Raw genomic sequence first — 115343 nt, forward strand, 5'->3', positions numbered from 1 at the left:
TTAGCCTGTATATACAAAAAGGAGGCAGACATATGGGCAACATTCGCAAGAAATACGATGCTACATTAAAAGCTAAAATAGCTTTAGAAGCAGTAAAGGGAGAAAAGACAATAGCGGAGATATCCAGCGAATATGGGGTACATTCGACTCAAATAGCACATTGGAAGAAGCAACTGCTCGAGGAATTACCATCCATATTTAGCGATAACGTGCCTAAAGCCAAAAAAGAGGGGAGGAGCTTGAGGCTAAAGCTTACCCGACAGATAGGACAGTTGAAGGGAAAGTTTTAATGGCTCAAAAAAAAATCTACAATGTTCAGCCGGTGAAAAGCGCAAAATGGTAGAGCCAAAGAATCCAGATATAGCTATATATAGGCAGTGCGAGCTCGTACGCTTCCCAGGTCATCGTACTATTACGAAACTCAAGGAGAGAGCGACTATAATCTCCACCTCATGAAGCTGATAGATGAGCAATATACGAAGGCACCCTTTTATGGCAGGAAAATGACAAATTGGCTAAAGAAGCAAGGGTATGAAGTAAACCGCAAACGCGTACAGAGGCTCATGAGGCTTATGGGGATTGAGGCGATATATCCGAGAAAACGAGGCTTGAGCACATCATCTGACGAATCCAAGAAGTACCCTTATCTACTAAGGGGTTTGGTAATTACAGAGCCCGATTCTGTTTGGAGCACGGATATAACGTACATCAGGATGAATAGGGGGTTTATGTACCTTGTAGCGATAATGGACTGGTATAGCCGGTATGTGCTATCTTGGGAGATCTCCAATACGCTCGATGCGAGCTTTTGTCTTGAAGCACTAAAACAGCGCTATCAATCTCACGTCCGGAGATATTTAACAGCGATCAGGGTTCAGGTTTTTCATGTAGTTTTTGCTTGAGCTTCTTCTTGTGGGATATAGGCAATATTGTTTTGTCCTCTTTTTGTCATGGCGCGAAAGGAAATTTTCAAACAGCCTCTGAGCTCGTTGACAAGAAAGCAGAAGAATGGTAAATACTATTAGCGACAATTACATATTTCGCCATGGGGGCGCCCCGAAGCAATGGGCTGAGAAGGTACCCCTTGAACCTGATCCAGGTAATGCTGGCGGAGGGAATGGCGAGAGGAAGTTAGAGGTTATAATTCTCTCCGGCCGCTTGTGTAGCGGCCTTTTGTTTTGGCCCTTCCTCAATGCTTATCCCCTCCTCCAAATACATATTGGGAGGGAAAGGCATGCAAAAAACCCAACTCGACTATGCCAAGACTGGCATCGTCACAAAAGAGATGCAACTTGCCGCCGAAGGCGAAGGTATAACCCCCGAGGAGCTTCGTGAGCTCGTGGCCGCGGGGCTGGCGGTGATACCGAAGAACGTAAATCACTCCTTCTCTTGCATAAAAGCGATAGGCCATAGGCTCAAGACGAAAGTCAATGCGAACCTCGGGACGAGCGACGAATGTGCGGACCTCGCATTCGAGGAGCGAAAACTCTCCGCAGCCTTAAAAGCGCAGGCCGACTCGATCATGGACCTTTCGACCGGGGGAGATCTCCACTCCATCAGGTCTTTCTTCCTCAAGAGGTCACCGGTCATGGTGGGGGCTGTACCGATATACGCCGTGGCGGCGGAGATGGCGCGCGACGGCGAGCCTTTGGAAAAGATGAGCGAGGAGAGGCTCTTTTCATCAATAGAAGAGCAGTGTTGTCAGGGTGTCGATTACATCACCGTGCATTGCGGCGTCACGTGCGAGTCTTCCGACAAGCTCTCCTCTTTCGAAAGAATTATGCCGTGCGTGAGCCGCGGCGGTTCGCTTCATCTCTACTGGATGCGTAAAACCGGCAAGGAAAACCCCCTTTACGAGCACTTTGACCACCTGTTGGGCATTGCCCACCGCTACGACGTGACCTTGAGCCTTGGAGACGGCTTCAGGCCCGGTTCCATCGTGGATGCCATAGATGGACCGCAGATAGAGGAGCTCATGATACTGGCCGAGTTGGCTAAACGCGCTCTTGCTGCAGGAGTCCAGGTGATGGTTGAAGGACCAGGACATGTGCCGCTTGAACACATAAAGTCGCACGTGCAGCTTCAAAAGCGCCTATGTAACGGTGCGCCCTTTTACGTGCTGGGGCCTCTTCCTACGGACGTAGCCGCAGGATACGATCACATTACCGCCGCTATAGGCGGCGCGCTGGCAGGTTCAGCAGGGGCGGACTTCTTGTGTTACGTGACGCCGGCCGAACATTTAGGCCTGCCGGATGAGGAGGATGTGTATCTCGGCGTCATGGCTTCGAGGATAGCTGCCCACGTGGCTGACATCGCCAAGGGCGTGCCGGGTGCGGCGGAAAAAGACAGGAGGATCTCCTTGGCCAGACAGCACCTCGATTGGGATGGGATTATCGCCGAGGCATTAGACCCCGAGCTGGTGCGCTGTAAATTGAAGGTGGCTTCGGACAGGGAAGCGTGCACGATGTGCGGCAAGCTGTGCGCCGTGAAGATGGTTCGCGGTGCGTATCAAATATAGAGGGAGCGATGAAAGATGAGACTGGATGAGGTTACGATAACCAAGGCGATAGCGGAGCGTTATTTCGATAAGCTTATGAATAACCTCGAGCTCGACGTGGCTATCGTCGGCGGTGGCCCTTCGGGGCTGGTCGCTGGGTATTTTTTGGCGAAGGCGGGACATAGGGTTGCGCTTTACGAGAGAAAGCTCAGCGTCGGCGGAGGCATGTGGGGCGGAGGCATGTTATTTAACGAAATAGTAGTTCAAGAAGACGCCAAGCGCCTATTGGACGAGCTCGATGTGCGCGCGCTGCCCTATAAAGAGGCCGGCTACTATACAGCAGATTCCGTCGAAGCCGTAAGCACTATAACGAGCAAGGCCGTGAAGGCCGGCCTCGTCGTGTTCAACTGCATCAGCGTTGAGGATATAGTCGCAAAAGACGACAGGATCTCTGGGCTCGTCATAAACTGGACGGCTGTCTCGATGGCCAACCTACACGTTGATCCGCTCTCGATTAGGTCGCGCTACGTAATAGACGCCACAGGACACGATACCGAGGTTGTGGCTATGGTTGCCAAGAAAGCCCCTGGGAGGTTGTTGACGCCTTCGAAAAACATAGAAGGAGAGAAGTTTATGAACCCCGAAGAGGCCGAGAGACTGACCTTGGAGAACACGAAAGAGGTGTTCCCGGGTCTGTACGTGGCTGGCATGGCCTGCAACGCTACGTTTGGCGGCCCCAGGATGGGCCCCATTTTTGGAGGCATGCTTCTTTCTGGCGAAAAGGTCGCGTGCATGATTTTAAAAAGGCTTTCGGAATAAGCTCGAGCGCCTGTGCTCGTTTTTGTGCTTTGACTTCGACCTGCTTCGGATGAAGTAAAGCGATAGGGGTTAAGGGTTACAGTTGCGAGGAGGCTCTCGCTTGCCCTTAGCCCCTTCAAGTTTGACGTGCCCTGCGCTTGAGATAAACGATTACTTGCCTTTGGAGTACGCCGCACTGTTTTAAAAAATCCGATGACGGGCTTGAGCTATTGCCTTTGCCGCTCCTAAGTGCTATGGTCTTTGCAGCCCATTTCATACTCTGGGTATCGCCGAGAAAGCCTGGCTTGCCGATAGTATATATGCATTCTAAAACTGGCCTCGTGGTCGGTGAGAGTTAAAGTGAAGCGGTGGGGAGAGGTGATTGAGGATGTATGACCTCCTTGAACTGACGAGAGGCAGGCTTGCTCAGATTGCCCCACAAGCGTTGGCTTTATTGCCGGTGGGTTCGGTGGAACAGCACGGACCGCACCTGCCGGTTGGTGCGGATACTATAATCGTCGACGCGATCGCCCGCAGGGCGGCTGCAGAGGCTTCGAGCAAGGTCCCCATCGTCCTCTGCCCCGTGCTCTCCTTTGGGAGCTCCGATCATCACCTCTATTGGTGCGCCGCTTCCCTCAGCAATGAGACTTTGATCGATCTTCTCTCGGATGTAGTCTCATCGCTTCATGCCTCGGGCTTTAGAGAGATACTGATCCTCAACTCGCACGGCGGAAATGTCGAGGCCGCCCGCATAGTTACAAGGAAAACTCCGCTAAAGCGCCCGGTAGTCGTGGGCACCTGTAATTACTGGGATGTCGCCGAAAGGGCCCTCGAAAGGGAGACCGACCTCTTTAAGATCGGCGTGAAGGTACCCGGTCACGCGGGTTATTTTGAGACATCCCTAATGCTTGCCTTGAAGCCGAACTTGGTCGACTTGGATTTATTGCCTCCGGCGCAGAAAAACATTCCTGCTGAAGGGGCGACAGGGGTTTACCTGCAGCGGCCTGGGCATTCGGTCGGGACAGATGGCCACAGCGGCGATGCTCACCTCGCCGACGCAAAACGCGGCGAGGTTTATCTTAACATAATCGTTATCGAGGTGGCAAAGGCGCTCGTGGCCTTTCACGCCGCAGCGCGCAGCTGATGCCCGTTTAGATGCGAAAAGGGGGATCGATTTTGAAAACTGAGAGAGATGCTTTGAGCGGATGGCGAAGTGTTTTGAACGGAGATGCCCCGAAGAGCGCCGGGTGCGAACCGTGGCGTTTTAGCCTGCGCGCGCTTTTTGGACTATTGATCGTGTTTGTCGCTTGCTTCCCGGCGTCGGCGCAAGTTGCAGCGCCGAGCAGCGTAGATATATATCCGAACGGGGCTACGATGTCGTTCGTGCTCCCCTCTGGTGAGGCGGAGATCATCGTTCCTCCCGCCGTGGACGGAGAGAGCGTCGATTTCCTTCCGGGTCCCGGCGTGAGGATAGTTTCCGTCGTCAAAGAGAAGGTGTATTTAGGAGACTGGATCCCCGACGGCCTTTTGCCCTTGAAGAGGGAGCTTGACGAGTGCCGGGCGGAGATTGACGCAATGGAATCGACGATCGCAGCTTTGAAACAATCTATTTTGCACCTCGAAAACGTTTCGTTGCAGGCGGAGTCGGACGACCTCGCACGGTTGCTTTCGACGCTGGAAGAGCGCCGGAAGGCACTTGAGCTCGAGATGCGCCGCAAGGCGCACGAACTCGAGGCCAAAGTGGCGCATCTGAATTTCCTGCAGGAAGAGTGGAATTCGCGAGCTCCGGCCGATAAAAGCGGCATCCGAATCGTAGTCGTATCAGAGGGTGAAGGGAATGTGACCGTCAGGGCGCAGGTGAGGGGCGCTTCGTGGACGCCCGCCTACAAGGTAGCTGGCGATCTTAACTCTGGCAGGCTTACCATCTCGTTGCAGGCGGAGGTCGCTCAAAAGTGCGGCGTACCTTGGGGCGGCGAACTTGCTCTTCATACTGTAAAACCAGCGGAAAGCGTGGTTATCCCCGAACTTACGCCGCTTGTCGTCGATTTTAAGCCTCCGGTGAAGATTTTCAGGTCATTAGAGGCCGGCATGGCCAAAGATAGTGCGCAATTCGCAAAAGAGGTCTTGGAGACGAAGGTCGATATCGTATACCTTGTCCACGGTAACGTGAATGGCGATGGAACGCCGTCTTATCTTCCCCTGGACGAGATGACTTTGAAGGCCAAGATGAAGGTCGTATGCGTTCCGGATTTCGATACCGCGGCTTGGATGATAGCCGAAACGGAACCCCTGGACCGTCCCCTCATTCCTGGCGAGGCTCAAAACTACATCGATGGTACGCCATCAGGGAAGATCAAATTGGCGGCGGTAAACCGCGGAGAGCCGGTTACGATACCGCTCGGCCGTGTTCCACTTGTGAGCGCGACAAAAGAACGCCTTATTCCCAAAGGGGACGAGAAATGGTGGGGAAAGGGTTGGCTCGAAGAAGGCTACGAGATCCGCGTAAATAATGGCTTGTCCAGCGAGGTTGAAATTACTTTGACCGACAGGGTTCCCGTCAGCGCGCACGACGACATAAAGGTCGAGATAAAGGAAATCAGCCCCAAGCCCGCAGAGCAGACGGACAGGGGCATCATCACGTGGAAGTTGCGCCTCGCTTCCGGCCAGGCTCAAGCTATAAAGCTGCGCTACAGGATAACCTACCCTGCCGATAAGGAGATCTCCGTCTCGGAATACCGTTGATGCGCGAGATCCTTGAAGCCATAAAACCGCACGAGACAAAGCTCAAAGAGTACGCGGAGCTTCTGCTCGATTATAATCGGTATGTGCGCTTGGTTGGGCCGTCTGACGCCGAAACGTTATGGGAGGAGCACATCCTCGATTGCGCTGCGGCGCTGCCGTTACTTCCGCCTTCGGGGCGCGTCGTGGATGTGGGAAGCGGCGGCGGCTTGCCCGGTATAGTGTGGGCGATATGCAGGCCGGACCTTACGGCGAGCCTGGTCGAGGCCACGAGGCGAAAATGCGAAGCCATGGAGCGGATAATAAAGGGACTGAAGCTGGAGAATGTGCGCGTCGTATGGGCAAGAGCCGAGGAAGAGGCGTCACTGCGGCGCGAACTCTATGACGTTGCAGCTGCCCGCGCCGTGGCAGAAGTCGGAGTCTTGGTCGAATATCTTTCGCCCCTGGTCAAAGTGGGCGGCACCCTGTTGGCGTTCAAAGGGCGCGGGGTGCGCTCCGAGTTGGATCCGTTGACTGGGCGGTGGTCTGAGTTGGGATTGGACGAGCCAAAATTGGAGCGTTATGAGATAAGGGGGAAAGAGCGTTATATAGTGCTGTGGGAGAAGGTCGATCTATGCCCCGATAAGTACCCAAGAAGGCCGGGGATGGCCGAAAAACGGCCCTGGTGGAGGTGAGCCGATTGCCTGTAGTGGCTGTGGCAAATCAAAAGGGAGGGGTGGGCAAAACCACCTGCTGCGTCAACCTCGCTGCCGAACTCGGGAAGAGAGGCCATCTCGTCCTGGTGGTCGACATGGATCCACAGGCTCACAGCACCAGCGGCCTCGGGGTAGACAAAAGCGCCTTGAAATATACCACCTACGATGTTTTGATCAATGATGTTTCTATTGAAGAAATAATTATTTCTACATCATGGCAAGGTGTCTCTGTCATCCCAGCAACGATTGACCTGGCAGGGGCAGAGGTCGAACTCGCGGGGACCTTGAGCCGCGAGACTCGCCTACTCCGCTTCTTATCCAAGGTCGACGACTTCGACCTGATCTTGATAGATTGCCCGCCTTCTTTAGGGCTCCTCACGATCAACAGCTTGGTGGCCGCAAACTCCGTCCTCATCCCCATACAATGCGAATACTATGCCCTTGAGGGTGTGTCGCAGCTCCTCAAAACGATAGACCTGATAAAAAAGCATTTGAGCGATGGGCTGACTGTAGGGGGCATCCTGCTTACAATGTACGACAGCAGGACGCGCCTCTCGCAGGAGGTTGCCCAGGAGGTGCGCCGCCAGTTCGGCGACCTCGTTTTCGAGGCCATAATACCGCGCAACGTGCGGTTATCTGAAGCGCCGAGCTACGGCCAGCCGATCGCATATTATGACCCCTCAAGCACAGGAGCGCTGGCATTTCAGGCCTTGGCGGAGGAGGTTGAGAGACGATGGCTCGCGGTAAAGCATTAGGTCGAGGCCTCGAAGCGCTTATACCGAGCGCAGAACGACCGGTAGATACTCTACAGAAGGAACTCCCCGTGGAGTCCTTGAAGCCCAATCCTCTCCAGCCGCGTCAGAGGATGGACGCTCTTGAACTGCAATCACTCGCCGATTCCATAAGAGAACACGGAATTGTCCAGCCCATTATCGTTAGGGCCGCGAAGGATGGATACGAGATCGTAGCCGGAGAGCGCCGCTGGCGCGCTGCAAAAATGGCCGGCTTATCTTCCGTGCCCGTGCAAGTGATAGATGTAAACGACAGCGCAGCACTCGAGATTGCCCTGGTAGAGAACCTCCAGCGCGAGGACTTATCCCCTCTGGAGGTGGCGCGTGCGTTGAAAGATCTGATCGAGCGCTTTCACCTCACTCATGAAGAGGCGGCCTCTCGCTTGGGATGGAGCCGCTCTGCCGTTACGAATAAACTTCGCCTCCTTGACCTGCCGGAGCGCGTCCGCAGCCTCTTGCTCGAGGAAAAGATCTCAGAGGGGCATGCGAGGTTGCTCCTCTCTTTAGAGAGCGCAGACGAACAGGTGCTGCTCGCCGAAGCGTGCGCGGAGCGAGGATTAAGTGTCAGGGATTTGGAGCAGGTTATCAAGCGCCGTAAGGCGCCAAAGAAAACTGTCCCACAGTTTTCCATACCGGAGGCCAAAAATCTGTGCGATCGTTACGGCATAAGGCTCAAGTTGATCGGACGAGGGAAGCGAAAGCGCCTGGTGATAGAGGGGTTTGACGAAGAGCAGGTTCGCCTTCTTGTGGAATTGATGGAGTCGGCGGCGCCGCAATTATTTCCGCGGAAATAATTGCCCCCCTTAGAAGCAAAAGAAGTGGTTGCTCTACATCCGGGAGATGTAAAGGACGCCATGATTGAGCTATGCAATAGCCCCTCGCAATAGCCGTGAGTATAGCAAGGCACCAGATTTGTACTTGAGGCTAAAATGCGGAACCATGTTGTTTTAGGCTCTTAAAGTAGTTGCTCTGTTATCGTCGAAGATACCCGAGGGAGTTGGCTTAGATCTGTGGTCCAACGCGTAGGGTTTGGTGTCTCCTGTACAAACGGCACAGGAGACACCAGCTTAACAATTCCTGAGAAATTCCCCTAAATATACGGTAAGGGTTCGATGGAAGCAGATCCTGGCAAAGGCGGCGATGGGTGCAATTTCAAAGACATGTGCTAATAGGCCCTCTGGCGATCCTTGCGGTCTTTGACGATCCGGCGCTTTCCTCGCTTTTCGCTCTTTAAGTAGGGTTTTGGGCTTCTTTCCGCGGGAGCCTCCATTTTTACGAATCCCCATTTTTCGAGAGCCACGGAGTTGTTTTTGTATCTCCTTAACGCTTCTGGCGAGAGCTCAATTTGCACGGAATCTCCTCGGATTTTGATTCGCGACACGTCTTTACCGCTAACGTTGAGGGCATTGCAGATGCTGCTCAAGACTCTACCCACATTCCACTCCCTGGAGGGCTTGAGAGCCATGAGCACTGACGTGGCCGGCCCTCGCGATCCTCCTCGCGCCTCAGCATCGTCGGTTTTTGGGGCCCTTTCACTCCGCGACGATCTGTAGGCCTGCTCCCGCCGCAACTCTTCTTTGAGGGCATAGCCCGCAGGTCTGTGACTGTCTATTTTCTCGAGAAGCCTCGAAACGAGGACTTCGGGTTCTTCCATTTCGAGCAGCCTTCGCGCCCACTCCATAAGGTCCTCTCTGGTATCGTCTTCAGATCCATCGAGAAGAATATGCTCTTCTATTTCCCTCTGTCTATGTCTGATGTCTTCGCTGTCCGGAGCATCGAGCCACTCGACCTCGATTGACGTCTGTCGCAACATACCTTTAAACGTCAGCGCTTCCTGCGGAGAGAGGACGATCGCGTTTTCGCCCCGCTCTCCGGCTCTCCCCGTACGCCCGCTTCGATGGGTGAAGGTCTCAACGTCCTCGGGCAGGCCGAGCTGGAAGACCTTGTCGATTTCGGGCACGTCCAGGCCTCTGGCGGCGACATTGGTGGCGACGAGGAGCGCGATGTGTCCTTTGCGGAACGCCGACAGCACTGTGTTGCGCTCCCTCTGAGTCATATCACCGTTAAGGCACGCGGCTGCGAAGCCTTCTTCCGACAGACGGCGAGAGACGTTGACCGTTTCGGCCTTAGTGTGGCAGAAGATCAGCCCCTTTTTGGGGTTTTCCCAAAGGAGGACGTTGATCAGCCCCTCGATCTTTCTCCGATGTGGAACCTGATAGACTTTGTGACGAATCTCTGAGTGTTGCTGCCCTTCTTCCACGAGGGAGAGGAAGCACGGTTCTTCGAGATATTTCTTGAGGAGTTTGCGCATCTCCAGAGGCATAGTTGCGGAAAAGAGCCAGGTTCGCTCCCTTGAGGTTGCGGCATCGAGGATGGCTTCGAGCTCATCGCGAAAGCCCATGTCGAGCATTTGATCGCCCTCGTCAAGGACGACCGTGTGGATGCTCTCCATATCGAGAGTGCCTTTTCTGAGGTGGTCCAATGTGCGGCCTGGAGTCCCTACGATTACCGAGGCGCCCTGTCTGAGATCGCTAATCTGGGCGGACATGTCCATGCCGCCCACAAGTGTCGCTACGGCGATATCTAACCCTCGAGCGAGCCATTTGGCCTCCTGCGCCGTCTGCTGAGCCAATTCCCGCGTAGGTGAAAGGATTAAAATGCGCGGAGATCCCTTCTCGAGCCTCCCTTCGTCATATAAAGGGAGCAAAAAGGCGAGGGTCTTTCCCGAGCCGGTCTTCGCCCGTACGATCATGTCACGTCTTTTGTCTTCCAACTTGAGGACTTCCTCCTGAACGGGCGTAAAGCTCGTAAATCCCCTTTCCTCGAGCCTCTGTGCGAGGCTCGTTCCGATGCCCTCAAAGAAGGCGGTGTTAGTTTCGTTCATCAATAGCTTGTTTCCTCCTACTAAATGTATTATAGACAGGCACAAAAAAGGGCGCCCATCCACGGGCGCCCTTCGATTGCATGCCCTTCATGGCAACTGACCAATTATCTCCTCTCGAGCCGATTTGTCAAGGGCGCAATAAACCTGGTGGGTAGCCATCAGACAAGCACCCTTGACCACGTCGTAACCATCTCGCTCGAGACGTTCCTTCGCTTCGTCGTTTTCAGCTCCGGGCTGCATCCAGACTATGGGCCTGTAGGGAAGCCTTCGTAAATCTTCTAACACGACGTCCTGACGCTTCGAAGACAGAAACAGCGCTACGATGTCGACCTTTTCCGGCACATCTGACAGCCTGCCGTAACAGGGCAGGTCAAGGAGGGTCTTGCCTTCCAGAGAAGGGTTGACCGGATATACGTTGAAACCTGCCCTCTTTAAGTATGTCATGACGCCGTATACAGGGCGGTTGCGGTTTTGTGAGGCCCCGACGACGGCAATCTTCGAAGGCTTGCAGACGAACTCTTCGATGATTTCGCCTATTTTCAATGAAAGCACCTTCTTTCTTCGGGATCGTCGTTAGGTTGATTTTGATGTTTTTGCGCTTTAGTCCCGGGTAGGATTGTACTCGTCCATTTAGGTTACTTCAACTACTTCAAAGTTTGCGGGATAGGAACATATGGGTTGGGATACAGTGTAAAATATTCGCGGGGACTGTTATAACAGTCCCCGCGAGCGCGCTTTTTGGCAGTTGGTTGTTATGTCCTGTAGAACGAAAACCGCCAAGATTCAAGATCCGGTCTTTGAGGGATTAAATTTTGGGCTCTTTGTAATATGGCTCCATCAACGGGCGCCACTTGGGCATATCTTCCTCAAAGAGACCGAGAGGCGGCTTCATGTCGTCGGGAATGTATGGTTTATACGGATATTTTTTACTCTCCTCGCCGAACTCGGCTTTGATCTTTTCAAGTTTTGCAGGATCTGTCAGGATGTCCGCCCCTGTGGCCGCCAAAACCTTGGCGCCCGTAACGAGCGCTTTGTGGCCTATGCCCGTGCCTACCGATGCCACGACGCCCCAGGAATGCCCCGGCACGCCCTTGGGCCAGCCCGGTGCACCGAGCGTAGCCAGAGGGCAAACCATGCTGATTTCCGCTATGTCGGTGGACCCTCCACCCGTGAAAACGGGTGGTTGTGGGACCAGCTCTATGTCGTTGGGCATGCCGTCTTGAGAAACGCCCATATTCTTTTGAATCTCTTTGGCATAGACCTGTTCTTCATCGCTCCATTTCGGAAGGCCGAAGAGCTTCGCGTTATCGTACATAGTTCTGGCAAGAGTTTCGTTGATATGCTTCTGGTGCATACCTAACATTGTCTCTATCTCGTATGTGCATCCTGAGGCGATGGCGCCGGCTTTAACGCAATTTTCGAACTTTTCATATGTTTTCATCAACATTTCGTCATTATTCCTGATGAAAGCTGCCACTTCTACCTTATCTGGAACTATATTGGGCCAGTCTCCACCTTGTAGTATCACGTAGTGAATCCTATAGCCTATATTCAAGTGCTCACGGGCGTATTCGATAGCCGTCCCCATGATTTGGGCGGCGTCGAGGGCGCTCACGCCGTCCCACGGGGCCGAACCGGCGTGGGCCGTCTTGCCGAAGAACCTGACCTTGACACCTATGATAGCGCTGTTGTGGATTCCGTACGCCACATCGTACTTGTTGCCGGGGTGGTTGTCCAATACGACGTCTACGCCGTCAAAGAGTCCGTCTCGCACCATGTATATCTTGGCAGAGCCAGATTCCTCGGCCGGGCAGCCGAAAAACTTCACTGTGCCGGTTGCACCGCTTTTTTCCATGGCGGCCTTCAGAGCTATCGCTCCAGCGGCGCCCGTGGTGCCCAAGATATTATGGCCACAGCCGTGTCCGGGCGCACCGGCAACGACGGGTTCTTTTTGGGGAACGGTCTTTTGCGAAAGGCCGGGCAGCGCGTCATACTCGCCGGTGAAACCTATGACCGGGCTTCCCGAGCCCCAAGTAGCGATGAATGCCGTGGGCATGCCGGATACGTTCTTCTCGATGGAAAAGCCGTACTTCTCGAAGAGTTTGATGAGTGCTTCTGAAGACTTGAATTCTTGAAATCCTAATTCGGCATAACTCCATATGGCGTCGGCCACCGATGCAAATTCTCCTGCGTGTTCGTCCAGGAACGAGGCTATGTCACTTTTGAGCGAATCGGCCGAGACCTGGGCGGCCATTGTCGCTGTGGCAGTGCTCAAAAGTAGCGCTGCACCGATCGTTAAAGCTAAAAACTTTCCCTTGATGCCCTTCATTTGTGCACCTCCTCTGAAATCTCTACTCGTCCACCGGCATTGTCCGAGGCCGCTTCTCCGATGTCGCCGGCGGCAGAACCCTTAACCGACCCTTGCTCCGCATTGCGTCGATTTATCTCACAATTCACCACCTCCGTCAATGACATCAAAATATTGCCATGCTTTATAGCACCCTTAGCCATATGGTGTCAAGGCGATCGGCTCGAGTGGTTGAAAACAGGCATAGGGGCTAATACAATAAATTTTGAGCAAGTCTAATAGCGGTTAAAGCCTCCGAGCCTTTTTGCCTAAGGGCAGCTTGCCTATGGCGATGGGTCGTTAGGGCGCCTTCGGAAACGATGACGCCTCCCGCGTTTGGAAAGGAGGATTGCAAGGGTTAAATAGGGAGGCCTTCTTGTGATGCGGGATGGCTTCCTTATTTTTTTAATTAAATTAACGGAGGTGTGTAACATGAGAAGGTGTGCGGTTTTAGCGGTCCTTTTGTCCCTGGGTTTGTTCCTTTTTTCGGCTGCGGCTTTGGCCGAGGCTCCTGCGTGTACGGAAACGTATGGAAATGGCTCAATCACGGTAAGGCTTGCTACCGGAAGCCCTGGGGAACTCGGCCTCGTAAAAGCTTTAGCGGAAGAATTTTGTAAGACTCACGATGCTAAGATCTGCTGGATACAGGCAGGTTCTGGGGCTGCACTCCAAATGCTCAAGGATAAGGCTGTTGACATGTGTATGTCTCATTCCCCCGCTCTTGAAAAGAAAGCGGTAGAAGAGGGATGGGCTGCAAATCGGACTCTCATCGGCTCCAACGAATTTTACATAGTAGGCCCTGAGGATGACCCAGCCGGCATAAGAGAGGCCAAGACCGCCGTAGAGGCCTTTACTAAGATCGCGAACTCAAAGGCTACGTTCCTGTCGAGGGGAGATAATTCAGGCACGCACGTGAAAGAGATGTCCATCTGGAAGAAGGCCGGGATAACTCCTTCCGGGGATTGGTATGTCGTCACCGGCGACTTTATGATCGCGACGCTCAAAAAATGCGACGAGCTTCGCGGCTATTTTATGACCGACAGCAGCACCTGGATAACGGTGAAGAAAGATATCAAGAATTTGACGCTCCTCTTTAGGGGCGATCCCGAGATCGTCAATATCTATCACGCCCTCACCCTCCCTGACGATAGCGACTCCACGCGCATGGCCGTCGAGTTAGTCAAATTTATGGCCTCCGAAGAAGGGCAGGAGATATTCAGGACCTTCGGTGTGGCGGAGTACGGGGAGCCTCTATATAACGACGCGGAATATGCAAAGCAGTTTGAAAAGTAGCACAAGACTTCAGTCTCAGTAACTGTGCAAATATTCGGGGGCGGGAGCAACTCCCGCCCCCGAATATTAACCTTTCGTTAAAATTCCTACATACGTACAAAGGCGTGATACAATGCAATCGCGCTGATCCATTCGAAAAACCTCTAAGGTTTTGACGGCCGCCGTCGAGAATTGAGGCGCGAAGATTTACGGACGCGCCTGATGCGAAAGGAGGGGGCAGATTGTGGGATGGAGAGAGCACGAGAATAGTCGAGCTGACGCTCGAAATGATGAGGCTGGTGAGGGAATCCCTCGCTAAGGGGATGAATGCCCTCGTGGACAGGGATGAGCTCTTGGGCGATGAGGTCATAACGGGGGACAAGTGTGTGGACGACTTGGAGCTTGAGATCGAAGAGGCCTGCATAAAGGCGCTGCAAAGGTGCCAAGAGGGAGAGGGCGTGCGCGCCGTCGTCGGCCTGTCTAAAATCATCACTGATCTGGAGAGGATCGGTGACTACGGCGTCCACGTGGCCGAGGCTGCAAAAATTCTGGCCAACAAACCGTTGCTCAAGCCGCTTATAGACCTGCCGAGGATGTCTAAGGACGTTTGCGAGATGATTAGCCTTTGTGAGGAGGCTTTGAAGGCGCGCGACGCCTCGCGGGTGACGCCCATCTGGGAGCTCGATGCCGAGGTGGACGCCCTTTACGACCAGATTTTTAGGGAACTTCTGACCTATATCCTGGAAACGCCAAGGCTCATAACGAACGCCCTCTATCTCATCCAAGTCGCCAGGCATCTGGAGAGGGCCGGCGACCACGCCACCAATGTGGGCGAACGGATCGTCTACATCATGAGGGGAGAAAAAGTAAAGCGAGGCAGAGCGTGGGGCGGCGCGGCAGATGAAGGCGATAGTCTTTGATGTATACACTACCCTCATCGACATATCCACCGATGAGGAAGATTGGCGCGTTTACGATAATCTGGCGAAGTTTTTGAGCTACCGGGGCGTATACTTGAGCGCCGATGAGGTTAAATGGTTCTATTTCGAAAAGATAGCCAAGCAGCTTAAGAACAGCAAGGAGCAGTATCCCGAAATAGACGTCAAGCGCATATGGCACGAGATTCTCTCTGCCAGCGAAAACAAGGATGTCTACGATCTAAAGCTCAACAAGTCCACTTTCGTAAAAGATGTGGCCGTGCTTCACAGGGCCCTCTCCAGGAAGCGGATAAGGCTTTACCCTCGCGTATTTGAAGCGCTCACCCGGCTTAAGAGGAGTTTCAAGCTCGGCGTCGTATCCGACGCTCAAAGATGTATCGTCCTGCCAGAGCTCAAAATGTTCGGCATCCATGACATGTTCGACGCCATCGTTGTATCGAGCGATTATGGCTTCAGGAAGCCAGACGGGCGGCTTTTCTTGTCCTGCCTCAAAAAACTTGGGCTTTCTTCCGAAGAGGCGGTCTTCGTAGGAAACGATACGTTTAGAGATATCCAAGGAGCCAACTCCGTGGGAATGAGTTCGGTGTTGGTGATGACGGAATATGGCAATAAGGATCAGAACGTCGCCAAGCCCACATTCGTCGTGAATTCCGCGGCTGAACTTCCCGATGTCCTGATAGGCACAGGGAGCAGGGCATGAAAATCGAGGAAGGCAAGGTAAGTCGAGGGGGCGAATTGTATAACTATCTGAAAGACAGGGTCCTCCAAGCTCGACAAGAGGAGCTCTCTCCCAATTTGGATCGTTTGGACTTTCGCGTCTATCGGTTGCAGGCCTCTCATCATGTATTTAAGGTCGTCGAAAAGAAGAGCGGCATTGCGTTTTTGATAAAGTCCTATGCGGAAGACCAGGTGAACGACGAGATCAAGCGCAGGCGCTTTCAAAGGGAGCTCGAAAATGTGCATCTCCTTGAAAGGTTTGACATCGGCGGCGCTGGTCACTGCATTGCCGTTCCCTTCTTTGTGGATACAGAGCGCTTCCTGATCGCCTACCCGTTTTTTGAGGGTAAGGAGTTGAGCCATTACATAAAAAAGGCAGTCTTAAACGGTAAGGAAAAGACCCTCAAGCATAAACTCTCAGCCTTGGCAGATTTTTTGTACTCCCTCCACAAACACACTGACACTGAAGGCGTAGAGACTTCTCAAATTCTTCGGTCTTTTATGGGGAAGATTAAGAGAGCCGAGAGGGCAAACTTAATCGATGCGAATGCGGCGAGGCAAATGCGATGTCTCATCGAAAAATGGACCAAGCTTCCCCTTTTGAGGGATGGCCGAAAATGCCTTATCCATGGCGACGCTACGCCGTCTAACTTTCTATTCAAGAGAACCAGTGTGGCGGTTATAGACCTCGAAAATATCGCTTGGGGCGATCGTTCTTACGACTTGGGTATGGTAGCCGGCGAGCTAAAGCACCAGTGCATGATGCACTCTGGGAACAGGTTTGCTGCAGAGGGTTATATAGGCCACTTCTATTGGGAATACTCCCGCCGCTGCAGTGACCCCTGTAAGGCATTTAGGATACTTACCGCGAAAAATCCATTTTACATGGCCTATACAGAGTTCAGAATCGCCGGTAACGAGTGGCTCGCATGGGACCACAGGAAATGGCTCGCCTTTGAGGGCATGGAGTGCTTAAAGGCGCTCCATCGTGATAGGTGACCCTCATGAGGTTTTCTAAGGACTCCCTGGAGGACATAGCGCTTTTTGGCAGAGTGATCGCTACTGCTCTCCTGGTGGGCGGGTATATCTTCCTGGGGCTTTTCATCGGAAAGCACATCCATGATCGCGGTGGACCGCCATGGTTGCCCCAGGTCGGTGCTTCCGTCGGCGCCATATTTGGCCTCTGGCAAGGTTGGGTTTTTCTCAAGGATCTCATAAAGAAGTGGCGCTCAAAGTAACGCGCTTAGCTCTGAAACCGCATAGACACTGAACTAATGACCGATGTTTCACGTGAAACATTCCTTCCTTTGAGCTTGCTTTCTTTGCGGATGTGCTGGGAGGCGAAGGCAGTTTGAATAGTGAAAAACCGTCAAGGCCTACAGACTCTGAAGCAGCTCCAAAAAAGTCAGAGGAATCTGTAAAGAGGCGCCGCCGAAAGGGTCTTATAAAACCCGGGCTACCTCCAGGGACCCTTATCCATGTAGGGGAACGAAAAACAGAGAGACCGAAGATCACCGCATTGCGCTATAGCGAAGACGACTTATCGATAAAAGTGATGGATGGTGCTGCTGAATGCCGGGCCAGTATGGGTTCAAAAGGTGTTCTTTGGGTCAACGTAGACGGCCTTCACGATCTGCAATTGATACAGTCTTTCGGAGAGCAATTTGGGATTCACCCTTTAGTCTTGGAAGATATCTGCAACACCACGCAACGCCCAAAAGTAGAAGATTACGGCGAGTATTTGTATGTAGTCCTCAAGATGGTAGATTATGATGAAGCACGCCAGGCTATCGATATAGAGCAAGTAAGCCTGATCCTTATGGATAAGTGCGTGCTCACCTTTCAGGAAAAGCCGGGCGATGTCTTTGATCCGGTGCGAGAACGACTCAGACTCAGCAAAGGGCTAATTCGCAAGGCCGGCGCCGATTACTTGGCTTACGCGCTGTTGGACTCCGTCGTAGATAGATATTTTCTGCTGCTCGAAAAGATAAGCGACGAGATTGAGGCTCTCGAAGAAGAAATACTTGAGACCGCCGGAGGAAAGTCAATTCAGAAACTCAACGCCCTCAAGCGCGATATGATATTTTTGAGGAAAACCGCTTGGCCTCTTCGTGAAATACTCTCTGGTCTTGAGCGCGGCAAAAGTTCCCTGATCGCTTCCGATACGTCAATCTACCTGAGAGACCTATATGACCATGCAATCCAGATAATCGACTCCGTGGAGACCTTGCGGGACATTCTTTCGGGAATGCTCGACATTTATTTATCCAGCGTCAGTAATCGAATGAACGAAGTCATGAAGGTGCTAACTATCATTGCCACCGTTTTTATCCCCTTAACTTTTATCGCCGGTATCTACGGGATGAACTTCGCCTATATGCCAGAACTTGAAATTCCCTGGGCTTATCCGGTAGTTCTTGGCGTAATGGGCGGCATTGCCGGTGCCATGGTTTTATATTTCCGAAAGAAGAAATGGCTCTAACAAGGTGATAGCCATATAATTTTGATGGTTATGTGAACGATCTGACGGTATTTTTGTCGCTTGATCAACGGATGTTGGCAAACTTTGACGGCCAAAACTTTATTTTCATATGTAAAGCGGTGGTGGACAAAAACCTCTTGAACTTTGGTCGGCGTTCCGCTTTTTGATAGTTGCCCGATTTTTTAATGGCCACGTACTTAGAAATCGTATTATACTATTGAATTAAACTTGACAGCGGCAAAGGAAGCGATTTAAATTGTCGTTTGCAGATGTCCTTTTTATCTCAACTGGGATAACAAGCTCGCCATGTCAGTCTGTCCACGGTAGAAAGCGGACTTAGTAGCGTATTGGTCTGACGGTTGATGCTAAGGAAGCAAAAGGTATATTTGCGGCAGAGGAGGTCTTTTAGCAGATGCAAGAGTATAAGGATTCAAATTTGAGAAGCAGCGAGCTGGTAAACGGGATCGATCGCGCAGGACACCGAGCTCATCTTCGCGGCATAGGTCTTATCGACAAAGATATGAGCAGACCCTTCATCGGTATCGCTAACTCTTTTAACGAAATGCACCCCGGCCACATGCACTTGCGGCGATTGGCTGAAGCCGTAAAAGCAGGAGTGTTGCTGGGCGGCGGGATTCCATTCGAATTTAACACCATCGCTATCTGTGACGGGCTTGCGCAGGGACATGAAGGCATGTGTTATGTTCTGCCCAGCCGAGAAATAATAGCGGATTCAATAGAGGTAATGGCACAAGCTCAGCGCTTGGATGGGCTGGTATGCATAGGCGGTTGCGACAAGATAGTGCCCGGAATGCTCATGGCTATGGCGAGACTTCCGATTCCGACTATAATGCTGACAGGCGGCCCGATGTTGCCAGCCAAGTTTAAGGGTGAGGATAAAGCTATATACGAAGTCAGGGAAGCTTCTGGGCTCTGGAGTCGAGGTCTGTTGACCGACGAAGAGTTCAAAGAGTTCGAAGAATGCGTTATTCCGGGGCCTGGCTCTTGCGCGATGATGGGCACGGCCAATACTATGTCGGTCGTCGCGGAGGCGTTGGGGTTGGCGCTCCCCGGTTGCGCCACGATTCACGCGGTGGATTCCAAAAAAACGCGGACAGCGAAAGAGACTGGCATGAGGATTGTAGAGCTGGTTATGCAAAATGCCGGACCTGCTTCCAAGTTTCTAACGGTGGAGGCTTTCGAAAACGCCATCCGCGTGGCGATGAGCGTAGGTGGGTCCACCAATAGCCTCTTGCACATCCCTGCAATAGCGCGGGAAGTGGGGCTGCGAATAACGCCTGACGATTTCGAGAGGATCAGCAGACAGACGCCGTATCTGGCCAAAATCAAACCCTCTGGGAAACATACGCTGAAAGACCTGGATTCGGCAGGCGGGGTGCCTGCCGTGATGAAAGAGCTCTTAGAATTAGGTCTGCTCCACGCGGACGTGCGCGGCGTTTCCGGCATGAGCGTTTTAGAAATTGCCTCAAGGGCGCACAATCGCGACGCGCAGGTCATAAAAAGAGCCACAGAGCCATACGCTCCTTCTGGGAGCCTTGCCATATTGAAAGGGAGCCTTGCCCCTAATGGGGCTGTGGTCAAACAGACGGCCGTATCGGAGAAGATGCTGGTGTTTACCGGAAGAGCGAGGGTGTTCGAGTCTGAAGAGGCTTCTATCGAAGCAATGAGAAGCGGAGGTGTTAAGCCCGGCGATGTAGTGGTCATACGCTACGAGGGTCCCAAAGGGGGTCCCGGTATGAGAGAGATGCTGACGGCTACTACAACGTTGATGGGCATGGGTCTCGGAGAGTCCGTTGCCCTTGTAACCGACGGCAGATTCTCCGGTTCTACTCGTGGGCCTTGTGTCGGTCATGTTTCGCCGGAAGCGGCGGCGGGCGGACCGATTGCCTTCGTCAAAGACGGAGACGAGATCCTGATAGACATCCCGGCAAGGCGACTCGACCTCTTGATAGACGCGAAGGAGATAGCTAAAAGGAAGGCGGAGTGGCAACCTCCAGAGTTGAAGGTGCAGTCCGGGTATTTGGCAAGGTATTCTCGGAGCGTCTCTTCGGCCGATGAAGGTGCGGTGTTGAAATAGGCAAAAAGTCACAATAGGTGGAGCTTTGAGGCTGGCATGTTTTTATAAAGGTTGTCCGGTTTTTGCTCGTTTTTGAAACAATTGGGACCGAAAACGTTAAGGCCTGTTGAGAGGAACACCTAAATGTGCCGGCCTCAAAGCTTGCTTTGGACAAATCCGCGTGGAGGCTAAATCGGGGCTATAATGTTTCACGTGAAACATTACCGGTGGAGGTGGCTTAATGCACACTCTCTTTGCTCCGTGGCGGATGGCTTACATTTCGCAGGCCGATAAGATCGAGTGCATATTCTGCGCTTTCCCAAGAGAGGACAAAGACGAAGAGCGGTTGATCCTCGTCAGGGGAGAAGAATGCTTTGTCATGCTCAATGCCTTTCCTTACAACCCCGGGCATCTCATGATAGCGCCTTATCGCCATACTGGGAATTACGACGATTTGACCAATGACGAACTGTTAGAGATGAACCTCCTCGCCCAAAAATGCATAAAGGTCATAAGAAATGCCATGTCTCCTCAAGGCTTTAATTTGGGCGTAAATATGGGCAAGATTGCCGGCGCCGGCTTTGAGGGGCATGTGCATCTTCATTTGGTCCCGAGATGGAACGGGGATACGAATTTTATGCCTGTCGTGGGCGATGTGAAGGTATTGCCGGAGGCGCTCCATGAGACATACAGGGCGCTTCTGGAGTGCTGGCGGAAATATGAATGAAGGCCCTTTCTTTGAGCCAGCTCACGAAGTGGATGTCGAGGTCACGATAAAGAGATCGCGCTTCATTGCTGCCGTGCGCAAAGTTCATTCGGAGGGCGAAGCGAGGGAGCGCATATCAGAGATCTCACATGTCCGGCGCGACGCTACGCACAATTGTTGGGCTTTTCGTGCCGGGCAAGTTGAAACCTGCTCCGATGCCGGGGAGCCTTCGGGCACAGCTGGAAGGCCTATCTTGGGCGCGATAAAGCGCAGCGGTCTAACACACGTTGCGGTTATAGTTAGCCGTTATTTCGGCGGGATAAAGCTCGGAGTCCGCGGCCTTATAGAGGCGTACGGCGGATGTGCTGCCTTGGCTTTGGAACAGGCAGGCAAGGCATCGTGGGTGCCGACTGAAAGGGCTTGCATCCTGGTTCCATACGAACGGCGCAATGCGCTTTTGGCCGATCTAAAAACCTTTGGCGTTAAAGAGGAAGACATTTCCGCAGAGTATAGCGAAAGCGTTAAGCTTGTAGTGCCGGTCCCTATTAGCTTCGCAAATGAGGCAGAGGCCATGTTTGAAGCGTACAGGAGGCGCCTCTGGATAGAGGGATGGGAATGGCTGAAAGAACGAGGATAAAGTCCATAGCCGTATCGTTTTTGGCTTTATTCTTCCTACTGTTTAACATCTCTAACAAACGGGCTCTCCCAACAGCTCGTAGCGGGGAACGATCACATGTGGAACAAGGTGCTCATCGATGGAGAGTGATATCATGTTGATTGCACCTACGATGACCAATCGCATGAGGTTTCTTATAAATAATTTCTCAAAACAGATGCCGAGATGGAGTCCCTTGGACGCACCTGGTCTTCTTCGGACAAAGCTTCTGTCTCCTTTCGTTAGGTTGGTTAAATCCTCATGAAATCGCCTCGAGGCCTCATCTTAGCGGCTCTCTTTGCAGCCCTTACAGCAATAGGGGCGTATATACGCATCCCCTTCCCGGTTGTTCCTTTCACGCTCCAGGTCTTCTTCGTCTTGCTTTCTGGCGCGATCCTCGGCCCTCGGCGCGGGTGCGCTTCCCAACTGCTTTACCTTGCCATGGGATTATTGGGCCTCCCTGTATTTTCCGGCGGTGGGGGAGTGCAGTATGTGCTTCATCCCACATTCGGTTTTATATTGGGTTTCCCTGTAGCGTCATGGGTTGTGGGGACAATTTCAAGAATCGGGCGAGGTGAGAACTTCTGGCAATATTTGGCAGCGTCGTTAGCTGGCATTGCTGCGATCGATGCAATTGGTATCCTTGTCCTCTATCTAAATCTCAATTATCTGGCTGGAGTTCCGACATCCTTCTGGCGGGCAATGCAAGTCGGCCTTTTCCCCTTCCTGGCATTCGACGCGGCGAAGGGCGTAGCCGTGGCGATCGTGGCTTTGAAGGTCAAGGAGCATTATCTCTTCTCTTAATGAAGGCCGAAGGCAGATTAACTCCCGGATCTTAAACCTGGGCTCCCCTTGTTTGCCATCTGCCCCAGGGAATGTGAATGTGAATGTGAATGTGAGAGTGAGAGCAACATTCACATTCACCTTAAAGGAGAGGGGAGCTAAGAATTGCAAAAAAGCAAAGGCTCGCTTCTTAAAGTCAGTATTGATCAACGTATCTTCACGCAATTTACCTATCAGGTTTTATGCCCTATAGTCCTTAAATATAAAGATTTTTATTTTTGCATCAGGTATTGACATTAATTTTGCCAGGTGCTAATTTTAAATGCGCACAGAATGCAAAAATTTGCGATAAGGGGGAATCGGTATGAAGAAGAGACGCTTTTGGACTCTGTTGAGTGCTGTGGCTATTTTGGCGATGGTAGGGGTTTGCGGTGTAGCAAGTGCGGCGGAGTGGCCAACGAAACCTATCACAATCATTGTCCCTCACGCAGCGGGTGGAGGCACTGATCTTATAGCGCGGTTGGTCTTTTCCTACGCAGAAAAGATTTTGGGTCAAAAGGTTATCATAGTTAACAAGCCGGGCGCGGCTACGGAGATAGGCCTTACAGAGCTTGCGTTGTCCAAGCCCGACGGCTATACCTGGGGATTTGCTAATTCGCCGCAAACCCAGAGCCTTCCCATAGCGCGTAAGACCAAATTTACGATGGAGAGCTTTGAGCCGTGCTGCAACATAGTGTATGATCCCGGCATCATCGTAGTGCGGACCGACAGCCAGTTTAAGAGCATGGAAGAATTTATCGGGTATGCGAAAGAAAACCCCGGCGTTATTACGATCGGCAATACCGGGAGGGGTTCTGACGACGACATCGCCGTTCGGCTAATGGAGCGGGAGACTGGTGTGAAGGTGACCCAAGTGCCCTTCGATGGAGCTGCACCTTTAACGACAGCGCTACTCGGTGGCCATATAGCTGCAGGGGCTATCAACGTCACAGAGGCCGTGCCATACGTCAACGCCCAAAAGATGCGGGCTTTGGCCGTAATGGACGAAGAACGTTCGCACCTCCTACCCGATGTCCCGACCTTCAAAGAGCTCGGCTATAACGTAGTGTCAGGTTCTGCGCGCGGGATATCTGCGCCGGCGGGAACGCCAAAAGAGATCATCGATAAGATGGCCACAGTCGTGAAACAGGTTCTGGACGATCCCGACTTCCAGAAGAAGGCAGAAGAAGCGAGCCAGCTCATCAAATATATGGGCCCCACAGAGTATAAAGAGTTCATGATGCAGATTTACAATGACTTAGAGGAAATGTATAAGCAGAGTCCTTGGTAAGTGAAAGGTATTTCATGGAGGTCGGCGCAACTTCGGGCGCCGACCTTTCTGTTTCGGCGAGGAGGTGAAGCGGTTGTCTTGGCGCACTCTTGGTCGCATGGCTGTGGTAGTAATGGCGGTCCTCCTTTTCTGTTCATCTCTAAGTGTGGCGGAAGAGAGTTGGCCGTCCAAGCCTATAAATATGATCATAGGTTGGTCTGCAGGGGGAGGTTCGGATATCACAGCACGCTTGTTATTCCCTTATGTGGAGAGGATTCTGGGTGCGAAGGTGATCATTGTAAACAAGCCTGGTGCCGGCGGGGAGATAAGTTTCGTGGAACTGGCGCATTCTAAGCCCGACGGCTATACCTGGGCTTGGACAAACACACCTAACGTGGTTTCGTTTCCGGTCATGCGAAAGACAAATTATTCACTGGAGGACTTCGAGCCGTGCTGCAACGTCATCTATGACCCAGGAGTTATAGTGGTTCGGGCCGACAGTCCCTTTAAAAGTATGGAAGAAATGCTCGATTACGCCCGCAAAAACCCAAGGAAAGTAACTGTATCCAATTCCGGCCTGGGGGGTGACGACTACATAGCAGTCAGACTGTTGGAAGAGGCTGCTGACATCAAAGTATCCCAGGTTGCCTTTGAGGGAGCCGGTGCAAATGTGCCAGCGATCCTCGGAGGGCACGTGGACGCCGGAGCAGTCAACGTAAGTGAGGTTAAACCTTATGTCGAAGGCGGCAAGATGCGGGCTTTGGCCGTAATGGACGAAGAACGTTCGCACCTCCTACCCGATGTCCCGACCTTCAAAGAGCTCGGCTACGATGTAGTATCGGGCTCTGCGCGCGGTTTTTCGGCGCCTAAGGGAACGCCGATGGTCATAATAGAAAAGATGAGCCTTGCCGTTAAAGAAACGCTGGACGATCCCGACTTCAAGAAAAAAGCAGAAGAGGCGTATCAACTCATCAAATATATGGGCCCCGCAGAATATAAGCGCTACCTATACGAGCTACAAGATACCTTGAAGAGACTCTACGAAAAGAGCCCCTGGTGAATTTACAGCTATAACTCTTCATATGTTTAGTCAAGGCGAGGAGGAAGGCTTAAATGAAAGAAAATCACCTCAAGCGATTGCTCAGGGAGAAGAAACCGTGCATAGGCGCGTGGCTTTCTATACCCAGCCCTTTTTCGGCTGAGCGCGTGGCCGGTTTAGGCTTCGACTGGCTCGTGGTGGATATGGAGCACAATCCCATCTCTATCGAAACCGCTGCGGCCATGTTTATGGCGATAAACACATCGAATTACACGGCACCCATGGCGAGGATACCATGGAACAACGGCGAGCATATAAAGCGCGTGCTGGATGCGGGAGCTTGGGGTATCGTCGTGCCCATGGTGAATTCCAGGGCCGAAGCCGAAGAAGCGGTGGCTGCGGCTATGTATCCGCCTAAGGGATATAGGAGCAACGGCGGCGGCAGGTACGAGGTGAGCTTTGACGCCAGTAGGGCAGAGTACACGAGCAAGGCCAACGATGAGATCGTAATCGTCGTGCAGATCGAGCACATACAGGCTGTAGAGCGCGCAGAAGAGATATTGAGCGTGCCTGGTGTGGATGTGGGCTTCATAGGCCCCAACGATCTAATGTCGTCCATGGGCATGATAGGGAAAACGGACATAAACGACCCTAAAGTCGTCGAGGCCATTGATCACGTCTTGAAGTCAGCCGAAAAGTGCGGCGTCGCCGCAGGAATATCCCTTCAGAACGCCCAGGAGGTAAACGCCCGCCTCGGGCAAGGCTTCAGGTTCCTGCAGCTTTCGTCTGACATGAACATGATGATGGCTGCCCTTAAGGGCGAGCTTTCGCGGGTAGTAAAGATGAAAAATAGATATCGGGGGTGAAGCCTTTGAAAAGGGTCGACAAAATCGTCTCACTCGTAATGCTGCTCTTCTGCATATGGGGTTACGTCCATTCCAACAGCTTCACCGAGGATGCGCGCGTGTTCCCACAAGCCCTTATGATCATCTGGGGTGTCCTCTCAGCAAGTCTTTTCCTTTCCACGTTTAGGGGGAAAGAGGAGAGAGAAAAAACCCTTGTGGATGGCGAAGTGAGCTACGGTAGGATGTTCGCTGCCGCTGTTTTGTGCGTCATTTATATCTGGTCAATCGACCTCCTCGGCTTTTTCGTGGCGACACCGTTGTTTTTCGCCCTCACCATGGTAGCCTTGGGGCAAAGTTCGCTTAAAATGATCGCCTTGGCTACAGCTATCGTGACGGTAGCTTCTTTCGTAATCTTTAGGTTAATACTCTATGTGCCATTTCCCGAGGGTGCGCTATTTTCTTGAAAAAGTGGAGGGATAGACGATGGGCATATTTTCTCACATATTAGATGTGATACCGATTTTATTCCAGTGGCATAACATCCTCGCCATGATCGTTGGCACCGCTGCGGGAATTGCCATCGGCGCGCTTCCCGGCCTCTCTGCGGCCATGGGCGTGGCGCTCTTGGTGCCGTATACGTTTGTTATGCCACCAGAGACGGGACTCGTGATGCTTGCCGGCATATATAACGGTGCAATCTACGGTGGTTCCATATCGGCGATATTGCTGCGCGTCCCCGGCACACCTGCTGCTATAGCCACAACCTTGGATGGCTATCCGCTCACCTGCAAAGGTCGAGCTGATGAGGCGCTGCAGCTCGCTGTCAGCTCGTCGTTCATAGGTGGAGTTTTCAGTGCCTTCGCCCTCTTGCTTTTGGCTCCACCGCTCGCAGAGGTAGCTCTTAGATTCGGCCCGCCGGAGTATTTCTGGCTTGCCGTATTGGGGCTGACGATCGTGGCTTCTCTTTCCAGCGGTTCCACGATGAAGGGTTTTATAACCGCGTGTTTTGGCCTTTTCTTGGGAGTAGTGGGGTTGGATCCTATAACGGCGCGAGAGCGCTTCACCTTTGGCCAGGTGGGGTTATTGGGAGGGATCGATGTAGTCTCGGCGCTCATAGGGCTCTATTCCATACCCCAGGTGCTGCGCCTCGCCAGAACAAAAGAAAAGATCGGAGAGCTCGCCGAAGGTGCCTTGGCAAAGGTTAAGCGGCGGATGTTCGAGGACATAGGTAAGTATTGGAGGACGGTTGCCCGCTCCTCGTTCCTCGGGGTGATAATAGGCATGATCCCGGCAGCTGGGGCGAACATAGCTTCGATCGTCGGCTATAACGAAGCCAAACGCGCGTCGAGGCATCCCGAGCTCTTCAGCACCGGTTATGGCGAGGGTGTTGTGGCGTCCGAGGCAGCCAACAACGCCGTAACCGGCGGATCCCTGGTGCCCCTGCTCACGCTCGGCATACCGGGGAACGCCGTGGCCGCCGTTATAGTGGGCGGTCTGTTGATCCATGGCCTCGTCGTGGGGCCCGAGCTCTTCACCAAGAGCGCCGATGTGGTCTACACGTTCATGCTTGGGATGTTGTTTACAAACGTGATCATGCTCTTTATGGGCTTTTACGGAGCCAGGCGGGTCTTTCTCAACGTCACGAAGATTCCCAACAGCATATTGGCGCCAGCCATAGTGGTGCTCTGCGTAATAGGGTCGTATTCTCTCAGGAACAATATGTTCGACGTCTGGGTTATGTTGATCCTCGGGTTCATCGGCTACGTCTTGGAAGAAAACGGGTATCCTCTCGCCCCGGCGGTGCTCGCCGTTATATTGGGTCCAATGGCTGAGGCGAACTTGCGCAGGTCTATAATGATGGGACGAGGTAGTATAGTGCCAATCTTTACGCGTCCTATCTGCATCGTCATAATAGCCCTCTGTGTCCTTTCGCTCCTGACCCCCTACCTGCAGGCGAGGAAGAAAAAGAGGAGTGGCAATGCGCAAACTTCCTAACTTATCCCTTACGGCAACCCTTTAAAGACATTGCGCCGAAACAGTGGAAAGGACGACGCTTCCGACCACGGCTTTTACCGTAATGGGACGGCTTTGGCGGAAGCGTTGACTATTTTAATAAAAAGGGATGGTGGGCGTTTATGGCTTCAGAGACTCTATATTCAGCTTCTTTTAGGGGGTTGAAGGCACTTGTGCGGAATATATTTATAGGTGCCGGGCTTCCATCGAATGACGCCGAGCTGGTGGCTGATGCCCTCGCTACAGCCGACCTTCGAGGGACAAACTCTCACGGCATGATAAGGCTTCCTTTTTACGTGAAGCGGCTGCTCGACGGGGGCACGAAGGCCAGACCCGATATAAAAGTGCTGGCGGAAGGCCCATCCTATGCCCTTGTGGATGGCGATGACGGCATGGGGCAGGTAGTGGCGGCCTATTCCATGCGTATGGCCATAGGGAAGGCTAAAATCTCAGGGACGAGCTTTGTAACCGCCAGAAACAGCAGCCATTTCGGTGCCGCTGCCTATTACTCTATGATGGCGCTGGACGAATGTATGATAGGCGTCGCCGCCACAAACGGCCCACCTGTCATGGCGCCGTGGGGAGGCCGAGAGGCGAGGATCGGCAACAACCCCCTCTCCGTCGCCGTGCCGAGCGGGCGCCATGGACCGATCGTTTTAGATATGGCCATGAGCGTCGTCGCCGGTGGAAAGGTGAGGCTTGCCGCTAAAAAAGGGGAGAAAATCCCCTTGGGATGGGTGGTGAACAGGGAAGGCAAAGCCACGGAAGACCCTAACGACTTGCCCTCCGGCGGTGCGCTCCTACCCTTGGGATACAAGGGTTTTGGCCTCGCCGTGGCGCTTGAAATCCTCTGCGGGGCTCTTTCGGGGGCGCGCGTGCTCGATGAGATTCCCGAGTGGTTTAAAGCCACCGGTGATGAGGTCGGTAACGGCCATATGTTTGCTGCCATAGATATATCGCGCTTTTGTGAGGTGGGATCCTTCAAGTCGAGAGTTGATCATATCGTTGAGGCCTTAAAAGATACGCCTTTGATGGAAGGCTTCGAGGAGATTCTCGTGCCGGGTGAACCGGAAGCGCGCATGGCGGACATACAGTCCAAAAGTGGCATAGCACTACCTGGGCCTGTCGTGAGAGACTTGATTTCCACGGCCGAAAGTTTGGGTGTAGCTGTGCCCGAGGGGTTATTTTGTCAAAAAAGAGTATAGATCAATTGACTTTACTTGACCTAAAATCCCGATCCTCCGGTTGAGTTGCCCTTTTATCCACACAGTTCAGTTTTTTGTTTCTTCCAACCCGAGCTTTAACGATATTAAGGAGTTAACAACATAAGGGGATAAGGATTCGACTGATCCCTATCCCCTTATGTCCATTGCGGCCCGATTGCGATACTGCTTATGCGAAAGGCTTGTTGTCTTTATCTATGTGAGCTGTATGGCGAACGTTCTCAAAGTTTATTTCTGAAATAGTTCCGAGTCGAAATATTTTTGGTAATGGAAGAGCGCCGGAAAACCCCCCGTGTGGATAAAGAGAACTTTCTCACCCTTGCGGCAGAAGCCTTTTTGGATGAGATCGAGCATCCCCGCGAAGGCCTTTCCTGTGTAGACGGGGTCGAGCAGAATGGATTCCGTCCTGGCAAGGAGAGCTACCGTCTTAGTCATCGCCTCTGTAGGCAGGGAATACCCTTCGCCTACGTATTCGTCGAAACACTGGATCAAGTCTTCGGGAAGAGACTCTTCGATGCCTAAATATCGCGCTGTTTCTGTGGCCAAGCTGTGCACCAAGGGGACCTGTTGCGAATTCGGACGACTGATGTTGATTCCCGTAAGAGGAATCCCCGACCGATTGCCCCACAATCCCACGGCAAGACCCGCGTGGGTGCCGCCGCTTCCGCTGGTGACAAATATTCGGTCAAAGGAGACCCCTTTTTCAAAAGACTGGGCAAGGATTTCTTCCGCACACGCCACATAGCCGATGGCGCCTAAGGGATTGGAGGCACCACCAGGTATAATATATGGCTTTTTACCCGCGCGGCGGAGTTCATCAGCGGTCTTTTCCATTTCGGCGATCATATCGGACTTTGCCGGAACCACCCGAATAGAGTCCGCTCCCATCAGGTGGTATAGAAAGTTATTGCCCGAGGCGGTGGGAGAATAACTTCCGGGGACGCGCTCCTCGATGACGAGATGGCACTCGAGGCCTTCTTTTCTGGCCGCGGCTAAAGTGATCCTACAATGGTTGGACTGCACCGCCCCGCAAGTGATCACCGAATCGGCCCCTTTTGCGAGGGCGTCGGCCATCACAAACTCGAGCTTGCGGGTCTTGTTTCCACCGGGGAAAAGCCCCAAAAGGTCATCCCTCTTTATCCATATTTCGGGGCCATTTACGAGGGCGGAAAGCCGTCCGAGTTGCTCCATGGGAGTCCATCCCTCCGTGTACCTGCGGCGCGGAAAACGAGAGAGGTTCATCTGTTTTTTACCTCCTATCCATTGTGTTATCTTTACCGGTATTACTTTTTAGACATAACCGGCACGGTTAGGCTTCCGACGGGCATTAAAATATAGCTCGGATTGCCGTGTTTTGTCTCGACATAGTTAATTGCTTCTTGCACAGTCGCCATTTTCCTCATAAAAAGCCGCTTGGTGAGCTCATCGCTCAGAGAGGATATCAAAATGATTTCCTTTTCTTTAGCCACTTTGCATATCCCGTAAGCTTTGTGTCCGCCGAGCACAAATTTTTTATGAATGCGTCTAATAACATCGTCTGGGCTTACGGCTTCGTTCATCCACTCTTCGAAGGTGCGCTCTCCCAAGCCTTCCCTGCATTCTGCAATGAGGATGATGGTGCCTCCGGGCTTGGTTGCTTTATCGGCGTGGTCGAGGGCTTTTTGAGCTTGGTAGACGTTTATATCTCTTGGGAAACCGCCAGCGCTGACCACGGCGACATCTGCTTTCTGAGCTATCGGCACTTCGTACATGTTAGACGAAACGGCAACCCCTTGGTACCACGCCTCTTCCAGATCTCCGGCCACGACGCTTACGATCTCCTTTTTGCTGTTGGTGACCACGTTCAATATGAAATCGACACCTACCCTCTTCGCGGCCTCGATCATTTCGAGGCTTACCGGGTTTTGCTCTATCGGAGGCAGGTCATCCATCAGGTAGAGCATCCTCGAGTGGTTTTTCTCTATACATTCTCTGCTCGCTATACCCGGCAGAATGCTCTTTCTGCCGCCAGAAAAACCGGCGAAGTAGTGGGGCATTATGACGCCTAAGGTTATGAGAAAATCCGTTTGAACGGCTAATTTATTTATGGAGAGTTCAAACCCTGTGGAGAGCTTGCCGATGTATGTCAAAGAATCTCCGTCATCTGCCGAGTGCGAGGCGAAGCGAAACCTTTTAACCAGTTCCTTCCCATAGACTTCTTCGTTTTGCTCTTCTGTGTGTGGATCGTGGATTCCCGTTGCCGTTAAAAATGTTATCTCGTCATCTTTTATTCCAGCGGCCTCGAGCTCGCCGAGCAGTGGGGGAAAGAGGTATTCGTAGGGTGTCGGGCGCGTTATGTCATTGACCACTATTACGACATCCTTTGGCTTTTTCTCTGAGATCAGGTCCGCCAAAGGGGCCGTCCCGATTGGGTTTTGCAAAAGCTTCCGAACGCCTTCGAGGGGCTCCTTTAAGCCGGGCTTTTCGTTCGGCTCGAGTATTTGCAAGACCCTCGCCCTATCGACCTCGAACTGAACCTCCCCTCGTCCGTATTTCATCTTCATAAGCATTCCCATCACCCCGATCGAAAAATCTCTTGCGCGAAAAGCAAGACGCTATAGTGAATAACATAGCACAAGCTCGACCTTTGGGCTATCGCCATATCTGGCGCGCGGGTTTGCGCAGAGCCTTTGGTCCGTCCGCCTCGGCGATAGCGGCATCGTGAAAAAACGAATGGCGAAATGGGCGGAGGACGAACGCAATCTTGCAAGCTCATGGGGGGAATGGCCGTTGAAAACGCATCCGAGGAGCCGGCACAAAAAATAAAAATTGCCCCTTCGGCATGCTTGCAAAGGCGGAGGGGTAGTGGTATATTTACGCTGCTTTTAAGAGTGTTTTCGAAGTGGGCCGGTAGCTCAGGTGGTTAGAGCACACGCCTGATAAGCGTGAGGGCGGTGGTTCAAGTCCACCCCGGCCCACCATCGTTATATAGAGGTTTGGGGATGTAGCTCAGCTGGGAGAGCGCCTGCCTTGCACGCAGGAGGTCGGCGGTTCGAATCCGCTCATCTCCACCAAACGATAGGTTGCGCTGCCCAACAAGCCTTGTAGGCTTGGGCAGCTTTTTTTGTGCTTCGGTCTTGGATGGAGCGTCTGGGGGACTTTATAAATAATAACGGGTGCTTACAGATGCTCTATAATTGCCTTTTGAGGAAGCTTGAGAATTTTCAAGCGGGGGTTAGTGCGCCTGCACGTCAAAGGAGGATAAGGCCTTATGCATGCGATAGAGAAGATCTTGGCCAAGGCTTCAGGCAAGAGTGAGGTCAGGAGTGGCGAAATTGTCGAGGCTCGCGTAGATGTGGCTGAGGTGAACGACCTATATCTTCAGGTCATAAAGTCCTTTTACGAGATGGGCGGCGAAAGGGTGGCCAATCCGGATAAAGTTACTTTCGTCTTCGACCATTACTCTCCTTCGCCTACCATAAAGGCTGCGGATAATCAAAGGCAGATGAGGGAGTTTTGCGAAAAGATGGGCATAAGCAGGCTCTTCGACGTCGGCGAGGGTGTGTGCCATCAGGTGCTGGCAGAGAGCGGCCTCGTCGGCCCTGGTAAAATCGTAATCGAAACGGACTCTCACTCTACGACGCTCGGGGCCTTAGGGGCCTTTGCGAGCGGCGTCGGCGCGACTGACCTTGCGATCATCCTACTCACCGGGCAGCTCTGGTTTAAGGTACCGCCGGTTATCAGAATTGAAGTGGATGGAGCCATACCCTATGGCGTTATGGCGAAGGATGTCATCCTTTACATATTGGGAAAGCTTAAACAAGACGCAGCCATATATAAAGCTGTGGAGTATAGCGGCTCTGCGATATCCTCCATGTCTATGGACGAGCGTTTCGTTTTGTGCAACATGTCTGTCGAAATGGGTGCGAAGACGGCCTATATTCAGCCCGATGACATCACCTTCAATTTTTTGGAAGAAAAAGGCGCGAAGAGGGACGACTTCGAAGTCTTCGTCACAGACGGCGATTTCTGTTATCAGGAAAGCTATGCTTTTGATGTGTCCGGTTTGTCTCCTCAGGTGGCCCTACCGGGAAGCGTCGATGACGTGGCTAACATAGAAGATGCGCAGCCTGTTCCCGTGACACAGGTCTTCATCGGGACCTGCACGGGTGGCAGGCTAAACGATATAAAGACAGCAGCGAATATTCTGAGAGGGCGGCATGTGGCCAAAGGGGTGCGCTGCCTGATCGTGCCGGCTTCCAGAACGATCTTCCGTGATGCTTTGGCTGAAGGGTATGTAAAAGATCTCGTAGAGGCGGGGGCGGTTTTTGTGACGCCCGGTTGTGGGCCTTGTCTCGGCGCTCACGAAGGGGTGCTAACGGCAGGGGACGTATGCGTCTCGACGTCCAGCCGCAACTTCCCTGGCCGCATGGGTAGCACGGAGGCTTCTATTTTTGTCGCCTCTCCGGCGACGGCGGCCGCGTCGGCGCTCGCTGGCCACCTCGCTGATCCTCGGAATTTTATCGGTTAGGGGGTGCCTGGGATAATGAAAGAAGTCGAGCTTATCCAAGGAAGAGTTTTCGTCTTCGGCGACAATATCGACACGGATCAAATATATCCTGGTCGCTATCTTGAGCTGACCGAGCCCGAAGAAGTGGCGCTTCATGCAATGGAGGGCGCCGACCCCGATTTTCCTTCTAAAGTGCGGCCAGGCGATATCATCGTTGCCGGCAAAAATTTCGGCTGTGGCTCAAGCAGAGAACATGCCGTAATAACGCTAATTGCGTCCGGGGTTAGGGCGGTTGTAGCCAAGTCTTTCGCTAGAATCTTTTACCGCAACGCCATAAACCGTGGGCTTCCGGTTGTTGAAATACCCGACTTGGAGCCCAACTCTATCAGCCAGGGTTCGATCGCCACCTTGGACTTTAAAAACGGCATATTCAGCTCTTCAGAGGGGAAAACCTATAACTTCGTCCCCTTCCCCGATAACATAATGGCGATAATAGAAGCCGGTGGCATTATGCCATTTTATAAGGCAAAGGCGACAAGTCGAACACCTAAAAAGCCATAATAAATTCGGCTTATGCCTTTTTTTAACGCGTGAGGCAACGCCGGCTTAAAAGCCTTGTTTCTTATTACTCAAGGCGCTGTATGGTCAAAATAGCGTCCTCCCTTGGTGCAGACCACGCTTAGGTTTGTGCCTGTTGCTACAACGAGGCGTTACCGCGCGTTCAGCCAAATGACAGCTACGCCCGGTATTTGCGCAGCATATAAAACAAAATGTTGAAATAAGCCTTTGGGATAAAAACTTGTTTTACAGGAAGCATGGGACGTAACCACCTAACGATGCCGGCTACATGAATTACTTTGACCTTAGTTAGTAGCTCACAAGACGAATATCCCTATTCGCTTGCCCGTCAGGTCTAAGGGGTATATAATAATTACGCAAATTGCGTAACGCTTTTTGCGTAATTATTACGAGCATAATAAGGGGCGCTGCGCAAGGCCATGGAAAATCCGTTCGTATGCGGAAAAGTTGTTCGCGGTAAGTGTTTCGCCGACAGGAAAGCGGAGATTGAAGAGCTCACCTCCGACATTGCGTCGAGCCAGAGCGTAATTCTGTTTTCCCCCAGGCGCTACGGGAAGACCTCTTTGATCCTCGAGGTCTTAGACCGCGTTAGGGCTCAAGGAGTGCTTACCCTTTACTTAGACCTCTTCAAAGTGACTTCGCAAGAAACGTTTATCACCGCCTACGCTAAAGAGATCGCAGGCCTTCACGGCGGCGGGATCCGAACTGTGCTTAAAAAGGTCAGGGACCTGCTTCCCAGACTGATCCCCAAGGTTGTGGTGAAGGGGCAAAAGGCTGATATAGAGTTTGAGTTTGACCGCCCCGCAGATAAAACCCCTCTGCTTGACGACCTGTTTGAGGCCGTAGCGACCGTGAGCTCGCAACAGGGTAAAAGGGCTGCGGTAGTTTTTGACGAGTTTCAGGAGATAGCGGGTTGGGACGTGGGAGGTGAAGTTGAACGCCAGATGAGAACCCACTTCCAGCTGCACGGAAACGTCTCTTATATTTTCATGGGAAGCAAACGCCACCTCATGCAGGATATCTTCCGGAACAAAAACCGCCCGTTCTACCGATTCGGTAAACACTTTCCGCTGGGGAAAATCCCCGAAGACGAGTTTGCCGATTTCATCCGAAAGCGCTTTGAAGAGACGGGCTTTCAAATAGATTCAGAGGCTATAAATGAGATTTTGCGAACCACCGAAGATCACCCTTACTACACTCAGCTTTTATGTCACATTCTCTGGGACCGCAGGCGTGAAAAAAATGTCGTCGTAAAAGAAGACATCCCAGAGGCGGTTTCGGAGGTATTTTTAAGGGAGGCGCACGCCTTCTGCGATCTGTGGGACATGCTGCCGCGCAAGGCCCGCCAGCTTTTGGTCGCCCTAGCCAAGGAAGAAGGCCCCCAGGGGCAGATTTTTTCCAATGACTTCTTGCGAAAGCACAACCTGGGGCCGGCGTCGAGCATTCAGCGAGCCGTTGCCGGCCTTTTAAAGGAAGAAGTCTTAGAGAAGGTGGACGATAAGTATCAATATACCGACATCTTCTTCAAGCGCTGGCTCAAAAAGACTTTTGTGTGAACCCACGTTGCGGATCGCTCTAAAAAGCTCACATCCGTAAAAGATAGGCGAAAGGGGTCGCCTCTTTTTGGAGAAAAAAGAGGAGGACCAATTGTTGGAGGTGGAAGTATGAGGTTTACTGCTGCCAGAGTTGCTCGAGCCTGTTGAGTCAGCCGCGGAGGAAGGCGCCCATGGTGGGCTTGGTGTTGGCGAGGGAAAGGTAGTAAAGCGCACGCCGTCACAGGACGACGGCGCAAAGAACGCGCGCGTTACGCATGCTGCGTAACGCATTAAGCATAATAGAGTCAGTATTGTAGATTTTCTATGACGTACGGAATAGAACGATAGATGCTCGGATACAGGCTCATCCCGTTTTTCCAACTTTTTGAGGACGGCCTTGGCCATGACGTGAGACAGGATCACGAAGATAACGACTTCAAGCTCAAGCTTTTGGTACCCCAAAAACTTCTTGCCCGTGAGGCATACAGACACATGCTGCCTGAGCCGGCCTGCCGCTACCAGGTATTGGTGCAGGCCATAGAGATACGAAAAAAGGACTATCCTTGTGCGCAAAGCAACCGTGAACCACCTTGGGATTGAAAGCACGCTTGTGTAAAGGCATTAAGATAACATACTAAAAAATATGAATAAGATGCGAAGCGGCGGCGCACATAAAAAGCCGCCACCGCTGCTTTTTAGATGCTGACGTAGTCTCCTACGCTCCGACCCTCTCTGTAGCTGCTGCTTTGAGGCTTGACACGAAGGTCTTGGCTGACTTTATCGCCGCCTCACGACTTGGCGATTTGGCTATCAAGCTCACCAGTGCGCTTCCCACGACGATGCCGTCGGCATAGTGCAGGATGGCCTTCACCTTTTTTGGGCTGTCTATGCCAAATCCTAAGGCCAAGGGAGCCTGGCTGTAGTGTCTAACCCTTTTTAGATATTCTTCCACGCCGCTTTTGGGTCCTCTCGCGTCTCCCGTTATTCCCAAAAGCGAAACGCAATATAAGAAGCCGCAGGCCCTGCGCCCTATTTCCTCTAAGCGCTCTTCTGGCGTGTTGGGCGTTACCATGTATATGGGAGATATTCCCTCGAGCATCGCGGATTCGTAAAAATCTTCGCCCTCGTCGAAGGGCAGATCTGGAACGAGCACACCGGATGTGCCGCTCTCTCTTGCTGCTTCGAGGAATCGCTTTATTCCATACTGTAGGATGGGGTTGTAGTATCCCATCAGGACCAATGGCACCCCGATCCTTCCCTTTAGCCTTGCGAGCATTCCAAAGATCTTCTCAGTGGTGGTGCCACTTTTGAGTGCCCTTTGGCCGGCAGCCTGAATGACGGGTCCATCGGCCAAGGGATCCGAAAAGGGGAGGCCCACCTCGATTATGTCGGCTCCGGCCTCTTCGAGGGCCGGAATGAGCGACTCGGTGAAGTCGAGGTCCGGATCGCCGGCCATTATGTACGGAATCAAAGCCTTGCCGCTTTTGAACGCCTGCTCTAATTTCATTGTCCTTCCCCCTCGGGCAAAAGTTTGCGCACCGTATCCATGTCTTTGTCTCCCCTCCCAGAGAGATTCACCACTATCAGCTCTTCTTGTGACATCTGCGAGGCTATCCTTGTTACGCATGCTATGGCATGAGCGCTTTCTAAGGCAGGTATTATTCCCTCAAGGCGACATAAAAGCTCAAAAGCTTCCAAGGCTTCACCGTCAGTAACCGAGGTGTATTCTGCTCGCCCGGAGTCCTTTAAGAAGCTGTGTTCTGGTCCTACGCCCGGATAGTCGAGCCCAGCTGAAATGGAAAAAGCTATCTTGATTTGGCCGTCCTCGTCTTGAAGCAAATAAGACTTGCTGCCGTGGAGGACGCCAATTCGCCCGTCAGCGAGAGCTGCTGCGTGCTTTCCGGTTTCTATGCCGCTTCCTGCAGCCTCAACGCCCACCATTCGCACATCCCTATCCTCGATGAAGGGGTAAAATAGGCCCATGGAATTGCTTCCGCCCCCCACGCAAGCAACGAGGAGGTTGGGAAGCCTCCCCTCTTTCTTTAAAATCTGTTCCTTGGTCTCGTCTCCTATCACCCTTTGAAAGTCTCTGACTATCGTGGGATATGGATGCGGTCCTACGGTGGAACCTATTACGTAATGTGTGTTCTCTACGTTTGTGACCCAGTCACGGATCGCCTCGTTTGTGGCGTCTTTGAGCGTCTGACTTCCGGATGTGACGGGGACGACTCGGGCGCCTAAGATGCGCATCCTGTAAACGTTCAAAGCCTGGCGCTCCATGTCCTCTGCGCCCATGTAGATAGAGCACTCGAGCCCGAACTTTGCCGCCGCGGTCGCCGTGGCCACGCCGTGCTGCCCCGCACCCGTCTCAGCTATGATCCGCGTCTTTTTCATCTTCCTGGCCAACAGTATTTGTCCCAAGGCGTTGTTTATCTTGTGGGCGCCGGTGTGGTTTAAGTCTTCTCTCTTGAGGTATATTTTTGCCCCTCCCAGGTGCTCGGTGAGCCTTTCGGCGAAGTATAAAGGCGTGGGCCTCCCGGCGTAGTCGGACAGAAGTTGGCCTAACTCCGCCTTGAACTCCGGGTCTTCCTTCGAAGCGTTGTATACGGCCTCGAGTTCCTCGAGGGCTGGCATGAGCGTTTCGGGCACATATCTGCCTCCGAAATTTCCGAAATACCCCTTTCTCTTTTCTTCTACGGTGATCTTCATAAGAACTCCTCCTTCGTGAGGTCGTAGGTTCTAACCTTTTCAACTGCTGACGCTAAAGCCTTCCTGTCTTTGACGCCTAAAGAGCTCTCCACGCGGCTGTTGAAGTCCACGGCCGCTGGAGACAGCTCCTTCATGGCCTCGGTTATGTTTTCGGGCCCAAGGCCTCCGGCCAAGATAAAAGGTCTCTCAAAACCCTTCAGGAAAGACCAGTCGAAGGGCCTTCCGCTTCCGCCCCTCTTCGAGTCGAAGAGGATCCAGCAAGATGCCTCCTCGTATAGCGCTGCGCGGGCTGTGTCTTCTTTCGACTCGACGCCGAGCGCCTTTATGGCCTTTAGAGGCGATGACGCCACCACCTCCGGCGATTCGTCGCCGTGAAACTGGATGCAGCTAAAAAAGCCGCTCTCTGCGATGGCTTTGAGCTCCTCCTCTTTGGGATCCGCCACAACAGCCACGGTCATCACAAAAGGGGGGATATCGCGTGCGAGCTCTCGAATTTGGTCCAGCGTCACGCGCCGCTTGCTCTCGGCCAAAATGAAGCCCAAGGCATCGGCTCCGACTTCTATCGCCATCTCCACGTCTTGCCTCCTCGTCAGACCGCACACCTTTATCTGCGTCACTTGTGGTCACCTTCCGAGGAGTTCGCGCACCTTCGCGGCCGGGTCTTCATCCCGAACGAGGACCTCTCCCACGAGCACGGCGTCCGCTCCGGCCTCTTTCATGAGGAGCACGTCATCCCTGCTCTTTATGCCACTCTCTGCTATGATGCATCTCTTTGTATCTGGCTCCAATGCGCGCAGTTTCCGGATGAGGCGTGGCGCTACGGAGAGGTCGACGGAGAAATCGCGCAGATTCCTGTTGTTTATGCCAATTATGGGTGCAGATGTTCTCAGTGCACGGCGTAACTCTTCTTCGGTGTGCACCTCCACTACCGCTTCCATGCCCAACGATGCAGCGCATTCTGCAAATTCGGCGAGCCTTTCGTCGTCGAGTATTGCGGCTATTAAAAGAATGGCATTCGCGCCGAGGAGCGCGCTTTCGTATATCTGGATGGGGTCTACGACGAAGTCCTTACGCAGGATCGGAAGCTCGGTGACGGCGCGCACGTCCCTTACATCGTCGCTCTTTCCGCCGAAATAGGCCTCCTCCGTCACCACGGATATCGCGGAGGCTCCCCCCGTCTCATAAGCTGCAACCTGCTTTCCGATGTCCAGATCTTGTCTTATGGCACCGCGGCTCGGAGAGGATCTTTTGACCTCAGCGATAAGGGCGATGCCGTCGTTTTCGGAGAGCTGCCGGCTTAAAGAGACGCGCCTCCGTCTCACGGCGGCTACCCTTTTTTTCTTTCCGGCCACTATTTTCTCTAACATTGGACCACCTCTACGAGAGAATGCGCGAAGGCCTTTACTTTTAGCAATTTGTCCATGGCCTTCCCGCTGTTTATGAGGTCTTCCGCAAGATGTGCTCCTTCTTTAAATGTTTTTGCCATATCTGTGGCCACGAAGGCGGCAGCCGCATTGAAAATGACCACGTCTCTTTTCGGGCCCCTCTCCCCGCTTAAGACGGCCGCGAGGATCCTCGCATTGTCTTGTGGCGAATAGCCTGCCACATCCTCGAGGCTCGCCCTGGCAAGACCCACGTCCTCCGGTGCGACCACGAGTTTTTTAATCCTGCCATCTTTGAGGATGGCCGCCTGGTTGGGGCCGCAGAGCGAAAATTCGTCCACCCCTCCCGAACCGTGTACCACGATCGCCCCCTTCGTGCCGAGGTTTTTGAGCGCTTCGGCTATGGGCAAGACGAGGTTAGGGTCGTAAACTCCCAAGAGCTGGTAGTTTGCTCCTGCCGGATTCGTCAGTGGGCCCAAGATGTTAAATATTGTGCGAACGCCCAGCTCTTTTCGCGGGCGAGCCACGTTTTTGGTGGCCTGATGGAAGTGGGGAGCGAAGCAGAAGCCAAATCCTACCGACTCGATCGAGGCCTTGACCTGCTCCGGCGACGGGAAGATCGGGATATCGAGTGCCTCTAACACGTCTGCGCTGCCGCAGCGACTCGAAACCGAGCGATTGCCGTGTTTGGCGACGGGTATGCCGGCGCTTGCCACGATGAAGGCTACGGCCGTCGAGATGTTGAATGTCCCCTTGCCATCTCCGCCGGTCCCGCACGTGTCCATTAGGACAGGAGCATCGGTTTCGACGCGCAGAGCTTTTTCCCTCATGACGAAGGCTGCCGCCGTTATCTCCTCTACGCTCTCCACCTTCGCTTTCAAGCCTATGAGAAGCCCGGCAGACTGGATCTCCGTGGCCTGGCCGTCCATGATTATTTCCATGGCCTCGGCCATCTCGTCGAAGCTCAAATTTTTTTTGCTCGTTACCTTCTCGATGTAATGACGCAACATTTTACATTCCTCCTCTCGGCTCATCTCTTCTTGTAAAGTTTTTGAGGATTTCCATCCCCACTTCCGTCAAAAACGACTCCGGGTGAAACTGAAGGCCCCACAGGGGAAAGCTTTTGTGCTTTATGGCCATCACCTCCCCCTCCTCGGTCCACGCAGTCATGCGCAGCTCCTCAGGGATAGACGGCTTGTCGACCTCCAGGGAGTGATACCGCGTCGCCTTGAAGGGGGAGGGAAGCCCGCAGAAGATCCCAACTCCGTCGTGGTAGATGAGCGAGGTCTTGCCGTGAAAGACCTTCTTGGCCCTCCTTACCCTTCCGCCGAAGGCTTGAGCTATGCACTGGTGCCCGAGGCACACGCCGAGGATGGGGATCCTCGAGCAGAAGCTCTTTATGACTGCCTCGCATATGCCGGCGTCTTCAGGCCTTCCTGGACCGGGAGATATCACGATATGGTTGGGTTTTGCAGCCTCGATGTCTTCGAGGGAGACGGCGTCGTTTCGGACGACCTCCACAGCCTCGAGCTCGCTCAGGAGTTGCACGAGATTGTATGTGAACGAATCGTAGTTATCTATCACGAGGATCATGCTGCCTCCGCCTTCTTCGCCTTTTTCACCGCTTCAAAGAGTGCCCTGGCCTTGTTCAGCGTCTCTTCGTATTCCCTCTCCGGGACGGAGTCGCTCACCACACCTGCGCCGGCTTGAAGGTAGAGCTTATCCTCGACCTTGAAGAAAGTGCGGATCGCTATGGACATATCCATGTTTCCCTGGTAATCCACATAGCCCACGGCTCCCGCGTATGGTCCCCTCGGGGCATCCTCGAGTTCGTCTATCAGTTCCATAGCCCGTATCTTGGGGGCTCCGCTCACCGTGCCTGCTGGAAACGTGTGCCTCAACACCTCAAGCGGCGATAGGTGTGCCTTTTTAACTCCTTCCACTTGGGAAACTATGTGCATGACGCGGGAATAGCGCTCTATCCCCAACGCCTCTGTAACGCGGACGCTGCCCGTTTTACAGACCCTCCCCAAGTCGTTTCTGGCGAGGTCTATGAGCATCACGTGCTCGGCCAGCTCCTTTTCGTCTGCGAGAAGCTCCTCGCACAGGCGGATATCGGCTGCTTCTGAGGATCCGCGGGGCCTTGTGCCCGCCAGGGGGCGAGTAATGACCCTGTCTCCTTCTACTTTTACTAAGACCTCGGGGGAGGACCCAAAGACCTCCACGCCGTCGAAGTCGAAGAAGAAGAGATAGGGAGAGGGGTTATCCTCCCTTAGGGTCTCGTAAATGTCCAAAGAAGGGATATCGGTGGGAATGTAAAAGCGCTGCGACAGGACGATCTGGAAGGCGTCGCCTGCAGCTATATATTCCTTGGCCCGGCGGACCATCTCGATGAAGCTGTTGCGGCTTTTGTTGGATATCGGCTGACCTGCGTACGTCCCACCCTTGGAGTGCTTTTTAGCGGCAAAGGCACCGCTTTCGATGATGCTCGATACGTGGGCGACTTTACACCTGGCCTCGTCCAGACGCCGTGCTGCCTCGCCGCCTTCTTCCTCAACGGGGACGTTTGCGACGATCGTGGCTCTCTGCAACAGCGAGTCCACGATTACCATGACAGATGGCTCCATCAACATGGCTGGTGGGGTCAAATCATGCTTGAGTTCTCTGCTCGGCTCGTCATGGAATAGGTTCTCCCATTGCCCAGCCATCTCGTAACCGAAATAGCCGGCAACTCCTCCGGCGAAGGGGAATCTCGCGCTTTCTGACCGTCTTTCTTTCAAATAGGCCTCGACCTCTTTCAAGAAATCTTTACCCTTCTCCGCCACGAAGAGCTTGTGCGGTGCAAGGCCTATGTGGGCGTAGCGCCCTCTTGCTTCTCCGGAGCCCCCGGCTTCAAAAATAAAGGACGCGGGAGAGATGGCTTTCAGCCTTCTGTATAGCGAAAGCGCATCCTCTTTTGTTGGCACTTCGGCTACGATGGGCGTGATTTCATACTTCCGAAAGCGGATGGGGAAGCGGTCGAGCGATACCGTTTCGAATTCCTCGCCTATTGCTGCCTCTGTCTTTGTCCTCATCAATCTCAACTCCTCTCGCCTGAACATAAAAAATTTAGGGGGAGAGCCTTCATGACCCTCCCCCTAAATCTATCGAGCATAAAAACAGGGCCATGAAGACTGATCCTTTCGGATCTGCCTCCCTGGCCCTAAAGCGTCTATTTTCGCCTAAGGCTCAGGTGGCAGACTATTGAGTCCGCCACCACCAGTTGAGCCGAACAGCCTTAACTGTCATTTTTGAACCCTCCAAAACAGGCTAACATAAGGTTGGTAGGAACTTACCACACACAACCTTCCTTTGTCAAGGGGTCCAATTTTCTCATTTTCGATTTCGATGTCTCTGGCCATCACCTCAGATCCTGAAGGCCCCAGATGATATGGGCCGAGGCCTTTATGCCTTTGTGGTACAGCTCTAAGACTAAGTTCTCGTTCGGTGCATGATTGTTCTCGTCTGCGTTGGCATAGGGTATTATCAACGACGGTATTTTCATTATTTTCGTGAATACATAATCAGGGAGGCTACCGCCGAAGGTCGGTAGCAGGACCGGCTCTTCGTTATAGGCCTCTTTCAGGGCTTCCATTACGATGGGAATCGCCGGTGAATCGGAGGGCGTTTTGGACGGTTTCATCGAGCCCAGGAACGAAACTTCGATGTTTTGGTCCTTCTTGGTGATGTATTCTTTAAACGCCGCGAAGATCTTTTCCGGATCTTGGTTCACCACGAGACGCGTATCGAACTTTACAATAGCTTCTGACGGTATAATGGTCTTGGACCCTTGTCCCGCATAGCCGCTCTTGAAGCCGCATATATTGAAGGTCGGCCTAAACATTATTTTTTCGAAATAGGGAATGTTAGGGTCTCCATCGAACTCTTCGATGCCCATTTCCCCTAAGAGCGCTTCCCGGTCGAACGGCAGGGCCCTTAGGAGCTCTTTGTCCTTTTCCGTGGGAGGGACGACTGCGTCGTAGAAACCCGGCAGGTTTACGTGTCCCGTTTCGTCTCTGAGGTCGGCCAACAAGTGGATCAACTTCCAAGCGGGGTTTGGGACGACGCCGCCGTAATTTCCGGAATGATAGTCTTTCTTGGCGCCTTTGGCCCTCAATTGTGCTGTCATGATGCCGCGCACGCCCAAAGCCATGGTAGGACGTCCGCTGGGGTGCATGGGGCCGTCGGAGGTGATGGCGACATCCGCTTTGAGGAGCGGCAGGTTCTCCTGCGCGAACGTCGCGAGGAAGGGGCTTGAGCATTCTTCCTCGCCTTCGAGCAGAAACTTGACGTTAACGGGAAGTTCTGTTCTCGATTCCGTATAAGCTCTGACGGCCAACACGTGGGCCAAGAATTGGCCTTTATTGTCGGCTACTCCTCTGCCCCAAATGCGACCGTCTCTGACCTCAGGCTTGAATGGGTCTGAAAGCCAAAGCTCCATCGGTTCCGGCGGCTGCACGTCGTAATGCCCGTAAAAAAGGATGGTGGGTTTGTCAGGGTTGACCGATCTCTGGCCGAAGACCACGGGATTGCCTGCCGTTTCATATATCTCCGCCCGGATACCGGCATCTTCCAAGACTTTTGCGACGAGGGCAGCACCCTCCCTTATGCCTATCCCTTGGGCGCTTACGGTCGGCTGAGAGACGAGCTCCTTCAATATTGTGAGATTTCTCTCTTTATTGCGGGCGATGTCGGATATCACCCTGTTTATTGCGCTATAGTCTGCCATAGCTTTTACCTCCTCATTTTCCCGAGCCTGTGATAGTAGTTGGCCATAAAAGAAATTCCTTTGTAAAACTCGTTTAGCCCGATGTTTTCGTTGGGCGCGTGGGTGTTGGCCCTCGAAAATGGTGCCCCCAAGCCAACTACGAACATGGGGACCTTTAGACATGGCGTAAAAAGCGCCAGAGGACCTGACCCGTCCAGCAGAGGCCACACCACCGGCTCGCTTCCATAAGCTTCCCTCGCCGACTCGATGGCAGCTTTGACGGAAGGTGCGTTGGGCGAGGTTTTGGACGGTTCCATGGAGCCCAAGAATTCACAGCTCAGGCCATCAAGGTCAAGCGACTCGAAATGCCTGCCTATTTTCTCTTTGGCTTCTCCGGACGTCTGTCCGTCCACCAGGCGGAAATCCATCTTGGCTATCGCTTCGTTTGGGATCACCGTCTTGGAACCTTCACCGTAATAGCCTGAAGCCATGCCCGAGATATTGGCAGTAGGCGTAAAGAGCAGATGGGCGAGCATCTCCTGAGGCGAACCGTCCTTCAAAGTCTTTTTAATGCCGTACTCTTGTTTGAAGCTTTCCGGGTCGAAGGGGATCATCGCGAGGAGCTTCAAATCTTCCTCCGAAGGAGGGTTGGCCGAGGCAGAAAAGCCCTCTACGAGAATGCGATCGTGTCTATCCTTTGTGGCGTTCAAGGCCCACACCAACTCCCATGCCGCGTTTGGGATGAGAGGGGCATGGCCCGAATGGACCTCGCGCTTGGCCTCTTTGACCCTTAGCTCCACCTTAACGATTCCCTTGTTTCCGAGGTACATCTGAGGTCTTCCGCTTTCGTGGATCCCGCGGTCGCAGAGTAGGCCATAGTCGGCGCTGAGCCGTTGCGCTTGAGCCTTTACAATGTCCGGCAGATGTGGACTTCCGATCTCTTCCTCGCCCTCAAAGAGGAATTTTAGATTTAGCTTCACATCTCCCACGGCGACGGCGGTCTTCAGCCCCATCAGGACAGCCCAGATATTGCCCTTGTCGTCTGTGGCTCCGCGCCCGTAGAGATGATCATCGATCACCTTCGGTTCGAAGGGATCTGTTTTCCAGAGCGCCAATGGATCTGGCGGTTGCACATCGTAATGCCCGTACACGAGGAGGGTCTTGTACGATGTTCCCTTAGAAAGTTCTCCATAGACTGCGGGGAAGCCGGCAGTTGGAAGAATTTCAGTTTCTATGCCTAACTCCCGCATTTTCCCTGCCAACCACTCAGCGCACTCGGTTATGCCTGTCCCTTTGGCTGATACGCTGGGGATTGAGACGAACTCCTTCAGCCCTTCCAGGTAGCTTGCGCGATTGAGCGAGAGGTAACGTTCGATCTCCTCATTGATAGAACAATTCATATCGTATTACCACCTTATACGTAGAGATGGCACTCCACCGAACGGTTGCCAATCCTCACCATCGGCGGCGCCTCATTGCGGCATATCTCTAAGGCTTTTTTGCATCTCGGATGGAAACGGCAACCCGAAGGCACATCGATTGGGTTGGGGGCTTCTCCTTCGACCTCAATCCTGCTGTGCACATCCAAATCTACGACGGGGACGGCTGCCAGGAGCGCCTGCGAATAGGGGTGCCTTGGTTCTCGGATGATCTCTTCGGTAGGCCCTATTTCGACGATGCGCCCGAGGTACATGATGGCCGTCTTTTGGCATACATATCTGATGAGCGAGAGATCATGGGATATATAGAGCCCGGCCATTTTGAGGTCGCGGATCAGCTCGCTCAGTAGGTTTAAGATGCCAGCCCTGATGGAGACGTCCAACATGGATACAGGCTCGTCAGCGACCAAAAGTTTTGGGTGCAGTACCAAGGCCCTGGCGATGGCTACGCGCTGGCGCTGACCGCCGCTCATCTCATGAGGGAAGCGGTCTAAGAATTCACCTGGCGGTTTCAAGCCCACCATATTGAGAGTATCCATAACCCTGTTCATTCTCTCCGTGTAGGAGCTATAAAGTCCGTGAATCTCGAGGGGTTCTATCAGTATCTGCTTCACTTTAAACCGCGGGTTTAGGGATTCGTAGGGGTCTTGAAAAACCATTTGAGCCTTGCTCCGGAACTCCCTGAGCTCTCTTCCTTCGAGGGGGGCTACATTTTGCCTCTCGAATTCTATTTCCCCGGCTGTCGGTTTGTATAGGCGGACCAGCGTCTTCGCTGTGGTGGTTTTGCCGCAACCGCTCTCGCCGGCTAAGCCTAAAGCTTCTCCGGGGGCGATATTGAAAGAAACCCCGTCTACCGCCTTTACGCGCTTGACCTCGCTGCTCACTAACGATCGAAAGAGGCCTCTCTTGCCCAAAAAGTGCACCTTTAGGTTGTTTACCTTGACTATCGGCTCCATCTTCATACCCTCACACTGCCTGAATTCTTGGCCACGTCTCTTCCATGGCTGCCATATCTCTAATCTCATCTGCCTTATCTATCCTATGGCATGCTACTCGATGTCCCGATGAAACCTCTACCATCGCTGGCTCTTGGGCGGAACAGATCTCGACGGCGAAGGGGCATCGCGGCCTAAAAAGACATCCCGGAGGGGGCGAGATCAAGTTCGGCGGCATCCCCGGGATCGAGATCAGCCTTTTTGCCTCTCCGAATATGCTTGGAAAGGCGTTGCGGAGTCCGAGCGTATAGGGGTGGTAAGCCTCTTCAAAAATTGCCTTGATAGGGCCGCTTTCTGCCACCTTGCCTGCATACATCACAGCCACGTGGTCGCATGTCTCTGAAATCACCGACATGTCGTGGGTCACCATGATCATGGAGCTTCCGATTGTCTCTTGAAGCTCCCTGATCCTTTTGAGAATTTGGGCTTGGACGATGACATCCAAGGCTGTTGTGGGTTCGTCAGCCAAGATAAGCGATGGGTTAAGGGCTAAAGCCATAGCGATGGTTACGCGCTGCTTCATGCCGCCGCTGAACTGGTGCGGATAGTCGTTTATCCTTTCGGGGTTTATTCCTACCAGGTCAAATAAGTAATTGACCCTTTCCATGGCTTCCTTGCGGGTTGCAGTAGAGTGGGCCTTGATGGCTTCGACGATTTGCTCTCCAACCGTGTATACGGGGTCAAGAGCGTTCATGGCGCTTTGGGGTATCATGGAGACCTCCTGCCACCGCAATCTCCTGACCTCTTCGAGGGGGAGCCTTGTCAAATCGCGCCCCTTTAGCAAAATCTCCCCACCCGCGATGGAGGCGTTCTTGGGCAGAAGTCGCAAAATGGATTTGGCCGCTGTGGTCTTGCCGCACCCTGATTCTCCTACGAGGCCGAGATTTTGGCTCTTTGCCACGCTGAACGTCACGCCGTCCACGGCCTTCAACAGGCCGCGCTTGGTAGCATAGTAAATTTTGAGATCTTTTACGCTGAGGATGGTTTCGTTCATCTCTGTCGCAACCTCGGATTTGCAATTTCTTCATACGCTCTGCTGATGAAAAAGCCCGAGAGCACGAGGAGCGTGATGGCCAAACCCGGAGGTACAACCCACCACCAGGCATCGTATATGGCTTGAGCCACATAGGCCATATGAAGGGTCTTTCCCCAGCTGACGAGGAGGGGATCTCCATATCCCAAAAAGCTCACGCTGGCTTCCGTCAAAATGGCCGTACTGAGGTTCATAGCGGTATATACCAGTGCCATAGGCACAATATTGGGCATGATGTGACGATATATGATCCTCAAGTTCCCGGCCCCGCTCACTTTGGCGGCTTCTATAAAAACCCTCTGCTTCAGCGTGAGGACCTGTGACCTTATGACTCGTGCCGTAGTCCGCCAACTGATCAGGATGATGGCCAAGAGCGTGTTGCCCAAGCCCGGTCCCAGTATGGCCACCAGTATGATGACGAAGGGCAGGAAGGGTACGCCATAGACTATGTCGGTCAGCCGCATCAAAAAGTTATCGATCCGCCCGCCGTAATATCCTGAAATGAGCCCTACGTTGACGCCGATTATGGTAGAGGCTATGGCGGAGATGATGCCCACGATTAAGGCTACCCTGGAACCGACTATGACCTGGCTAAAGACGTCGCGTCCCATCCTCGTGGTGCCGAATATGAACTCTCTGCTCGGAGGATCCATCCTGGCGAAGCTCCCATCAGGTCGATACTGCGATTCCATCGGATCGTATGGAGCTATATAAGGCGCGAAAATGGCGATTAGCACAAAGGAAACGAGGATCGCCATTCCGATCATCCCAAGGCGGTCCTTCATCAGAATTTCAAAGTGTTCCCGTAACGCGTTCATGGTCTCTGATTCTCCTCAATCATAAGTGACTCTGGGGTCCAAGATCCCGTAGAGTAAGTCCGCAACCAGGTTCAGAAAGATTACAAGAATGCCCATCAAGAAAAATGTAGCTTGGGCTACGGGATAGTCGTTCCTCTGAATGGCTGCCACCATCTCTCGCCCGAGGCCGGGCCATCGGAAGACCGTCTCTACCAGCACTTGTCCTCCTATGGCAAAGCCCACCATTAGGCATAGCACTGTCACCACCGGCAAAAGGCTATTGCGCATGGCATGGCGGGTCAGGACATCCCATTCCGAAAGGCCCTTTGCTCTGGCCATTTCGATGAAATCGTCGTTCATCACCTCTATCATAGCGGTCCTCATGACTAAGAGTGGTGTGGCGATGTAATAGAGTGCAGCTGTGAGGGCTGGCAGCACCAGATGATGCAGGAAGTCCAGCGAAACGAACTTGTCCCAATTGCTCAAAACCTCGGTGCCCACTGAGCGCATGCCGCCGGCCGGAAACCAGCCGAGGCGATATGAAAAGATTAAAAGCACAACCATCCCGGTCCAAAATACCGGCGCTGAGCGGAAAAATAACGCCAGGGCGGTGCCGAAGATTTCGATTTTGGAGCCCCTTATCCAGGCCATGATTGCACCGCCAAATACACCCACGGCAAAGGCGATCACTAAGGCCGCTCCCATCAATATGGCGGTGCTCCAGACCTTTTCGCCTATGATTTCTATCACCGGCTGCCGGTAATGGAACGAAACGCCAAACTCCCCCCTAAACAGGTTGCTCATATAGGTTATATACTGCTGCCAAAGAGGCTTGTCGAGGCCAAACTGCTTCATGACGGCCTCTTGTGCCTCCACCGGTAATGCCGCGTCGATGAACATGGATAACGGGTCGCCGGGTAGTATGCGAAACAGAAAAAAAATCAGCGTACTGAGAACCAGTAGGGTGACGAGCATTTGAAACAAGCGGTTAACGATATAATTCCACATTCTTGCAGGTTTATCTCCCTTCCAACTTCTCAAAGAACCGAGGCCGGCCGGTGTATCTCGGTGTGCCAACCGGCCTCGGCGAGGCCGAACTACTTCTTAAAGCTTTCCACCTTACCCTCGGGGTAATAAATCTTACCCTTGGCGTCCCACTCATAACCGGCTTCTTTCAAGATCTGGCGTGCCTTATCCAGATCGTATGGCAACGGTTTAATGGCTGGATTGTGCCAGAATGAGTTTGCCGAGGCTATTATCGATCCTTCCTTTGTCCCATGCCCTTCTAATAAGATGTCTATGATCTTCTGACGCGGGATTGCATAGCTCAAGGCAAACCGAACGGCCTTATCGTCGAAGGGCGTCCTTCGCATGTTGACGTTTATATGGTAATACCCATGGTCTGGCACTTCGATGACGGATATGCCTTCTACGTCCTTTAATTTATCGGCCTGCATCGGCTCCAACCACCATCCCAAGACGTCAATTTCGCCGGTTGTAAGTCCAGCCACCAACCCCTGGACGTTGGCGTAGGGGATCTTTATGATTGCGTCGACCTTGGCCGGCTGGAAGTAGTCATCATTCCTGACCAATTTCATCTCCTCGTCGCGGCGCCAGTAGCCGAGCTTGAAGGGGCCACTGCCTATAGCTTGAGCGTTGTCCCATTCGAGCGTCCCCTTGGGCCCTCTCTCCTCGAGGATCTTGGACCAAATGTGCTCGGGGAAGATGTAGAGTTGCCCCAAAGAGTTGGCTATGAACGGAGCGAAAGGTTCCTGCAGCTTAAATATGAGCGTCAGGTCGTCTTTGATCTCGACTTCGGCAATAGGTTTGATCAGGCCGAGGAAGTAGGGCGACTCTGTCTTTCTGACCAGGTCCACGCTAAATTTGACGTCGCTCGCCTTCACGGGTTCTCCGTCATGAAACTTCATGCCGGGTCGTAATTTCAGTTCGTAAGTGGTATCGTCGATCTGCGTGATGGACTCAGCGGCCCAATTGCGAGGCTTACCGTCGGGGCCGATCCTCACGAGGCGGTCATATATGAGCCTCGTGGTCTGGAAATCGTGCGTGGCGGTGGACGCCAGGGGGTTCATCGTATTTATGTCACTCGGATATCCCCAAACGACTTCCTTGGAGTTGCCAACGGGCTCTATGCTGAGCCAATTCCAAAACGAGTTCAAAGCTTCTCCCATCATGGGAGTCGGGTTTTTGAAGTTGGCCGAATCGTAAGCAACTATCCAGTTGCGACTGGCTATTACGAGGTAAGGTTGATCCTCTGCGGCTATCTCCTGGGCCTTCCATACGATTTCTCGCCGCTTCTCCAGGTCACCGATGCGGCGTTGTTCTTCGGCCAACTTGTCATATTCTGGATTGTTGTAGCCAACGATATTGTATTGTCCTATGCCTGCCTGGGAGGAGTGGAGGGTCATATATACAAAATGGTCTGGGTCGATGCGCTCAGCGCGCCCGGCCCAAGCGAGCGTAAAGGCATCGAAATCCTTCTGATTTATGCCGAGCTCGGATAGCCGATTCCATGCAAGAGGCGTTACTTTAATGTCGAAGCCCAGCTTTTTCCATTCCTCAGCTGCCATAAGGCCGAACTCGTAGCGAATGGGGTCGTAATCGGGCGTGGTGACGTAAAGCTCTATCTCTCTTACCTTTCTTTCGGGCGGCAGGCTTTGTCCTTTTGCCGCAATGGCAGGCGTTTGACTCCCGACAAAGATTGCCAAAGCGGAAAGAATTGCGAAGAGCATAACTGTACACAATAATTTCTTTTTCACCGAATTTCAAATCCCCTTTCTTCTGTTTTTGAGTTTTATCGAGCGGTTTTTATGTGGTCGAAAGCCATGTCAGCTCATATTTTTTCTACCTCCCTTCAGCGCAGAGCTCATACATTATAGTAAATTAACACAACATTAATCTTCAATAGGACAAATTCTATTGAAAGATATAATCGCATCCATCCTCCACATTGTCAACCATGACCATGATCATTTTGCTATTTGTGAGGTTGAAATGCTGTGACAATTACAAACCTCTCATATAAACTTAGCTCGTTATCCCAAGTTGTGCTCGCGGGGGAGATTAAAAGATAGGGTGGTGTTTATATGGCAAGCGATAAGCCGAAGGTAGGTTTGCTCTTAGGAGACCCGACGGGAATAGGGCCCGAGCTCGTGGTTAAACTCCTGAAAGAAGAAGATATATACGAGTGGGCGCAGGTTCTGGTCGTAGGGGACCGCAGGGTGTTTGAGATGGGGCAAAAGATAGCGAATGTCGAAGTCGATTACAGGGTGGTCGAAAGGGCGAGCGACATGCGCTCCGATGAGAAGCTGGCGTTCCTCGACTTTCCCACCATATCCCCCACTGAGATTGAGATCGGGAAGGTAAACGGCAAAGCCGGCAAAGCTGTCCTCGAGATGCTCTCGTTTGCTATAAAGCTTGCGAAAGAGGGAGATATCGATGCCATAGTCTACGCTCCGCTGAACAAACAGGCAATGCTCTTGGCCGGTTCGCCCTTCGAGGACGAGTTGCACTTCTTTGTTCATGAACTGGCGTGGGACGGCCTACACGGGGAGCTCAACGTCTTGGATGATCTGTGGACCTCGCGGGTCACTTCGCATGTGCCCATAAGAGAGGTTAGCTCCCTGATAAGCGAGCGCAGGGTATATGAAGCGATTGTTCTTATCGACTCCGCTATGCGCTCTTATGGTTATGCTAAACCTCGTATTGCTGTATCGGCCTTAAACCCCCATAGCGGAGAAGGGGGTTTCTTTGGTCAGGAGGAAAAGGAATCTATAGCGCCAGCTATAGAGAAAGCCCGGGCTCAAGGCATAGGCGCAAATGGCCCCTTTTCGGCGGACACGATCTTTTTGCGCGCCAAAAGAGAAGACTTCGACGGCATAGTCTCCATGTATCACGACCAAGGCCAAATCGCCATGAAGCTCATGGGCTTTGAGAGGAGCATCACGATAAATGGCGGCCTTCCCATTCCCATCACGACGCCTGCACATGGGACAGCCCATGATATCGCAGGGCGAGGAATTGCAAACCCCGGTGCCCTGAAGCGAGCGCTCTTCGTTGCAAGCCGTATGGCTTCAAATGCTAAAGCTAAAGAATAAGTTGCTGACGGCGTGGGCTGTGTCGATAATCGGAGAGAAAGCTCTTGGGGCGGCACCTCAAGAGCTCGTCTATTTTAGGAAGTATCGCCCATTCTCTAAGCTTAGGCTCTTGGGCATTTTACAGATATGCCCCCTGCCTTTTGTGTGTCTGCTAAACTTCAACCTCCTGCCCGCGCCTGACTACGTTAAAATCTCAAGCCCATAACCTTATCGTTTGGCCCACGCCACATCCTCGCGGTTCGAAGGGCATTGACAGAGGGGGAGGACTGGTATATATTTTTATCGTAAAATAAGTAGGATGATGTATACAATGCATTCGCTCCAACTTTAGCTCAGCATATTCTAAGGTTACCATTTCAAAGAGGAGGGATAATGCGGTGAGGGTCAATGAGGAATTGTGCATAGGTTGCGGGTCTTGTGTGCCTTACTGTCCCATGGGGTGTATAAACCTCGACGGTAAGGCGCAGATCGACCTGGACGAGTGTGTGGAATGTGGTGTCTGCTTCAGGAGCAAAGTTTGTCCGGTGGATGCCATATACGAAGGCGAGCTCGACGAGCTGCGCCTCTTTAGGAAGACTTTTAGTGACCCATGGATAGTGCATCCATCAACGAATGTGCCAGGCCGCGGTACGGAGGAGATGAAGACGAACGAAGTGACAGGTCGCTTCAAGCGCGGCTATACGGGTATAGCTATAGAGCTGGGCAGGCCCGGGACGGGGACGCGCTTCTATGACGTAGAAAAGATCGCAAAGGCATGCGCTGCCTTCGGCGTGGAGTTTGAGCCCCAAAATCCCGTGACCGCCATTATGAGTGACAAAAAAACGGGAAAGATCGATGAGCGCTTCATGAATGAGAAAACTCTCTCCGCTATCGTCGAGTTTACCGCACCTAACGACAAGGTAGTAGACATTTTGAAGAGCGTAAAAGAAGCATCGAAGGAGCTTTCTACCGTGGCGAGTTTAGAAGTCTGTTGCAGAAGGGAGCCCGATGGGAGTCTTCCTATGGAAGAGCTCGCCAAAAAGGCCGGCTTTACGCCTTCTTTGAATGGCAAGGTTAACGTGGGGCTTGGAAGGCCTCTCGCGAAGGAGGAATAGACGATGACGCACACATTGCACAGAAGGGGAAGCGCTGAGTCATTGGCCGACGATTTTGTTGTCTTCGCTATAGCTGCTCAAGGGTTTAATGCCGAAGGGGCGGCGAAGAAGTTCGAGAAGTTCTTTGACATCGTTAAGAAATACAACCCCAACAACTTCGGAGACATGAGGACGGGCAACAGCTTGGTAGCAGGAGAGGACGTCATAAGGAAGTCCTTCAAGGATAACTCCATCGTCCACGCCGTCTTTAACGATGAGGATACGGTGACGAAAGTCCTCAAAGAACTTAAAGAGGCTGACCTAGGGTTATCCATCGTCGTCTCCGGACTCGTTCATAAGACCGATGAGTGCTGCAAAAAGGTCGGCCTCGAGATGCACACAGTGGAGAAATCGCTCGGCATCATAGGCAACACACCTAGGCTCCCTGATGAGAGCATTTTGGAGGTCACGACCATGTGTGGCCATGGCATGATCGCCTTCAATTTGGTCAAAAAGCTTGCTGATGATGTGAAGAAGGGGCGCACGTCGCCCAATAAAGCAGCTAAGGAAATAGCCAAACAATGCGTCTGCGGCGTCGTAAATATACCGCGCGTGGAGCGTTTAATAAAAGCTATGGCAAGCTAAGAGGAGGCGGAATCGTGTTAATCGATGCTAAAAAGTGCATAGGATGCGGTCAATGTACGTACTATTGTCCTGTCAAGGCCATTTCGGTGGATGCTGAACTGAAAAAAGCAAGGGTAGACCTGGATGAGTGCGTCGAGTGCGGTGCCTGTCTGAGGAGCAAGACGTGTCCGGTAGACGCCCTGTATGAGCAGGAGCTATCTTGGCCCAGGACGGTGCGTAAGATCTTGAGCGATCCGCTCACTGTGGCTGTGGAGACGGGAATCCCCGGTCGCGGCACCGAGGAGATGAAGACGAACGACGTGACGGGGCGTTTCAAGCGCGGCTATGCGGGCGTTGCGATAGAACTGGGCAGGCCACTTTTGGGAGCGCGCTTCCGCGATGTGGAGAAAGTGGCCAGAGCCATGGCGCGCTTCGGCGTGGAGTTCGAGAAGTTGAACCCCACCACCAGCCTTATGGAGGACCCAAAGACTGGCAAGTTCAAAGATGATGTATTAAATGAGAAGGTCCTCTCCGCCATAGTGGAATTTGCCATCCCCTTAGAGAAGCTGAGCGACGTCCTTTACGCTTTGGAGCGCGTGTCGCACGATGTGGAGACGGTATTTTCTGTGGACGTCTGCTCGCGGTGCAACGATGACGGTTCCATCCCCCATGAGGAGATCTTATCCAAGGGGAATTGGTGGCATTCCATAAACGTGAAGACGAACGTGGGACTCGGTCGCCCGCGAGTCTCTGATTAGGGGGGGGAGTCTTATGACGCATACGTTGCATCGCATAGGTCGGTGGAGTGATTTATCGCAGGACTTCGTGTTTTTGATGATGCCGGCAAAAGATATCAACGTGAAAGGTTCTGCCGAAAAGCTGCGAACGTTTTTTAAGATCGCGTTGAAGCATAAACCCGTCATGATAGGAGATGCAAAGAGGGGAAACCTTCTCAACCAAGGCGGTCCCGAAAAGGTGATCGAAAACGTCGTCGATCAGGCAGTGATACACGCGGTCTTCGACAATAAGGATGCTGTTGTGGCGATGCTTAAAGACCTCGTCGAGGCAGATTTGGGGCTTTCCGTTGTGGTCTCCGGCATAGCTACCGAGGTGCACGACGCCTGCAAAAAGGTTGGCATAGAGCGCCACACCGTGGAGCACTCCCTCGGTAGGTGGGGACGTGACGACAAGCTCCCGCCGAGAGAGATCTTGGAAATCACGAACATGTGCGGCCATTCCATGGTGCCGGCCCAGCTCGTGTATAAGATGGTCGATGAGATAAAGAAAGGGAAAAGGAGCGCCGAGAGCGCAGCGCAGGAGTTGACCAAACCATGTGCCTGCGGAGTCTTCAACCCTGCAAGGGCTGCCAGGTTGTTAGCGGAGTTGTCGGGTAAATAGGGCTTTAATGCGAGGCGCGTCTGTCGCCTCGCATTAATCTAATAGGATCCAAAGGAGGGGATAGAAAATGAAGAGGCACTATAATTTTGCGGTATTGTTCTTGGTGGCTTTAGCACTTGTCTTAGTGCCGAATGTAGCTCCGCTTCAGGCTGCTTCTTACCCCGAAAAGCCGATCAACTACATCGTGCCGTGGGCAGCGGGTGGGGGCAGCGACGTAATGGCGCGCACTATCGCCGAGATCATACGCAAACACAACCTTCTTCCGCAGCCCGTCGTAGTGGTGAACAGGCCCGGTGGGAGCGGCGCTATAGGGATGAACGAGGTTTTTCAGAAGAAGGGAGACCCATATACGATAATCGGCGTCGTTTCGGGACAAATTAGTACACCACTTGCTATAAAGGCTCCAGTAGATGGTTCCATGTTTGCTCCTATAGCTAATATGGCCATGGATGAATTTCTCCTCGTTGTGAAAACGGACTCCCCCTTTAAAACTGCAGAAGATCTAATAGAGGCGGCGAAGGCAAAACCTGATGTGGTTACTGTAGGCGGATCAGGCACCACTGGTTCAGAGGATCACATGTGTACTGGACTCGTAATGAAAGCAGCAAATGTGAAGCTTAAATATGTCCCATTCAACAGCGGTGGCGAGGTTATGGGTGCCCTTTTGGGTGGTCATATAGATTCGGCGTGGGCTAACCCTAACGAATGTTTGTCTCAGATTCGCGGTGGATTAGCGAGAGCTATCGCTATAGCGGCTCCCGAACGGATTCAGCTTTTTCCAGACGTTCCTACATTTAAAGAGATGGGTTATGACGCAGTTTATAGGCAGTTTAGGGCCGTATCCGGTGCGCCTCAAATGCCGGATTATGCGGTCAAAACTATAGCCGAGGCCTTGAAGAAGGTCTCAGAGACCGAGGATTGGCAGAAAGGGTACATCGAAAAGAACGGCCTTACCTCGCTCTATCTCGGGCCTGAAGAGTATGCGAAATTCCTCAAAGATGTAAAAGAGGAGTATAGACAGATCTTGGTTGAGCTCGGGGTATTGTAATAAGTTCGCGCATGTCAAAGGGGAAAGCAATGGTTGGCTTTCCCCTTTGATGAATAATGTAGTGCGACAAGCGAAGGAGGAGGCGTGAAGGTGCGCGAAGATTTTATATCCTCTCTCATCGGTCTTGGCCTTGGTCTTTATTGGGTGACTATGGGGATCATATATGGCTTTTGGGAAGAAACGGGCCCATCATCCGGGTTCACGCCGGTAGTCTTCGGTCTCATTGTAACTGTATCGAGCGTCGCCTTATTTTGGCAGAGCCTGCGCAGCAAAAAAGATAAAAAGCAAATCATTACAAAGAGAGAATTATTAGGTCTCTTTAAGATATGTTTGGCGGTTTGCATTGTCATATTTTGCGTTACTCGCTTGGGCACGTTTACATCGCTTGGCCTGCTCCTCGTGATCGGGATCAAGGTTATATCTTCCTCTTATGCTTGGTTGATGGCAATCTGCGCAGGGGCTGGCATAACAGTCGTCCTCTATCTGGTGTTTAAGGTTTGGCTTATGGTACCTCTGCCTCAGGGCTTGATTGGGTTTTGATTTTAAAAGGAGATAACGGCGATGAGTGAAATTCTCGCACAATTATTTCAAGGATTTACAGTTGCCCTTGAGCCGATGAATATCTTTGCTGTTGCTGTAGGCGGCATAATGGGTGTAATCGTGGGAGGCCTGCCTGGCCTTGGGTCGGTGGCGGGCGTGGCTTTATTGCTTCCTTTGACTTTTAAGATGAACCCCACGACGGCGGTAATCATGTTGGCTGGGATTTATTACGGGAACATGTTTGGAGGGTCTATCAGTGCTATACTGCTTAACATTCCTGGTGACTCGCCGGCCGTCATGACTGCCGTCGACGGATATCAGTTGGCAAGACAAGGCAAAGCCGGCAAGGCCCTTTATACGGCTTTCTTTGCCTCTTTCATCGGAGGGATGATCGGAGCCGTAATCCTGACGTTCTTGGGGCCAGCGCTTGCTTTTGTAGGCTTACGCTTTGGTCCAGCCGAATTCACGTCCTTGATATTATTCGCCTTGATGAGCGTTGGATGGCTCTTGGGAGAAAACCCGGCGAAGGGCATAATAGCTACCGGAGTCGGGCTTCTTCTTTCTACAATAGGGGTGGATATGATCCAAGGGTTACCACGCTTTACCTTTGGGATGGTGAATCTCACTGCTGGAATACCTTTTATCCCCACCGTGATAGGCATCTTTGGTTTCGCTCAGGTTCTAAAGCTGTTATCAGCCGGTCACGAAATAGGCCAGACGACAATGGTCACAGCGCGGCTTTCCATACGGGATAGCCTTCTTTCCATAAAAGAGTGGGCGGAGATTTCGTTTACAATCGTTCGCGGTTCCCTCATTGGCTTCTTTGTCGGGCTTTTGCCGGGGTCTGGAGCCACTATGTCATCGTTCATGGCTTATATCGCCGAGATGCGCCTGAATAAGCATCCGGAACGTTTGGGCAAAGGGGCTTTGGCTGGTGTAGCTGCTCCCGAGTCGGCCAATAATGCCGCAAGCATGGGAGCCTTTGCCCCTCTCCTTTCTTTGGGCATTCCTGGCTCCGGAACTACAGCACTCCTTTTGGGAGGGCTTATGATGTGGGGGCTTGCCCCTGGCCCGTTACTCTTCAGGGAAGCCCCGGAGTTTGTGTGGGGCCTCATGGCTAGCATGTATGTCGGTGATATAGCAGTTCTTCTCCTTTGCGTTCTTCTTGTGCCGTTTTTGGCTTATATTCCTCGCGTACCTAAGGCGATTCTGGCCCCGACGACAATAGCGCTCTGCATCTTGGGTTCGTTCAGCGTCAACAATAGCATCTTCGATATCTGGTTCATGGTCTTTATGGGAGTGGTAGGGTATTTTATGGACCGCCTCCAATTCCCCACGCCACCTTTAGTGTTGGCATTGGTGCTCGCCCCTCGGCTTCAAACGGCGTTTCGCCAAGCCCTTATGATTTCACCGAATGGCTCTCCTATGATATTTATAACGAAGCCCATATCCTTGGCCTTTTTGCTGGCTGCCGTCGTTATGGTGACAGTTCCCATGCTTATTAAGAAAAAGAAAGACAGTCCGTCAGCTTGAAAAGAACCCATAGGTCTCCGTTTGGTTGCACTTGACATGATATAATTAACACCTCAAACACCCGAATGGCGATGCCTGAGGTGGATGTAATTTTACGTTCTGAATGATGCCTGAGCTCGTAAAATGTTTAGTTGTGCACCCGATAGTTCTTAAAAGTAATTTACTTGCATAAATGACGTAACTACAAAGAGGAAACCAGGGAGAACTTAAGAGGGCTAAATGGTAAAGTTCGTCGTTAGAAGACTTATATTGCTCGTTCCAGTCCTCATAGGCGTCTCTGTCATCGCCTTTCTCATGTTGCATTTGGCGCCTGGAGACCCAGCAGAGCTTTTGGCAGGGCTTGAGGCCTCAGCAGAGGACGTAGCCGCCCTGCGAACTCGATTTGGCCTGGATAAGCCCCTTTTCGTCCAATACTTCATGTTTTTGAAGGGCCTCTTCGATGGCAGTCTTGTATCTCTCAAATACGAGACGCCTGCAGCGAGCGTCATCTTCCCCAGAATTTTAAACACCCTAAAGCTCGCTTGCGCCAGCATCGTCGTAGCTGTAGCTGTGGGGATGATCGCCGGGATAGTCTCTGCCGTCCGCCGCCATTCTCTCGTGGACTATGTTTCGACTACGCTGGCCCTCCTCGGCGTCTCAATGCCGGTCTTCTGGTGGGGGCTCATATTGATCATGATATTTTCCGTATACTTAAGGTGGCTTCCGTCTGGCGGCATGGGTGGCTTAAGATATTTGGTCCTCCCTGCGATTGTGTTGGGCACCGCCTCCGCTGGGGTTATAGCTCGCATGACACGCTCCAGTATGATGGAAGTTTTAAAGCAAGATTACATAACGGCGGCTAAGGCGAAGGGTCTACCCGAAAGGCTTGTGATCTACCGCCATGCCCTGAGAAATGCCTTGATACCCACAGTCACAGTAATTGGGCTCGAATTTGGCTATATGTTGGCGGGGGCGGTGCTGACCGAAACGGTCTTCTCATGGCCCGGCGTGGGACGCCTGATCGTCGATTCTATCCTGGCCAGGGATTATCCAATGGTGCAGGCCTCCCTTGTTTTGGTGGCCGGTTTATTCGTGCTGGTCAACCTGGGCGTAGATGTGCTATATGCCCTCTTGGACCCGAGGATCCGCTATGACTAAAGGGACTACAAAGCGCCCCGCCCACGCCGCCTGGCGTCGCCTGAAAAAGAACAAAATTGCCATAGCTGGGCTTTTCATCGTAGCTCTCTATATCGCATGTGCCATTTTTGCTCCTTATATATCTCCGCATGACCCCACGAAACAGAGCCTAAAGGATAGCTTCCTTGCGCCGAGCAGTGGGCACCTTTTGGGCTGCGACGAGTTCGGCAGGGATATACTCTCCCGGATCATCTGGGGTGCACGAATATCGCTTTTGATCCAGGTGAGCTCCGTCATTGTGGCACTCCTTGTGGGAATCTCCCTCGGCGCCCTCGGTGGATATTTTGGCGGCAAGCTCGACGAACTTATCATGCGCTTCATGGACATACTGCTCGCATTTCCTGGGATGCTTTTGGCGTTGGCCATTGTCGCAATGATCGGTCCCAGCGTGAGGAATCTCGTCGTCGCGATTGGTATCTACTCTGTCCCGCAATTTGCCCGCATCACCAGGGGGGCAGTGCTGGCCGTCAGCGCAAATGAGTACGTCCTCGGGGCGAAGGCCATAGGCGAAAGCGACTTATCCGTGATCGTTCGGTATGTCCTCCCCAACGCCCTTTCTCCCATAATCGTCCAGACGACGCTCCGCATGGCTACGGTGCTCCTAACGGCTTCCGGCCTGGGCTTTTTGGGGTTAGGGGTGCAGCCTCCCAACCCGGAGTGGGGCACGATGCTCTCCAGCGCTCGAATGTATCTGCGATCAGCCCCTCATGTGGCCATCTTTCCCGGCCTTGCCATCATGATTACGGTGCTCGGCTTCAACTTCCTCGGTGACGGTCTGCAAGACGCCTTAAACCCGAGGCTCAAGGAGTAGGACAATGGGGTCGCTGCTTGAAGTGAAAGACTTAGCCACATATTTTTACACCGACGGGGGAATCGTGAAGGCGCTCGACGGCGTTTCCTTCTCCATAGACGAAGGAGAGATTCTCGGCCTCGTTGGGGAGACGGGTTGCGGTAAATCTGTGACGGCCACCTCGATCATGGGACTCATCCCCTCTCCCCCCGGTAAAGTCGTGCGAGGGAGTATTTTCTTCAACGGAAGAGAGCTGCTATCGCTGCCGGAGCGCCAGATGCGCCGCATCCGGGGCAGAGAGATCGCCATGATCTTTCAGGATCCAGCAAGCAGTTTGAACCCGGTCTTTAGGGCGGGCTTCCAGGTGGCCGAAGCCATATGGGCGCATCTGAAGACCCCAATCCGTGAGGCCTTGTTGAAGGCTGCAGAGCTCTTCGGCCGCGTCAATATCCCCGACCCGCTTGCGGCGATCTCCCGTTACCCTCACCAGCTTTCGGGCGGCATGAAGCAGCGCGTCATGATAGCAATGGCCCTGTCGCTCAACCCGAAGCTTTTGATAGCGGATGAACCCACCACGGCGCTCGACGTCTCCATCCAGGCCCAGATCTTGAGCCTGATAAAAAGGCTCCAGAGAGATTATGGGAGCAGCGTGCTCTTGATCTCTCACGACCTCGGCGTGATTTCCACGATGGCCCACAGAGTGGCCGTCATGTATTCCGGTTTGATCGTGGAACAGGGAATAGCGGAAGATCTCTTCCAAAAACCTCTGCACCCATACACGCAAGGACTGCTTGCGGCCATCCCGAGAGTAGATAAGGATAAAAGCGAACTCGCCGTCATAGAAGGTACACTGCCAGACCCTACAAACCCTCCTGCGGGGTGTTGCTTTCATCCGCGCTGCCCTTGGGTGATGAAGATATGCGAGGCCGAGAGGCCTCCGCTTAAAACTGTAGAGCCCAAACATATGGTGGCTTGTCATGCCTACGCTGATTAGCGCAGAAAAAGTGCTCAAGTATTTTCCCATAGGAGGAGGCATTCTCACATCGAGGCCCACCGGATGGGTGAGGGCCGTGGACGGCGTCTCTCTGTCCGTGGAAAGAGGCAGAACTTTGGGCCTTGTGGGGGAATCCGGAAGCGGCAAGTCCACCACAGGGTTGTTGCTCTTGGGTTTGTTAAAGCCGTCAGGCGGAAGGATCATCTTTGAAGGCGAAACGCTCGAAGAGCTTTTGAGGAGAAACCCTCGGCATTTCAGAAGGCGGGCTCAGATAGTCTTTCAAAATCCCTTCGCCTCACTCAACCCGCGCATGACCGTCAAAGATATCGTCGGGAGGGGGATGAAGCTCCACGGCCTCGTAAAAAGCGACGAAGAGCTCGCTGAACGAGTGGCAGCGCTGCTTTTAGAGGTGGGACTCAAGGAGGAGCACTTGAGCCGTTATCCGCATGAGTTTTCCGGCGGCCAGAGGCAGCGCATAGCCATCGCTCGAGCCCTCGCCTTAAACCCCGAGTTTGTCGTCCTGGACGAGCCCACGAGCGCGCTCGACGTATCGGTGCAGGCTCAGATATTGAACCTGCTTAAAGGGCTTCAGCAGTCGCGAGGGCTTTCATATCTCTTCATTTCCCACAACTTGGCCGTCGTGAGGCACATGAGCCACGAGGTAGCTGTGATGTATCTGGGTAAGGTTATGGAGAGCGCCTCCAAGGATAGCCTCTTTTCCAACCCCCTACATCCTTATACGCAGGCGCTTTTGAAGAGCATCCCAAAGATAGCCTTTCCTCCTGAGGATATAGAAAAGAAGGTCATAGAGGGAGATATCCCGAGTCCTGTGAACCCGCCTTCAGGGTGCCCCTTCAACCCGCGCTGCCATAGGGCTGCCGATATTTGCAGAACAGAGATGCCGGATTTCAGAGAAGTGATGCCCGGCCACTGGGTCGCCTGTCATTTGGTTTGAAGTCTAATTTGGAATCTTACAAGGGGAGGGGAGTAGCATGTTGTTATTGAAAGGAGCCCGCACCTTCGCGCCCCAAGATCTGGGCAGCGTGGACATACTGGTTGGCGCCGATAAAGTGTTGGCCATAGAAAACGGCATGGGACCCATGCCCGTGGAAGTGGAAACGCTCAACTTGTCTAACTTCGTCCTCGCGCCCGGCCTTATAGACCTTCATGTGCATTTCGCCGGAGCGGGTGGCGAGGGAGGGCCGCTCTTCAGGGCTGAACCTTTGAACGCATCTTCACTTCTCGAATCCGGCATAACCACTGCCGTGGGCCTTTTGGGGACGGATGGTTACGCCAGGAACGTCATGGAGGTGCTGCAGAAGGCCTATGCATTGGAAGCTCAAGGGGTATCGACGTATATATACACGGGGTCATATAAGATACCATCGGTGACGATCACCGGAGACGTGGCCGTGGATATCATGGCCGTGGAGAAGGTGTTGGGGTTGAAGATTGCAATAGCCGATCACCGCTCATCTCATCCCACGGTCGAAGAATTTGTACGCCTCGCCTCGCAAGTGCGCGTGGCCGGGATCTTGAGCGGCAAGGTGGGGATATTCCACTTGCACGTCGGCACCTGTCCAGATCCTCTTTTCCTTGTGCGAGAGACGAACAAAAGGACCTCAATCCCGCTGTATCACTTCCTCCCGACCCATATGAATAGAAACGAGACCGTGTTGGAGGAGGCGCTGAAGTTCGCCCTCGAAGGGGGAAACGTGGACTTTACGGCCATAAGCGACATGAAGCGCCCTCAAGCTCATGAAGCCGTATCGAAGCTCCTCGAAGCCAGCGTGCCGCTTGACCGCATTACCGTAAGCTCTGACGCAGGGGGGAGCTCGCCGCTCTTCGATTCTGATGGGCGCCTGTTAGATGTAAAGATAACTACGCCGCAAAACCTCATGGCCCAGTTTTTGCAACTTCTCGATGCGATCGGGCCGGAAAAAGCGCTCACCGTCTTTTCGACAAATCCGGCTAAAAGGTTGGGACTTCGCCACAAGGGGAAGATAGAGGAAGGCTTCGACGCGGACTTTCTAATCTTCGACGACGCTTGGAGCTTGAGGGGCGTCATAGCCAAGGGCAGACTGGTTTGGGGTAAAATATAAACAATCGGTTCACAAGACCGTTTAAAAACTGTTTTAAAAAGGGGGAGTAAGAAATGAAGCGTTGGGTTATCGCGTTATCTGTAATGCTCGCTTTCTTCGTAGTGGCACCCTCAGGTGCAATGGCAGCCATGAAGCTCGTTGTGGGACAAGGGGTTGAACCGGTGGCGTTAGACCCCGCCGACGTGACAGATAATCCGTCGGAGGAGGTTTGTCACCATATCTACGAAGGGCTTATAGGTTTCGATGAAAATATGAACATCATCCCAAAGCTCGCAACGGATTGGAGCGTTTCCGAGGATGGCAAAACGTGGACGTTCAACCTGAAGAAGGGCGTCAAGTTCCACTCCGGGGCCGACTTTAACGCCGAGGCAGTTAAAAAAAGCTTCGATCGCATCCTTGCGGGCGGACTTAAAAGGAGTTCTCTTTATAAACCCGTCATCGGCGAAGTGAAGGTCGTAGACGATTACACCGTGCAGTTCATCCTCCCGGAATCGTTTGGTCCGTTCCTCCACACACTATGCCATACCGCCGGCTTGATTGTGGACCCCAGCTTGATCGATGCCAAGGCAGATGTAAGGCGAAAACCCTCCGGCACCGGGCCGTTCAAGTTCAAAGAGTGGGCTGTCGGCGATCAAATAAAACTTGCAGCCTTCGACGGTTACCATGGAGGCAAAGCAAAGCTCGATGAGCTCGTATTTAAGGTTGTGCCGGAGGACGCATCGCGCACGATGATGCTTGAGACAGGCGAGCTCGACGTGGCCGAAAGAATTTCTCCCTTCGACATCGAGCGGCTCAAGGCCAACAAAGACCTGGTGGTCGAAATTGCCCCATCCCTCCGCGTCATCTATATAGGCATGAACTGCCAAAAAGGGGTCACAAAAGATGTTTTGGTGCGCCGTGCCTTTAACCACGCCATCGACAAGAAGGCCATCTGCGACAACATATTAAAAGGAATGGGCGTGCCGACTGATACCCCCATGTCCCCGAAGACCAACGGCTATGCTGAAGTTACAGGTTACCCTTATGATCCCAAAAAAGCCAAAGAGCTTCTTGCCGAGGCTGGGTGGAAGGATGCAGACGGCGATGGTATCCTCGAAAAAGATGGCCAAAAGCTCTCTGTGAACCTTATGACGCCCCATGGCCGCTACTTGATGGATTATAAGGTCGCAGAGGCGGTGCAGGCTTACCTTAAAGAGATCGGCGTCGACGCAAAGCTCGTCACGATGGAATGGGGCACATATATTGCAACGTTATCTAAACCCTTAGGGGAAAATAACGTGGATATGTACTTGTTAGGCTGGTCCCCGTCGACGGGGGACGCCGATTGGGCACTTCGTCCGTTGTTCCATTCAGCCAACTGGGCTCCCAATGACAACTATAGCTTCTACAAGAACCCCAAGGTCGACGAGCTCATAGAGGCTGGCATGCGCACTGTGGACACGGAAAAGCGCAAAGAAATCTACAAAGAAGCTCAGGAGCTGATCGTGGAGGATGCCCCCTGGATCACTTTATACTGGATGAACAACGTGACAGGTTACTGGAATTACGTGAAGGGCTTGAAAATCATCCCGCTTGAAATGACCTTCGCCCATCAAGCCTACGTAGAGCGCTAAAACTTCTTTTAGAGAGCGCAAACGGGGGTCAACTGACCCCCGTTTGCGATATTTCAAATGTTATTGCCCTTCAGATGCTCTTCCTATTCAGTTTCTTCTGCCTCTTCCAGCGCACCTGCGGCCCTTTCCCAAGTCTTGCGATTGCGCCTAAATAGGTAAGCGAGCCCCAAACCGATCAAGAATAGCACCAATGCTCCAAACCAGCTCAGGCGCATGAGCTGCACCATAACCCACGTAAGCAGGTTTGACCCGTCGCAGATGGAGGAGATCATCGTAGCGCCGCTCGGCATCTCGAATTGTGCGGCCCTGGCGGCCTCGGTAAAGAGAGGAGCCATGTGGGTTCCCACCATAAGCCCGACGGCAATGATTATCGTGCCTATGATGACGGTCTTTAGGATATTGCCCCTGGTGATGGGGATGGTCATGACGACCATGAAGGGAAGCACTGCGAGGTCTACGGCCAAGAGTATCCTGTTCTGAGGTATGAGGATCATCAGGACGATCGCTATGGGTACCAAGATCATAGCAGAAGCGATGGCTGCCGGATCCCCGACCGCTATGGCGGAGTCCAGACCTATGTAGAATTTCCTCTGAGATGCCCTGGTCTTCATGAAGTCGCGCACGCCCTCGGATATGGGTATCAGGCCGTCCATGAGGATGGCCACCATCTTGGGGAATATATACATGACGCCGGCCATGGCTACGCCGAGCTTTAAGACGTTAAACCAGGCGTTGGCCGTGCCCAGGGTTTGCAAATTGCCCAAGATGCCCACCACGAAGCCCAAGATGAGCCCGATTATCACAGGGTCACCGAGGAAGCCCCATTTTTTGCTTATGGCCTCCGGGTCTGCCTGAACTTTGTCCAAATGCATCTTGTCGAGAAGCCAGTTTATGGGTATGGCGATGGGCACGGCTGCGGCGGAGAAGCCGTGGGGGAGCGATATGCCGGGGAGCTTATAGTATTGCTGTACCGCTGGCGCCGTCCAATCCCCCAACACAAGGACTATCATGGCATTTAGGGCGGCCACCGTTATGCCGAGCCAGACGTTTCCCGTCATGGCGTGGACGAGTCCGCCTGTGAAGGCGAAGTGCCAGTAGTTCCACACGTCCACGTTGACCGTATCGGTCAGGCGTAGCACATACATGATCACGTTAACCAACACCACCACCGGAATGATGAAGAGGCCAATCCTGCCGGCGAAGGCGATGGCAGCGGCAGCCGGCCACCCCACGTCCAAGATCGGCAAATTCACGCCTGCGGCCTCTACCATCTTTCCAGCCGCAGGTGCCAGGTTGTTCAGGAAAAATCCCAAAATGAGGTTTATGCCGATAAACCCTATGCCTATCACTACAGCAGATCTGAATGCCCGTTGGGCTGGAATGCGGAAAAAGAGCGCCAGGATGAAGATCACGATGGGAAGCAATACCGTTACGCCTAAAGCATTGACTATCTCGTTAAGGGACATCTCGTATCGCTCCTTTTGTTTCAGTTATTTTTTAAATTGTTGCACAATAACTGCCATGCGACAAGCATCTTCCAGGTATTGAGCGAGGTAAAAGGCGGAATGGAGATCGCTTCCGACGGTGACATTGCCGTGGTCGGCCAAGAGTGCGGCCATAACGTTGGGGCTTCTGAAGGCATTTTCTACGAGGGAGGCGAGTTCTGCCGAGCCGGCAGGGGCTTTCGGTATCAAAGCCATTTTGTCCTTCAGGTATGCCCTCGACGTTGCCGTTAGGAGCGGAGGGAGCTTTTGTAAGTGCGCAAAGGCCGTCGTGTAGGGCGGATGAAGGTGCACTACGGCTCCCACGCCCTCCCTTGCTCCGTAGATGGCCGCGTGGAAGAGGACTTCTGTCGAGGGGCGTGCGGCGGTCTCTTCTGCTATATTTCCGTCCATGTCGACCAAAACCGTGTCCTTTTCCGTCATGTTTCCCATAGAAGCCCCTGTGGCCTTTATGAGGATCTTGCCGCTTCCAACACGGACGCTGATGTTACCACTCGTGCCCAGGGTAAGCCCTAAGGCGTAAGCCTCCCTACAAACGCCTATCAACCTCTCCCTCAATGCCTGCATGGCGTTGCAATCTCCCGACATGTAAATCTCCTTCACTTTTCGCGCTTGCCGCACCGTGCGGCCTATTGTTCTATGCCGAGTTTCTGCAATATCTCTTTCACTGCGTCATCCTCACCTACGCCCGTGAGAAAAGCCAACCCCCTAACGGAAGGGACGTTTATATCCTTCGGGATGGGCGTTGTAGCCACTATCAGGTCGACGCCGTCCAGGTTGCTTCGTATTTCAGCGGCTTTGCATTGCCTGGTTTCTACCGCTATCCCTCGCTTGCTCAGCAATTCCTCCACCTTTTTTGCCACCACCGTCGACGTGGCTATGGCTGTCCCGCAGACTACGAGTATGCGTTTTTTATTGGCCAAGGTTTTATCCCTCCTTACTCAGATTCTGAAAGGTTCTCTTTGAGGATCTTTGCGATTTCTTTAGCGGTGGATGCGCTATAGATAGACGACATAAAAGAAGCATCTCCGAACTTCCTCGCCAGCTTCGAAAGGAATTTTATATACCCCTGTGGGTCGAGCACGGCCAGCAGAAACACGACGTGCACAGGGATCTTTTTCTCCGGCTCGTCCATCTTGCCGAAATTGACAGGTCTTTTGAGCGTGGCCACTGCCATGCCTGCGGCGTTTACGTATTTTGCGTCTGTGTGGGGTATGGCGACGTTTATTTCGCCCACCTGTAAACCCGTCGGGAATCCCATTTCCCTTTCCACCACGGCGTCGGCGAAGTCAGCCTTGACCACTCCCTTCTCTATTAACTTTGAGGCAAGAAAGCGAATAACGCCTATGTTATCTTCAAACTCCACGCTCGGAAAGATGAGTTCTTCTTTTGCCAGTTCGGCGAAGTCCACTGCGCACGCCCCTTTTCTTAGAGTTTAATTCATTTTAAATGTTAGGCTATCCTCCATCTTCAGTCAACGAGCTTTTTATAGGTAAGCGATATGAGATGCCGCAATTCTGCCTCGCTCGTCTATGCGGATCGAGCCCTCGAAGACCCTCCCTTCTCCGCCATATACGAGCGGAGCGATGAGGGTATAAAAAGGGCTGATCCCTTCCTTGGCGAGGCTTCCTTTTGTATTGCACCACTCTATTTCACCCTCAGAACTCGGCGTGAGCGAGCCCGAGAAGGAACTGGACTTGAAATAGAAAGAGATGTTGTCGTGATGAGAAGTCTCGGAAACGTTAGTCACTATACCCGCCAGCGCCATTCTTTCGAGGATGAACCCGGTCTCCTCGTAAAGCTCCCTTGCGCATGCTTCGGATAGGCTTTCGCCCCTTTCCTTCTTTCCTCCCGGCACGGTCCACTGCCCTTGGTAAGGAGGGTTTCCCCTACTTATGAGGAGCACATCATCCCCTTTTATCAGAAAACAGAACACTATAGCTACGTTAAAAGCATATTCTTCAAACACTCTTTTCCAACTCCTTGCCGCCCTTGAAATAGGCGAGGGAACCTGCTACGACTCCGACGGGCCATATCCAAATGGTCGGCGAAAAGATCATGATGCCTGCGGCTACAAGGACTGCCCTCCGTGCCAATCCGAGTTCAGACCTCAGGTAACCCATGAACCCCGCCGATAAAGCCGTTAAGGCCAAAGCTAACTTCGCAAAATGCACAATGGCTTCCAGGGGTGACCCCAACAGGAGCAAGCTTGGGGCGTAGGCGAAATAGAAGGGTAAGATAAAAATGGCGAAACTGAGCTTGAGGGCCATCTTTGCCGTCTTTATCCAATCGGCGTCGGCCATGCCGGATGCGATGAAGACAGCGCCGCAAACCGGTGGCGTCACGGCCGACAGTATCGCTAAATAGAAGACGAACATGTGAGCCACCAAAGGATACAAGCCCATCTCTACCAGCACGGGCCCGGCCACCACGACAGCTACGGTGTAGGCGGCTGTAGTTGGAACTTCCATCCCCAATATGGTGCTCGTTATTGCTGCGAGGAGAAGGGCCAAAAAGAGGCTGTTTTCGCTTAAAGATAGCAATCCGGAACTTGCCTTTACTCCAAGACCGGTGAAAGCAATTGTGGCGATTATTATCTGAGCACAAGCGCAAATGCTCGCTATGAACGCAGCCTGTCGTGCGCCGTTGAGCACCGCCTGTTTGAGCTTATTGAGCGCATGCGGCAGATCCAACCTCCATCCCTCGTCAAAAGCCATAAGGGGTAGCGTCGAAAGCAGGGCCCCAAAAGCGGCGTATTGCGGCGTGCGGCCCTCGAGCAAAAAGTAGAGCAGGACGCAAAACGGAGCGAAGAAGAAACCGCTCGCTTTTAGCGTATCTTTCCAACTCGGGAGTTCTTCTTCGGGCAAACCTCTGAAACCCTCCCTGAGAGAGTAAAAATGGACTCCCATCCAAGCCGCAAAGAAGTAGAGGATGGCCGGCAGGGCTGCGCTCGCGACGATCTTTATGTATGGTGTTTCTATAAGTTCGGCCATGACGAAGGCGCCCGCTCCCATGATGGGTGGCATGATCTGCCCGCCAGTGCTCGCCACCGCCTCCACGGCGGCGGCGAACTCCGGCTTATAACCCAGTCTTTTCATCATGGGTATGGTGAAAACGCCTGTGGAGGCCACATTGGCGCTTGCACTGCCCGATACAGAGCCAAAGAGGGCGCTCGAAACGACCGCTACCTTTGCCGGCCCGCCCACATATCGCCCAGCCAGGCGCAGGGATATCTTCATGAAGCCGGCCCCGCCGCCGCTATAGACGATAAAACTCCCCAAGAATACGAAAATGGCTATGGTGTTGGCGCTCACTCCCAAAAGCTGCCCCCATATACCGCCCGTGGTCAAATAAAACATGCCGCCCAATGTGGAGAGGCTGTATGGCGGGTGGCCAAAATATCCCGGTATAAGGTGTCCGAATAGCGCATATAACAAGGTAGCCAGGGCTATTAGTGGGAGGGCTGGGCGAACCGCTCTTCTCGCTGCCTCGAGTATCAAGGCCACCAGAAGGAACCCCATGAGGACCTGTACATGCCCCTTAGGTATGCCGTATTGCTCCATAATGTCGCTGTAATTGAAGAAGGCGTATAGGCATAAGGTAATCCCAAGCACCGTAAGGCTTGAGTCCAAAACCCAGCGCTTACGACTTCGACCGCTTCCGCCCAAAAAGATCAGCACGAAGGCCAGCGACAGGTGTATGGCCCTCTCCTTGATGTCGGGCATGAAGGCGTATACAGGCAAAATGACCTGATATATCGCGAAGGCTGCCGAAGCGATTGCCGCTATCCACTTAGCAGTGCGCAAGAGCCAATATCCCCCTCTATGTGACCGTGCACGAGCTGCGGCGCTATTTTTTACTTGAGAGACTCTGCTACCGCAAACCCTATTTCCTCATAATAGCGCAGGGCGCCAGGGTGAAGCTTGGCCACCAGAAGGTTTACATCCTCCATTTGGATCAGCTTCATGGCCGGATGGGCCTTCTCCCAAACATCTCTATTCTCCCAGAAGGCTTTGGTTATCTTATATGCTACTTCCTCTGAGAGGTCGGCAGTTGTGTAAGCGCCGACTATTTCACCTATGGTCTTAACGTCGTAGTCTACGCCTTTATATGTCCCCGCCGGTATGATGCGGCGGGCGAATGACTCCGAGACTTTCTCGTAATCGGCGTCTTCCAGCTCCAAGAGCCTGATGGGCGTCGTAGCCGCGATCTCCGAGATCATGCCGGCTGGCACAGAACTCGACGTGGCGAATCCTACAGCTCTATTATTTTTGACCGCCTGAACGCCTTCGTTCAGATCTACCAATACGAGCGTCACTTTGTCTTTGATCCCGATCGCGCCGAATACGCGTTCTGTAACCTTAACCCCTGCGCTTCCGGCACCGCCTGGAATGAAGCGCTTACCCACCAAGTCTCTTAAGGTTTTTACGCCGCTGTCCTCGCGGACGACCCAGTGCATCACTATGCCGGGAAGCGGCCAGAGCGTCCTAATTTTTTCGTATCCTCCTTCGCTGAAATCCCCCTTGCCTTGGATGGCGTCAGAGATTAGAGTCGTCGGCGATGTAAAGATGAAGTTCTCGCGGACTTTGCTCTCTTTGACGTTGGCCATAGAGCCGGGGCTCTCCTCTACCGTTATTTCCACATCCGGCGACCCGGCCATGATCGCATTAGCCTGACCCACGGCGAAAGCGTAGTAGGTGGAAGCCTGTCTTGCGCTCTTCAATATCAGGCGCACCTTCTCCTCACCGTGAGACGGGAGGGCTAACGAGCCCGCTAAACCTGCCACCAACAATAAAAGCCATACCTTCCTCATCAGTCTCTCCTCCTTGCACTTGGATTCGGTATCGTTATTATAGCTATTCTATGCACCTCTCGGTCAAACCCTCGAGTTGCCTCGTTGTGAGTCTTGTCCTCATAGCTTACAATTCTACAAGAAGGGGGGATCGCCTGTGGACGAGAGGATGGTCGAAAGCCCGGACACGAAAAGAAAGGTCAGAGTTCCTCCGGGGCAATACGTGACAGAGAATCTGCCCGTCTTACATTTGGGCTATGTTCCGGAGGTCAGCCGAGAGGCATGGAAGTTGAGACTTTGGGGGCTCGTGGAAGAGGAAAAGGCGCTCTCCTTCGAGGAATTCGTCTCCCTTCCTCGGGTTAAGGTGCATTCCGATATCCACTGCGTCACGGGTTGGTCTAAGCTCGATTGCCTGTGGGAGGGCGTTAGCGCACTTGTCCTAAAAGACCTGGTTAAGGTTTTGCCGGAGGCCCGCTTCGCCTTGGTTCACTCCGCTGACGGCTACTCGACGAACCTCCATCTGGAAGACCTCTTTCAAGAGGATGTGCTTTTAGCCACGCATCTTAACGGTAAACCGCTGCCGCGCGAATACGGTGGGCCTGTAAGGCTCGTAGTGCCGCGCCTCTACTTCTGGAAGAGCGCCAAATGGATCACCGGAGTTGAGTTTATCGCAGAGGAAACCTTAGGTTATTGGGAGAACAGGGGCTATCATCCTCACGGCGACCCATGGAAAGAGGAGCGCTACGGTTAGACGACCGGCCCGAAGGCGCAGATACCTATGCTCCTGTCGTAGCGCAGCCGCTCTGCGGCCACAGGCTTGCCTGAGGCGACCTCGAGCGCTTCTTTCGCGATAACCTCGCCGATCTCTTGAATGGAGCGCTCTCCCAAGGTTATGCCGCTCGCGTCTATGTCTATGTGCTCTCGCATCTTGGCCACCTTGTTGGGATTCCCCGCCACCTTTATCACCGGCACCAAGGGAAAGCCTTGTGGCGCGCCTCCGCCCGTCGTAAATATTATTACGTTAGCCCCTGCGGCAGCGAGGCCGGTTAGGATTTCGCTCTCTTTTCCTGGAGAGTCAAGAATGTAAAGCCCCGCGTCATTTATGCGCTCGCCATAGCCAAGCACGTCTTTTATGGGTTTCGTGCCGGATTTTACTATGGCGCCGAGCGCCTTTTCCTCTATGGTGGAAAGCCCGCCTTCGATGTTGCCTGTAGTGGGCTGTGAACCCCGCAGGTCCACTCCCACGCGCAGGATTCTCTCTTCGTATTGCGCGACTATCCTCTGCAGTTTCTGCCTCGTCTCGTCGTTTACGCACCTTTTGAGCAAGATATGCTCAGCGCCGAAGAACTCGGGCGTTTCGCCGAATACCACAGATCCTCCCCAATCTAATGTGATATCGACGGCTTTTCCCGCGGCTGGGTTGGCCGCTATGCCGGATGTGGTGTCTGAAGAGCCGCATTTTACGCCGAGTCGGATCTCACTCGCCGGGCGAGGCACCCTTTTTTGATTAAATAGCGCCTCTTCCATTTGAGAGACAATCCTTCGACCTTCTACTACCGCTTTTGTCATCCCTCCGCTGCCGTGGATTGTCAGCTTCTCGACCCGCCTGCCGCCGGCTTTTATGCCCTCGTAAACTGCCTGAAGATCTGTGGATTCGCACCCCAAGCCTACGAGCAGCGCCGCCCCCACGTTTGGATTAAGTCCCAACCCTATCAAGGTTTTGGTGACCATCTCAAGATCCGGTTTGAGTTGCCCGCAGCCGCTGTTGTGCAACAATGGGCGGCACAGCGTAAACCCTTCGGCTATATCCGCGGCCACTTCGTTAGCGCAGAAGACCGTGGGAATTATGGCTACGTAATTTCTTGTGCCTACGGTCCCGTCTTCCCTTTTATACCCTAAAAACATTGGCGCCTTCATCATCCTATCCCCTCCTACCGGCTTATTATATTCTACCGCTGTCAAGCGGCGCTTTGGCTGAAAACCCGTGAGCTTTTTCGATCGGAAAACGAGCTGGGCCAGTTTCCTATTGACACGGAGGAAAGGGTCTGTGTATTATAATCTCGCTGTTTCATATTTAAGATATAGTTTTTACTAAATGAAACAATCATTGATCAGGAGGTGGCGCAAAATTGAGCATTAAAAAGTACGAGATACTCCAGAAGATACACGAAAAGGGCATCGTCGCCATCGTCAGGGCAAAAGACGCGGAGACCGGTTCGAAGTTGGCCGATGCCATCTTCGAGGGAGGTATTCCGGCCGTCGAGGTCGCGATGACTGTGCCAAACGCCATCGAAATCATGAGAGAGATGGCCAAGGCCTATGGCAGTAAGGGGTTGATATTGGGCGCTGGGACTGTGCTCGATCCTGAGACCGCGCGGCAGTGTATATTGGCGGGGGCCGAATATATTGTGGCTCCCAATTTGAACGAAGACGTTGTGAAACTGTGCAACCGCTACGCTGTGCCATGCATGCCAGGTGTAGGAAGCGTCACAGAGCTGTTGCGCGCCCTTGAGCTCGGCGTCGACGTTGTGAAGGTCTTCCCCGGTGAGGTGCTCGGCCCCAATTTCGTCAAGGCAGTCTTGGGGCCCGTCCCGTATGCCAAGATGATGCCCACCGGAGGGGTATCGCCTGACAATTTGGACGAGTGGTTTAAGGCCGGGGCTTTCGCCGTCGGCATGGGGTCGGCACTGACTAAGCCCGGGGGTGTTGAAGGCAACTATGAGGCCGTGAAGCGCACGGCTAAGGAAGTCGTGGAGAAGATCGCCGAGATCAAAAAGAAACTCGGTGCCAAAAGCTCTAAATAGGTGCTTTAAATTTTAAGCAAGGAGGCGAAAAGCATGGCCAAAATAGTGACATTTGGAGAGATTATGTTGCGCCTTTCCCCTCCGGATCACGAAGTGATCTTGCAGAGCCCTGTCTTTGAGGCCACGTTCGGCGGAGCCGAAGCCAATGTGGCAGTGTCGCTCGCAAACCTTGGCGAAGATGTGAGTTACGTCACCGCTGTCCCGGCGAATCCGCTTGGCGATGCCATGGTGCGGGAAGTGCGCAAGTTCGGCGTATGCACACGCCACGTTAAGCGGAGCGGCGAGAGGCTCGGCATCTACTTCACCGAGAAGGGTGCCTGCATGCGACCCTCCAAAGTGGTTTACGACAGGGCGCACTCTTCTATAGCCGAGGTAAAGCCTGGAGATTTTGATTGGGATGCCATCCTCAATGGGGCTGAGTGGTTCCACATTACTGGCATTACGCCGGCCATAGCCAAAGGCACTGCGGAAGTCGCAATAGAGGCTGTTAAAAAGTGCAAAGAGAAGGGCATCACCGTCTCTTGTGACCTCAATTTCCGAAAGAAATTATGGAAATGGGGAAAGAGCGCTCCCGAGGTGATGGGGGAGATCGTGCGATACGCAGATCTTGCCGTCGGCAACGAAGAGGATTGCCAGCATTCGTTGGGCATCCAGGCGGATATAGACGTAACTAAAGGCGAACTCGATGTAGAGCAATATAAAAAACTCACCGATAAGGTCTTGAAGACTTTTCCTGACCTTAAGCGCATTGCCATAACCTTAAGAGAGAGCCACAGCGCTGATGACAACGACTGGTCAGCCATCCTGGCCGACAGAGAAAACTTTTATGTCAGCAGGAAATATCCCATAAGAGACATTGTGGATCGTGTGGGCGGTGGCGACGCCTTCGCTGCGGGCTTGATCTACGGCCTCAGGAATCTATCTTCCCCAAAAGAGGCGCTCGAATTCGCTGTGGCCTTCTCCGCTTTGAAGCACACTATACCTGGCGACTTTAATTACGCGTCCAAGGAGGATGCCTTCACCCTTATGAAGGGGGATGTGAGTGGCCGCGTCCAGCGTTAAATAGCGATCGAGTTTAGGTGAAGGGGCCCGATGCGATCTTGGTCGGCTCCGTAGGCGCTCGGCTCGAAGGGTTGTAGTCGGGCGCCGAGTGGAGCTTTCGGATAAAGGCCTTGTGTGCCGAGAAAGGATAGCGCCTATGAAGATAAAAGAAGCTACGACGGGCCTTTACAGAGTCCCGTTGCGAAACCCCCACGCAGACGCGACGCATGGCCATATGAACCAGGTTGAGCTCGTAATCGTTAAGCTCTTTACCGACGTAGGGATTGAGGCATCCGGCTACGCCTACACCATAGGCAGAGGCGGCGCTGCCATAAAGGCGTTGATCGATCAAGAGCTCATACTTCTCCTCTTGAGCGAAGATCCCAGATACGTAGAAAACTTGTGGGAAAAGATGTGGTGGCAACTCCACTGGGTCGGCAGAGGCGGAGTTGCCACTTTTGCTATAAGTGCTGTAGATATGGCGCTTTGGGATGCGATAGCGAAGGCATCCGGCCAACCCTTAGGTGCTATTTTGGGCTTGCATAGGGATAGGGTGCCGGTCTACGGGAGCGGCGTAGACTTGAATTTGACGCTGGACGAACTCCTTGAGGAAGTCGGGCGCTTCGTGGAGCGCGGCTTTACCGCGGTAAAAATAAAGGTGGGCAAAGACGACCCGGAAGAGGACATAGAAAGGGTTAACGCCGTTAGAAAGCTCCTCGATAGCATGAGAGGAAAGGGACGTATAGCTCTCATGGTCGACGCCAACATGAGATGGGATGTGCCAAAGGCCATCACAATGGGGAGGGAGTTTGAGAAGCTCGGCGTGTTGTGGCTTGAAGAGCCGCTTGTCCCCGACGACGTGGAAGGTCACGCCAAAGTGGCAGAGGCCCTTTCTATGGCTGTTGCGGCCGGCGAGAACTTGCATTCCAAATACGAGTTTAAGCGCTACATTTCCGCAAGTGCGCTCGACATAGTCCAGCCCGATGTCGTCACGCTGGGAGGCATAACGGAATGGCTCAAAGTGGCCGCCATCGCTGAAGCGTGGAACCTGCCTGTGGCCACCCATTTCGCTGACGAGATCCACGTGCACCTGCTCTGTGCTATACCGAACGCCATGTATCTTGAGCACCACGCATACAGGCTCGACGACTACCTGACAAACCCTCTCGTCTTGAAGGACGGATATGCTTTTCTGCCCGATGTGCCCGGCCACGGCGTCTACTTCAACGAAGCCCAACTCGCTCCACATGTAGTAAACTAATATAGTTTATGGTTATAAATCTTAGTTAATGGGGAGGGGTAGGAAACATGAAAAGATCAAAAGTAGCAAGTGTAATATTCATTGTCGCACTATTTCTGATTCTATCTACAGAAGGCATAGGTTTGTGTCAGCAGAAGACGTATCACTGGAGAATAGGGTTTAATACCGTTGAAGGCTCTGTACGTGACGTGGCAGCAAAGGAATTTAGGAGGATAGTATCCGAGAGGACGAATGGGCAGGTTAAGGTAGATATCTTCCCAGGCGAAATTCTCGGGACCGAGCAAGAGATGATAGAGGCTGTCATGGTAGGCGCCCTTGATATTCAACTATCTGGCGGAGGTTCTATGCAAAATCTCATTCCGGAATTTGCTGCATCCGCGCTTCCGTTTGTGGTTCACAATTTCGAAGAAGCATATGCCTTACTCGATGGGCCTTGGGGTGACAAGCTAAAAGCATTAGCGGAAGAGCGCAATTTAAAGATATTATCGTTTTGTGATTTAGGATTTGCGCAAATAACCAATAGCAAACGTCCTATTTATACGCCAGATGATTTAAAAGGCGTCAAAATGCGCAGCCCTAACGAACCAGTTTCCATAGAAACCTTTAAAGCCCTAGGGGCTGCTGTGTCTACGCTGCCTTTTAGCGAAGTTTATCTTGCTTTAGCACAAAAAGTAGTTGATGGACAATTTAATCCACTTGATGCAATATGGGATTCTAAGTTTTATGAAGTTCAAGACTACTTAGCTATAATTAATATATTCTACTATAATGTTAATTTTATGATGAACAAAGCCTTGTGGGACAGCCTATCTGATGATCTTCAGAATATAGTTCAAGAGGCTGCATATGCTGCCAGAGATGTCTCTCGCGAATTTTCACAGGCTAAGCATGCAGAGATGTTGGAGAAACTTAGGCCACATTTCAAGGAAATTACCTATCCAGATCCAGCTTTATTTCAACAAAAGATTGCACCTTTATACCAAGGTACATTTGCAAATATTGTTCCAAAATATGCTATAGATAGCGTTATAAAATTTACAGAAGGTTATAGGAAGAGTAAATAACAGTTATTTCGCACGGTCGGATGTGAATTGTGTTTTTGCACATCCGACCGTGCCTGATGATAACAAGATAGGGGCTGATATCAGTTGCGTTCAAGGTGCGCTGTGTTGTTGAGCAAAGCTGGTGTGTGGTTCATTCGCTACGTCAGCATTTTAGTAGAATTGCTTATGGCGATACTTGTTGGAGCAGTGTTTATAGAGGTTGTGATGAGATATCTCTTTAGCCGCCCTATATCTTCAGTGGCAGAGCTGACTCAAGTTTTATTTCCGTGGATGACATTTTTAGCTGCTATTGAGATTACCAAAAATAATGAACATTTGGCTATCACAATATTACGAGATAAACTACCTAGAAAATTAAAGCGCATTAATTTAATTTTTATTAGATTAATAATGATATTCTTCTCGTATTATATGATAAAATCCAGCGTTGAGATATCTATGGCTTCAATTACAATAAGATTAGGAGTATTGCGTTTTTTAACAAGAGCTCACTTGTATTCAGCTATGACAGCGGCATTTATCGGCATTCTTGTAGTTTTGATATATCAAATTCTGTTGTTAATACTTGATAAAGAATCGGAGGAAGTCAGGACATGATATGGGTTATGATAGCTTCTTTTTTATTATTTGTTGCTCTTGGCGTCCCAATAGCTTTTTCAATAGGAGCATCTTCGCTTATATATATTCTTGCCGAAGACATCCCACTTTCTATGATGGCACAAAGGTTTTTTTCTAACACTCAATCTTTTGCTTTTCTTGCTATTCCATATTTTATGTTAATGGGCTCATTTATGGTCAATGCTGGGATTGCACAACGATTGATAAAATTTGCGGACTCTTTGGTGCGCCACTTCCCGGGTGGCTTAGGGTGTGTGTCGGTTGTGACTAACATGGTTATGGCTGGCGTTTCGGGCTCTTCCGTGGCTGATTGTGCTGCCGTTGGCAGTGTATTGATCCCCGAAATGAAGAGGAATGGATATGATGGCAAATTTGCAGCCGCGCTTAATTCTTGTACTTCTGTAGTTGGTATTATCATACCGCCTAGCAGCACGATGATTATCATTTCTTGGTTAACTAATCTCTCAATAGCAAAAATGTTTATGGCAGGTGCAGTGCCCGGTATATTGATCAGTATCTCGTATTTTTTAGTAACAATTTTTATTGCTAAGCGGAGAGGTTATCCTCGGCAGCCTCGCGCTACCGTGAAAGAAATATGGGATGGCATTAAAAGTGCTTCTCTGACTTTGATTTTGCCTATATTTTTAGTTGGAGTTATAGTGCTGGGAATTGCTACCGTTACCGAGGCGGCCGCAGCTTCAGCTGTGTATGCGCTCATTTTGGGTTTATTTGTATATCGCACTTTGGATTTCAAGTTGATAGCTAAATCGCTTAAAGAAGCTGTTATTGGGACTACAACTGTAATGCTCGTCGTGTGTACGTCTTCAGTCTTTACATGGGTGCTCATCAGAGAGGGCATCCCCGTTATGATAGCCAATACCTTGCTGTCGTTGGGCTTGCCCGATTGGGCATTAAAAGTTGTGATGGTATTAATACTGTTTGCAGCGGGAACGGTAATGGATAATGTGCCAAACCTTTTTATTTTCATCCCGATTTTTTTCCCAATAGCAAGTCAGCTTGGGTTTGACCCCATACATTTTTCGATAGTCATTTTGATTTCGCTGGCTTTGGGCTTGTTCACTCCTCCTGTGGGCACAACATTATTCTTATCTTGTCAGCTCGCAGATGTGAAAATTGAAGAAGCTGCAAAAGACTTGGCCCCGTACTTCATTGCGGCTGCGACTATCGTGTTTTTGGTGACCTTTGTGCCTTCTTTAACGTTATGGTTACCTAACGTTATTTTAGGTAAATGAGGAAGTGAGCCAAATGTATGCGCTGGGCTTATGTTGTGTGCGCTGCAATAAAAAATATCCCCTGAAAGTTATCTACAAGTGTGTGGATTGTGGTGGAATATTGGAGGTTGTTTATGATTACGAACAAATTAGGCCTATAGAAATGCGAGACAAAGCGAGGCAGAGATCGAAAAACTTTAACCTACTGCCCTTAGAAGAGGATGCGTCTATTGTTATGGGTGAGGGCTGGACGCCGATAGTGGAGGCTAATCGCTTGGCGAGTCAGTTGGGATTGTCTAAAGTAATTTTCAAGTGCGAGTTTTCAAATCCTACCGGCTCGTTCAAAGACAGACCGATATCAATTGGGGTCTCCAAAGCCCTTGAGTTTGGTTACAGTCGCGTTGTAATAGCGTCGAGTGGGAACGCAGCCACTGCTGCCGCCGCATATGCTGCCCGCGCCGGTTTGAAATCCATTGTTTTAGTGCCAGAGTCTACGCCAGCAGAGAAGGTAAAACAGGCTGCCTTTTATGGAGCACGCGTCATTCGCGTTCGTGGACCATACAGCAACTGTTTTAATCTCGCTGAAGAGGCTGCAGAACAGCTGAATCTGTTTAATTTGACTACCACCTTCATCAACCCATATACAGTGGAAGGGAATAAGACCATTGCCTTTGAATTGGTAGACCAGTTAAATGGCTTGGTGCCGGATTATGTATTTGTGCCCATCGGGTCAGGCCCGATGATGGTAGGCATATACAGAGGCTATGTCGACTATGCTGCCTTAGGCTTGGTCGAGTCGCCTCCTCGAATGGTAGGCGTGCAAGCAGAAGGGTGTGACCCTATAGCTCGGGCATTTGCTGAAGGTGCTATTGAAGTTGAACCGCTGGCTAATCCCAAAACCATCGCTGGGGGCATATGCGATGGGCTGTGGGGATATGCAGATGATGGCACCCATACCCTGAATTATATTAGACGTTCTGAAGGATATGCCTTAGCGGTTAGCGATGAGGAGATAAAGGCTGCGCAGATTTGTTTGGCTCAAAAGGAGGGCTTGTTTGTCGAGCCGAGCGGTGCGGCAGGGGTAGCTGGTCTCGTTAAGAGCGCTAGTGACGGCATGATTGGGGCCGATTCTTGCGTGGTCGTCATTTTAAGCGGTCATGGACTGAAAGACATGCGGGTACTTGGCGAGTTCGACATCCCGGTGATAGATAGTGATGTGTGGGAATTGATTAAAATAGTGGAGGATTGACATACGATGCCTTTATTGCGTGGCCAGCGGCTTGAGCCGTTGACGATGAAAGACGTTGATATCGCAATGACGCGCATTCAACAGGCGATAACACCTTCCCCCATGCTCTCCATAGAACCTTTAAACCTCTATTTGAAACATGTCATATATACAAAGGCGGAATCATTGCAACCTTCGGGTTCCTTCAAGCTTCGCGGCGCATACAATAAGATCGCCTCAATACAAAAGCAGCAGGAGAAGGCAAGCGTCATCACCGCTTCATCTGGCAATCACGCATTAAGTGTATCTTTATCTGCGAGATGGTTAGGACAACATGCGATAGTGGTAGTGCCAGAAAGTGCCCCGATGATAAAAAAAGATATGTGTAGAGCCCTTGGGGCTGAGGTGATCGAGCACGGCCTAACTTATGATGACGCATATCTGTTAGCGCAGAGTTTGGCGGAAAAAGGTGATGCTAATTACGTTCATCCAGTTGCAGATACCGATGTAGTGGCGGGCCAAGGCACAATTGCCTTAGAGATCATCGAACAGTTGCCCGATGTTGAGCAAGTGGTGATCCCTATTGGCGGCGGAGGTTTGGCATCTGGCATTTCCTTTGTTATGAAAACGATAAAACCGAACGTTAAGATAGTTGGAGTGCAACCCGAAGGATCATCTGCATTTTATGAAAGCTTCAAGAAGGGCAGGCTTGTAGAACTTAGGGAGGCGAACACGATCGCCGATGGGTTGAGCTGTAAAAAGATAGAACCATACCTGCTTGATATGATCAGTCGTTGGGTGGACGACGTTGTGTTGGTCGGCGAGGCTGCAATTAAGCGTGCTATTAGAATAGGACTACTGTATGGTAAGCTTTTATTGGAAGGAGCCGGAGCAACCTCATTGGCAGCGGTCTCGGAGGATTTGCTTGACCTAAAGATGAAAACGGTCATCATCGCAAGTGGTTCCAATATTGATAAGCAATTATTTACCGATGTTATAAATGAGAGATTATAGCACTACGGAAGGAGAGATTGCGTGTGAAAACAAAATATGAGCTTCCAAGCCCAGCTGTTATTGCGTATCTTGATATTGTAGAGAGAAATATAAATAAGATTGCTACTTTAGCACTAAATGCTAAAAAGAAACTGCGACCACATATTAAACCTCATAAAAGTGTATATTTTGCTAAAAAGCAATTAGAAAGTGGAGCATGTGGAATTACTGTTGCCAAGCTTTCAGAAGCAGAGGTTATGGCCGAGCACGGGATTGATGATATTTTTATTGCTTACTCTATTGTAGGCGAGGAGAAGCTGGGTCGGCTTCGCAAGCTGCGTGATCGCGCAAGAATAGCCACTACTGTGGACAGTATTGAAGTGGCTAACGGTCTTTCTACTGTAGGTACAGCCACAAATCCATTGTCGGTATTGATCGAGATCGATTGTGGAACACACCGCGGCGGTCGCCAACCTGGCGAGGACGCCCTGAACTTTGCAAAACAAATCAAAGAGATACCATCCCTTTGTCTTGAGGGCATATTTACATACGGTGGAATGGTATATGGAAGCTCCAACCTCGAGGAGTTAAAAGCAAAAGCGGCTTTGGAAGCCCGTATTTTAAGGGAAACGGCAAGTTTATTAGCGCAGAACGGGATACCTGTCAACGAAGTCAGCGGCGGTTCAACCCCAGCAGTTTTTGTCTTGGATAAACTCGAGGGGGTAACTGAAATACGGCCCGGCAATTACATTTTCTTCGACGTTTCTGGCCTTTCAATGGGCATAGCAGAGGTAAGCGACTGTGCTTTGCGCGTGTTGGCCACAGTTGTCAGTGTGCCTCTGCCTGGCTATGCGACTATAGATGCTGGCTCTAAGACTTTAACGTCAGATTTAGCTACTGGTCGAGAGGGCTATGGTTACATAGTGGGTATGCCTGATGTATGCTTGGTCAAGCTAAATGAAGAGCATGGCTACTTGCGTTATGACCCTGCCCTTAGGGAGTTTCATGTGGGTGATCGGGTGGAGATCATTCCTAATCATGCCTGTGTGATTCCAAACCTGAGCGGCACATTATATGGAATACGCGGAGAAGAGATAATTAACCCTATTTTGGTTGAAGCAAGAGGGATGAATTATTGATTTGGCGATTGGAGGTGAAGGAATGCGAGATATCGATTTCTGCGAAAAAGCGATCAAATTGGCTCAGGATATTGTCAAAATTCCAAGCGAAGCCCCGCCTGGAGAAGAAAAAGCAGTAGCAGAAAAGCTTGCAGAGGTGCTATCTGAGGGTGGGTTAGAGACCAAATTGGTTGAGGCTGCTCCGGGACGCCCCAATGTACTTGCTACCTTGAGGGGGGTGGATAAAGGACCAACGTTGCTGTATCAGGGCCACATTGACGTTGTCCCAGTCGGGGATGCATCCCTTTGGAGCGTTCCTCCTTACGGAGGCATTATCCGCGACGGCAAACTTTATGGCCGGGGTGCGTCGGACATGAAAGGTGGAGTGGCTGCTATGGCAGCTGCTGCTATGGCATTAAAACGGCAAAATGTGCCCCTTAAGGGTAATTTGGTTTTGGCGTTTGTCGTCGATGAGGAAGTGTCAAACCTTGGCATTAAAAAACTCATCGAGGACGGATTAGCAGCTGACTGGGCGGTAGTTGGCGAGCCTACAAATTTGGATATTGCCTTAGGGCATCGTGGCGTTATTGCATTTAAGGTAAGGACGTATGGACGGGCAGCACATGCCGCTCAAGCACAAGCTGGAGTTAATGCGATAGACAAAGCCTTCTCTTTCAGATCTGAAATAGAAAAGCTGAGAGAAGCGATTTCCAATAGAAGTAACTCATTATTGGGCAATCCGAGCTTAAATCTCACAACGATTAAAGGCGGGACGAAGGTCAACATTATTCCTGACTTTTGTGAGATGACGCTGGATAGGCGCCTTGTTCCTGGGGAAACGAGAGAAGCTGTTGAATCCGAGATCCGAGCATTGATAAATGAACTTGCCACTCGAGATCCAGAGTTTAGGGCAGACTTCACTGTTACAACCTGCGTAGCGCCTGGAGAAATTGCTAAAGACCACCCGCTAGTTCAAGCCCTTAACAAAGCAGTACTTCAAGTTACGGGAGAAATGCCTAAATTTAAGGGTTTTGAGGCTACATGTGAGGCCTCAATAATTATGGAGGCCATGAAAACTCCTACGGTCATTTTTGGGCCGGGTCGCATCGCACAAGCTCATTGCGCTGACGAGTATATTGAGGTAGAGCAAATTGCCAAAGCAACATCCAGTTACATCGAACTGGCTAAAAACTTCCTCACCAAATAACATGTGCGCAAGACAAGCCATGGCTTGAGGCTGAATGATGGCTGAGATTGTGAGAGGTAAAATAAAAACGTATTGTTCATGGTTAGTTACGACAACCAAGGGATACGAATAAAAAAAGACAGAAGGAGGCGAGTAATTTGAAGTTTCCGAGATTGCCGGAGAGGGTTTTAGCGTTCGGGGTTTGCCTGTTCCTTTTAGCGGCTGCAGGTTGTGCCACAGCCCAAGAAGCGGTTAAGGGTGGGGTGTTTCGATATGCGGCGATCGATGAAGCGCCGACGCTCGACCAACATGTTGTTACATCAGATCTGGCTACTACAATCGCCCAACACATCTTTGAGGGGCTGTATACGTTTGATGCCAATTACACACCTGTTCCTATGTTGGCTGAAAGCACCGACGTTCAGGAAGATGGGAAGCTGGTTGTCATAAAGCTGAGAGAGGGTGTGAAGTTTCACAACGGTAAGGAACTCGATGCAGAAGATGTGATAGCTTCTCTCAACCGCTGGGGCAAGTTCGGCACGCGGGGTCCGGTGCTTTTTGAGCACATTGCTAAACTGGAAGCTGATTCTAAGTACGTTGTAAAGATCTACTTCAAGGAGCCATTTGCCCCGTGGCAAAATTTACTTGCTTTCATAAACGGAGGCCCCGTGATTTATCCCAAAGATGTAGTTGAGAAAGCGGAGGCTAAGCCTATCCCGGAGACGGAATATATAGGCACCGGCCCTTACAGGTTTGTTGAGAGAAACCCCGGCAGGTATATATTACTTGCTCGTTTTGACGATTACAAAGGCCTTGCGGGACCAGCAAATGGTTATGCGGGAGAGAGGAAAGCTTATTTCGACGAGATCCGGTTCATTCCGGTTCCAGATGTTGGTACAAGAGTGAACGGTGTCAAGGCTGGCGATTACGATTACGCGGAACAGATTCCAGGAGATCTCTTCGAATCGTTGAAGTCAGACCCCTCGGTAAAGACAATCGTAAACCAGGGAAGCATCCAGGGGTTTATCTTCTTTAATTCAAAAGACGGCATAATGAAGGATAACTACAAGCTCAGACAAGCGATCTTGGTGGCTACGAAGATGGACATGGTGCTTCGCGCAGCGATCGGTCCAGAGGAACTCTGGGATGCGAACGGTTCGTTTATGCCTGAGGTGACGCCTTGGTATAGCAAGGCGGGGTTGGAAAAATATAACCGCGGAGACGTGGAACTGGCTAAAAAGTTAGCCAAAGAAGCTGGCTACAACGGGGAAAAGATTACTTTCATGGTCTCGAGCTCATACAGGATGCACTATGATAGCTGTATGGTTATTGCAAAGCAGCTTAGCGAAGCAGGCTTCAATATCGACCTTCAAATTTACGACTGGGCCACACTCGTTTCAAAACGATCAGATCCAAAGCAATGGGACATGTTTTTTACCCACCACGGATTTGTCCCAGATCCCATACTGTTTACGTTCATGAGCGACACATACCCTGGATGGTGGGCTACCGATAGGAAGGCGTCCCTAAAGAAGCCGTTTATTGAGACAATGGATCAATCCAAGCGCATAGAAATTTGGAGCAAGATCCAGGAACTAATCTATGAAGAGGTACCGGTGGCTAAGACCGGAGATATCTACATGTACGATATTTATTCCCCCAAAGTACAAGGCCTTAGCGAAATGTCGCTAATATGGCCGAAGCTCTGGGGGCTGTCGTTTAAGTAAAAGGCCATAGAAGCGGGCCTCTCCTGTGTCATGGGGCCCGCTAATATCTCAAAAAGTGGGGGCGCGTGATGCTTTCTTATGTCATAAGAAGGGTCTTGAGTATGATTCCCTCTCTTTTTTTGGCCTCAATCATTGTTTTTTCCTTCATTCACTTTATACCGGGAGATCCAGCTGTCGTCATGTTGGGGGATATGGCCACGCCCGAACAAGTGCAACAACTGAGAGAGGCTTTAGGATTGGACAGACCCGTTTACGTCCAGTATATTAGATGGCTTTCCGGAATCTTGAGGGGGGATTTGGGAAATTCAATCTTTTTTCACCAGCCGGTTACAAGGGTAATAGCAAGCAGGGCAGAGACCAGCATATTTATTGCCCTGATATCAATGGCTCTCATAGCTCTTATTGGGATTCCAATTGGTGTTTTGTCAGCGGTAAAGTATAACAGTTGGATAGACCAAGCTTTATCGAGTTTGTCAATGTTTTTCGCCTCAGTTCCTACTTTTTGGTTGGGGTTAAATTTAATGTTCATCTTTGCTGTGATGCTCCGCTGGTTTCCAAGCTCCGGCTTCCCGTCCGTGATTGAGTCAGGGAATTGGAGCAATCTCAGATATCTCATCTTGCCATGTCTTACGCTGGCTGCTCCGAACTCAGCTTTAATAATCAGGCTCACCCGCTCTAGCATGCTCGATGTGATTAGAGAGGATCACGTAAGGACTGCTCGCGCAAAAGGTCTTCCAGAGTGGAAAATTATATTGAAGCATGTCTTCCGTAATGCCCTTATATCTATTGTGTCGGCCTTGGGGTTCACATTTGTTGCGCTTGTATCGGGCACAGTGGTCACCGAAACGGTCTTCTCGCTTCCCGGCATAGGAAGGCTCGTGGTGGAATCCATCCTCCGTCGTGACTATCCCGTGATTCAGGGGATTATTCTCGTCATCGTACTTTTGTACATGCTCATAAACTTGCTTGTGGATCTTTCCTACGCTTTCCTTGATCCCAGGATCAAATATAGCTGAGGAGGTTTGTCATGACTGGTTTGTTTTCGGTCCTTTACGCGAGAAAGACCGCCTTCGCCGGGATGTTAGTAATCTTAATGATCTTAGTTTTCGCCATATTTGCTCCCCTAATTGCTCCATATGATCCGACCTCAATGAATCCTCTGGAAAAACTTGAGCCTCCGAGCGTTAGCCACCCTTTCGGGACGGATAACTTTGGCAGAGATACATTTAGTCGCGTTGTATACGGCGCCCGAATGAGCCTTTTGGGTTCAACCGGAGTGGTTGTCTTCGCCACGATCTTTGGGGTGGCCATTGGGACCCTTTGCGGTTATTTTAAGAGTATCGAACTCATTCTAATGCGTGTAATAGATGTTCTTATGTCGTTTCCACCATTACTTTTGGCGCTTGTGCTCGTGTCTATAATGGGAAGAGGGCTTGTTAACGTCATTATTGCAGTAGGGGTGACGTATCTCACCAGGACCACGCGGATAATTTATGGCATGACGCTCAAGATCAAAGAGGAGCCTTACATAGAAGCCAGCTACGCTTCAGGGGCTACAACTTTTAGGATCTTGTTAAGACATGTGGTGCCAAATCTCATGTCGCCACTTATTGTTCAATCCACATTTACATTCGCCTTTTCGCTTTTGGAAATGGCATCGCTTGACTTCCTGGGCCTTGGTATACCGCCTGCGATCCCAAGCTGGGGAAATATGCTCAGCGAAGGCAGCATATATCTCACCAGAGCGCCGTGGCTTTTGCTTTTCCCCGGTTCATTTATAGTGCTTACGGTGTTATCTCTCAACTTAGTGGGTGACGTATTGAGGGATAGACTTGACCCGCGCTTCAGGGCTGAGATATCGGGGGTTTGATATTCAGATGATTGAGACAGACAAAAAGCTGCTCGATGCAAAGGGACTCGTGGTGGAGTTGCAAACAGAAAGAGGCGTAATCAAAGCTGTGGATGGCGCAGACATTGGCATTTGCCCTGGCGAGACTTTGGGACTCGTAGGAGAATCGGGGAGCGGCAAGACAATGACGAGCTTAGCTATTATGGGTTTGCTTCCTAAACCGCAAGGTAGGATAGCTGCTGGAAAGATTTGTTTCAAAGGGAAAAATTTGGCTAATTTGAGCGACAAGGAGATGCGCCGTATCCGCGGCAAAGAAATAGCGATGATCTTTCAAGAGCCCATGACATCGCTAAACCCAGTCTACACGATAGGAGATCAAATTGTAGAAGCGATCATTTCTCACCGTAAGATTACGCGGCGGCGAGCCATGGATTTGGCCGTGGAGATGCTTCAAAAAGTAGGCATACCAAGCCCCGAGTCGCGCGTAAGCGCCTATCCGCATGAACTCTCTGGTGGCATGAGACAGAGGGCTATGATAGCGATGGCTTTGTCGTGTGACCCTGATCTACTTATAGCAGATGAACCCACCACAGCGCTTGACGTGACGATACAAGCACAGATTTTGGATCTAATGAAAGAGTTAAAGCACAAGATTGGCATGTCGCTTTTATTGATAACCCATGCCCTCGGTATAGTGGCTGAAATGGCCGATAGGGTCTGTGTGATGTACGCAGGCAGGATTGTCGAATCAGCAAACACAAGGGATCTTTTTAAGTCCCCTTTACATCCTTATACATTGGGATTGCTCAAGTCCATACCGCGGTTGGATGAAGAGGCCGAAGAGCTTTATGCGATTCCAGGCATGGTGCCCACCCCTCAGGAGATGCCGAGCGGTTGCAAGTTTTATGATAGATGTTTTTTGAGATATAGCCGATGTGGTGCCGAGGAGCCACTCTTGTATGATGTGGAATCTATGCACTGGGTCCGCTGTTTTCGGCACGACGAGATGGCCAAAATGCGAGGCGACATTTCCAATGGTCGGCGCAGCTTTGCTTGAAATAGAAAATCTAAAAAAATTTTATCCTGTGAAGGGTGGAGTTCTACGGAGAGTTGTTGGCTACGTCAAAGCCGTAGATGGAGTGACTCTTTCAATTCATCCAGGTGAAACCGTAGGGCTTGTGGGAGAATCGGGGTGCGGAAAGTCCACTTTAGGAAAAGCTGTAATGCGCTTGATAAGCGTAACAGATGGCAGGATCACTTTTAAGGGAAAAGACTTATTATCAATGAGAAGAAAAACCTTGAGGATGGCGCGTAGAGAGATTCAAATGATTTTCCAAGACCCTTATGCTTCTCTTGACCCGCGCATGACTGTGATAGAGCTCGTAGAGGAGCCCTTAATAGTTCATGGCATTATAAAAGATAAGGGCAAGCGACGCGAGCGGGCCGCGGCGATGCTTTCTACAACTGGTTTAAGCTCTGAGTTTCTCCACAGATACCCCTTTGAGTTAAGCGGGGGACAGCGACAAAGGGTGGGTATAGCAAGGGCGCTGGTTGTGGAACCTTCTCTTGTGATTGCAGATGAGGCTGTTTCTGCCCTTGACGTCTCCGTACAGGCACAAGTCATAAACCTTTTGAAGGAACTGCGGAAAAGGCTGAATCTTACCTTTCTCTTTATAGCTCATGATTTAGCCGTGATAAAACATATAAGCGACAGAGTAGCAGTAATGTACCTGGGAAAGATTGTGGAGTTGGCCACAAAGAAGGCGCTCTTCGATTTTCCCATGCATCCTTACACTCAGGCGCTGATATCTGCCATCCCTATCCCAGATCCTTTTAGAAGAAGCGAGCGGATTATCCTTCAGGGGGATGTGCCGAGCCCCTTAAATCCGCCTTCAGGGTGTAGATTTCACCCGAGGTGTCCTAAGGTTATGCCTATTTGCTCGCGGGAGGAGCCGCGTTTTTTAGAGCACGGTGGCGAGCACAGCGTAGCTTGCCATCTATATACATGAAGTTGTAGGGAAGGAGAATTATTGTGGACAATATTTACGAAAAGTTGGGCGTAAAAAGGTTGATCAATGCCGCTGGCACTTATACGATGGTTGGCGGCTCCAGGATGAGCGAAAGGACATTGGAAGCTATGCGATCTGCCGCAGGCTCCTTTGTTGATATAAGAGAGCTTCAACGTGCGGTTCACAAACGCTTGGCGGAACTCACCAAGAATGAAGCCGCTTGTGTTACTACAGGTGCGGCGGCGGGAATATATGTGACAATTGCTTCTTGTGTGGCGGAAAAGCTTGACAAGCCCTTTGCTCACCTCTCCAAAGACGAAGTAGAAAAATGCGAAGTAATCATCTACCGAGCCCATAGAAATCCTTACGATTGGGCAGTGCGCCAGCTCGGCGTAAAACTTGTGGAAGTGGGGTATCCTAACGAAATACAGCCCGCTGCAGCAAAGGATCTGGAACATGCGATAGGGGAACACAGCGCCGCTATATTCTATGTAGCTCAGAACAGAGGTGGGTGGACTGCACCAGGAGCTTTGGATTTAGAGAGCGTTATCTCCGTGGCGAAGGGGGCAAACCTTCCTGTAATTGTAGACGCCGCCGCTCAGCTTCCCCCAGTGGAGAACCTGTGGAATTTCACTGATATGGGAGCTGCCGCAGCTATCTTTAGCGGTGGAAAGGATCTGCGCGGTCCTCAGGCGAGCGGTCTTGTGGTGGGTAAGAGGTTCCTAATTGAGCGCATCGTTGAGACGAATTTCCCCAACTACGGTATCGGGAGGATGCTCAAAATAGGTAGGGAAGAGTTGGTTGGTTTGCTCGTGGCTGTAGAGGAATATGTATCAATGGGTAATAGCCGTAAAAGAGAGTGGTGCGAAGGGCAAGTAAAGCGCATCAGCGATGTTCTTGCAGGATTTTGTGGAATTTCAGTAGAACGGAGTTTCCCCAACGAAGCTGGTCAACCCATCCCTCGCGCACTGGTTCGTTTCTCTAGTACCATAGATGAGCCAGCAAAGCGAGTTTTGGAGGAACTTATGAGAGGTGATCCAGGAATATTTGTTATGGCTGCTTCTGATGATGCCATCTTCATAAACCCTATGACTCTTGAAGAGGGCGAAGTAGAAGTAGTAATTAAAAGACTGAAAGACATAGCTTTGCAATTAAATAATTTTAAGAGGTGATAAAGATGAAGAAAGAGATAAGAACTAAGGACGCGCCAATGCCAGCGGGGCCATATTCACAGGGGATCATCGTCGGCAACAGAATATATGTAGCCGGTCAAGGTCCATCAAACCCGGCGACAGGGAAGGCTCCTGAGGGAATAGAAGAGCAGACCAGACAGGTTCTAAAGAATATCCAAGCTATTTTAGAAGCCGGAGGAGCCAAACTCGACGACGTAGTTAAAGTGACTGCACACCTGGCAGACCTAAAATATTTCACTGCCTTTAACGAAGTGTATAAGACTTTTTTCAAAGAACCATTTCCTGTGCGCACCACCGTGGGAAGCCAACTCAAGGATATACTGGTAGAGATCGACGTAATAGCCGAACTCGCCTAACCGGCGATAACGCTTGAGAGCGGCAACTGCCATGTCAGAAAATCCTCTTGTTAACCTACGCGGAAAAGGAGTCATGCTTTTAAAGGGTGGGCGTGTAATCGATCCCAAAAATGGAATTGACGAAGTCCGCGATGTAGCCATAAAGGACGGCAAGGTCCTGGCTATAGAGAGGGAAATAAACGTAGCCGGAATGGATAAAGTTATAGATGTGCGTAATCTCATCGTCACACCTGGTGTGGTAGACATTCACACGCATCTTTTTGCCACGACCTGGCTGCCCGATGCGTGGGCTGGGGAAAAGAGCGTCTTGCCCGATGGCTTTAGCTTTAGAAGCGGCGTTACCACCATGGTAGACGCGGGAAGCGCAGGTAGGCGCACTTTTGAGATTTTTAGAACCACCGTGATCGAGAGGGCAAAGACGCGCGTCTTTGCCCTCATTAACATCGCTAGCTACGGCATGATAAACGACATGATCGAGCAGTATCCAGAAGACTTTGACCCTAAAGCCACTGCCGAGATGGCTTTGAAGCACAAGGATGTAGTAGTAGGGATAAAAAGCGCTCATTATTGGCGCCCAGATTGGACTTCTGTGCAAATGGCAATGGAGGCAGGAGAGGCATCTGGTCTCCCAGTGATGGTGGACTTTGGATATTTTCGCAAAGAGAGACCATATTGGGAGCTGGTAACAAAAGTATTAAGGCCCGGGGATATTAGCACCCACTGCTTCAGAGGACCTGTCCCCATAGTCAGAAGTGATGGCGAGCTTTATCGGTATCTCTTTGAGGCGCGCGATAGAGGTGTACTCTTCGACTTGGGACATGGCGGGGGAAGCTTTCTCTTTAGAAACGCTCTCCCTGCTATTCGAGGTGGGTTTTACCCCGATTCTATTTCTACAGATCTCCATACCGATAGCATGAACGCAGGGATGATGGATATGCCTACCACCATGTCCAAGTGCCTCGTCATGGGGATGTCGCTTCATGATGTAGTTGCCCACTCTACACACATTCCTGCTCAGATGATAGGGCATCCTGAGCTCGGGCATTTGTCTGTGGGTGCACCTGCGGATATAGCCGTTTGGAGGCTGTTAGAAGGATGCTTTGGCTACAAGGATTCCCATGGTGGCAGGCTCTATGGGAATAAAAGGCTCCTTTGTGAGATGACGCTAAAGGGTGGGGATGTGGTTTGGGACCTAAACGCTCGAGACGCTGTCGATTATGAGATGTTAGGACAAACTTATGGGATCAGAGAAGGGGAATTTCTCATTCCTCCACCCTAATAACAAAAACTGCCCCTGTAGGTTAGATTTGATAGAAGGAAGACAGAGGCTCGGAACGGCATATTGAACTTGAAGAGCGATATTTTAAAGGAGGAATTATGGGTTTGAGAATCAGTCAAAGGGCAAAAAGAGTTCCTCGTTCGGGCATACGTGAGATGTTTGATATGGCCCCTAAGTATAAAAACGTTATCAGCCTCGGTATAGGGGAGCCGGGGTTTCCGACGCCTAAGCATATCGTAGAAGCGGGGGCTAACGCGCTATATGAAGGGCATACCAAATATACGCCTAACGCCGGGATTTCCGACTTACGAAAAGCCATCGCAGAAAGGGCATCTTTGGATGGTCTTAGCGTTGACCAGCAAAATGTAATAATAACTGCAGGAGCAGGCGAAGCGGTCTTGCTTGCCCTATTGGCGACTGTGGATCCGGGGGACGAAGCCCTCCTGCCTGACCCATGTTGGCCTAATTACTTTGGGCAGGTTGCGCTCTCCGGTGCTCGAATGAATTTTGTGAGGACATACGAGCGCGATCATTTTCACTTGAAAGCCGAAGCGATTGAAAAAACCATAAGCGACCGCACTCGAGTTGTCATCATCAATTCTCCTTCTAACCCAACAGGGGCCGTCTTAAATAAACAAGAGCTTGAAGACATCGCAAAGGTTATTCTGGATCGCGATTTGGTTGTAATTTCGGACGAAACTTACTCAAATATCCTCTTCGACGGAAGAAGACACACATGCATCGCTTCTTTGCCTGACATGGCAGACCATACGATCGTTATAAACAGCTTTTCTAAGACTTATGCCATGACGGGGTGGAGGGTAGGCTATGCAATAGGCCCATCGGATGCAATAAGTCAGATGGCAAAGCTACAGGAGAGCGTATCCTCTTGCGTAAATGCGGCTGCTCAACAGGCATGTTTGGCTGCTCTAAAAGGGCCGCAGGATTGTGTCAAAGAAATGGTTGAGGGGTACAGAGAGCGCAGAGATTTGCTCTTAAGCGGGTTAGCGGAACTCCCAGGAATCGAGTGCCTAATGCCTGAAGGGAGTTTTTATGCGTTCCCCAACATAACGAAGTTCGGCCTTTCTTCGAAGGACTTTGCCCTTATGCTCTTAGAAAAGACGCAAGTGGTGGTAGTTCCGGGTTCGGCTTTCGGCGAAGGAGGCGAGGGATACCTTAGGGTTTCTTTTTGCGGAAGCATTGAGAGCATAAAGGAGGTTCTAAGTCGGTTGCAGAATTTGCTACGTTAAACTGAAATGATAGGTGCATTTACATAACAATAGAAGGAGGGCAACATGAAATGAAAACGCAAGGTTCGCGGTTTGCTTTGTGGCTTTTAGCGGCTTCTGTTCTCGGTGGCATTGTAGGCTATATAGTTGGCGAACCCATTAACGTTATTAAACCGCTGGGAGATCTCTTTTACAGGCTTTTGTTTATGATAGTGCCAATCTTAGTGTTTTTCTCCCTTTGCTCTTCTTTCGCGCGAGTAGGCGATATACGTCAACTAAGCAAATGGGCTGGGAAAATAGTCGGCTGGTTTGTGATAACAACTCTAATAGGTTCTGTTATAGGAATTGTAGTTGGTTTAATTTGGAAACCTGGGGCTGGCCTTGTGGTGAAAGGCCTTACTGAAGCTCCCAAAGTGGCAGAGTTTAGCGCCGCGACTTTTCTTGAATGGATCCCTCAGAATGGTATCGGTGCAATAGCTGAAGGCAACATAATTCAAATCGTTATATTTGCAATTATTATTGGTATCGCAGTTTCATTATTACCTGAAGGGAAACATAAACAAATATTGCAAGACTTAATCGTTGCAGGAACCGACCTATTCATAACTGTCGCCGGATGCGTCCTTTATTATGCGCCTATTGGAGTATTTGCCTTGATGGCTACTTCAGTGGCAGCATTTAGAGGTGCGCTATTGATGGAAATGGCGAATTTCCTCACTGCTTACACTGTAGGTTTTATATTCCACATATTATTTGTGTACGGATTTCTCTTTTGGGCTATGACAAGATTAAATCCTTTCCAGTTTTTTAAGAAGGCGTTGCCAGCCTTGCTTACGGCCTTTACAACCTGCAGTAGTGCTGCGACTTTGCCTGTTACGCTTCGCTGTACTGAGGAAATGGGGGTGCATGAGGAGTTGAAAAACTTCGGCATACCTTTGGGCATGACTTTTAACATGGACTCCATGGCCATTGAAATACCGCTTTATATTATGCTGGGGATGTTTGCTATTAATATGCAGCCTACGATTGCTGAATTAATACAGTTTTTATTCCTCGGTTTAGCGTTCTCTATCGGTTGCGCTGGAGTGCCAGGTGGCGGCATAGCTATAGCGGTTATTCTTGTTAAGGCTTTTAATTTGCCGGAAGATGTCGTGGCGTGGATCGCCGCCGTATTTGCTTATTTAGACATAACAGGCACACCTATGAACGTTTGGGGTGACATGATATCCACAACTATCGTGGCTAAAAGAGAGGGCTTGCTTGATATGGAGAAATTTAACTCTTAGGAGGTCAAATTTACGACGTGAAGATTGAGGATGTGAAGGCGCACGTGATGCAAGCGGAGCTTAAGGAGCCATTTGGGTTTTCTCAGTGGTGGTTCCATAAGCGGGGCGCCATGATAGTGGAGGTTATAACGGATGAAGGCCTGGTTGGGTGGGGTGAAGCTTACGGTCCGCCTGAGGCCACCGGCGCCATATTGGAAAAGCTTTATAAACCTCTTGTGGTAGGCAAGGACCCTTTTCAAGTAAGCGTCTTCTGGGAAGAGCTTTACAACCGCTTTAGGGATTACGGGCAAAAAGGGGTCATGGTAGCTGCTTTAAGCGGTTTGGACATCGCCTTGTGGGACCTGATGGGCAAAGCCTTGGGCGTTCCGGTCTACAAGCTTTTGGGCGGCGCGTTCCGGAACGAAGTCTCCGCCTACGCTACGGGGTTATACCTCAAGCGGACGGACGACGTGCCAAAAGAATTGGCACACGAGGCCGAATGCCACGTCAAGGCCGGTTTTAAGGCCATGAAGATGAAGATAGGTTATGGATACGAGCGCGACGTGGTGTATGTAAAAGCAGTGAGAGATGCGATAGGCCCTGGCGTCGAGCTCATGGTAGACGCGAATCACGCCTACGACGCCTCGAGCGCTATAAGGGTCGGAAGGGGCATCGAGTCTTTCGAGATCGGGTGGTTCGAGGAGCCGGTGCCACCTGAGGACATACAAGGCTATATCGAGGTCAAGCGTGCGCTTTCTATCCCTGTTGCTGGAGGGGAGTGCGAGTACACGCGCTTTGGCTTCAGAGAGCTTTTGTCCAAGCGGGCGGTGGATATCGTGCAACCGGATACGTGTTCCACCGGCGGGCTTTCCGAGTGCAAGAAGATCGCCGCCATGGCGAGCGCCTGGGGCGTGAGATATCTCCCCCACGTCTGGGGAAGCGGCGTTGCCTTAGCGGCGAATTTGCACCTCATAGCTGCGATTCCGCCCGCTTCTATGTCCGCAAACCCCGTTGAGCCTATTTTTGAATACGACACCACGGAAAACCCTTTTAGGACAGAGCTGCTCCTTGAGCCTATCATTCCACAAAACGGCTCGCTTAAAATACCGCAAGGGCCGGGCTTGGGCATCGATGTGGACAGAAAGGTCCTAAATCGCTACTCTTGTAAGTGAATCTACTTTACGTTTTAGGAGGATGGACATGAGCGGTAAATTTAAGGTAGTGATCACGGATTGCGATCATCCGTCGGTGGACGAGGAGCGCGAGGTATTAAAAGAACTTGATGCAGAGGTTGTGCTGGCTCAGTGCAAGACCGAGGATGAAGTTATATCGGTGGCGCGCGATGCCGACGGCATCCTGAACCAGTATGCCCCAATTACGCGCAAGGTCATAAATTCGCTGGAGCGTTGCAAGGTGATAGCTCGGTATGGCGTCGGCGTAGATAGCATAGATGTGGATGCTGCCACAGAGCGGGGCATCATCGTGGCCAACGTGCCCGATTATTGCGTCGATGAGGTTTCGAGCCACGCAATAGCGCTGCTCATGGCCTGCGCCAGGAAGGTGGTCTTCTTGGATCGCTACGTGGGAGAACGCAGGTGGGATGTGACTCTCGCAGCCCCCATCTTTCGTTTGCAGGGTAGAGTCTTGGGCCTCTACGGCCTCGGAAGGTTGGGCTTTGCCACCGCCAAGAAGGCCAAAGGATTGGGGCTTCATATAATAGCCTACGATCCCTATGTCCTGCGCTCGGACGAGGTTGAGTTAGTCACATTTGAAGATCTCTTGAAGCGTTCGGACTTCATCTCTATTCATGCTCCGCTCACCAAAGAGACGCGCCACGCCTTTGGCGAAGCCGCGCTGCGTTCGATGAAAAAGACCGCCTACCTCGTAAATACGTCAAGGGGGCCGCTCGTGGACGAGGCGGCGTTGTACAAGGCATTGAAAGAGGGGTGGATCGCCGGAGCGGCTATCGACGTGATGGAGCATGAGCCGCCGGATTGGGATAATCCCCTTTTCAGCGTGCGGGATAAGCTAATAGTTACACCGCACGCCGCCTATTATTCCGAGGAATCCTACGTGGAATTAAAAAGGAAGACGGCGTTGGCAGTTGCGAAGGCGTTGAAGGGCGAGCGCCCTGACTCGGTGGTGAATAAAGCGGTGCTCGAAAAGGCATAGCCTTTGGAGGTAAAGATTCGACCATGCACATAACTGCCGTAGACTCTTTCGTCTTGCACGTCCCTGTGACGGGTGGCCATATCGAGGACAGCTCCCATAAGGTCGATCGCTGGGGAGTGCCCATGGCGCGCATCGAAACCGATAGTGGAATCGTGGGTTTCGGCTATACGGGCACCCACGGTCACCTGCCCACCGATAGGCTCATAGCTGAGTGCATAAAAGAGGCGTATGGACCGCTTCTCATCGGCGAAGATCCCACCTCGACGGAAGCCCTTTGGAACAAGCTGTATAACTACTCTCCGATTCGGTGGGTCGGAAGGAGCGGCATAACGCACCTTGCCTTGAGCGCAGTCGATATAGCCCTCTGGGACATAAGGGCCAAGGCGGCTGTAGTGCCCCTGTGGAAATTGCTGGGCGGCGACGAAGGTAAGCGCATAGAGGCATATAACACCGATTGGGGATGGCTCCACCTTTCTTTGGAGACATTGGTCTCAGGGTGCAAAAGGTTGGTAGAGGAAGAGGGTTATAACGGCGTAAAGATAAAATTGGGAAGCAGCGACATCTCGATTGACAGAAAGAGGATCACTGCCGTGCGGGACGCCATTGGTCCCGAGAGGAAATTGATGGTGGATGCCAACGGAAAATTTGACTTGCCGACGGCCTTGCGCATGGGGAAGTGTTTATGCGATTACGATGTAGTTTGGTTTGAGGAACCGCTTTGGTTTGAAGACTTGCTCGGCCACGTTCGCCTCGCGAACGCGATAGATACGCCCATAGCCTTGGGAGAGCAGCTCTATGCGCTTTGCGACTTTGCGAACTTCATCGCTATGGGCGCTGTGCACATCGTGCAGGCAGATGTAACGAGATTAGCCGGCATAACGGAATGGCTCAAAGTGGCCGATCTGGCTTATGCCCATCGTTTGCCGGTGGTGCCCCATGTGGGGGATATGGCCCAAGTACACTTACACCTGTCCATCGCTCACCCCGCCTGCGATACGCTCGAATATATCCCTTGGCTCAAAGAAGTATTTGAAGAACCTGCGAGGGTATGCAGCGGGCGTTTTTGTATCCCCCGGATGCCCGGGGCCAGCACGACGCCTACAGAGAGTGCGCTTGCGCGCTTTCGCGTAGCCTGAGTTCGATACCTGTCTTAAGAAGGGGTTGATCTAATGAAAGCAGTAGAGGTCGCTCGTCCTGGTGTGTTGGCGATCGCCGAAAGGCCCATGCCGCCAGATCCCGGCCCGGATGAAATTTTGATCAAGGTAAAGGCCGTTGGGATATGCGGCTCTGACATGCACGTCTACCGTGGCAGGTCCGCCTTTGCCACTTACCCTCGCGTCATAGGGCATGAGATATCGGGCGAGGTTGCATCCGTAGGCAAAGGCGTCTTGGGCCTCTCTGCAGGTGACAAGGTCGTCGTGGACCCCGTCATCTCCTGCGGTAGTTGTTATGCCTGCCGACTTGGGAGGCCCAACGTCTGCAGAGATGTAAAGTGTCTGGGTGTTCACGTGGACGGTGGGGCCCAAGAATACATCATAGCCACGAGGGACAAAGTCTACAAAGTCTCCCAATCTCTTTCTTTCGAGGCGGCGTCCACCGTCGAGCCTTACAGCATCGCCGCACAGGCCTTAAGCCGCGGCAGGGCTGTCGGTGACGATATGGCGCTCGTGTGCGGCGCAGGCCCCATAGGCCTCGTCATACTCCAGGGGTTGAAGGCCCTCGGGGCCAAGGTGGCCGTCGCCGATGTGGTGGATTCGCGCCTTAAGATGGCTGTCTCTTGCGGAGCGGATGCAGTTGTTAACAGCAGCACCCAAGACCTCGAGCGTTTCGCCGTGGATTTTACCGGCAGCGAGGGTTTTCCTCTCATATTCGAGGCTACCGGAAGCATTCAGGTGCTCGAGCTTGTCGTATCGAAACTGGCTTCGCAAGCTGGGAGGGTGGTCGTTTTGGGCTACCCGCCCGAGAAGGCCCAAATTTCTCCCCTTGACATCATGCGCAGGGAACTTGATATATTAGGTTCGAGGTTAAACAATAAACAATTTCCTACCGCGATCAAATGGGTAGAAAGGGGTGATGTAGACCCTTCCAAAATCATCTCTCACGCGTTCCCGTTTCAAGATGCGCAAAAGGCCATCTCTTTCATCGAGGAGAATCCGCACGAAGTGTGCAAGGCGATCCTTAAGTTTTAGGGAGGTGAGCGTGCTATGAAAGGAAGGTTGGTTTTTAAGGCGGCATGTTTGGTCGTGGCGTTGGCTGTGGCGGTTGCGGTTTCGAGCGTTGCTGTCCCGGGGCAGGCAGCGGACAAAAAGGTCTTGAGGCTCGCCCACGTCTATGCTCCTGATCATCCTTTCAACGACGGCATGAAGGAAATGGCGGAACGGGTAAAAGAAAGGACGAATGGGACGATCGAGATCCAGGTATTTCCCGCTGGGCAATTGGGGTCTGAAGAGGACATCGCGGAGAGCGTCTCCCAGGGGATAATCCAGATGGCCATCGTGGGCCCTGGCGAGCTGGGCAAGCGCTACACCCCTGTGCTCGTCTTCGACGGCCCCTATACGTTCCGCAGCGTAGATCACGCCCTCAAGGTGGCCCGCGGGGAGGTAGGCAAAGAGCTCTGGGATGCCCTGGAGGAGAAGTCGGACATAAGAGTGTTAGACGTGATGTACTACGGCACGCGCTACGTCACCACGTCTAAGGTCCCGGTGCGCACCCCCGAAGACTTAAAGGGACTCAAGATGCGCGTTCCCAATCAGCCGATGAGCATCGCCATCATGCAATCCTTCGGCGCCAAGCCCACGCCTATGGCACTGTCCGAGGTCTATCTCGCCCTCCAGCAAGGCGTTGTAGACGGCCAGGAAAACCCGTTGCCCACGATCGTGACGCAGAAGTTCAACGAGGTCCAAAAATACTTGAGCCTCACAGGTCACGTGATCCAGATGACCCCCATCGTCATAAATTCCAAAGTCTATGCCGGACTTTCAGATGAGGAAAAGCGTATCCTCGAGGAGGAGGCCAGGCGCGCAACTGACGCTACGAACCAGAAGGTCCTCGAGACCGAAAAGCAGATAATAGAGGAAATAAGAGCTTCCGGCCAGATGGAAGTCATAGAGCCGGATATCGAGGCCTTCAGGCGCGCCGCTCAGCAGGCCATCGACGAGAATATCGATAAATGGGGAAGGGAGCTGTATCAGAAGATACAGTCGGTGGAATAGCAGGGGTTGAGGGGGCCTGGAATTTCAGGCCCCCTCATGCTCGATCGGCGAGGTGAAGCGGCGTGGTGTGGTTGTGCAGAGGTCTTGTCAAATGCATGGACAAATTAGACGAGCTTTTTTTGATCGCTGGGACGTTGGCCATGGGTTTTGCCCTCACGTTGCAGATAATCATGCGGTATGTCTTCAATAGTCCGCTGGTTTGGAGCGAAGAGTTCGCTCGCTATATTTATATATGGATCTGTTTTATCGGCGTTGGCTACGGCGTGCGGAAAAACCTTCATATAAAAATGGAGGCCTTTATGAATATTTTTCATCACAATGTCCAAAAGTATGTGGAGATAGCGACGACTATAGCGATGATGGCCTTCGTGGCGTCAATCATTCCTTCTGGCATACGGTACACCGTCGCCGTAAGCCGCATCCCATCGCCGGCGATGGAGATCCCTATGAGCTGGGTGAGTGCCTCTGTGCCGATAGGGTTGATCATAGGAGAGGTGCGGCTTCTGCAAAAGCTTTTAAAGCTGCTCTTGGCAGGAGGGCTTTGACGTGCTGCTTTTGGCGTTCACCTTCATTCTGCTTTTGCTGTTGAGGGTGCCTGTCTCTTTTACGCTCCTTATGAGTTCACTGGTCTACATATTCGCCAATGACATACCGCTTCGGGTGGTGACGCAACGCCTCATGGCGGGGCCCGACTCCTTCCCTCTCATGGCCGTTCCTTTCTTCATGCTGGCAGGTTCGATCATGAATACCGGTGGCATAACGAGCAGGATCTTCAACTTCGCGGATAAAATGGTGGGACATTACACGGGTGGATTGGGGCATGCGAACATCCTGGCGAGCATTATATTCTCCGGCATGTCCGGCACCGCCATAGCCGATGTAGGTGGCTTGGGGGCCATAGAGCTGAAAGCGATGAGAGACGCAGGTTATCCCGATGACTTCAGCCTCGCCGTCACGGCCGGATCGAGCACTATAGGTCCTATAATACCGCCGAGCGTGCCGGCCGTGGTCTTCGGCGCGATAGGCGGAGTCTCTATAGGGAGGCTCTTCATAGGCGGCATCGTCCCAGGCCTCTTGATGGGCCTTGCTCTGTCTATCTTGGTCTACTTCCAGAGCAAAAGGGCCGGGTATCCCAAGGGGAAGAAGGCCAGCGCGCGAGAGCGGCTTATTGCCCTTAAAGAAGCCTTCTGGTCGCTCCTTACCCCGGTGATAATCTTAGGCGGCATCATGGGAGGCATCTTTACGCCCACAGAAGCTGCCATTATCGCTACGCTTTATAGCTTAGCCTTGGCGCTATACTACAAAGAGTTTGGGATAAGGGATATCCCTAAGATTGTGCTCGATACAATAGGCACTATGGTGAGCGTCCTCTTCATAGTGGCTACAGCCTCTCTTTTCGGTTGGGTTTTAGCGGTGTCTCAGGTTCCCCAAGCTGTCACGAGCATCTTTGTGAGCTATTTTTCAAGCAAATACACGGTGCTGCTTGCCATTATGGCCTTGCTCTTCTTTGTTGGAACATTTATGGAGACGATAGCGGCCATCACCATCCTCACTCCCATACTGATGCCTGTGGCTAACCACTTCGGTATAGATCCGGTTCATTTCGGGTTGCTTTTAATCCTTAATCTGATGATAGGCCTTATGACACCGCCGGTTGGCATGGTTCTTTACGTACTGTCCAGCGTCTCTGGCGTTCCATTTGAACGGATCGCCAAATCGTGCATCCCTTATGTTGTATTGTTAACGATCATATTATTGATTTTCTTATTCTTCCCCCAGATAGTATTGTTTTTGCCGAATCTCTTGTTCGACTGAGGAGAGTTGCGGAGGTCTGTTGACATGAGAGAAAAACAGGGCGTACGAGTATTAGACAGAGCACTTTCGGTTCTCAACTTCATGGCTGAGGAAAGAAGGCCTGTGGGCATCACAGAAATAGCTGAAGTCACTCGGTTGTCCAAAGCTACCGTGCACAGGATATTAGCCACGCTTCAATCACATGGTGTAGTGCTGAAGGATAGAGAAAGCAAATACCAGATAGGGCCGGCGGTCCTGCTGTGGGCGGAGTCGCACCGCCGGGCTTCGAGCCTTTTGGAGATCTCGCGTCCGCATCTCGAATCGTTGTGGGAGCTTTCCAAAGAGACAGTTCATCTCTTCGTATACGAAAACGGTGTGGCCTATTACTTGGAAAAGCTTGAAAGCCCCCATCCTGTGGGGATGCGGTCGAGGATCGGTGCGCGGTTAAGCCTTTACTCCACATCTGCCGGCAAAGCGATCTTGGCGGCGCTGCCCGAAGACGAGCTGTGCAGGTATTTGAGCGAGACGGCGCTTGAGCCCAAGACGGGACACACCAAGAGCAATCCCGAAGAGCTGCGCGAGGAGCTGGAGATGATACGCCAGCGAGGCTATGCGGAGGACAACCAGGAAAATGAGGAGGGTATCCGCTGCGTAGGGGCTGCCATTCTCGACTTTCGGGGCTATCCGGTGGGGGCGGTGAGCATCTCGGCTCCGGCGTATCGCTTTTCGGGCGCGAAGTCTTCTCGATTGGGGGAGAAGGTCAAAGAAGCGGCGCTTCTCATATCGAGGGAGCTGGGCTACAAGAGATAGAAAGCGAGGGGGGTGGTAGATGTTTGAGATTGAACGGCGTCTGGGAGTCTATGCTTTCCACTATCAAAATAGAGACCGAAGGAGGTGTGGGCGATGAGAAAGGCGTTTTTGGCCATGCTCTGTGCGGTGCTCGTGTTTGTACCCGTAACTGCTTCAGGCGAGTGGAAGCCGGACAAGCCCATCACGTGCATCGTCCCGTGGGCTGCAGGTGGCTCCACGGACCAGATAACGCGCGTCTGCGCCGGGGAACTTGAGGGCGCGTTGGGGCAGAAGATCGTGATCGTGAACCAACCGGGTGCTTCCGGTTCTGTGGGCACGAAGACGGTTCTGGACGCCGAGAGAGACGGCTATACGTGGGCCTCTGGAGCAGTGGCAGACCTTGGCACCTATAAGGTCATGGGTTTTTTGGACACCACCCTCGACGATTGGCATTTGTATCTGAGCGTGGCTAACGTCATAGTGATCTCGGTGCATCCCGATACTCCGTATAAAGATTTCGGGTCGCTTTTGGCTGCCTTCAGAGAAAAGCCGGGAGAGATCCCCGTGGCCACGGCCGGGGAGGTCTCGGGAGGACGCGTTGGCATGGAGAGCTTGCGCAAATATGGCGACTTCGAATATAAGCATGTGCCGTATGCTGGCGGTAACCCGGCAGTGGTGGCCTGTGTGAGCGGGGAGACGCCCGTGGTCTGTCAGCTTGCCTGCGAACAGGTGGACATGATCAGGGCGAAGCGCCTTCGCCCCTTGGCGGTGCTCGATGTCTCTCCTTTGGAAGTGAAGGACTATGGGGCAATTCCACCTGTGACCAACTGGCTTTCCGATTTCAAGTCAATACCCTTTTACTTTGGCATATTCATACCTAAGGGCGTGCCGAATGAGGTGATAAGCACTCTCGATAAGCTCTGGGTGGACATAATAGGCAACTCTCAAGTGGTGAAGGACTATGCCTTAGACAGAGGAGCGGTCTTCGACCCAGCGGTAGGCAAAGAGGCCAGAGAGAAAGCGTTCACCCTCACTCAAACCGTGGCTTGGCTTTACTACGATTTGGGCAGGGCCAAGGTGTCCCCCGAAGAAGTGGGGATTCCGCGGCCGTAGGATGGTAAGGCTCGAGGGGAAAGGGATCGCCTCCTCCCCTCGAGCATAGAGGAAGGTGTTTGGCACATGAGAGAGACCAATCTGCCTAAGGCAGATTTTGTGACGTCCATCGTCATTATGGCGTTGGGCGGAGGGGCCGTTGTGCTCTCCTGGACGATGCCCACCTTTAGCGAGGTGGGAGCTCATAAATATTCTGCCCCGGGCGTCGTCCCCGGCTTTTTGGGGGTAGTGCTCTTGTTCCTGGGGGGCGCCCTTTTCGTCCGCTCGATCCGAGCCGGTGGCTACAGGTTGGGCATCACGCTCGAAAGGTTGAGGATGTTTTTTGCGAACGCCTCTATAGCGCGATTTTTTACTGCATTAGTTCTATCGATGGCTTATGTGTTGCTGTTGGGTAAGGTCAGTTATTTCCCCCTCACGGCTGTCTACATCCTGACTTTTGTGCTCGCCTTCCAACTGTGGTTGGAAAAAGTCCCTCGTTCTCAAGGAAAGGTATGGGCCTTTGCCGTGGGCGAGGCGATCGTCGTCGCTGCTGTCATAGCTTTGACGTTCCGCTACCTCTTTTTGGTTAGGTTACCCTGAAGTGGGGTGATCAGTAGGTGCTGGAGGGTTTAGGAATTTTTGCAGGGGAATTGGTGAAATTTTTGACCCCAAGGCTTTTGTTCGACGTGCTGTGGAGCACACAGCTTGGAATCATAGTGGGAATGCTTCCCGGGCTCACCGCCACCATGGGCGTTGCCCTTATGACCACGCTCACCTATAAGTTCGAACCATCTCATGCCATATTGGTGCTCATATGCATGTATGTGGGCAGCATTTTCGGCGGCAGCAGGACGGCCATTTTGATAAACATCCCGGGCACGCCGGCAAATGCTGCCACGACTGTAGATGGCAATCCGTTGGCCAAACAAGGGAGAGCAGGTGAGGCTATGGGCCTCGCTACGACGGCATCATTTCTGGGCTCTGTATTTGGTGTTTTAATGCTTGCTATTTTCACCCCTATGATTGGAAACATCGCATTGGAGTTCCACTCCTTTGAGTATTTTTGGCTCGCCATCTTCGGAGTCACGATCTGCGGCACCCTCACAGGCGCCAAAGATCCGCTCAAAGGATGGATATCCGGCTTTTTCGGCCTTTTGGTGGCCATGGTCGGGATGGAGGGGATGCATGCCTACAGTCGCTTTTCCTTCGGCAGCGTAAACCTCGCCGGGGGCGTACAGCTGCTTCCCGCGATGATAGGGATCTTTGGCTTCTCTGAAGTCCTCATGGTAATGAAGCAACCGGCAGCCCAGGTGGTGAGCACATCGGTGGAGAGGGTTTTGCCGCGATTTAAGGAGATCTTCAAGTACTGGAGGACCATACTCCGCTCAGGCATAATAGGTACGATCATCGGCGCCATCCCTGGAGTGGGGGAGGATATAGGCGCTTGGGTCTCCTACGATTTCGCCAGGAGGGCCAGCAAGGAAAAAGAGAAATTCGGCAAGGGAAGCATCGAGGGATTGATAGCCGCCGAGACGGGCAACAATGCCGCTGTAGGAGGTGCAGTGATACCAGTTCTATCCCTGGCGGTGCCTGGCTCTGCTCCTGCAGCCGTACTTTTGGGAGCCATGTTGATCCACGGCGTGCGCCCTGGGCCGCTTTTGATGGTGGAGTCGCCACAGTTCGTCTACCAGGTAGTGTGCATGTTTCTGTTGGCTACTTGTGCCATGTTTGTATTGGGATTATCCCTCGTGCGCTCCTTTGTGAAGTTACTTTCCATTCCGAGGGAAATGCTCATGCCGGCGGTATTCGCCCTCTGCGTCATAGGCTCTTACGCCCTTTCGGGGAAGCTTTTCGACGTGATGGTGATGGCGGTATTCGGGATCATAGGTTATGCCATGAAGGAGATGGATTACCCAGTGGCGCCGGCCATGTTGGGGATCATATTGGGGGATCTTTTGGATAACAACCTCCGCCGCAGCCTCGTCCTCACGAACGGCAGTCTGATTCCTTTTTTCACCAGGCCTATATCCCTTATTTTGTTTCTGGCGATCCTTTTCACGGTTTTGGGCAGAATAGAACCCGTCAGGAGGCTTGTTGGAAGGGCCTTTGGCAGAAGTGCACGATGAGGGGGCTGATAAATTATGAAAAGAGTGACGGTTGGCATAGCAGGCAGCGGTTTCGTGGCCGATATCCACGGGAAAGCCTACAAAAGGGTGCATGGTGTTGATGTGAAGATTAAGGCCGTTGCTGCCACGGGGAGCAATATGCCGCGCACCGAGGCTTTTATGACGCGCTTCGGCGTGGAAGATTTCTATGATGACTTCGACGAATTGCTGAAAGATCACGAGATCGACGTGATCGACATATGCACTCCTGTCTATCTGCATGCCGAAATGATCGTCAAGGCTTTGGAGGCGGGCAAACATGTCATCTGTGAAAAGCCGCTCACAGGTTATTGCGGTGAAGGCGGCGAAGAAGAGCCTATAGGCAAGAACGTATCCAGGGTAAAAATGCACGAGGCGGTGCTCGCTACCGTAGAGCGGATCGGCGAGGCTGTCAGGGAAAGCGGCAGGCTCTTTATGTATGCCGAGAACTGGGTATACGCCCCTGCCATACAGAAGGCAGTCGAGATCATAAAGAAAGCGGGAAGCCACATCCTTTTTCTAAAGGGGGAAGAGAGCCATAGCGGTTCCCATGCTCCTCATGCTGCCAAGTGGAGCATGACTGGCGGAGGCGCACTGATACGCCAGGGATGTCATCCCTTGTCAGCGCTCTTATATCTTAAACGGGCTGAACGCGACAGTATGGGAGTAAAAGAAGTGGTGGCTGATGTTGGAGTCTTGACCGAAGGGCTGCCTTCCCAGAGGAAGCGCTTTATCGAGGCCAGCCCTATGGATGTGGAGGATTGGGCCATCGCAAGCCTCACATTTAACGACAATACGAAGGGCCTCGTCATAGCGGGGGATGTCGTCTTGGGGGGGACGCGCAACATAGTTGAACTATATTGCGACAACGGCGTCGAGATCTGCAACATTGCCCCTAACGACGCCATGCTGACCTATTTCCCCGACCCGGGTTTCTTGAAAGACGTCTACATAACTGAGAAGGTGGAGACCAAGGGAGGTTGGCAGAGCGTATTTCTCGAGGAGGAGCTCATGAGGGGTTACGCCTGGGAAATACAAGATTTCATGGAATGTGTCGTCACTGGCCGCGAGCCCATATCCGGTTACGAGCTCGCTGCCGAAACGGTCAAGGTCACCTATGCCGCCTACCTTTCGGCCGAAGAGGGGCGAAGGGTGAGGTTATGAATATCTCTAAAACTGAATGCGATGTGCTGGTGGTGGGTTCGGGCGGAGCGGCCCTGAGGGCTGCCATCGCCGCTAAGGAGGTCTCCCCGCAGGCGCGCGTCCTGGTCCTCACCAAAGGCGAATTGGGGAAAAGCGGCGTGACGGCGAAAGCGTGTTCCGACAGGATGGCTTTTCACGCCACGCTCCCTTATACCGAGCCGGGTGGCCCCGATAATTGGCGATATCATGCCGACGATGTTTACCGCATGGGCGGATATGTCTCTGACGAGGATCTGGCCGAAATAATGGCGCGCGAATCTGGATCGGCCCTGGAGTATCTCCTGAATTTGGGCGTTCCTTTCGTCAAGAGACCTGACGGCAAGGTGGACCAGTTCGTAACGGATGGCTCCGAGTATGCGAGAGCGGCCTATACCGGACCCTACACCGCTGTAGACATAGAACAAGCTCTGGTTAAGAGGGTGCGCTCCTTAGATATAGAACTTATGGAGCACCGCGCAGCTGTCTTTCTTCTTAGAGATGGTTATGAAGATAAAGTGATGGGCGTGGCAGCTCTGAACGAAAGGGATCCCAGAGGGGAAGCGCTGGATATCGTTTATGCAGCCGCTACGGTGCTCGCTACGGGGGGTGGAGGGCAGGTTTTTGCCCTCAACGTCTTTCCAGAGGAGAACACCGGAAGCAGCTACGGCATGGCTTTGAACGCAGGGGCCGAGCTCGTCAATATGGAGTTTATCCAGTTTGGCGCGGCCTCCCTTGCGACAAATTTTAACTGCTCGGGGAGCATGTTCCGCGCTCTTCCCAGGATTGTCGACGAAGACGGCAGGGAATTTCTGATCGACTATTTCCCAGCAGATACTCCCTTTGCTCAAATTTACGACATCCTGTTTCGCAAGGGTTCCAGCTGGCCCGTATCGTATGAACACGATACTCGCATTGTAGACGTGGCCATATACAAAGAGATAGATAAGGGGCATAGGGTCTTTCTCGACTACGCCGAAAATCCGCGGGGATTTAGCTTTGAGTTATTAAGCGAACGCAATCGCGATCGTTATACGGGCGAGATGCGCCAAAACTTGGGTGAGGAGGCGAGGCGCGCTTCGCCGTTAAACAGGCTACGCGAGATCAATCCCCAAGCCGTGGAGTGGTTTGAGGAGCGCTGGATCAACCTATCCGCAGGGGAGAAGATAGAGGTGGGGATATGCGCCCAGCACTTTCAGGGAGGGGTGAAGATCAGAGAGCGCGCCAATTCTTCGCTTTTGGGGCTTTACGCCGCCGGAGAGTGTGCGGGGGGTCAGCATGGAGCCAACCGCCCCGGGGGGCATTCCCTTTTGGATTGCCAGGTCTTTGGCAGGATAGCGGGCGAAAATGCGGCGACAGAATCGCGAAAACTCAAAAAACTTCCCATTGTAAATGATACGTTACTGCGAAATTCATTGGAGGGGCTCGAAGACTTAAAAGGCAGAAGAGGACTTGCGGCATCTCAAGTCCGGCGTGAGATTAAAAAGATAATGTCTCGCTCTGCTTCAGTCTTTAGAACCGAGCGGCGCCTTGTCGAGGCTTTAAGAGAACTCGATGCATTAAGGCGCGAAAAAGTAGCGCAGGACGAAGCGGGGCTTGCCTTCGCTGCAGAGACGGTTTTGATGTTTCCCTTGGCGGAAACGATTTTAAGGGCATCTATCACAAGGGACGAAAGCCGCGGTCCCCATCTGCGCTTTGCTTCAGAGGAAGATATAAACCCCATCCCTCGCGACGACGAGGCCTGGCATAAATATATCGTCATACGGCGGACCGGCGAAGGAGAGATGAAGATAGAGACGAGGAACCCCATCACCACTGGCAACAGCGCTATTTTGGAGAGGCAGAGGCGCCATGGCCGTCCGTGAACCCTTTAACTTCAAGTCGTTGGAGGAGTTAAAAGCGAAGGCGTCGCTTTTGGGCGCGGAGGTGCATTTCAGCGACGACCTATCAAGCTTGGCACAGCCGTTGCACTTGAAGGGGCGCAATGTCCACAACAGGCTCGCCGTTTTACCCATGGAGGGGCGCGACGCCACCGCTGACGGTAAACCCACGGCGCTCACCTTCAGACGATACGAGCGATATGCCCGTGGCGGAGCAGGTCTTATATGGCTTGAAGCCGTTGCTATACATCCAATGAGCAAAAGCACAGATCGTCAGCTTTGTCTGACCTCCGAAAACCGAGGGGATTTAGCTCGCCTGTTGAACGCAATGCGAAACGCCGCTGCCGACGAGTTGGGGCACGTTCCCCTGTGCATCCTCCAGCTTCACGATGCCGGCCGGTACAGAAAGGCTAAGGGCACAAAGCCTGCGCTGGTCGTCGGCAATCCGTATCTGGATCCGAGGGTTGGCATACCTCCTGGCATACCTCCCGATGCCCCGCTCCTTTCCGATGAGGAAATAGAGGCCATGGAGGGGTTATACGCCGATGCCGCCTCTTTGGCACAAGAGGCCGGTTTCGACGGCGTCGACATAAAAAGCTGCCATCGCTATTTGGTCTCTGACATGCTTTCCGCCTTTCTGCGAAAGGGGCCTTACGGCGGGTCCTTTGAAGGGCGCACGCGCTTTCTCCTCGACGTCGTTAAGAAAATTAGAATCGCAGCGGGCGATGACTTTTTGCTGGCCGTGCGCCTCAACCTCTATGACGGCATTCCGTATCCTCATGGTTGGGGCGTAGACAAAGAAAACCCTCGCGTCCCCGATTTAACCGAGCCCTTGGAGCTCGTGCGCCGCTTGAAGGGCGCTGGAGTAGATTTGATCTGTGCTTCCAGCGGAACACCCTATTACAATCCCCACGTCGGGCGCCCTTACGAGCGCCCGCCTGCAGGAGCGCTTCCAACGGATGAGCATCCGTTGGAAGGCGTATCGCGCGCTTTTGGCTTGGTCGAACGCCTACAGACACATCTTCCCGATCTTCCGGTCGTTGGATTTGCCTACACGTGGCTCAGGAACTATGCTCCCTTTGCGGCCGCATCGAACATCTCGAGGGGAGCGGTTTCGTTGGCTGGCTTTGGCCGCATGGCCTTCGCATATCCCGATTTCGCCCGAGATATCTTAGAAAAGGGACATCTTGACGAGAAAAAGGTCTGCGTCTGTTGCAGCCTTTGCAGCGAGGCCATGGCCCAGGGCAGGAACACCGGCTGCTTTGTGAGGGACAAAAATGTATACACAATATATCGCTAAACGGCTACTCGAGCAATTGACATCCGACTTCAAATCAGAATAAACTAATTGCGGAGGAGGTGATAAAGTGCGCACCTTTGCCGTGTTAGAGCGGGTTTTAAGGGGCGTGCTTTATGTTCTGTTTTTGATGTTGATTTTTTTGACCTTCTTCCAAGTAATAATGCGGTATTGTTTTAATTCTCCTATCTCGTGGCTTGAGGAGTTTTTGGGTGTGCTCATGATCTTTTTTGCCTTGATAGGAGCGGCTTGGGGCGTGCGTTTTTCTATTCACATATCCCTCGAACTCTTCGCACGCTGGGTCTTTGGAGAAAATTCCTCATTCCCCTCATTTTTAGAATGTTTATCTTATTTTGTTTTAGGTTTCTTCCTGTTTAATTATGGCCTTGACATTTTAAGGCTCACAAAATTTCAAATTCTCCCTGCTACAGGCCTCAAGGTCTCTCATGTATATTTCGCCCTCCCTTTTAGTGGCTTAATAATGGTCTTTTTTGCGGGGGAGAGGCTTCTAAATCTTATTACAGAAAGGAGGGCAGCGCAGAGAAACCAATAGCACGTCTATGTGCCTTTAGAAAGTTTTAAATGGAGGTGTTTCAAATGAAAAAGCGTATGGTGGCAGTGATGTTGCTTGTAGCGTTTGTGACGCTCGGCGTTCAGATGGCCTCTGCAATGGAAAAGAAAGGAGAATCCATAATTCTTAAAGCCGCCTGCGACCACGCTAAGGGCTATTCCACAGTTGAAGGGCTTGAACTCATGTCGAAGTTGGCGAAAGAGTGGACCAAAGGACGCATAATTATCGAAGTATATCCAAGCGCAGTTTTAGGCTCCGAAAAGGAGACTATTGAGCAAACACAGATGGGGATTATAGATATCAATCGCGTTTCTATATCTCCAGTTACGGCGGTCTACCCTAAAATATCAGTTTTCTCCCTTCCTTATATCTTCAAAAATAGAGATCATATGTGGAAAGTTTTAGAGAGTGACCTGGGCCAACAGATGCTTTTAGATTTGCAAGACGTTGGCTTTTTGGGCATAGGCTACATGGACGCAGGAGCCCGCAGTTTTTACAGCGTGAAGAAGGCTATTTATTCGCCGAGCGATATTAAAGGACTAAAGGTGAGAGTGCAACGAAGCCCGGTAATGATTGACATGATAAACGCCCTCGGTGGCAAGGCTGTGCCCATGGCATTTGAAGAGGTATATACTGCACTGCAGACAGGCGTCATCGACGCCGCTGAAAATAACCCTCCTAGTTACTTAGAGACCAGCCATTACGAAGTGGCTAAGTATTACTCTTTAGACGAGCACGCCATGGTACCCGAGGTTGTTTTGATGAGCAAAAGAACCTGGGACCAGCTCTCTGACACGGACAGACAAATTATACGCATGGTGGCGATAGCGGGGCAGGAGCTTCAGAGGAAGCTGTGGCTTAAGGACGAAGATATAGCGCTATCAAAAGTAAAGGCTGCTGGCTGCACGATAATCGAGCCCGAAAAGGGCCCCTTTATTGAGGCCATGAAGCCTATTTACGACAAGTATGGAGCTCAGTATGAGGAGTTAATAAAGCAAATTCAAGATATGGCTAAATAATGAAGGAGGGGGGAGAGGCATGAGTGCCGTAGCGTTACTCGTCTTGAGTTTTTTCGCATTAATGTTTTTTAATGTTCCCATATCCGTCTCTCTTGTCCTCTCCTCCTTCTTCACTACCTTTTATTTAGGGCTTCCTCCCATGGTGATGGTGCAGAGGATGGCGGACCCTTTAGATAATATCTCCTTGATGGCCATTCCTTTTTTTATCATGGCGGGGCAGATAATGACCGAGTCGGGCATAGCGAAGAAGTTAGTGGATTTTTCCAATATTTTTGTGGGACATGTGCGAGGAGGGCTTTCCTTCGCCAATATAGTGGCATCTATGTTTTTTGGCGGCATGTCCGGTTCGTCCGTGGCTGATACGGCCTCCATAGGCTCGGTGCTTATCCCGGAGATGGTTAGGCACGGCTACGACCGTGACTATTCCATAGCCGTAACGGTCACCTCATCCACTGAAGGGTTGGTAATACCTCCCAGCCACAACGCAATAATATACGCGTATGCCGCAGGTGGCCTTTCCATAGCCAGGCTTTTTCTTGCTGGTGCAATCCCTGGAATTTTGATAGGGTTGTGCCTCATGGTGCCAGCCTATGTCATCGCGGTAAAGGAAGGTTATCCTACCGTGCCACGCATAAAAGGAAAAGAAGCGCTTAAAATAGTTCTCGATTCGTCATGGGGACTTTTTACCATCGCTATCATCTTAGGGGGTGTCCTAAGCGGAGTTTTTACGGCAACCGAGTCCTCGGTGGTGGCCGTAATTTACGCCCTTCTTATAGCCACCTTCGTTTACAAAGGACTCTCGCGTGACGGATTTTTCCGTGTGCTCAGAGAGAGCCTCACGACAGCTGCAGCGGTGCTGTTTTTGATATCGTCAGCCACAGCGTTTGCCTGGCTTTTGGCCTATCTTAAAGTGCCCGATGCAGTGGCTGCGGCTATCCTTAGAGTTTCTCACAATAAATACGCAGTGCTTTTGCTCATCAATGTCGTTTTGCTTTTTTTGGGGATGATTATGGATATGGCTCCTTTAATTCTTATAACTACGCCAATCTTTTTGCCTGTGGTGAAGCAAGTGGGCGTGGATCCGATTCATTTCGGCGTCATAATGATGATGAACTTAGGAATAGGGCTGTGTACACCTCCTGTGGGAAATGCACTTTTTGTAGGGTGCGTTGTGGGTAAGCGCAAGATTGAACAAGTGACAAAGGCCATGTTTCCATTTTACGTAGCCATGGTAGGGGCCCTTTTACTCGTAACTTATGTGCCATCAATAGCGATGTGGCTTCCCTCTCTCCTTCGTTGATTGATTTTTTGGACTCTCATTTTAAGGTTAGAGCCACGGTCAAGACCCATATCATTTATGGTCCAATGATGCGGAGGAATTATAGCTGGGGGGATGGCCGCGAATACTTTTAGAAGCTAAGAAAACTTGCAGCTTTGGGGGTGTTGTGATATTATTTCGCTAAACAAGTTTTCCATGATGGTGTTAGGGCATTATGGTAGACGCTTTCCCTTTACCCGCTGTCAGTTAACTAATCGCAAGCATTTTGTCGGAGTATCATTCGGGGATAGAATGGGCTTAAAATAGTTTAAATAATTTAGTGAATTTTTAGTATAAAACAATCAGGAAGGAGGGTTATCAGATGCAGGGATCGGCAGAAGATCTTTACGTGTTCCGTGAGAGCGAAGTTAAAGAGCCTCCGGAAGGTATTCTGGGTGCCCTAAAGTATTTGGGCCCAGGTCTTATTTTGACCGCTTCAATTGTCGGATCGGGAGAGCTTATAGCTACAACTACCTTAGGCGCCACTGCCGGATTTGTGACGCTGTGGGTCATTATCGTAAGCTGTTTGGTGAAGGTGACGCTACAACTGGAATTCGGTAAACATGCAATCAATACTGGCGAGTCTACCATGTTGGCTATGAACAAGCTGCCCGGCCCAAGGATAGGTAAGGCCAACTGGACGGTTTGGTTTTGGATCATCGTTATGTCTCTCAAGATGATGCAGTTGGGTGGGATTGTCGGTGGGACGGCCTTGGCATTGAATATCGCCTTTCCCGGCATATCTCCGCCCATTTGGACCTGGGTTACGGCCTTTTCTGTCGCATTGCTTATCTGGCAAGGGAGTTACAAATTCATCGAACGCGCCTGCGTGTTTATGATCGTCTGCTTCGTCTTCTTCACCATCGCTTGTGCGCTTTTCTTGCAGACTACTCCGTATCGTATAAGCTGGGCAGACATCGCAGAAGGGTTACAGTTTAAGCTGCCGGCTTTTGCAGTAGGAGTGGCTATTGCTGCCTTCGGTATCACCGGTGTCGGCGGAGACGAGATCATGCAGTATCCTTACTGGTGCTTGGAGAAAGGCTACGCTCGCTTCACTGGACCCAAGAAAGACACCGAAGACTGGGTCAGGAGGGCCCGTGGCTGGATTAAAGTTATGTACGTAGACGCTCTCTTCTCCATGGTGATATACACTATAGCCACCATCGCTTTCTATATGTTGGGGGCAGCTGTCCTGCACGGAAGAGGAACAATTCCGCAGGGTTACGATGCTATGCGCACCTTGGCTACAATGTATACCGAATCGGTAGGTCCCTGGGCCATGTGGGTATACCTTATCGGAGCCATCGTAGTGCTTTACTCAACCGCGTTCTCAGCTTTGGGAGCTTGGTCGCGGCAATACACCGATGCCTTTAGTCGAATCGGTTTGTTAAACTTTTCTGATGCAAAGCAACGGCAGCGGTGGATTGGCGCCTTAGCTTGGATCATTGCTATTATCTGGGCTCTGCTATTCTTGGCTTTTAAAGCTCCTGTTTTCATGGTGATTTTGGGCGGCATCGGCACTTCTCTCATGCTCCTCATCGTGGTGTATGCTGCGCTGTTTTTCCGCTATACGAGATTGGATGAGAGACTGCGCCCAAGTCGGTTTTAC

General features: G+C 51.9%; 107 protein-coding genes, 2 tRNA genes, 1 pseudogene and 2 riboswitches (1 of these 112 running past the window's edge). Of the genes and pseudogenes, 82 read left to right on the top strand and 28 right to left on the bottom strand.

What is annotated here, in order from left to right:
- Positions 1–32 precede the first annotated feature (32 nt).
- From EZM41_RS13740 to EZM41_RS07335, 8 genes and pseudogenes are all read left to right on the top strand, one after another.
- Positions 33–886 (top strand): annotated as a pseudogene (locus EZM41_RS13740) (IS3 family transposase); the annotation flags it as partial.
- 151 nt (positions 887–1037) lie between these two features.
- A riboswitch (TPP riboswitch) is annotated at positions 1038–1134 on the top strand.
- A 100-nt stretch (positions 1135–1234) separates the two neighbouring features.
- Positions 1235–2518: a phosphomethylpyrimidine synthase ThiC gene (gene thiC, locus EZM41_RS07305; RefSeq protein ID WP_198470460.1), complete on the top strand. Its 1284-nt coding sequence runs from the start codon at positions 1235–1237 to the stop codon at positions 2516–2518.
- Between the two features lie 15 nt (positions 2519–2533).
- Entirely contained in the window at positions 2534–3316 is a 783-nt protein-coding gene (locus EZM41_RS07310; protein ID WP_198470461.1) for a sulfide-dependent adenosine diphosphate thiazole synthase, read from the top strand.
- A 367-nt stretch (positions 3317–3683) separates the two neighbouring features.
- Positions 3684–4439 (top strand): creatininase family protein, encoded by a 756-nt coding sequence (locus EZM41_RS07315; RefSeq protein ID WP_198470462.1) that lies wholly within the window; start codon positions 3684–3686, stop codon positions 4437–4439.
- A 32-nt stretch (positions 4440–4471) separates the two neighbouring features.
- Positions 4472–6037, top strand: coding sequence for a DUF4139 domain-containing protein (locus EZM41_RS07320; RefSeq protein ID WP_198470463.1), 1566 nt, complete (start codon positions 4472–4474; stop codon positions 6035–6037).
- Positions 6037–6708 carry a 16S rRNA (guanine(527)-N(7))-methyltransferase RsmG gene (gene rsmG / locus EZM41_RS07325; protein WP_198470464.1) on the top strand — a complete coding sequence of 224 codons (672 nt, stop codon included), beginning with the start codon at positions 6037–6039 and terminating at the stop codon, positions 6706–6708. The genes EZM41_RS07320 and rsmG overlap by 1 nt, the downstream gene beginning before the upstream one ends.
- 14 nt (positions 6709–6722) lie before the next feature.
- A complete protein-coding gene (locus tag EZM41_RS07330) occupies positions 6723–7484 on the top strand; it encodes a ParA family protein (RefSeq protein WP_446697826.1) in 762 nt (253 codons plus the stop codon).
- Entirely contained in the window at positions 7463–8314 is an 852-nt protein-coding gene (locus EZM41_RS07335; protein ID WP_198470466.1) for a ParB/RepB/Spo0J family partition protein, read from the top strand. Before EZM41_RS07330 ends, EZM41_RS07335 begins: the two co-directional genes overlap by 22 nt.
- A gap of 371 nt (positions 8315–8685) precedes the next feature.
- Here EZM41_RS07335 and EZM41_RS07340 read toward each other — a convergent pair whose 3' ends face one another.
- The 4 genes from EZM41_RS07340 to EZM41_RS14190 form a co-directional block, all read right to left on the bottom strand.
- Entirely contained in the window at positions 8686–10404 is a 1719-nt protein-coding gene (locus EZM41_RS07340; protein ID WP_198470467.1) for a DEAD/DEAH box helicase, read from the bottom strand.
- Between the two features lie 87 nt (positions 10405–10491).
- Complete coding sequence (locus EZM41_RS07345; protein WP_198470468.1) at positions 10492–10947, bottom strand: CoA-binding protein; 456 nt, start codon at positions 10945–10947, stop codon at positions 10492–10494.
- 262 nt (positions 10948–11209) lie between these two features.
- On the bottom strand, positions 11210–12733 hold the full coding sequence (locus tag EZM41_RS07350) for an amidohydrolase (RefSeq protein WP_198470469.1): 1524 nt from the start codon (positions 12731–12733) through the stop codon (positions 11210–11212).
- On the bottom strand, positions 12730–12861 hold the full coding sequence (locus EZM41_RS14190; RefSeq protein ID WP_269778882.1) for a hypothetical protein: 132 nt from the start codon (positions 12859–12861) through the stop codon (positions 12730–12732). The genes EZM41_RS07350 and EZM41_RS14190 overlap by 4 nt, the downstream gene beginning before the upstream one ends.
- A 131-nt stretch (positions 12862–12992) precedes the next feature.
- Positions 12993–13114, top strand: a riboswitch (molybdenum cofactor riboswitch).
- Positions 13115–13183: 69 nt separating this feature from the next.
- Here EZM41_RS14190 and EZM41_RS07355 point away from each other — a divergent pair.
- The 16 genes from EZM41_RS07355 (at position 13184) to EZM41_RS07430 (ending at position 28792) form a co-directional block, all read left to right on the top strand.
- Complete coding sequence (locus EZM41_RS07355; RefSeq protein ID WP_198470470.1) at positions 13184–14044, top strand: substrate-binding domain-containing protein; 861 nt, start codon at positions 13184–13186, stop codon at positions 14042–14044.
- 221 nt (positions 14045–14265) lie between these two features.
- Positions 14266–14943 carry a phosphate signaling complex protein PhoU gene (gene phoU, locus EZM41_RS07360; RefSeq protein WP_198470471.1) on the top strand — a complete coding sequence of 226 codons (678 nt, stop codon included), beginning with the start codon at positions 14266–14268 and terminating at the stop codon, positions 14941–14943.
- Complete coding sequence (locus EZM41_RS07365) at positions 14924–15661, top strand: HAD family hydrolase (RefSeq protein WP_198470472.1); 738 nt, start codon at positions 14924–14926, stop codon at positions 15659–15661. Before phoU ends, EZM41_RS07365 begins: the two co-directional genes overlap by 20 nt.
- On the top strand, positions 15658–16677 hold the full coding sequence (locus EZM41_RS07370; protein WP_198470473.1) for an aminoglycoside phosphotransferase family protein: 1020 nt from the start codon (positions 15658–15660) through the stop codon (positions 16675–16677). The genes EZM41_RS07365 and EZM41_RS07370 overlap by 4 nt, the downstream gene beginning before the upstream one ends.
- 5 nt (positions 16678–16682) lie before the next feature.
- Positions 16683–16916, top strand: a complete 234-nt coding sequence (locus EZM41_RS07375; RefSeq protein WP_198470474.1) for a hypothetical protein — start codon at positions 16683–16685, stop codon at positions 16914–16916.
- 281 nt (positions 16917–17197) lie between these two features.
- A complete protein-coding gene (gene corA, locus EZM41_RS07380; RefSeq protein ID WP_232619182.1) occupies positions 17198–18160 on the top strand; it encodes a magnesium/cobalt transporter CorA in 963 nt (320 codons plus the stop codon).
- A 412-nt stretch (positions 18161–18572) separates the two neighbouring features.
- Positions 18573–20258, top strand: coding sequence for a dihydroxy-acid dehydratase (ilvD, locus tag EZM41_RS07385; protein ID WP_198470476.1), 1686 nt, complete (start codon positions 18573–18575; stop codon positions 20256–20258).
- Positions 20259–20478: 220 nt separating this feature from the next.
- Positions 20479–20964 carry an HIT family protein gene (locus EZM41_RS07390; RefSeq protein WP_198470477.1) on the top strand — a complete coding sequence of 162 codons (486 nt, stop codon included), beginning with the start codon at positions 20479–20481 and terminating at the stop codon, positions 20962–20964.
- Entirely contained in the window at positions 20918–21580 is a 663-nt protein-coding gene (locus EZM41_RS07395) for an IMPACT family protein (protein ID WP_232619183.1), read from the top strand. The genes EZM41_RS07390 and EZM41_RS07395 overlap by 47 nt, the downstream gene beginning before the upstream one ends.
- A gap of 279 nt (positions 21581–21859) precedes the next feature.
- Positions 21860–22402: a biotin transporter BioY gene (locus EZM41_RS07400; RefSeq protein ID WP_198470478.1), complete on the top strand. Its 543-nt coding sequence runs from the start codon at positions 21860–21862 to the stop codon at positions 22400–22402.
- Between the two features lie 343 nt (positions 22403–22745).
- A complete protein-coding gene (locus EZM41_RS07405; protein ID WP_198470479.1) occupies positions 22746–23711 on the top strand; it encodes a Bug family tripartite tricarboxylate transporter substrate binding protein in 966 nt (321 codons plus the stop codon).
- Between the two features lie 73 nt (positions 23712–23784).
- Positions 23785–24750: a tripartite tricarboxylate transporter substrate binding protein gene (locus tag EZM41_RS07410; protein ID WP_198470480.1), complete on the top strand. Its 966-nt coding sequence runs from the start codon at positions 23785–23787 to the stop codon at positions 24748–24750.
- Positions 24751–24803: 53 nt separating this feature from the next.
- Complete coding sequence (locus tag EZM41_RS07415; protein ID WP_198470481.1) at positions 24804–25595, top strand: HpcH/HpaI aldolase family protein; 792 nt, start codon at positions 24804–24806, stop codon at positions 25593–25595.
- Between the two features lie 5 nt (positions 25596–25600).
- Positions 25601–26038 carry a tripartite tricarboxylate transporter TctB family protein gene (locus EZM41_RS07420; RefSeq protein WP_198470482.1) on the top strand — a complete coding sequence of 146 codons (438 nt, stop codon included), beginning with the start codon at positions 25601–25603 and terminating at the stop codon, positions 26036–26038.
- 19 nt (positions 26039–26057) lie between these two features.
- Entirely contained in the window at positions 26058–27569 is a 1512-nt protein-coding gene (locus tag EZM41_RS07425) for a tripartite tricarboxylate transporter permease (protein ID WP_198470483.1), read from the top strand.
- A 140-nt stretch (positions 27570–27709) separates the two neighbouring features.
- The gene (locus tag EZM41_RS07430; RefSeq protein ID WP_232619184.1) at positions 27710–28792 is read left to right on the top strand and encodes an Ldh family oxidoreductase; all 1083 of its coding nucleotides are present in this window, start codon (positions 27710–27712) and stop codon (positions 28790–28792) included.
- A 246-nt stretch (positions 28793–29038) separates the two neighbouring features.
- Here the strand turns inward: EZM41_RS07430 and EZM41_RS07435 are convergent, their stop codons facing one another.
- Together EZM41_RS07435 and larA are read right to left on the bottom strand one after the other, a co-directional pair.
- Positions 29039–30052 carry a D-cysteine desulfhydrase gene (locus EZM41_RS07435; RefSeq protein WP_198470485.1) on the bottom strand — a complete coding sequence of 338 codons (1014 nt, stop codon included), beginning with the start codon at positions 30050–30052 and terminating at the stop codon, positions 29039–29041.
- A gap of 41 nt (positions 30053–30093) precedes the next feature.
- A complete protein-coding gene (gene larA / locus EZM41_RS07440; protein ID WP_198470486.1) occupies positions 30094–31359 on the bottom strand; it encodes a nickel-dependent lactate racemase in 1266 nt (421 codons plus the stop codon).
- Positions 31360–31693: 334 nt separating this feature from the next.
- Here larA and EZM41_RS07445 point away from each other — a divergent pair.
- From EZM41_RS07445 to EZM41_RS07465, 5 genes are all read left to right on the top strand, one after another.
- A tRNA-Ile gene (locus EZM41_RS07445) sits at positions 31694–31770 on the top strand.
- Positions 31771–31787: 17 nt separating this feature from the next.
- Positions 31788–31863 (top strand) — tRNA-Ala (locus EZM41_RS07450).
- 197 nt (positions 31864–32060) lie between these two features.
- Positions 32061–33320 (top strand): 3-isopropylmalate dehydratase large subunit, encoded by a 1260-nt coding sequence (locus EZM41_RS07455; protein ID WP_198470487.1) that lies wholly within the window; start codon positions 32061–32063, stop codon positions 33318–33320.
- A gap of 15 nt (positions 33321–33335) precedes the next feature.
- Complete coding sequence (locus tag EZM41_RS07460) at positions 33336–33860, top strand: 3-isopropylmalate dehydratase small subunit (protein ID WP_198470488.1); 525 nt, start codon at positions 33336–33338, stop codon at positions 33858–33860.
- 437 nt (positions 33861–34297) lie between these two features.
- Entirely contained in the window at positions 34298–35434 is a 1137-nt protein-coding gene (locus EZM41_RS07465; protein WP_198470489.1) for an AAA family ATPase, read from the top strand.
- A gap of 694 nt (positions 35435–36128) precedes the next feature.
- Here EZM41_RS07465 and trpA read toward each other — a convergent pair.
- From trpA to EZM41_RS14355, 14 genes are all read right to left on the bottom strand, one after another.
- Positions 36129–36920: a tryptophan synthase subunit alpha gene (gene trpA, locus EZM41_RS07470; protein WP_198470490.1), complete on the bottom strand. Its 792-nt coding sequence runs from the start codon at positions 36918–36920 to the stop codon at positions 36129–36131.
- Positions 36917–38122, bottom strand: coding sequence for a tryptophan synthase subunit beta (trpB, locus tag EZM41_RS07475; protein WP_198470491.1), 1206 nt, complete (start codon positions 38120–38122; stop codon positions 36917–36919). The genes trpA and trpB overlap by 4 nt, the downstream gene beginning before the upstream one ends.
- Positions 38119–38739 (bottom strand): phosphoribosylanthranilate isomerase, encoded by a 621-nt coding sequence (trpF, locus tag EZM41_RS07480; protein WP_198470492.1) that lies wholly within the window; start codon positions 38737–38739, stop codon positions 38119–38121. Before trpF ends, trpB begins: the two co-directional genes overlap by 4 nt.
- A gap of 6 nt (positions 38740–38745) precedes the next feature.
- A complete protein-coding gene (gene trpC / locus EZM41_RS07485; protein ID WP_198470493.1) occupies positions 38746–39489 on the bottom strand; it encodes an indole-3-glycerol phosphate synthase TrpC in 744 nt (247 codons plus the stop codon).
- Entirely contained in the window at positions 39483–40514 is a 1032-nt protein-coding gene (gene trpD, locus EZM41_RS07490; protein WP_198470494.1) for an anthranilate phosphoribosyltransferase, read from the bottom strand. The genes trpC and trpD overlap by 7 nt, the downstream gene beginning before the upstream one ends.
- A gap of 1 nt (position 40515) precedes the next feature.
- Positions 40516–41097 carry an anthranilate synthase component II gene (locus EZM41_RS07495; protein WP_198470495.1) on the bottom strand — a complete coding sequence of 194 codons (582 nt, stop codon included), beginning with the start codon at positions 41095–41097 and terminating at the stop codon, positions 40516–40518.
- Complete coding sequence (locus EZM41_RS07500; protein ID WP_198470496.1) at positions 41094–42578, bottom strand: anthranilate synthase component I family protein; 1485 nt, start codon at positions 42576–42578, stop codon at positions 41094–41096. Before EZM41_RS07500 ends, EZM41_RS07495 begins: the two co-directional genes overlap by 4 nt.
- A 326-nt stretch (positions 42579–42904) precedes the next feature.
- Entirely contained in the window at positions 42905–44272 is a 1368-nt protein-coding gene (locus EZM41_RS07505) for a M20/M25/M40 family metallo-hydrolase (RefSeq protein ID WP_198470497.1), read from the bottom strand.
- Positions 44273–44277: 5 nt separating this feature from the next.
- A complete protein-coding gene (locus EZM41_RS07510; RefSeq protein WP_198470498.1) occupies positions 44278–45651 on the bottom strand; it encodes a M20/M25/M40 family metallo-hydrolase in 1374 nt (457 codons plus the stop codon).
- Positions 45652–45665: 14 nt separating this feature from the next.
- On the bottom strand, positions 45666–46646 hold the full coding sequence (locus EZM41_RS07515) for an ABC transporter ATP-binding protein (RefSeq protein ID WP_198470499.1): 981 nt from the start codon (positions 46644–46646) through the stop codon (positions 45666–45668).
- A 10-nt stretch (positions 46647–46656) separates the two neighbouring features.
- Positions 46657–47679 carry an ABC transporter ATP-binding protein gene (locus EZM41_RS07520; RefSeq protein WP_198470500.1) on the bottom strand — a complete coding sequence of 341 codons (1023 nt, stop codon included), beginning with the start codon at positions 47677–47679 and terminating at the stop codon, positions 46657–46659.
- On the bottom strand, positions 47676–48536 hold the full coding sequence (locus EZM41_RS07525) for an ABC transporter permease (RefSeq protein WP_198470501.1): 861 nt from the start codon (positions 48534–48536) through the stop codon (positions 47676–47678). The genes EZM41_RS07520 and EZM41_RS07525 overlap by 4 nt, the downstream gene beginning before the upstream one ends.
- 15 nt (positions 48537–48551) lie before the next feature.
- Positions 48552–49523 carry an ABC transporter permease gene (locus EZM41_RS07530; RefSeq protein ID WP_198470502.1) on the bottom strand — a complete coding sequence of 324 codons (972 nt, stop codon included), beginning with the start codon at positions 49521–49523 and terminating at the stop codon, positions 48552–48554.
- A gap of 89 nt (positions 49524–49612) precedes the next feature.
- Positions 49613–51292, bottom strand: coding sequence for an ABC transporter substrate-binding protein (locus EZM41_RS14355; RefSeq protein WP_198470503.1), 1680 nt, complete (start codon positions 51290–51292; stop codon positions 49613–49615).
- A 327-nt stretch (positions 51293–51619) separates the two neighbouring features.
- Here EZM41_RS14355 and EZM41_RS07540 point away from each other — a divergent pair, with 327 nt between their 5' ends.
- From EZM41_RS07540 to EZM41_RS07605, 14 genes are all read left to right on the top strand, one after another.
- The gene (locus EZM41_RS07540) at positions 51620–52630 is read left to right on the top strand and encodes a 4-hydroxythreonine-4-phosphate dehydrogenase PdxA (protein ID WP_198470504.1); all 1011 of its coding nucleotides are present in this window, start codon (positions 51620–51622) and stop codon (positions 52628–52630) included.
- 377 nt (positions 52631–53007) lie between these two features.
- Positions 53008–53724, top strand: coding sequence for an indolepyruvate ferredoxin oxidoreductase subunit alpha (locus tag EZM41_RS14360; RefSeq protein ID WP_342449265.1), 717 nt, complete (start codon positions 53008–53010; stop codon positions 53722–53724).
- Between the two features lie 3 nt (positions 53725–53727).
- The gene (locus tag EZM41_RS07550) at positions 53728–54348 is read left to right on the top strand and encodes a hypothetical protein (RefSeq protein WP_198470505.1); all 621 of its coding nucleotides are present in this window, start codon (positions 53728–53730) and stop codon (positions 54346–54348) included.
- 14 nt (positions 54349–54362) lie between these two features.
- On the top strand, positions 54363–55085 hold the full coding sequence (locus EZM41_RS07555; RefSeq protein WP_342449266.1) for a DUF362 domain-containing protein: 723 nt from the start codon (positions 54363–54365) through the stop codon (positions 55083–55085).
- 13 nt (positions 55086–55098) lie between these two features.
- On the top strand, positions 55099–55725 hold the full coding sequence (locus EZM41_RS07560) for a hypothetical protein (RefSeq protein ID WP_198470507.1): 627 nt from the start codon (positions 55099–55101) through the stop codon (positions 55723–55725).
- Between the two features lie 67 nt (positions 55726–55792).
- On the top strand, positions 55793–56773 hold the full coding sequence (locus EZM41_RS07565) for a Bug family tripartite tricarboxylate transporter substrate binding protein (RefSeq protein ID WP_198470508.1): 981 nt from the start codon (positions 55793–55795) through the stop codon (positions 56771–56773).
- 90 nt (positions 56774–56863) lie between these two features.
- Positions 56864–57313, top strand: coding sequence for a tripartite tricarboxylate transporter TctB family protein (locus EZM41_RS07570; RefSeq protein ID WP_198470509.1), 450 nt, complete (start codon positions 56864–56866; stop codon positions 57311–57313).
- Between the two features lie 21 nt (positions 57314–57334).
- Entirely contained in the window at positions 57335–58846 is a 1512-nt protein-coding gene (locus EZM41_RS07575) for a tripartite tricarboxylate transporter permease (RefSeq protein ID WP_198470510.1), read from the top strand.
- Positions 58847–59065: 219 nt separating this feature from the next.
- Entirely contained in the window at positions 59066–59983 is a 918-nt protein-coding gene (locus EZM41_RS07580) for an ABC transporter permease (protein WP_198470511.1), read from the top strand.
- Positions 59976–60833 carry an ABC transporter permease gene (locus EZM41_RS07585; protein ID WP_198470512.1) on the top strand — a complete coding sequence of 286 codons (858 nt, stop codon included), beginning with the start codon at positions 59976–59978 and terminating at the stop codon, positions 60831–60833. The genes EZM41_RS07580 and EZM41_RS07585 overlap by 8 nt, the downstream gene beginning before the upstream one ends.
- A 4-nt stretch (positions 60834–60837) precedes the next feature.
- Positions 60838–61806: an ABC transporter ATP-binding protein gene (locus EZM41_RS07590; RefSeq protein WP_198470513.1), complete on the top strand. Its 969-nt coding sequence runs from the start codon at positions 60838–60840 to the stop codon at positions 61804–61806.
- The gene (locus EZM41_RS07595) at positions 61790–62761 is read left to right on the top strand and encodes an ABC transporter ATP-binding protein (protein ID WP_198470514.1); all 972 of its coding nucleotides are present in this window, start codon (positions 61790–61792) and stop codon (positions 62759–62761) included. The genes EZM41_RS07590 and EZM41_RS07595 overlap by 17 nt, the downstream gene beginning before the upstream one ends.
- Positions 62762–62798: 37 nt before the next feature.
- Positions 62799–63908, top strand: coding sequence for a beta-aspartyl-peptidase (gene iadA, locus EZM41_RS07600; RefSeq protein WP_198470515.1), 1110 nt, complete (start codon positions 62799–62801; stop codon positions 63906–63908).
- Between the two features lie 53 nt (positions 63909–63961).
- On the top strand, positions 63962–65521 hold the full coding sequence (locus EZM41_RS07605; protein ID WP_198470516.1) for a glutathione ABC transporter substrate-binding protein: 1560 nt from the start codon (positions 63962–63964) through the stop codon (positions 65519–65521).
- 83 nt (positions 65522–65604) lie between these two features.
- On the opposite strand, the gene EZM41_RS07610 is transcribed toward EZM41_RS07605, so the two are convergent.
- The 7 genes from EZM41_RS07610 to EZM41_RS07640 form a co-directional block, all read right to left on the bottom strand.
- Positions 65605–66987, bottom strand: a complete 1383-nt coding sequence (locus EZM41_RS07610) for a PTS galactitol transporter subunit IIC (RefSeq protein ID WP_198470517.1) — start codon at positions 66985–66987, stop codon at positions 65605–65607.
- Positions 66988–67011: 24 nt separating this feature from the next.
- Positions 67012–67611, bottom strand: coding sequence for a class II aldolase/adducin family protein (locus tag EZM41_RS07615; protein WP_198470518.1), 600 nt, complete (start codon positions 67609–67611; stop codon positions 67012–67014).
- A gap of 41 nt (positions 67612–67652) precedes the next feature.
- Positions 67653–67946, bottom strand: a complete 294-nt coding sequence (locus EZM41_RS07620) for a PTS sugar transporter subunit IIB (RefSeq protein ID WP_198470519.1) — start codon at positions 67944–67946, stop codon at positions 67653–67655.
- Between the two features lie 14 nt (positions 67947–67960).
- On the bottom strand, positions 67961–68434 hold the full coding sequence (locus EZM41_RS07625; RefSeq protein ID WP_198470520.1) for a PTS sugar transporter subunit IIA: 474 nt from the start codon (positions 68432–68434) through the stop codon (positions 67961–67963).
- A 75-nt stretch (positions 68435–68509) separates the two neighbouring features.
- Positions 68510–68992: an NUDIX domain-containing protein gene (locus tag EZM41_RS07630; protein ID WP_198470521.1), complete on the bottom strand. Its 483-nt coding sequence runs from the start codon at positions 68990–68992 to the stop codon at positions 68510–68512.
- The gene (locus EZM41_RS07635) at positions 68985–70829 is read right to left on the bottom strand and encodes a TRAP transporter permease (protein ID WP_198470522.1); all 1845 of its coding nucleotides are present in this window, start codon (positions 70827–70829) and stop codon (positions 68985–68987) included. Before EZM41_RS07635 ends, EZM41_RS07630 begins: the two co-directional genes overlap by 8 nt.
- Before the next feature lie 50 nt (positions 70830–70879).
- Complete coding sequence (locus tag EZM41_RS07640) at positions 70880–71836, bottom strand: TAXI family TRAP transporter solute-binding subunit (RefSeq protein ID WP_198470523.1); 957 nt, start codon at positions 71834–71836, stop codon at positions 70880–70882.
- A gap of 136 nt (positions 71837–71972) precedes the next feature.
- Between EZM41_RS07640 and EZM41_RS07645 the strand changes: the two genes are divergently transcribed.
- Positions 71973–72566: a molybdopterin-dependent oxidoreductase gene (locus EZM41_RS07645; RefSeq protein ID WP_198470524.1), complete on the top strand. Its 594-nt coding sequence runs from the start codon at positions 71973–71975 to the stop codon at positions 72564–72566.
- Here the strand turns inward: EZM41_RS07645 and EZM41_RS07650 are convergent.
- Positions 72563–73735: a UxaA family hydrolase gene (locus tag EZM41_RS07650; protein WP_198470525.1), complete on the bottom strand. Its 1173-nt coding sequence runs from the start codon at positions 73733–73735 to the stop codon at positions 72563–72565. The genes EZM41_RS07645 and EZM41_RS07650 overlap by 4 nt on opposite strands.
- Positions 73736–73944: 209 nt before the next feature.
- On the opposite strand from EZM41_RS07650, the gene EZM41_RS07655 reads away from it, so the two are divergent.
- From EZM41_RS07655 to EZM41_RS07840, 38 genes are all read left to right on the top strand, one after another.
- Entirely contained in the window at positions 73945–74619 is a 675-nt protein-coding gene (locus EZM41_RS07655; protein WP_198470526.1) for a bifunctional 2-keto-4-hydroxyglutarate aldolase/2-keto-3-deoxy-6-phosphogluconate aldolase, read from the top strand.
- 33 nt (positions 74620–74652) lie between these two features.
- Positions 74653–75681 carry a sugar kinase gene (locus tag EZM41_RS07660; protein WP_198470527.1) on the top strand — a complete coding sequence of 343 codons (1029 nt, stop codon included), beginning with the start codon at positions 74653–74655 and terminating at the stop codon, positions 75679–75681.
- A gap of 136 nt (positions 75682–75817) precedes the next feature.
- Positions 75818–76921: a mandelate racemase/muconate lactonizing enzyme family protein gene (locus EZM41_RS07665; RefSeq protein WP_198470528.1), complete on the top strand. Its 1104-nt coding sequence runs from the start codon at positions 75818–75820 to the stop codon at positions 76919–76921.
- A gap of 47 nt (positions 76922–76968) precedes the next feature.
- Positions 76969–77985, top strand: coding sequence for a TRAP transporter substrate-binding protein (locus tag EZM41_RS07670; RefSeq protein WP_198470529.1), 1017 nt, complete (start codon positions 76969–76971; stop codon positions 77983–77985).
- A 108-nt stretch (positions 77986–78093) separates the two neighbouring features.
- Complete coding sequence (locus EZM41_RS07675) at positions 78094–78582, top strand: TRAP transporter small permease (protein WP_198470530.1); 489 nt, start codon at positions 78094–78096, stop codon at positions 78580–78582.
- Positions 78579–79856, top strand: coding sequence for a TRAP transporter large permease (locus EZM41_RS07680; RefSeq protein WP_198470531.1), 1278 nt, complete (start codon positions 78579–78581; stop codon positions 79854–79856). The genes EZM41_RS07675 and EZM41_RS07680 overlap by 4 nt, the downstream gene beginning before the upstream one ends.
- A 13-nt stretch (positions 79857–79869) precedes the next feature.
- Complete coding sequence (locus EZM41_RS07685; protein WP_198470532.1) at positions 79870–81084, top strand: threonine synthase; 1215 nt, start codon at positions 79870–79872, stop codon at positions 81082–81084.
- 45 nt (positions 81085–81129) lie between these two features.
- Positions 81130–82077: a threonine ammonia-lyase gene (locus EZM41_RS07690; protein ID WP_198470533.1), complete on the top strand. Its 948-nt coding sequence runs from the start codon at positions 81130–81132 to the stop codon at positions 82075–82077.
- A 23-nt stretch (positions 82078–82100) separates the two neighbouring features.
- Complete coding sequence (locus EZM41_RS07695; RefSeq protein ID WP_198470534.1) at positions 82101–83195, top strand: alanine racemase; 1095 nt, start codon at positions 82101–82103, stop codon at positions 83193–83195.
- Positions 83196–83217: 22 nt separating this feature from the next.
- Positions 83218–84381, top strand: a complete 1164-nt coding sequence (locus EZM41_RS07700; RefSeq protein WP_198470535.1) for a M20 family metallopeptidase — start codon at positions 83218–83220, stop codon at positions 84379–84381.
- 152 nt (positions 84382–84533) lie between these two features.
- Complete coding sequence (locus EZM41_RS07705) at positions 84534–86087, top strand: ABC transporter substrate-binding protein (RefSeq protein WP_198470536.1); 1554 nt, start codon at positions 84534–84536, stop codon at positions 86085–86087.
- A 68-nt stretch (positions 86088–86155) separates the two neighbouring features.
- Positions 86156–87103, top strand: coding sequence for an ABC transporter permease (locus EZM41_RS07710; RefSeq protein ID WP_446697827.1), 948 nt, complete (start codon positions 86156–86158; stop codon positions 87101–87103).
- 11 nt (positions 87104–87114) lie between these two features.
- Positions 87115–87957: an ABC transporter permease gene (locus EZM41_RS07715; RefSeq protein WP_198470538.1), complete on the top strand. Its 843-nt coding sequence runs from the start codon at positions 87115–87117 to the stop codon at positions 87955–87957.
- A gap of 7 nt (positions 87958–87964) precedes the next feature.
- On the top strand, positions 87965–88993 hold the full coding sequence (locus EZM41_RS07720; RefSeq protein ID WP_198470539.1) for an ABC transporter ATP-binding protein: 1029 nt from the start codon (positions 87965–87967) through the stop codon (positions 88991–88993).
- Positions 88971–89945: an ABC transporter ATP-binding protein gene (locus EZM41_RS07725; RefSeq protein ID WP_198470540.1), complete on the top strand. Its 975-nt coding sequence runs from the start codon at positions 88971–88973 to the stop codon at positions 89943–89945. Before EZM41_RS07720 ends, EZM41_RS07725 begins: the two co-directional genes overlap by 23 nt.
- 23 nt (positions 89946–89968) lie before the next feature.
- On the top strand, positions 89969–91117 hold the full coding sequence (locus tag EZM41_RS07730; protein ID WP_198470541.1) for a hypothetical protein: 1149 nt from the start codon (positions 89969–89971) through the stop codon (positions 91115–91117).
- A gap of 5 nt (positions 91118–91122) precedes the next feature.
- A complete protein-coding gene (locus EZM41_RS07735; protein ID WP_198470542.1) occupies positions 91123–91494 on the top strand; it encodes a RidA family protein in 372 nt (123 codons plus the stop codon).
- Positions 91495–91525: 31 nt separating this feature from the next.
- The gene (locus EZM41_RS07740) at positions 91526–92773 is read left to right on the top strand and encodes an amidohydrolase/deacetylase family metallohydrolase (protein ID WP_232619186.1); all 1248 of its coding nucleotides are present in this window, start codon (positions 91526–91528) and stop codon (positions 92771–92773) included.
- Between the two features lie 104 nt (positions 92774–92877).
- Positions 92878–94023, top strand: coding sequence for a pyridoxal phosphate-dependent aminotransferase (locus tag EZM41_RS07745; protein ID WP_232619187.1), 1146 nt, complete (start codon positions 92878–92880; stop codon positions 94021–94023).
- Between the two features lie 50 nt (positions 94024–94073).
- Positions 94074–95288 carry a dicarboxylate/amino acid:cation symporter gene (locus tag EZM41_RS07750; protein WP_198470544.1) on the top strand — a complete coding sequence of 405 codons (1215 nt, stop codon included), beginning with the start codon at positions 94074–94076 and terminating at the stop codon, positions 95286–95288.
- 17 nt (positions 95289–95305) lie between these two features.
- The gene (locus EZM41_RS07755; protein ID WP_198470545.1) at positions 95306–96439 is read left to right on the top strand and encodes an enolase C-terminal domain-like protein; all 1134 of its coding nucleotides are present in this window, start codon (positions 95306–95308) and stop codon (positions 96437–96439) included.
- Between the two features lie 28 nt (positions 96440–96467).
- Positions 96468–97439, top strand: coding sequence for a C-terminal binding protein (locus tag EZM41_RS07760; protein WP_198470546.1), 972 nt, complete (start codon positions 96468–96470; stop codon positions 97437–97439).
- Positions 97440–97462: 23 nt separating this feature from the next.
- Positions 97463–98575, top strand: a complete 1113-nt coding sequence (locus tag EZM41_RS07765; RefSeq protein ID WP_198470547.1) for a mandelate racemase/muconate lactonizing enzyme family protein — start codon at positions 97463–97465, stop codon at positions 98573–98575.
- A gap of 33 nt (positions 98576–98608) precedes the next feature.
- On the top strand, positions 98609–99628 hold the full coding sequence (locus EZM41_RS07770; protein ID WP_198470548.1) for a zinc-binding alcohol dehydrogenase family protein: 1020 nt from the start codon (positions 98609–98611) through the stop codon (positions 99626–99628).
- A gap of 15 nt (positions 99629–99643) precedes the next feature.
- Positions 99644–100651: a sialic acid TRAP transporter substrate-binding protein SiaP gene (locus EZM41_RS07775; protein WP_198470549.1), complete on the top strand. Its 1008-nt coding sequence runs from the start codon at positions 99644–99646 to the stop codon at positions 100649–100651.
- A gap of 95 nt (positions 100652–100746) precedes the next feature.
- Complete coding sequence (locus EZM41_RS07780; RefSeq protein WP_198470550.1) at positions 100747–101196, top strand: TRAP transporter small permease; 450 nt, start codon at positions 100747–100749, stop codon at positions 101194–101196.
- A gap of 1 nt (position 101197) precedes the next feature.
- Positions 101198–102466: a TRAP transporter large permease subunit gene (locus tag EZM41_RS07785; protein ID WP_198470551.1), complete on the top strand. Its 1269-nt coding sequence runs from the start codon at positions 101198–101200 to the stop codon at positions 102464–102466.
- Between the two features lie 24 nt (positions 102467–102490).
- Positions 102491–103255: an IclR family transcriptional regulator gene (locus EZM41_RS07790; RefSeq protein ID WP_198470552.1), complete on the top strand. Its 765-nt coding sequence runs from the start codon at positions 102491–102493 to the stop codon at positions 103253–103255.
- A gap of 93 nt (positions 103256–103348) precedes the next feature.
- Complete coding sequence (locus EZM41_RS07795) at positions 103349–104347, top strand: Bug family tripartite tricarboxylate transporter substrate binding protein (RefSeq protein WP_198470553.1); 999 nt, start codon at positions 103349–103351, stop codon at positions 104345–104347.
- 66 nt (positions 104348–104413) lie between these two features.
- Entirely contained in the window at positions 104414–104926 is a 513-nt protein-coding gene (locus tag EZM41_RS07800; protein WP_198470554.1) for a tripartite tricarboxylate transporter TctB family protein, read from the top strand.
- 17 nt (positions 104927–104943) lie between these two features.
- Positions 104944–106452 (top strand): tripartite tricarboxylate transporter permease, encoded by a 1509-nt coding sequence (locus EZM41_RS07805; protein WP_198470555.1) that lies wholly within the window; start codon positions 104944–104946, stop codon positions 106450–106452.
- 15 nt (positions 106453–106467) lie between these two features.
- Positions 106468–107634, top strand: a complete 1167-nt coding sequence (locus tag EZM41_RS07810; RefSeq protein ID WP_198470556.1) for a Gfo/Idh/MocA family protein — start codon at positions 106468–106470, stop codon at positions 107632–107634.
- Positions 107631–109514, top strand: a complete 1884-nt coding sequence (locus EZM41_RS07815; RefSeq protein ID WP_198470557.1) for an FAD-binding protein — start codon at positions 107631–107633, stop codon at positions 109512–109514. Before EZM41_RS07810 ends, EZM41_RS07815 begins: the two co-directional genes overlap by 4 nt.
- Entirely contained in the window at positions 109501–110829 is a 1329-nt protein-coding gene (locus EZM41_RS07820) for an oxidoreductase (protein WP_198470558.1), read from the top strand. The genes EZM41_RS07815 and EZM41_RS07820 overlap by 14 nt, the downstream gene beginning before the upstream one ends.
- 127 nt (positions 110830–110956) lie before the next feature.
- Entirely contained in the window at positions 110957–111379 is a 423-nt protein-coding gene (locus EZM41_RS07825; protein ID WP_269778885.1) for a TRAP transporter small permease, read from the top strand.
- 44 nt (positions 111380–111423) lie between these two features.
- Entirely contained in the window at positions 111424–112416 is a 993-nt protein-coding gene (locus EZM41_RS07830) for a TRAP transporter substrate-binding protein (protein WP_198470560.1), read from the top strand.
- A 19-nt stretch (positions 112417–112435) separates the two neighbouring features.
- Positions 112436–113716 carry a TRAP transporter large permease gene (locus EZM41_RS07835; protein ID WP_198470561.1) on the top strand — a complete coding sequence of 427 codons (1281 nt, stop codon included), beginning with the start codon at positions 112436–112438 and terminating at the stop codon, positions 113714–113716.
- A gap of 340 nt (positions 113717–114056) precedes the next feature.
- Positions 114057–115343, top strand: partial view of an Nramp family divalent metal transporter gene (locus tag EZM41_RS07840; protein ID WP_198470562.1) — the 5' portion only. Its footprint extends 72 nt past the window's final position; the window shows 1287 of its 1359 coding nt (coding positions 1–1287); its start codon is at positions 114057–114059; the stop codon falls past the right edge of the window.

Origin of the sequence: Acetomicrobium sp. S15 = DSM 107314 (assembly GCF_016125955.1) — a bacterium.
Classification (GTDB): Bacteria; Synergistota; Synergistia; order Synergistales; family Thermosynergistaceae; genus Thermosynergistes; species Thermosynergistes pyruvativorans.

Bases quoted from the DNA above. Each gene is read 5' to 3' on its own strand.
- EZM41_RS07390 (WP_198470477.1), top strand. From the start codon at position 20,479: ATGCACACTCTCTTTGCTCCGTGGCGGATGGCTTACATTTCGCAGGCC.
- EZM41_RS07465 (WP_198470489.1), top strand. From the start codon at position 34,298: ATGGAAAATCCGTTCGTATGCGGAAAAGTTGTTCGCGGTAAGTGTTTC.
- EZM41_RS07550 (WP_198470505.1), top strand. From the start codon at position 53,728: ATGACGCACACATTGCACAGAAGGGGAAGCGCTGAGTCATTGGCCGAC.
- EZM41_RS07400 (WP_198470478.1), top strand. From the start codon at position 21,860: ATGAAATCGCCTCGAGGCCTCATCTTAGCGGCTCTCTTTGCAGCCCTT.
- EZM41_RS07830 (WP_198470560.1), top strand. From the start codon at position 111,424: ATGAAAAAGCGTATGGTGGCAGTGATGTTGCTTGTAGCGTTTGTGACG.
- EZM41_RS07770 (WP_198470548.1), top strand. From the start codon at position 98,609: ATGAAAGCAGTAGAGGTCGCTCGTCCTGGTGTGTTGGCGATCGCCGAA.
- EZM41_RS07370 (WP_198470473.1), top strand. From the start codon at position 15,658: ATGAAAATCGAGGAAGGCAAGGTAAGTCGAGGGGGCGAATTGTATAAC.
- EZM41_RS07740 (WP_232619186.1), top strand. From the start codon at position 91,526: ATGTCAGAAAATCCTCTTGTTAACCTACGCGGAAAAGGAGTCATGCTT.
- EZM41_RS07595 (WP_198470514.1), top strand. From the start codon at position 61,790: ATGCCTACGCTGATTAGCGCAGAAAAAGTGCTCAAGTATTTTCCCATA.
- ilvD (WP_198470476.1), top strand. From the start codon at position 18,573: ATGCAAGAGTATAAGGATTCAAATTTGAGAAGCAGCGAGCTGGTAAAC.
- EZM41_RS07605 (WP_198470516.1), top strand. From the start codon at position 63,962: ATGAAGCGTTGGGTTATCGCGTTATCTGTAATGCTCGCTTTCTTCGTA.
- EZM41_RS07650 (WP_198470525.1), bottom strand. From the start codon at position 73,735: ATGATGAAGGCGCCAATGTTTTTAGGGTATAAAAGGGAAGACGGGACC.
- EZM41_RS07375 (WP_198470474.1), top strand. From the start codon at position 16,683: ATGAGGTTTTCTAAGGACTCCCTGGAGGACATAGCGCTTTTTGGCAGA.
- EZM41_RS07795 (WP_198470553.1), top strand. From the start codon at position 103,349: ATGAGAAAGGCGTTTTTGGCCATGCTCTGTGCGGTGCTCGTGTTTGTA.
- EZM41_RS07680 (WP_198470531.1), top strand. From the start codon at position 78,579: ATGATATGGGTTATGATAGCTTCTTTTTTATTATTTGTTGCTCTTGGC.
- EZM41_RS07765 (WP_198470547.1), top strand. From the start codon at position 97,463: ATGCACATAACTGCCGTAGACTCTTTCGTCTTGCACGTCCCTGTGACG.
- EZM41_RS07590 (WP_198470513.1), top strand. From the start codon at position 60,838: ATGGGGTCGCTGCTTGAAGTGAAAGACTTAGCCACATATTTTTACACC.
- EZM41_RS07735 (WP_198470542.1), top strand. From the start codon at position 91,123: ATGAAGAAAGAGATAAGAACTAAGGACGCGCCAATGCCAGCGGGGCCA.
- EZM41_RS07775 (WP_198470549.1), top strand. From the start codon at position 99,644: ATGAAAGGAAGGTTGGTTTTTAAGGCGGCATGTTTGGTCGTGGCGTTG.
- EZM41_RS07460 (WP_198470488.1), top strand. From the start codon at position 33,336: ATGAAAGAAGTCGAGCTTATCCAAGGAAGAGTTTTCGTCTTCGGCGAC.
- EZM41_RS07725 (WP_198470540.1), top strand. From the start codon at position 88,971: ATGGTCGGCGCAGCTTTGCTTGAAATAGAAAATCTAAAAAAATTTTAT.
- EZM41_RS07780 (WP_198470550.1), top strand. From the start codon at position 100,747: ATGGACAAATTAGACGAGCTTTTTTTGATCGCTGGGACGTTGGCCATG.
- EZM41_RS07495 (WP_198470495.1), bottom strand. From the start codon at position 41,097: ATGATCCTCGTGATAGATAACTACGATTCGTTCACATACAATCTCGTG.
- EZM41_RS07690 (WP_198470533.1), top strand. From the start codon at position 81,130: ATGAAAGACGTTGATATCGCAATGACGCGCATTCAACAGGCGATAACA.
- EZM41_RS07505 (WP_198470497.1), bottom strand. From the start codon at position 44,272: ATGGCAGACTATAGCGCAATAAACAGGGTGATATCCGACATCGCCCGC.
- EZM41_RS07425 (WP_198470483.1), top strand. From the start codon at position 26,058: ATGGGCATATTTTCTCACATATTAGATGTGATACCGATTTTATTCCAG.
- EZM41_RS07525 (WP_198470501.1), bottom strand. From the start codon at position 48,536: ATGAACGCGTTACGGGAACACTTTGAAATTCTGATGAAGGACCGCCTT.
- trpB (WP_198470491.1), bottom strand. From the start codon at position 38,122: ATGAAGATCACCGTAGAAGAAAAGAGAAAGGGGTATTTCGGAAATTTC.
- EZM41_RS07760 (WP_198470546.1), top strand. From the start codon at position 96,468: ATGAGCGGTAAATTTAAGGTAGTGATCACGGATTGCGATCATCCGTCG.
- EZM41_RS07350 (WP_198470469.1), bottom strand. From the start codon at position 12,733: ATGAAGGGCATCAAGGGAAAGTTTTTAGCTTTAACGATCGGTGCAGCG.
- EZM41_RS07310 (WP_198470461.1), top strand. From the start codon at position 2,534: ATGAGACTGGATGAGGTTACGATAACCAAGGCGATAGCGGAGCGTTAT.
- EZM41_RS07540 (WP_198470504.1), top strand. From the start codon at position 51,620: ATGGCAAGCGATAAGCCGAAGGTAGGTTTGCTCTTAGGAGACCCGACG.
- EZM41_RS07615 (WP_198470518.1), bottom strand. From the start codon at position 67,611: ATGTCGGGAGATTGCAACGCCATGCAGGCATTGAGGGAGAGGTTGATA.
- trpC (WP_198470493.1), bottom strand. From the start codon at position 39,489: ATGTTAGAGAAAATAGTGGCCGGAAAGAAAAAAAGGGTAGCCGCCGTG.
- EZM41_RS07520 (WP_198470500.1), bottom strand. From the start codon at position 47,679: ATGAACGAAACCATCCTCAGCGTAAAAGATCTCAAAATTTACTATGCT.
- trpA (WP_198470490.1), bottom strand. From the start codon at position 36,920: ATGAAATTAGAGCAGGCGTTCAAAAGCGGCAAGGCTTTGATTCCGTAC.
- EZM41_RS07750 (WP_198470544.1), top strand. From the start codon at position 94,074: ATGAAAACGCAAGGTTCGCGGTTTGCTTTGTGGCTTTTAGCGGCTTCT.
- EZM41_RS07800 (WP_198470554.1), top strand. From the start codon at position 104,414: ATGAGAGAGACCAATCTGCCTAAGGCAGATTTTGTGACGTCCATCGTC.
- EZM41_RS07660 (WP_198470527.1), top strand. From the start codon at position 74,653: ATGGCCAAAATAGTGACATTTGGAGAGATTATGTTGCGCCTTTCCCCT.
- EZM41_RS07415 (WP_198470481.1), top strand. From the start codon at position 24,804: ATGAAAGAAAATCACCTCAAGCGATTGCTCAGGGAGAAGAAACCGTGC.
- EZM41_RS07430 (WP_232619184.1), top strand. From the start codon at position 27,710: ATGGCTTCAGAGACTCTATATTCAGCTTCTTTTAGGGGGTTGAAGGCA.
- EZM41_RS07340 (WP_198470467.1), bottom strand. From the start codon at position 10,404: ATGAACGAAACTAACACCGCCTTCTTTGAGGGCATCGGAACGAGCCTC.
- EZM41_RS07355 (WP_198470470.1), top strand. From the start codon at position 13,184: ATGAGAAGGTGTGCGGTTTTAGCGGTCCTTTTGTCCCTGGGTTTGTTC.
- trpD (WP_198470494.1), bottom strand. From the start codon at position 40,514: ATGTTGCGTCATTACATCGAGAAGGTAACGAGCAAAAAAAATTTGAGC.
- EZM41_RS07500 (WP_198470496.1), bottom strand. From the start codon at position 42,578: ATGAGGACAAAGACAGAGGCAGCAATAGGCGAGGAATTCGAAACGGTA.
- EZM41_RS07790 (WP_198470552.1), top strand. From the start codon at position 102,491: ATGAGAGAAAAACAGGGCGTACGAGTATTAGACAGAGCACTTTCGGTT.
- EZM41_RS07365 (WP_198470472.1), top strand. From the start codon at position 14,924: ATGAAGGCGATAGTCTTTGATGTATACACTACCCTCATCGACATATCC.
- EZM41_RS07815 (WP_198470557.1), top strand. From the start codon at position 107,631: ATGAATATCTCTAAAACTGAATGCGATGTGCTGGTGGTGGGTTCGGGC.
- EZM41_RS07710 (WP_446697827.1), top strand. From the start codon at position 86,156: ATGCTTTCTTATGTCATAAGAAGGGTCTTGAGTATGATTCCCTCTCTT.
- EZM41_RS07565 (WP_198470508.1), top strand. From the start codon at position 55,793: ATGAAGAGGCACTATAATTTTGCGGTATTGTTCTTGGTGGCTTTAGCA.
- EZM41_RS07610 (WP_198470517.1), bottom strand. From the start codon at position 66,987: ATGTCCCTTAACGAGATAGTCAATGCTTTAGGCGTAACGGTATTGCTT.
- EZM41_RS07835 (WP_198470561.1), top strand. From the start codon at position 112,436: ATGAGTGCCGTAGCGTTACTCGTCTTGAGTTTTTTCGCATTAATGTTT.
- iadA (WP_198470515.1), top strand. From the start codon at position 62,799: ATGTTGTTATTGAAAGGAGCCCGCACCTTCGCGCCCCAAGATCTGGGC.
- EZM41_RS07715 (WP_198470538.1), top strand. From the start codon at position 87,115: ATGACTGGTTTGTTTTCGGTCCTTTACGCGAGAAAGACCGCCTTCGCC.
- EZM41_RS07560 (WP_198470507.1), top strand. From the start codon at position 55,099: ATGACGCATACGTTGCATCGCATAGGTCGGTGGAGTGATTTATCGCAG.
- EZM41_RS07720 (WP_198470539.1), top strand. From the start codon at position 87,965: ATGATTGAGACAGACAAAAAGCTGCTCGATGCAAAGGGACTCGTGGTG.
- EZM41_RS07670 (WP_198470529.1), top strand. From the start codon at position 76,969: ATGAAAAGATCAAAAGTAGCAAGTGTAATATTCATTGTCGCACTATTT.
- EZM41_RS07530 (WP_198470502.1), bottom strand. From the start codon at position 49,523: ATGTGGAATTATATCGTTAACCGCTTGTTTCAAATGCTCGTCACCCTA.
- EZM41_RS07510 (WP_198470498.1), bottom strand. From the start codon at position 45,651: ATGAATTGTTCTATCAATGAGGAGATCGAACGTTACCTCTCGCTCAAT.
- EZM41_RS07665 (WP_198470528.1), top strand. From the start codon at position 75,818: ATGAAGATAAAAGAAGCTACGACGGGCCTTTACAGAGTCCCGTTGCGA.
- EZM41_RS07335 (WP_198470466.1), top strand. From the start codon at position 7,463: ATGGCTCGCGGTAAAGCATTAGGTCGAGGCCTCGAAGCGCTTATACCG.
- thiC (WP_198470460.1), top strand. From the start codon at position 1,235: ATGCAAAAAACCCAACTCGACTATGCCAAGACTGGCATCGTCACAAAA.
- EZM41_RS07685 (WP_198470532.1), top strand. From the start codon at position 79,870: ATGTATGCGCTGGGCTTATGTTGTGTGCGCTGCAATAAAAAATATCCC.
- EZM41_RS07575 (WP_198470510.1), top strand. From the start codon at position 57,335: ATGAGTGAAATTCTCGCACAATTATTTCAAGGATTTACAGTTGCCCTT.
- EZM41_RS07395 (WP_232619183.1), top strand. From the start codon at position 20,918: ATGAGACATACAGGGCGCTTCTGGAGTGCTGGCGGAAATATGAATGAA.
- EZM41_RS07810 (WP_198470556.1), top strand. From the start codon at position 106,468: ATGAAAAGAGTGACGGTTGGCATAGCAGGCAGCGGTTTCGTGGCCGAT.
- EZM41_RS07585 (WP_198470512.1), top strand. From the start codon at position 59,976: ATGACTAAAGGGACTACAAAGCGCCCCGCCCACGCCGCCTGGCGTCGC.
- EZM41_RS07700 (WP_198470535.1), top strand. From the start codon at position 83,218: ATGCGAGATATCGATTTCTGCGAAAAAGCGATCAAATTGGCTCAGGAT.
- rsmG (WP_198470464.1), top strand. From the start codon at position 6,037: ATGCGCGAGATCCTTGAAGCCATAAAACCGCACGAGACAAAGCTCAAA.
- EZM41_RS07455 (WP_198470487.1), top strand. From the start codon at position 32,061: ATGCATGCGATAGAGAAGATCTTGGCCAAGGCTTCAGGCAAGAGTGAG.
- larA (WP_198470486.1), bottom strand. From the start codon at position 31,359: ATGCTTATGAAGATGAAATACGGACGAGGGGAGGTTCAGTTCGAGGTC.
- EZM41_RS07315 (WP_198470462.1), top strand. From the start codon at position 3,684: ATGTATGACCTCCTTGAACTGACGAGAGGCAGGCTTGCTCAGATTGCC.
- EZM41_RS07825 (WP_269778885.1), top strand. From the start codon at position 110,957: ATGTTGATTTTTTTGACCTTCTTCCAAGTAATAATGCGGTATTGTTTT.
- EZM41_RS07580 (WP_198470511.1), top strand. From the start codon at position 59,066: ATGGTAAAGTTCGTCGTTAGAAGACTTATATTGCTCGTTCCAGTCCTC.
- EZM41_RS07640 (WP_198470523.1), bottom strand. From the start codon at position 71,836: ATGAGGAAGGTATGGCTTTTATTGTTGGTGGCAGGTTTAGCGGGCTCG.
- EZM41_RS07435 (WP_198470485.1), bottom strand. From the start codon at position 30,052: ATGAACCTCTCTCGTTTTCCGCGCCGCAGGTACACGGAGGGATGGACT.
- EZM41_RS07405 (WP_198470479.1), top strand. From the start codon at position 22,746: ATGAAGAAGAGACGCTTTTGGACTCTGTTGAGTGCTGTGGCTATTTTG.
- EZM41_RS07515 (WP_198470499.1), bottom strand. From the start codon at position 46,646: ATGGAGCCGATAGTCAAGGTAAACAACCTAAAGGTGCACTTTTTGGGC.
- EZM41_RS07820 (WP_198470558.1), top strand. From the start codon at position 109,501: ATGGCCGTCCGTGAACCCTTTAACTTCAAGTCGTTGGAGGAGTTAAAA.